Genomic DNA, 115,343 nt, shown 5'->3' with positions numbered 1-115,343 from the left:
GCGGCGCCGGCGGGAGACCGGTGAGCTCGAACATGCCGAGCTTCTTGTTGTGCGCGGCCATTTCCCGCTCGCCCTGGAAGACCTGAATCATCACCGACGGCTGGTTGTCCTCGGCGGTGGTGAAGGTCTCGGAGCGCTTGGTCGGGATCGTGGTGTTGCGCTCGATGAGCTTGGTCATGATGCCGCCCTTGGTCTCGATGCCCAGCGACAGCGGCGTGACATCGAGCAACAGGACGTCCTTGACCTCACCGCGCAGCACACCGGCCTGCAGCGCGGCACCCACGGCGACGACCTCGTCGGGGTTGACGCCCTTGTTCGGCTCCTTGCCGTCGGTGAGCTCGCGGACCAGGTCCGTCACGGCCGGCATCCGCGTCGCACCGCCGACCAGCACCACGTGGTTGATGTCGCCGACCTTGATCCCGGCGTCCCGGATCGCGTTGTTGAAAGGCTTGCGGCAGCGCTCCAACAGGTCGGAGGTGATCCGCTCGAACTCGGCTCGGGACAGCGTCTCGTCCAGGAACAGCGGGTTCTTGTCCGCGTCGACGGTGATGTAGGGCAGGTTGATGCTGGTCTGCGAGGAGCTGGACAGCTCGATCTTGGCCTTCTCGGCGGCTTCCTTGATCCGCTGCATGGCCATCCGGTCCTTGGTCAGGTCGATGCCCGATGAGGCCCGGAATTTGTCCACCAGCCACTCGACGACGCGCTCGTCCCAGTCGTCACCACCGAGGTGGGTGTCCCCCGAGGTGGCCTTGACCTCGACCAGCCCTTCGCCGACCTCCAGCAGCGAGACGTCGAAGGTGCCGCCACCGAGGTCGAACACCAGGATGGTCTGCTCCTTCTCGCCCTTCTCCAGGCCGTAGGCCAGCGCCGCGGCGGTGGGTTCGTTGATGATCCGCAGCACGTTGAGGCCGGCGATCTGCCCGGCCTCCTTGGTCGTCTGCCGCTGCGAGTCGTCGAAGTACGCGGGCACCGTCACCACCGCGTCGGTCACGTCCTCCCCCAGGTAGGACTCGGCGTCCCGCTTGAGCTTCATCAGCACGCGGGCGCTGATCTCCTGCGGTGTGTAGGTCTTGTCGTCGATCTGGACCTTCCAGTCGGTGCCCATGTGCCGCTTGACCGACCGGATGGTGCGGTCCACGTTGGTGACCGCCTGGTTCTTGGCCGGCTGCCCCACCAGCAGGTCACCGTTCTTCGCGAAGGCCACCACCGACGGCGTGGTCCGGGAACCCTCGGAATTGGCGATCACCGTCGGCTCGCCGGCTTCCAGAACGGCCACCACCGAGTTCGTCGTACCCAGGTCGATTCCAACCGCGCGCCCCATCACGTACTCCTCTCCGACCCGCCACCGGGCGGGTCCTGCGAGGCCGACACCTTCAGTATGGGAAGCCCCCACGAACGCGTCCACCTGGGCAAAGGCCAGCCGGTACGTGAGGGATATTCCTGCGTTGCGCGGTGCGGGGAGGCCGCCGTTCTCACCGGGTCAGCGGGGGCGGCAGGCTGTGGCCCGAGGTGCCGCCGGGCGAGCAGTGGAAGCAGGTCGATGCGCACGAATCCCGGCCCCCGGCAGGACCTGTACCTGCGCGACTACGGCGGGAATGGGCACTGACGCCCATCCCGGGCAGGTCGCGGCTCTGCTCGGCAGCTTCCCGCTGGGCAGCGAGCTCGTGCCGATCGCGCCCGCGACGTGGACCGCCGAGTGGCTGCGGAAGGTGGCGTCACCGCCGGGGACGACGTGCTCGCCACCGCCGCGCCGCTGCTGCACCGTTCCGAAACGGGCACCAGCGTCGTGGTGACCGACGAGCAGGGTCACCCTGCGTGGCCGGCGTTCGCTGGTGGTGCTCCGGCACGCGCCAACCGGTCAGACGCACGTGGTGCGGGCCGGTCCGCCACCCGAAGGTTGCACCCATTGCGGACCGTTGCAGTACCGGTGACGCGCGACGACAACGTTGTCGCCCAGGTAGTGCGCCGGCATCGCCGCCATCTCCTTTCGGACTTCCAGGCCCCAGGCCGTCGAGCGCGCCCGCGATCTCGTCGGTCTGCCCGCGCAGCGTCGACGAGAGCCGGTTGAGACCGTCGACGGCGCGCATCCGGAAACCAGCAGCGACGCGAGCAGCACCGGGACTAGTAGCCCGGGTCACTGCTCCATTCGGGGCGGATCCGGATGTTACGTCGACATAGAACTTGTTTTACCGGCGAGCCCGCCAGCCGATCAGCCGGGAATCCACCTGGAATTTAGCGACGTGTCGACCATTCCGAAGCATCCGGTCTATGGTTGATGAAACACGTTCCACACGCTCCCCCGTCGATGCAGGAGGGATGCATGCGCATCGCCTACACGCCCGAGCAGGAGCAGCTGCGCAGCGAGCTGCGCCGCTACTTCGGCAAGCTCATGACACCGGAGCTCCGCGAGGAACTGACCGCGCACGGCGACTACGGCGACGGAGTGGCCTACAAGCAGCTGGTCCGGCAGATGGGCGCGGACGGCTGGCTCGCGCTGGGCTGGCCGCCGGAGTACGGCGGGCAGAACCGGAGCATGCTGGAGCAGCTGATCTTCACCGACGAAGCGGCGATCGCAGGCGCCCCGGTGCCGTTCCTGACGCTCAACAGCATCGCGCCGACCATCATGCGCTTCGGCACCCCAGACCAGAAATCGTTCTACCTACCGAAGATCGCCTCCGGTGAGATCCACTTCTCGATCGGCTACTCCGAGCCGGAGGCGGGCACCGACCTCGCCTCGCTGCGCACCACCGCCGACCGCGATGGCGACGAATACGTGATCAACGGCCAGAAGATGTGGACCAGCCTCATCTCGTACGCGGACTACGTGTGGTTGGCCTGCCGCACCGACCGGCTCGCGAAGAAGCACCGCGGCCTGAGCATCCTGATCGTGCCCACCGCCGCACCCGGCTTCTCCTGGACCCCGGTGCACACCGTCGCCGGGCCGTCCACCAGCGCCACCTACTACCAGGACCTGCGCGTGCCGGCGTCGGCACTGGTGGGTGCCGAGAACGAGGGCTGGCCGCTGATCACCAACCAGCTCAACCACGAGCGCGTCGCGCTCACCTCGTCGGCCCCGCTGCGGCTGGCGCTGGACGAGGTGCTGGAGTGGGCGAGCGAAACGCGGCTCGCCGACGGGCGACGCGTGCTGGACCAGGAGTGGGTGCGGCGCCACCTGGCCCGCGTGCACGCCGGGGTGGAATTCCTCAAGCTGGTCAACTGGAAGATCGCCGCCACCGTCGAGGAGCAGCCCGCGCCGGCCACCGCGTCCGCGACCAAGGTGTACGGCACGGAGTTCGCCATCGAGGCCTACCGGCTGCTGATGGAGGTGCTCGGGAGCGCCGCCTACGTCCGAAGCGGCTCGCGGGGCGCCGCGCTGCGCGGCCGGATCGAACGCATGCACCGCTCGTCGCTGATCCTGACCTTCGGCGGCGGAGCCAACGAGGTGCAACGGGACATCGTCGCCGCGGTCGGCCTCGGCCTCCCCCCGGCGAAACGTTAGTCGTGAGTGCTCGCTCCGGTAAGGGCCGGATCTCCCGCTCACGACAACACCCGCCACGGTCGTGAGTGCTCGCTCCGGTAAGAACCGGATCTCCCGCTCACGACACCTATGTCCGCGGCAAAACGACCTCCAGGGAGGATTCATGGACTTCTCGTGCACCGAGGCCCAGGGCGACCTGTCCGGGCTGACCAGGGAGATCCTCGACGATCACGCGACCGCCGAGCGGCTGCGCGAAGTCGAACAAGAGCCGGACCGCTTCGACCGTGCACTGTGGACACAACTGGCACAGGCCGAGGTGCTGTCGGCCGCGCTGCCGAGCACGGCCGGAGGCGGCGGGTTCGGGCTGCTGGAACAGTGCTCCGTGCTGATCGAGCTGGGGCGCGCGGTCGCCCCGGTGCCCTACCTCGCCTCGATCACCACGGCCGCGGCCGCGCTGGCGCAGTTCGGCACCCCGGAGCAGCAGCAGCGCTGGGCCGTCCCGGCGGCGAAGGGCGAGCTGGTGCTTACCGCCGCGCTGGCCGAGGAGAACAACCCCGACCCGGACCGCCCCGCGTGCCGCGCCGAACGCGTGGCCGACGGCTGGACGCTCACCGGCACCAAGACCACGGTCCCGGCCGGCACCTTCGCCGACCTCGTGCTGGTTCCGGCGTCCACATCGGACGGATCGAGGGTGTTCCTCGTCGAGCCCGCGCAGCTGTCGATCGAGCGGCAGCGCATCGTCGACGGCGACAGCGAGGCATGGCTGGCGCTGGACGGCGTACAGGTCGGCGAATACCAGGTGCTCGGCGAGGATTCGGCGGTACTGGACTGGCTGCTCACGCGGGCGACCGTCGGTGCGTGCGCCCACCAGGTGGGTGTTGTCGAGCGGGCGTTGGAGCTGACCAGCGAATACGCCCGCGAGCGGGTCCAGTTCGGTCGGCCGATCGGCAGCTTCCAGGCCGTCGCGCAGCGGCTGGCGGACGCGTTCATCGACGTCGAGGCCGCGCGGCTGACGCTGTGGCAGGCGGCGTGGCGCGTCGGCGAGGGGCTGCCGTGCGCGGCCGAGGTCGCCACCGCGAAGTTCTGGGCCGCCGACTCCGGGCACCGGGTGGCGCACACCGCCGTCCACGTGCACGGCGGCGTCGGCATCGATCTCGACCACCGGCTGCACCGCTACTTCGTCGCGGCGAAGCGGAACGAATTCTCCCTCGGCGGTGCGGCTGCGCAGCTGGGGCGGCTCGGCGACGTGCTGGCGGGCTGACCGATGACGCCTACGGTGACCGAGCTCCTGCTGGCCCGCGCCGACGACGACAGCTGGGTGGCCACGACGAGACCGGCGACGAACCGCGCCACCACGAGCACGGGATAGTTCGGCGCCAGAGGCGATCCGATGTTCCCGAGGGGACACGGCGATGAGGCCGACGATGAGCGGCTTCCGGGCCGGCCGCGCGGTCAGCACGGTGACCACCGGGCCGCCGACGATCATGCTTTGCGCGCAGGCCGTCACCAGCAGACCCGCCGCGGAAAGCGGCAGGACAGGTCGGTGGCGACGTCCGGAAGGATGCCCGCGATCACGAATTCGCCGGTCGTGAAGCTGAAAACGACCAGCACCAGGAGAGAACGGGTAACGGAACGACACCTCACTGGTTCGAACTCAGATGATGTGAATTAGAACTACCGCAGTTCAAATCATCGCCGCTAGAATCGGAACATGGCGAGGGATCCGTCGGCGAGCAGCCAGATCGACCTGGACGTGCGCAGGCTGGTGCACCAGTTCGCGCAGACCCTCGACGTCCACGTGCGCCGCGTCGCCGAGGAACTGGGCCGCACCGCGTCGCAGGTCGTCGCGCTCCGCGAGCTGTCCGAGCCGATCACCGCCCGCGAACTGGCCACCAGGATGTTCTGCGAGGCCTCCAACACGACGTTCGTGCTGGACAAGCTCGAACAGCAGGGCCTCATCGAGCGCAAGCCGCACCCGACGGACCGGCGCGCCAAGCAGATCGTGCTGACCCCGAGCGGTCGGCGCAGCCGGGCCACCGTGCTCAAGCACCTGAGCGCCCGGTCCCCGCTGATCCCGCTCACCGAAGCCCAGCAGGAAACCCTGCGCGATCTGCTGCAAGCCCTCGTCACGCCACACTAGGCGCCTGTCTCGCAGACTCGCTGTCCAATGTGGACCTATGTGGACTTTCCGCCGTGCGGCCTACCTGCGAAGTGACAGTGATCATATTCAACCGGGAAATTAGAGTGCGCGGTCGACCGGACCGCCGTAGCCGGAGTACAGGGCTTCATGACGGACACCGCACCCCTCGTCCACCTCGCAACCGCCCGGCCTCCTCCAACACGCTGACCCCGACGGAGTCCCGATGAGTACCACCACCTTCGTTCCCACCACTGCCGCCGGCTCCGACCGCCGCGCGGTGTCGAACCAGGCGGTCCTTTTCCTGCTGTGGGCGGCGTTCTTCGCCTGCTACGCGTGGATCTCGCTGGCGCGCTACGCCGGGTACGCGTCCATGTCGTTCGACCTGGGGATCTTCGAGCAGGTCGTGCGGTCCTACGCAGAGGGCCGGACGCCGGTGGCAGACCTGCTGGGACCCGGATTCGTCATCTTCGGCGACCACTTCAGCCCCGCGCTGGCGCTGCTCGCGCCGCTCTACTTCCTATTCCCCTCCGCGCAGACGCTGCTCGTCGCGCAGGCTGCCCTGTTCGCGCTCTCGATCGTTCCGGTGACCAGAGCCGCAACGCGGTTGCTCGGCGACACCAGGGGGCGGTCCGTGGGCGTGGCCTACGGCTTGGCCTGGGGAGTGCAACGGGCCGTTGACTTCGACTTCCACGAGATCTGCTTCGCGGTCCCGCTCGTCGCGTTCGCGCTCGAAGCGGCGCTGTCGCAGCGGTGGTGGCGCGCCCTCCTCCTGACCGCACCGCTGGTGCTGGTCAAGGATGACCTCGCGCTCACCGGCGCCGCCATCGCGCTCGTGCTCGCGTGGCTCGCCAGGCAGCACGATAAGCGGTTCGCCCGGGTCGCCGGGGTGAGCGCCGTGCTGTTCGTCGTCGCCTGGTTCTGCATCACCCTGCTGGTCATCCCGTCGTTCAACGCGACGGGCGAATACCGTTACTGGGACAAGATCTCCGGCGACGTGGGGTTCCCCGCCTCGCTGCTGGAAGGCTGGGACGAGAAGTTTAGCACCGCGCTGTGGCTCCTGATCCCGACGACGGGGCTGCTCGCGCTCCGGTCGCCGGTGCTGCTGGCCGTTCTCCCGACGCTCGGCTGGCGGTTCGCCTCCCTCGAGGAGCACTACTGGAGCGCGGACTGGCACTACAACGCGGTGCTGATGCCGATCCTCACCTTCGCGATGGTCGACGCGATCGTCCGGGTGCGCGCGACCCGCCTGTCCTGGTTGCGGGGCTACGCGTCGCACCTGCCGGGGCTCGTCCTGGCGGCGGCGGTCGCACTGACCGTCACGCTGCCGATCGGCAAGCAGATCCAGAACGGCAGCGACCGCTTCCAGCAGGACCCCGAGGCCGCGTCGAGGGTGCTCGCGATGATCCCGGATGGCGCGACGGTCGTAGCCAACAATTCGACGATCGCGCACCTCACCGGGCGCTGCCGGGTCTTCTGGCCCGGCAACACCGACGGGATCGTCCCGGACTACGTCGCCATCTACGAGCCGGACAAGACGGCCGCGGACGTGCGCGAGGAAGCGGCCGAGTGGAACCCGGGAACCACGTACCAAGTCCTGCTGGAGGACTCGGGATTCTGGGCCCTGGGCCGCACCACCTGAGTTCAGCGGAACGTGTTCAGGTCGACCGCACCCGCGGCGGTGCAAGCTGCAAGGGCGTGCCAAGCGCCCTCGGCGCTTCAAAAAGGAGAATAGGAGTTCAGCCGGGTTCGGTGGCGGTCTCTTGCCGCGACGGCTCGCGCGCGTCGGTCGGCTCATGCGTCTCGGTGTGCCGCTTCGCCCAGGAGTAGTCGGGTTTACCGCTGGGCGAGCGGGTGACCTCGTCCACCAGCCACAGGCGGCGCGGCACCTTGTAGCCGGCGATCCACTCCCGGACGTGCGCGTCGAGGTCGGCGAGTCCCGGGGCCGAGCCCGCCCGAGGCTGCACGACGGCCGCGACCCGCTGGCCGAGGCGCTCGTCGGGCACCCCGACAACCAGCGCGTCGAACACGTCCGGGTGCGACTTGAGCGCGGCCTCGACCTCCTCCGGGAAGACCTTCTCGCCGCCGGTGTTGATCGACACCGAGCCGCGGCCCAGCATCGTGACGGTGCCGTCGTCCTCGATCCGCGCGTAGTCGCCCGGCGCGACGTAGCGCTTGCCGTCGATCTCCCGGAACACCGAGCGGGACTTCTCCGCGTCCTTGTAGTAGCCCAGCGGCACGTGCCCGGTGCGCGCCAGCCACCCGATCTCGCCGGGCGGCGCGAAGCTGCCGTCGTCCCGGATCACTGTGGTGGAGGCGTCCGCGTTGACCCTCGGCCCGCCGGTCTGCGCGTTGTCGCGGCCGATGACGCCGATTCCGCTGAACCCGGTCTCCGACGAGCCGATCGAGTCGGTGATCACCACGTTGGGCAGGGCGTCGAGGTATTGGCGCTGCACCGACGGCGAGAAGAGCGCGGCGCTGCTGGAGATCGCGACCAGCGACGAGGCGTCGTAGCCGCCCTCGCGAAAGGCCTCGATGAGCGGCCTGGCCATCGCGTCGCCCACGATCGCCAGCACGTCGACCCGCTCCCGCTCGATCGCGCGCCACACCTCGTGCGCGTCGAACTGCGGCATGAAAACCACGGTGCTGCACGCGAAGAGGTTGCCAAAGCTCGCCCACTGCGCGGCGCCGTGGCTGAACGGTGCGGCGGGCAGCCTGATCAGGCCACCACTTTCGGCACCGGCGCGAGCCTGCTGCCACTCGTCGCGCATCGTTTCGCCGGTCATGAAGTCGATGCCGCCGCCGAGCACCCGCCACACGTCCTCGTGGCGCCACATCACGCCCTTGGGCATGCCGGTGGTACCGCCCGTGTAGAGCAGGTAGAGGTCGTCGGCGCTGCGCTCCGGGAAGTCCCGTTCGGCGGATTGACCGGCCAAGACCGACTCGTACTCGACGCCGCCGTACCCGGTGCAATCGGCGTCGGTGCCGTCTTCGATGACGAGAACTTCGCTCAGTTGCGGGAACTCCGGCCGGACCTTGGCCACGTGGTCGCTGTAGCGGCGTTCGTGCACCAGCGCGGCGAGGTCGGCGTTGTCGAAGATGTAGCGCAATTCGTTCGGCACGTAGCGGAAGTTGATGTTGATGGGCACCGCGCGGACCTTGTAGGCCGCCAGCATGGTCTCCAGCGCCTCGATGGAGTTGCGCGAGTAGACCCCGATGTGCGAGCCCGGCCCGAGCCCGCGGGCTGTGAAGTAGTGCGCCAGCCGGTTGGCCCGCTGGTCCAGCTGCGCGAATGTCAGGCGACGCTCGCCGCAGACCACGGCGACGCGATCGGGTACCAGATCGACGGCGTGCTCGAAGAGATCTGCGATGTTGTATGCCACCCCGTGAAACTAGAACGTGTTATCGTCCTCGGCAAGAACCCGAAAAGCCGAACCACAATTCGCGTCGGTGACGGGCCGTCGCGGCGCAGCGCCGGCGAAGTCGTTTTTCCTGCCGCAGATCCCGCGACGCAAGCAGCGTTCTCCACCCAGTGGAAGGGTTTCCATGACGTCGACAACAGAGGTCGTCGAGCAACCGCACTGCCTGGTCGAACGGCGCGGCGCGGTGCTCGTGGTGACGATGAACCGACCCGAGGTCCGCAACGCTCTGTCCGGGCCGATGCTGGAGATCATGCGGCAGGCCTGGGACGAGGTGGACCGTGACGACGACATCCGGGCGTGCGTGCTGACGGGCGCCGGCGGCGCGTTCTGCGCCGGCGCGGACCTGAAGGCGATGACGCAGGCCCACCCCAGCGACACCGCGCGCGGTATGGACCTGTCCGTGATCGAGCCCCTGCTCAAGGGCCGCCGCCTCACGAAACCGCTGATCGCGGCGGTGGAGGGGCCCGCGGTGGCGGGCGGCACGGAGATTCTGCAGGCAACCGACATCCGGGTGGCGGGCGAGAGCGCACGGTTCGGCGTGTCCGAGGCCCGGTGGGGCCTGTTCCCACTGGGCGGCTCGGCGGTCCGGCTGCCGCGCCAGATCCCCTACACCGTCGCGGCCGACATCCTGCTGACCGGCAGGCACATCTTCGCACCGGAAGCGAAGGACCTCGGCCTGATCGGCCACGTGGTTCCCGACGGCCAAGCCCTGGCCAAAGCCCTGGAGCTGGCGGATCTGATCGCCACCAACGGCCCCCTCGCGGTGCGGGCGATCCTCCGGACGATGCGGGAAACCGAGGGCATGCCGGAGAACGAGGCGTTCACCGTGGACGCTCGCTTGGGCATGGAGGTCTTCTCCAGCGAGGACGCCAAGGAAGGCCCCCGCGCCTTCGCCGAGAAGCGCAAACCGAACTTCCGGGGCAAGTAGGACCGACACCGCCATGCTCGCCCTCGGCGGCCACCGCCCCCCTCCCCGGACGCGCCTAACTCACCCACGGAAGAAGCAGAAGAGCCCGAAATTGCGGGACATCTCGCCGGATCGGGCGTACTCCCGCCGATCAGGTGTACTGCACCTGGACTTCCTTGATGCCGTTGAGCCAGCCGGAGCGGAGGCGGCGGGGTTCGCCGATCCGCTTGATGTCCGGCATGTGGTCGGCGATCGCGTTGAAGATCAGGTCGATCTCCAGGCGGGCCAGGTTCGCGCCGAGGCAGTAGTGCGCGCCGGTGCCGCCGAACCCGACGTGCGGGTTCGGGTCGCGGGTGATGTCGAAGCGCTCCGGCTCGTCGAAGACCTCCGGGTCGAAGTTCGCGGAGCTGTAGAACATGCCGACCCGCTGTCCCCGCTTGATCTCGACGCCCCCGAGTTCGACGTCCTCCGTCGCGGTGCGCTGGAAGGCCACCACCGGAGTCGCCCACCGGACGATCTCGTCGGCCGTCGTCGCCGGGCGCTGCTCCTTGTAGAGCTCCCACTGCTCCGGGTTGTCCAGGAACGCGAGCATTCCGTGGGTGATGGCATTGCGGGTGGTCTCGTTGCCCGCCACCGCCAGCAGGATCACGAAGAACCCGAACTCGTCCGCGGTCAGCGCGTTGCCGTCGATGTCGGCCTGGACCAGCTTGGTCACGATGTCGTCCATCGGACAGCCGCGGCGCTCCTCGGCCATGTTGGTGAAGTAGCCGAGCATCTCGGCGGCGGCGACCTCCGGCTGGATGTCGTACTCCGGGTCGTCGTAGCCGACCATCTGGTTCGACCAGTCGAAGATCTCCTTGCGGTGCTCTTGCGGGAGCCCGAGCAGTTCCGCGATCGCCTGCAGCGGCAGCTCGCAGGCCACGTCGGTGACGAAGTCGCCGCTGCCGCGCTCGCGGGCCACGGTGGCGATCCGCTGGGCCCGGCCCCGCAGCGCCGATTCCAGGCTGTTGATCGCCCGCGGGGTGAAGCCGCGCTGCACGATCTTGCGCAGCTTGGTGTGCTGCGGCGGGTCGATGTTGAGCATGATGAAGCGCTGCAGCTCGATCTGCTCGCGGGTCATGCTCTCGTTGAACCGGATGACGGCTGTGTTCTCCCAGCTGGAGAACACGGCGCTGCGCCGGGATACCTCTTTGACGTCGGCGTGCCGACTGATCACCCAATAGCCGCCGTCGTCGAACCCACTTCGACGGTCGGGCTGCCGGTTCCACCACAGTGGCGCGGTGCTGCGCAGCTCGGCGAACTCGGCCAGCGGCAGCCGTTCGGCGAGCAGGTCGGGATCGGTGAAGTCGAAGCCCTCCGGAATGCGCGGTGCGACCACGGCAACCTCCTACAGCGACGCGTTATCCGACCGGTTAAATGAAACGAGTTCTAAACAAGAGAACCACACTTCCAAGGTTCAGTAAACCCCTGTAACTATCGTTGCATCGAATGAGCGCCAACATGTTCGATCAAAGTTGATTGGCACGCTTGCACGATAAGTAGCACATGTTCTATTTTTGGTCCGGCCTGCCGAGGGGGCCCAGGTGGGCAATCCGGTGATCGTGGAAGCGGTCCGCACCCCGATCGGCAAGCGCCCGGCTTGTGGGACTGCACGCCGCCGAGATCGAGTCCGCCCGGGAATAGATCCGTGAGTGGTTTTGGGCGCCATGGCAACCAAAACCACTCACGGCCAGTCGTGGCCGGTCGCGTACCAACGTCCGGAGTGGAAGACCAACCCGTGCGGGTCGAACTGCGCTCGCTGTCGACCCCCTTCCAGGACACGTAGCGCAGCCGCACCCGCCGGCGATGCCGCGCCGCCTCGGCCAGGGTCAGCACCGCCGCTGTCGCCGGAGCCGCCCCCTCCCGCGTCCCCATGGTGAAGCCGAGCATCTCCTGCAACGACTGGATGCGGTCGCGCCGTGCGGGCGGGAGGACGCGCTGCACCTTGGTGAGCGCGGACCCGGCCGCCGGCCCGGGCAGGCCGAGGCGCCGACCGGTCAGCAGGCCGAGCACCACCGCGGTGGCCTCGTCGCCGGTGAGCATCAGCGGCGACAGCTTGTACCCGGGCATCAGCCGGTATCCGCCGTAGCGGCGTGGCTACACTCCGGCTTGCCACACCAGGTCGGGTCACCCAGCCGGTCACGCACGAACTGCCAGTGCCGCTTGGCCATCCGGTCCGCATCGGTCCCGGCAACCACCGCACCACGGTAGACGCGCAATGCGGATCCGCGCAGGCGCAGCTGCGGGCCCGCAAAGCCGGGCTCGATCCCCGCTCTTCGCCCAATCCGCGCCCAATCCGCCGTCGACCGGCTCACCTCCACCACCCAAGGCCACGCACCTCATCGCGGGGCATGCCACCTACCGACGCGAACAGGCCGTTCGCCGAAAGCCCCGCCGACTACCTGCGCCGCTCGATCATCGATGCGCCCTACCAATACGCCGCTCGGGTCACGGTGCAGGCCTCCGCGGCAACCGTGCGTGAGCACCTGCACCCGTTGCTGCCGATCAGGGTCACCGCGATCGACGACGGCAGCTGCACCGTCCAGCTCGGCGAGGACACGCTTCGCGCGATCATCCGCCGCATCCTCGAACTCGCGGTCCTGGGCGCCGACTTCAGCATCGACGCCCCGGACGACCTGCGCGATCACCTGCGATCCCGACTCCGGGGATTGCTCGGCGCCCTGCAGGGTTAAGCCCAATGCTGGCCGTTTAAGTGATCTTGGCTGGTCGAGGTCGGTGTCCGGTTTTGCTGGGTGCGGTGATGACGACCGCGAAGCGGGATGGCCTGCTGTCCTGGGGCTGCTGGCGGTGGCGTCGCCTGAATCTGCGGATACCCGGTCTTGCCCTCACCACGGCCCGAACCCGGGCGACCGAACTCCCGATCGTTGCCCTCGGTATCGGGCACGTTGAATGTGGTTCCCGTCCACCGCCGTCAATAACCAGTCCTGATACCACGCGCCGCGCGTGTCCGGTCGCGCGCGGGGGGTCGTCACCGCGCGCACCGCCGTTTCCATCGGATCCGATCCCGACCGACGGCGGGCGGCCACGATCGACCCGGTCGCGGGCACCCGATAACCCTGCCCGCCCTGCCCGAACACCGACTTGAAGATCTTCATTGCCGACCGGTAGGACTCGGGCGGAAACAGGCGCGAGACCAGCGTGATGTAGAAAATCAGCCGGGCGGGCAGTGCGCGGGTCCGCTGTATTGATCAATAACTCTATCGACCAATTCCCACAGGGAACGTTCGGGTCAGCACGCCGATGGCGGCCTGATCGGCCACGCTGACACCCGCCCGCGCACCTGCCTCGAGATCCACAAGTGCGCAGGCTACCGGCCACGCGACAATCTGAACGACCGGCATTGGGGTTAAACCGCGGTCGAGCGCGTCCGGGAAACCGCAGCACCACGGCCCGTGACCACTGCGCGTGCCCGAATTTCCCCCGGGAAACCGACCGATTGCACCTTTTCTTCGACGCGATCTCGGCCGACGTGAACTCCTAGAGTACGAGGAGCGGGAGCGAACCATGAGCGTCGGCGTTTTCCGGGCCAAGTCAGCGCAATTCGGCGGCCAGGTCGCACTCCGACTCAGACCCCCGCAAGTCACCAGAATGGACGAATGCCCGCAAGGCGGCTGCCACGCCCCGGTGCCGAGGCAGGGCGGTGGCGGCCGGATCTGCATCAAGTGCGGCGCGTCCTGCTGACACCGCATCGAGCGAAATCACCCAGACGCGCTGGCTCGCCTCACCAAACCGGATTCCAGCGAGGCGAGGGCACGGTCCGCAGCGACGGCGGGGTGGCGACCCCTGGTGGTCGCCAGGGTGATCGGCCGCTGGTAGAGCCAGGCATTGGGATTGGTCGCGGCGTGCTCGCGGTCGGCCACTGCGACGCGGCCGAAGTCTTCGCGCGCCGTAGGTGTGCAGGTAGCGGCGGGCGAACATCGCGACCTGCGCGCCGGGGGTGGCCACCCCGACCGGGTAGGACCAGCAGTTGTCCAGCCCCGCCGAGGTCGGCGCACCTGCCGCCGCCGCCTGCACCTGCCCGAACCGGCTCCCGGACCACTCGTTGAACGTCCGGTAGCAGACCACGACCTCGGCCGTGCCGGTGGCGACCGTCATGGCGGCCCGCCGCACGGTCGCGCAGGCCGCGCCACCGCCGTAGTGTGTGCGGCTGAAGAAGCTCAGCTCCGGGATGCCAAGTTCCCGGGCGACAGCGGTTTCGGTTTTGTTGTCAATTTGAAGGTCACCAAACCAGCCACATCGGACGGTTCCGGCCCGGCGTCCCCGAGGCCGGCCCGAACAGCCTCGGCCGAGCCCGGCACCGCCCAGCCGCTCCGGCACCGCTAGAGACGGCAGCCCCCATCGGCCAGCGCCTTCCAAGTCGCCTCATCGAAACCGGTTCCATCGCTGTTGCGACCCGCGTCGCAGCACCTCAGCGGCCAGTTCTTGCACCGACTGCTGCGTTTCCCCGAAGGCGAACTCCATCCGACCAGCCTCACCATCACCAGATATTGGAACTTGTTCTAATAGAACCGGCGGGTGCGCCGCGACGCAAGCAGCCGGATGCCGATGACAACGATGATGGCGGCGCTCAGGCCGGCCAACGACAACAGGTTCTACCGGAACTGCGCAGTTCAGAAGGTAGTATTCCGGCGGCACCGAACCGGACCAGACGGAGGACGCACGTGACGCAGGGATCGGCCACCGACCGCGAGCAGCACCCCCCGATCCCAGCGGATCTGCGCGAACTCGCTGAGCAGGCCACCGGGTTCATGCCGCCCGAGGAAGGACAGGCGCTCTACGAGGCCGCGCTGGAGCACCTCGGCACCGGTCTTGCGGTCGAGATCGGCACCTACTGCGGCAAATCCGCTATCTACCTCGGCGCAGCGGCCCGAAGCACCGGCGGCCGGATCGTCACCGTCGACCACCACCGGGGCTCCGAAGAGCACCAGCCCGGCTGGGCGTATCACGACCCGAACCTGGTCGACCCGGCCGTCGGGAAGGTGGACACGCTGGGCGAATTCCGGCGAACGATCGCGCGGGCCAGACTGGAGGACGAGGTGACCGCGATCGTCGGCCGCTCCGGCGCGGTCGCGGAGTTCTGGCGAACCCCGCTGTCGCTGCTGTTCATCGACGGCGGCCACACCGACGCGGCCGCCAACACCGACTACGAAGGCTGGGCACACTGGGTGGCGCCGGGCGGTGTCCTGGTGATCCACGACGTCTTCCCGGACCCCAACGACGGAGGCCAGGCGCCGTACCGCATCTACTGCCGAGCCCTGGAAACGGGAGCGTTTCGCGAAACCCGAGTCGTCGGCTCCCTCCGAGTCCTGCAACGCGCCACCGGAACCCCGGGCTCCTTCCGGTGAGACCCCGCGATTGAAATTGAACTCCGTCGGCGTGTCGGACCACGACACGCCGGAGACTGTGGATAACTTCCGCAATTTCAATGGAAATCAGAGGTCTGATTTCCATTGAAATTGCGGATGGGATCCGTATGCGATCGGTCAGGCGCCGGGGACGTACTCGAGTTCGCAGCAGGGGACGTTCTCGACCGGCAGGCCCGTCGGGAGCTTCTCACCTCGGAAGATGCCATTGCCCGGCGTCGCGCGGGACAGCGCATCCGCAGCTAGGACCACCGCGGCGCCGGTCCAGGTGGAGCGCTCCTCCGGCCAGCGCTTGCCGTCGGCGTATACCAGGCCCGTCCAGTACGAGCCGTCCGGGTCGCGCAGGTGCTGCATCGCCGCGAGCAGCTCGCGGGCGCGGTCGTGCTCGTCCAGCGCATCGAGGCTCAGCACCAGTTCGCAGGTTTCCGCGCCGGTGACCCACGGGTGGTCATCGACGCAGCGCACCCCCAACCCGTCGACCACGAAGTCCGACCAGCGGGCGAACAGCCGCTGTCGCGCAGCCTCACCGCGCAGTGCACCGCCGAGGATCGGGTAGTACCAGTCCATCGAGTACCGGTGCTTCGGCGTGAACGCCTCGGGGTGGCGGCGCAACGCGTGCCCGAGCCGGCCCAGCGCCACCTCCCAGCCCGGCTGCGGCTGGTCCAGGTAGTCGGCCAGCGCGAGCGCGCAGCGCAGGCTGTGGTGGATGCTGGAGCATCCCGACAGCAGCGCCTCGCCGGTCGGGATGCCGGACTCGCCCACCGCCCAGTCGATCTCGCCCCGCTCCCGCTGCGCGGTAAGCACGAATTCGATCGCGGCCCGCACCACCGGCCACATCCGCTCCGCGAACGCGTCGTCGCCGCTGATCAGCAGGTAGTGCCACACGCCGACGGCGGGGTATGCGCAGAAGTTGGTGTCCGCGCCGGCGTCCTCGATCCGCCCGTCGCGCACCTGCAAGGGCCAGGACCCGTCCGCGCGCTGTGTTCCGCGCAGCCACTCGTAGGCGCACTCGGCCTCGGGGAGCAGACCTGCCGCGGCCATCGCCATCGCCGACTCGACGTGGTCCCACGGGTCCACGTGCCCGCCCGGGAACCACGGCACCGCACCCGATGCCAACTGCGTCGCCGCGATGGCCTTGCCGGTCTGAACGGCCGCCTCGGCGGACAGCACGCCCGGGACCTCAGGCCCCGGCACGGGCCGCTCCCGGCTTACCCAGGTAGACCGCGATGCTCTTGCCCATCACCGGGTCCAGCAGCCGCTCGGCGGTGCGGGTGATCCAGGGCCCCTTCATCAGGTCCCACACCAGCATCTGGTGGTAGGCCTTGGGCAGCGGGTGGTCGTCGTTGCCGGTGCCCACCGCGCACTTGAGCCACCAGTACGGCGAGTGCAGGGCGTGCGCGTAGTGGTGGAAGGCCGGGCGCAGGCCCGCGTCGCGGAGCTTGCCGATCAGCTCGTCGGCGGTGTAGATCCGCACGTGGCCGCCCTCGACCTGGTGGTACTCGTCCGACAGCGCCCAGCAGATCTTCTCCGGCCACCAGCGCGGCACCGTCACCACGACACGGCCGCCGGGCTTGACGACGCGCACCATCTCGCGCATCGCCTTCTCGTCCTCGGGGATGTGCTCCATGATCTCCGAGGCGATGACGCAGTCGAAGTGCTCGTCCGGGAACGGCAGCGCGAGCGCGTCACCGGAAACGGTCTGCGCGGCGGAGCCGTCGGGCACCTGGTTCTCGGCCTTCATCGCGGCGAACATCGCCGCCACGTTCTCCAGCTCCGCGACGTCCTGGTCGAAGGCGATCACGTCCGCCCCGCGCCGATAGAGTTCGAAGGCGTGCCGCCCCGCGCCGCAGCCCAGGTCCAGCACCCGCTGGCCCGGTCGCACGCCGAGCTTGTCGAAGTCCACCGTCAGCAAGTTGCTCCTTCCCCGGCGCGCGCCCTCCGCGCGATCGCCTCGGCGTAGCAGTCGACCGTCGCCGCTGCCACCGATTTCCAGCTGTATTTCGCCAAAACCCGCGCCCGGCCCGCCGCGCCGAGCCGCTGCCGCCGATCGTCCGAGTCGAGCAGTCCGGCCAGCGCCGCCGTCAGCGCTTCGGCATCGCCCGGCGGAACCAGGTCGGCGCATTCGCCGTCCGGCCCGGCCACCTCCGGGATCGCTCCGGCCCGGCTGGCCACCAGCGGGGTCGCGCAGGCCATCGCCTCGACGGTCGGCAGCGAGAACCCCTCGTACAGCGACGGCACGCAGGCCACCTCGCCAGAGCCGAGCAGCTCGGCCAGCGCTGCATCGCTGAGGCCGTTGACGGTGCGCACCACGTCGCCGATGGCCAGTTCCTCGATGCGCTGCTCGGTCGGGCCGCCGGGGGTCGGCTTCGCGACCAGCACCAGCTCCACGGTGCGTTCGGTGCGCAGCTTCGCGACCGCCTCCAGCAGCGTGCCGATGCCCTTCATCGGGGTATCCGCGCTGGCCATCGCCACAATGCGGCCCGGCACACGGGGCGCGGTCGGCGGCTTGAACACCTCAGCGTCCACGCCCAGCGGCACCACCCGCAGCTGCTGCGCGCCGACGCCGAAATCGCGGCGGATGTCGAGGGCCGACGACTCCGAAACGGTCAAAAGCTGCGGGATGCGGCGGGCCACCCGGCCCTGCATCCGGGTGAAGCCGTACCAGCGGCGCACGCCTAATCGCCGCCAGCCGGTGGCGCCGGCCAAGTCCACCCGGCGGTCGTGCGTGATGGGGTGGTGCACCGTCGCCACCAGTGGAATCCCGGCGCGCTGCAGGGACAGCAGCCCGTAGCCGAGGCACTGGTTGTCGTGCACCACGTCGAACTCGTGGGCCCGGGCGCGCAGCAGCTTCGCCGCGCGCAGGCTGAAGGTCAGCGGCTCCGGGAACCCGGCGGTCCACATGGTGCCGACCTCCAGCAGGTCGACGGCGTCACGCAGTTCCCGCCAGCCCGGGGTGCGGAACGGGTCCGCCTCGTCGTAGAGGTCGAGGCTGTCCACGGCGGTCAGGTCGACCCCGGGATCCAGCTCCGGGTACGGCTTGCCGGAGAACACCTCGACGTGGTGCCCCAGTTCGGCCAGCCCCCGGCTGAGGTGGCGGACGTAGACGCCTTGCCCGCCGCAGTGCGGCTTGCTCCGGTACGACAGCAACGCGATCCGCACGGCTCACCTCACACAGCCCGCGCCCGGCGGGCTGGGTAGACTGGAACATGTTTCGATCGAACCACGTCGATCACCTTAACCCTCCAGGGTGGTGCGGCAACGAGCCGCGTGGCGACCAACACGCGGTTTTCGACCAACGAGTCTTCGAGGGGACCGACGCTGCATGGCAAGCACCTCGCGGAATGTGCTGCAAGCGCTCCGGGACGACGAGACCGGTTCCACGGCCCAGCACGAACGCCGCAAGCGGATCATCGACGCCACAATCGCACTGGCCACCAAGGGCGGCTACGACGCGGTCCAGATGCGCACCGTGGCGGAGAAGGCCGACGTGGCGCTGGGGACGCTGTACCGGTATTTCCCATCCAAGATCCACCTGCTGGTAACCGGCCTGGCCCGGGAGTTCGAGCGGGCCCAGGACAAGATGGACCGCGCCAAGAACCCCGGCGAAACGCCTTACGAGCGGGTCATGTTCGTGCTCAACCGCACCACCCGGACGCTGCAGCGCAACCCGCAGCTGACCGAGGCGATGACCCGCGCGTTCATGTTCGCCGACACCTCGGCGTCCGTCGAGGTGGACACCGTCGCGGCGCTGGTGGAGCGGTTCTTCACCAACGCCATGACCCAGGACGAGCCCACCGACGAGGAGAAGGCGATCGCGCGCGTGATCGGCGACGTGTGGCTGTCCAACCTGGTCGCCTGGGTGACGCGCCGGGCGTCGGCCTCCGACCTCTCCAACCGCTTGGAGCTCACCGTCCGCCTCCTGCTGGCGTGAGCCGGCGGTCGTGAATCTTTTGGGTTGCTGCTCCAGAAGAATCACGACACCGGCGTACGGCCGCCGCAGGCTCAGCCCTCGCGCGGAACCGCGTACTCCACTACTCCGTCCCGCGGATGACGTCCGGATTCCACGGGTGACAAGGACATCCAGGTGCGCGTTGGTCTCGCCGACCGTGAGAACCTGGTTGGACGGGTCGAGGTCGAGCAGCTTGCGGTTGCGGTGGGTCCAGCCGAGCTTCCAAAACTGTATCTGCTGGGCCTGTTTCGGATGTGGTGGCGCCGTGATTGGTGAGGCGGGCTACTGCCTGGCGCGGCTACCGCGGCTGCCGTCCGTGACCAACCGCTAGCCGCAAGCTCGGCCCTTCAGGACCGAGAAGTTGACGGTTTGCGGCCCACTGCTCCTGCGATGCAGTGCTGCACCGGGTGGAGCGGGTTGAGCCGCGGGCCGGTCGGCCACCAGTCCGCGCAGAGCACCAGGCCTGGGTCGACGAGTTCTAAGCCCTGGAACATCGACTCGATCTCGGCGCGGGTGCGGAACACTCCTGTGCCCATCGGGCTGTGCAGGAACGCCTGCTCCATCCGCCGGGCGAGTTCGCAGTATTCCTCGACCCCCGGGTCGAGGAAGTGGCTGATGGCCACATAGGACCCGGGTGGCAGCGCGTCGATGTACTCCCGCATGATGTCGGCGGGTGGTCGCTCGCCGTCGTAGTGGTGCAGCGTGCCCAGTTGGAACAACGCGATCGGCTCGGAGAAGTCCAAGTGTCGGCCGACCACCTCGTCCTGGAGGATCTGCGCCGGTTCGAAGATGTCCGCCGGGCTGAAGTGGATCTTCGAGTTCTCCTCCAGCAACGCGCGGCCGTGGGCGAGGACGACTGGGTCGTTGTCCACGTAGACCACCCGCGACTCGGGCTTGATCCGCTGGACCACCTGGTGGGTGTTCTCCGCGGTGGGCAGGCCGGATCCGCAGTCCAGGTACTGGGTGACACTGGTTTCTGCGGCGATGAACCGGCTGACCCTGATCAGGAACTGGCGGTTGTCCCACGCCAGCTGGGCAGCCTCGGGGGTGACCTCCTGGAGGCGCCGGAAGACCTCCCGGTCAACCTCGTAGTTGTCCTTGCCACCGAGGAACGCGTCGTAGACGCGGGCGATGCTCGCCTTGTTCGTATCGATGTGGATGGGGATTTCGTCGTCGGACGCGGTCAGTTCGGCGGCCATGTGGTCCTCGCTACGGCGTGGGGTCGGGTGCTCGGGGATTGCATAGGGTACGAGCTTCGTTGCTCTGAGTAAACGTCTGGCGTGCTATCAATGTGAGAGCCGCAAGTCGATCTTGATCCGAACGGGTGGATCTGTCGGTGCGGCTGTTTCCGCGGTCGTGGTGCGAGAATCGGACGGCGGTAGATCGGGAGGTGCGACGATGGCTCGGGACGAAGATCCGGGATCCGAGGGCGGCGACGCGGCCGGGCCGGACGGCAGTCCGACGGCCCGGCGCATCATCCTCGGCGCGCAGCTGCGCCGGCTCCGGGAGGCCGCAGAGATCCCGCCCGCGGAGGCGGCCTACGCCATCCGCGGCTCGGAGTCCAAGATCAGCCGGATGGAGCTCGGCAAGGTCGGCTTCAAGGAACGCGACGTCGCGGACCTGCTCACGATGTACGGCGTGACGGACGCGGTCGAGCGGGCCCGCTTCCTCCAGTTGGTCTCGCAATCCAAGCAGCCCGGCTGGTGGAACCGGTACGCGGACACGATGCCGCACTGGTTCCAGGACTACATCGGACTCGAAGGCGTGGCAGCCCGGATCCAGACCTACGAGCTGCAGTTCGTGCCGGGCCTGCTGCAGACCACGGATTACGCGTTGGCCATCGCCAGTTCGGGGCACCCGAAGCTGGCCGACGACGAGACCCGGCACCGGGTCTCGCTGCGCATAAAGCGGCAGAAGCTGCTCGCGCGGCCGGGCGCGCCCAGGCTGTGGGCGGTCATCGACGAGTCCGTGCTGCACCGGCCGATCGGCGGCGCCGCCGTGCTCCGCGCACAGATCGACCACCTGCTGGAGATGTCCAAGCTGCCGAACATCGCGCTGCAGGTGGTGCCGTTCGCGCTCAGCGGGTACGCGGCGGAGGGTTCGTTCACCATGCTCCGCTTCGCCGAACCCGAATTGCCGGACGTGGTGTACCTGGAGCACCTGAGCGGGGCGCTGTACCTGGACAAGCTGGAAGAGATCGAGCGATACGGCCGTACGCTCGATCGGCTAATGGTGGACGCCCGGACTCCCGAGCAGACCCGCCAGTTGCTGCTGAAATCCCGCGCGGCCATCTGAATCTAGATCATTCGGGCTACTCACAGTGATCGCGCATGTGCGTAGCGCTGTGGTACCTTCCTCCGCAATGGCGTATGCAATTGCATGCAGTCGACCGAGGGAGATCCGATGAGTGGCCAGTTAGAGGTCCCGGTCGCCGCGCTGGGGGCCGTGACCTGGCGAAAGTCGCGCCACAGCGGGAAATGGGGCAACTGCGTCGAGATCGCGCCCCTGGCCGACGGAACCATCGCGCTGCGCCAATCGCGCCAATCGCGGGGAACCGCGCTGATCTATACCCGAGCCGAGTTGGCCGCGTTTCTGCGCGGCGTCAAGGACGGTGAGTTCGATGACCTCGTCAGCTGAGGGCCACGCCGACTCCTGCGCCCGCCTGCGCGCACTGGTGGACCGGGGATTCCGGTTGATGCCGCCGGTACGGGACTCCGACGGCGAGCTGATGGCGTTGATCTACGTGCGACCGCACGGCGCCATCGTCGACGTGGTCGAGCTCCGCGGCGAGGACGACGTGCGCGCCGCGCGGGTCTCCCGCGACCACCACCTCCGGGACGACGACGCGTACTGGCGCACGGCCGGCTCGGCGTGCGACGTCCTGGACCAGGTCCTTGCCCTCCCTGAACAACTCATCACGGTCCAAGCCTGACGCCGCCGTCAGCCGCTCAACTTGGCCAGGCGTTGCGTTGCCTGGTGGGCGAAGGACGGGTCTTCGGTGCGCGCCGCCCGGTCGAGGAGTTCGCGCGCCTGCTGGACTTCGCCGCGCCGGTAGCGGATCTCGCCGCGCTTGTGCAGCACTCGCCCAGCGCCAGCACCGCTTCCGGCGCGGGCTCCGGGGCACCGATCTCCACCGCGCACCGCAGGTAGATCAGCGCGGCGTCGTTGTCCTCGGCCTCGATGAACTCGGTGGCGGTCTCGTAGGCCCACTCCGCGACGTGGGCTTCCGGGACCACTTCGGCCAGTCTGCGCAGGGTGGTCGCCGCGCCGAGGTGGTCGCCGGCGGCGCGCTGCCCGTCGAGCACGACCCGCACGTTGTTCAGCGCGTCTTCGCCCAGGTCGTCGTCCGAGGCGTAGGACGCGGTCTTGACGAAAGCCGCGACCGCACCGGCCAAATCGTCCTCTTCGTACCGGATCAGGCCGAGCCCGAACTCGCCGCGCGCCGCGATGCCGGGCACGTCGCACCGGCTGACCCGTTCGAACTCGATCCGCGCCGCGTCCCGATCTCCTTGCGCCAGCAGCTGTTCGCCGAGCCGTCCGCACGCGGCGTCGGAATGCCCTGGCACCCCGAGTTCCGCGGCCTGGGCGAACCAGTGGATGGCCTCGGCGGGGTCGTCGGCGCGTTCCCCGAGCAGTCCCATCCCGATGATCGCCGTGCTCGGATCGGTCGATTTCGTCGACCGGCGCAGCAGTTCCAGCGACTCGTCGACGTACGGCGTGACGGCCGGTTCGTCGAACTCCAGCGCTCGCTCGTAGGCCGCTCTCGCCGCCGCCTCGTCCCCGGTGTCGCGCAGCATGTTGCCGAGTTCCAACGCGGCGGTCGCCTGCACACCTGGCACACCTGAGGCGATCACGCGTTCGAAGGCGCGCCGCGCGGCCTCGGTTTCGCCTTGCTTGGCAAGCAGAACCGCGATGTTGGCGGTGGCGTGGGTACCCTCGATCCGGCCCCGACCGACTCCGCGCGGCGGAACGCTTCGACGGCAGCGCCGACGTCACCCAGCTCCGCGCGGTACATCGCACGGGCGCCGGCGGCGGCGTCGCGCTCGTCCAGCAGCGCGCCGAGCAGACAGTTCGCGTGCACGGCGCTGTCGAAGTCGCCGTCGGCGAGCACGGTGCGCAACTCCGGCTCGGCGGCGGCATGATCACCATTGATCCACAGCTGCCGGGCCTGGGTGACCCGCTGTTCCCAGAGTGACATGCCGCGCCTCCGATCAGGTGATCATCGATCGCGGCGAGGATATCGGTCCGCCACTCACAGTTCCGGTGAATCCCCTGTATCGGAGGCACGACGAAGATCACCCGTCCCGGCGGCAACCCGCGGAGCGGGTCGCAAGTCCCACTTGACTGGCCCCCGGCTCGGGAGTCCGAAGTGGACATCCCGTCCGGCGCACCGAAATGGGAGCGGGTCGCCCGCGATGTGCGGACGACCCGCTCCCGTCGAAATTCCGGCACGAACCGGAAGTCAGCCGGCGAGCTGCTTGAGCCGCTCGAAGCCTTGCTGGTACTGGTTCAGGTCGGTGTTGCCGCCGATGCCGGCCACACTGCCCTGGTCGGTGTACTGCCAGAAGTCCCAGTCGTTGAAGCCGTTGGGCACCGCCGGGCTGTCCACGCCGTAGGACGCCAGCCACAGCGCGTGGCCACCGAAGGTGTCGGTACCGCCCATGCACTGCCGCCAGAACGACGGGTTGGCGTAGATGATCGGATCCTTGCCCGTGCGCTCCTTGACCTTGTCGTTGAAGGTCTTGGTCCACAGGTGCATGTCGGCGACGGACAGGCCGTAGCAGCCGCCGCTGTTCGGGTCCACTTCCAGGTCCAGAACCGGGGGCAGGGTCTTGCCGTCGGCCTGGTAGTCGGCGATGTTCAGGAACCGCTCGGCCTGCACCTCCGCGGAGGACGAGCCGGGCCGCGCGAAGTGGTAGGCGCCCGCGATCAGGCCGGCGTTCTTGGCGCCGTGGTACTGCTCGCTGTAGCGGGGGTTGCTGAAGCCGGTGCCGTCGGTGGCCAGCACGAAGGTGAACTTCTTGCCGGCGGCCGCGACCTTGCTCCAGTCGATGGCGCCGTTGTGGTTGGACACGTCGATGCCCTCGACCGGCGGGCCCAGCGGGGCCTGCGGGACGGGCTGCGCCTGGGGCGCGGGGGCCTGCTGCGGGGCCGGGATCGGCTGCTCGGCCTGCGCCGGGGTCTGCTGCGGGGCCGGGATCGGCTGCCCGGCCTGCGCCGGGGCCTCCGGCGGGGCCGGGATCGGCCCGGCCTGCGCCGGGGCCTGCTGCGCCTGGATCGGGGCTTCCATCGCGGCGTCATCGACCTTGGTCTCGTCCGAGCCGGCCACGGCGCTGCCGATCACCAGGCCAACCACGCCGACGGCGGCGATGGCGGCACCCGCCTGCATGGACCGCGTGCGCGGAGCCCGCCGAACGGACTCGGGGAGCTTCTCCACGTGCGGCGCAACCCTCTCCCGGAGACGCCGCACCACGGGTACTCCCTGAATCCGCTGCAGCAGCGGTGCCAGCCACTGCAGGACTCGCTGGATCAGGGGCGCGACCCACTCGCCGACGCGGTGCGCCGCCGGCCGCACACGATCCACTGCCGTGCGCAGGGCCTGGTCGGCACGCAGCGCAGCGGAACGCAACCCGCGGTCAGTCGCCTCGTTCGGGGCCGAGGCGCGATCGTTGTTTTCGGGGGATCTTGTTTGGTCGGAGGATTCGGGGTTCACGAGCCCCACACTCCAGCACGGAGCGTGTACCTGCATCGCGGTTTTTACGTACGCGAATACCTGGATTGACTCCATCAGGCTACGTCGGCCGCTTGATCCGTCACGATTAGTGACACCGAGTTAGTGACAGCATCCTAGCGGCCCATGTCACAGGCCCCGCACCGCAGGTCCACACCCGTCAGCGCCGGACAGTAAAGCCGCAGGTCAGAGGCCGTAGGCGCGTTGACGCACCCTGGCACCACTACGCTCACCACACTGACCAGGCAAAACGCCCATACCGACTAGATCCGGTACAGGCTCCGGGACACGTGGCTGGACGCCTGCTTCGCCCGCAGCTCGCACACCTCCGCCTCCAGCTCACGCGCCTCGTTGACCTCAGGCGTCTCACCCGGCGCCAGCGTGGCCGGTGATGCCGAGCGTCAGCGGCATGGAGTTGAGGCGGGCCTGCAACCCGGCCGTTTCGGCGTACCGGCGGTAGCGGCGAACCACGTTCTCCTGCGCGATGATCGCCGGCCCCGCGTCACCGAGGCGTTCGCCGTCGGCGAGGAACGCGGGCACGCCGTAGTCGTAGCCCAGGTGCCGTGGCTGTAGACGATCCAGCGGATCGGGGCGTCGGCGTGCTGCCGCAGGTCGGCGAGCGCGTCCGGTACGAGAGCGGGGTTCGGCCCGGTCGACCACCAGCAGCCCCTGGTCGGTTTCGACGTCCAGCTTCCGGCGACTTAGCCATCCGCGTGCGGTACTCAACGGCCGCACTTGGGACGGATCTCCACCGCCGACGGGTTTTTCGAGGGCTGGCAGCAATCGGCGGGCCCATGCGCAAGCACGGGCCCGCCGGTGCGACCAGCAAGGGTTACACGACGATGTGGTCCCCGTGGCCGCCGATGCCGCCGCCACCGAATCCGTTACCACCGATGCCGGGCCCACCAGGACCACCGTGACCACCGTTGCCACCGGTCCCGCCGTTGCCGCCGTCACCACCGGTGCCGCCACCTTGGCCACCACCGGTGCCGCCGCCGTCACCGCCGCCGCCGCCGTTGATCACGATCGGGTTCCAGCCGCCGCCCCACGGGAACGTCGACATGACCGTGCGCGCGGGCAGGAACTCCACACGCTGGTCACCGAGCTCCGCGGAGCTCAATGGTTCGCTGTTTTCGAACACTTGATCCTCCCTCGTCCGAATGGGCCGGATGCCGCGCGGAGATCGATGCCGAGCAAGGTCAAACCCCCAGATCCCCATCCCAACGCCCCAGATTCGTTGGCATCAGCACGGAGGGTAAGAGCATCCGCGATCCAGCGCAGCCCGAAAACTTCCGACGAGGAGAATCGCAAACGCGCAAACCGCCGACCAACGCAATTCGCCACGACATCGGCAACGCACTCCGGAGAGGCGGACTAGATCAATTCGGATCGACATCGTCTCCGCTCCGCGAACGGAGCGAGCTCGCAACCTTGTTCGGGAACTTCTCGCGGAAATTGTATTCCACTACGTCGCATCCCGTAATTTTCGGCGACCGCGAGCGTCGGGCGAATCCCTCGATGCGAAACGGCCCAGGCCTGGAGCGCGGGGCGGAGGCAACGCGACGTCGTCATCCTGGGGACGACGCGCACCGGCGTCATCAACGCCGGAGCCACGGCCCCGCCGCCCCCGGCTACGACTTACCGCACGAAGATGGCGTCCCCGTTGCCGCCGACGCCGCCGCCACCGACGCCGTTGCCGCCGATACCGGGCCCGCCAGGACCACCGTCACCGCCGCGACCAGGGGCCCCACCGTTGCCGCCGTCGCCGCCGTCACCGCCGCCCTGGCCACCCCCGGTGCCACCGCCATCGCCGCCACCGCCGCCGTTGATGACGATCGGGTTCCAGCCGCCACCCCACGGGAACGTCGACATGACCGTGCGCGCGGGCAGGAACTCCACACGCTGGCCATCGAGTTCCGCATCGCTCAACAGTCGAATCTCGTCGAACACTTATTTCCTCCTTCGTGACTGGGCCTGGAAGCCGCGCGAGGAGATCGATGCCGAAACAAGGTCCAAGTCCCCCAAGATCCCCATTCCAACGCCCCAGATTCGTTGGCATCCGCACGGATGTTAAGGACCGTCTTCAATCTGCCGCATCTCGAAAATCTCCGCCAAACGCGTAATCACAGAGGCGTCCCGTAATTTTCGGCGGCCGGGAGCGTCGGGCGAACCCGGTTCGGGCAAACCTGGCAATGCGAAACGGCCCAGACCCTGCGCTATTCGGAGATCCGCGACGGAAACGACGCGCCGCCGAATACCGGATGAAGATCGACTCGAGCGGGCGGCGGTGGCGCGAACAGAGCACGCGCACGATCACCCGACATCACTCTTTCGAATTCCAGGAATGCCAGTCCTCCTGGCCTAAGCTCGGCGACTGTTTAGCCCAGCAGTGATCACAACGGGTAAAGGAGTTGCGTCGATGAGTAACCGTCCACGCCGGGCCGTTCCCGCCGAGGTGCCGAGCACGGCGCACTCCGGCGGCAGTCACATCTCGGGAACGCGCTGGGCCGACCGGTGGCCGCTGCCCAGTGCCGCCATGCTCGCCGCGGCGTTCAGCCTCATCGCGGTCCAGCCGGCCAACGCCGCGGCGCCCACCTGTACCCGGACCCCCAACGGTTCCGGGGAGAACATCTACTGCAGCCGGGGTGTGCCGGCCGGGATGACGCTCGATGGCACCGACGGCAACGACCGGATCGTGCTCAACGGGGCGTTGGCGGGCACCATCAACGCGGGCGGTGGCGACGACACGATCATCATCACCGGTCGCAGCGGCGGCAACGGCGGCAAGGGCGGCAACGGATATCTCGGCTATCTCGGCGCCAGGAGCGGTGATCGAGGCGCCAGCGGCGGCAAGAACGGTGGTAGCACCGGCGGAACGGCCGGCCTGGACGGTCTCGATGCCAGGAGCAGCGCGAGGGCTGGCGGCAGCGCAGGTGTCGGCGGCCCCGGCGGCAGCGGCGCCCCTGCGGTGACTTCCACCGGCATCATCAACGGCGGACCCGGGAACGACACGATCACCATCACCGGCGGCAAGGGCGGTACGGGCGGCGAAGGCGGCGACGGTGGTCCGGGCAGCACCAACCCCGCCGACGCGCGCGGCGGCGCGGGCGGCAACGGCGGCGCGGGCGGCATCGGCAACCTCGGCCGCATCTACCCCGGCGAAGGCAACAACAAGATCACCATCATCGGCGGTGACAACGGCGATGGCGGCGCAGGCGGCAACGGCGGCCCCGGCACGGCGGACACCCGCAGCGGAAACGGCGGTGTCGGAGGCAACGGCGGCGGTGGCCGCCATACCGACAACGGCAACGGCGGTGTCGGCAACGGCCCGACCGGCACGATCGTCAGCACCGGCGACGACGACATCACCGTGCAAGGCGGCAAGGGCGGCCGCGGCGGCACCGGAGGCAAGGGCGGTGACGGCGCGCCGAGCGCCAGCAGCTTCCGCATGGGCGTCGACGTGGAAGGCGACGGCGGGACCGGCGGCACCGGGGGCGGTGGCGGAGCCGCGAACACCGGCAACATCATGTCCGAGGGCGCCGGCAGGGCCACGGTCGACGTCCTCGACGGCGTCGGCGGTGACGGCGGCATCGGTGGCGACGGTGGCGACGGCGACGGCATCGGGAGCACGCCCGGACTCCAGGGCCAAGGCGGCCTGAACTCCATTGCGGACACCGGCGGCGTCGGTGGCACCGGCGGCCGCGGCGGCCACATCGGCACCACTGAGGATGCTCGGCGAAACCCCTGATGAGCGTCGCGAACCCGAACGAACCGTGGCGGCCCCGCGCTCCGCCGTCCCCTTCCCCCCGTCCGGTGGTCGATCGACGGTCGGACCTCGCCACGATGCGCACACACCGCCACGAGCGGCGGAAAGCCGTTTGCCCGTAAGGGTGAATCGAAGTGCGTCAGGCGTTCGGTGCTTCTAGGTTCTGCCCGTGCGCCAGGAACGTGCCGCCGCGGCGCATCCAACGGGGTGGCCGAATCCCGGTTTTTCCCTGTTAATCCCCTCGAATCGCGAAGGAGCACCAGATGCCACAGACCTCTCGGTCGCTGAGCGCTGCCGAACTGGCGGACCAGCGCGTCGAATTCCTCCCGGCGCGCACCGTCATGTCGACGTTCTGGCTCCCCTGGAGTGGCGAAGACGTGCTGGCCCCGTACTACCCGCCCGCGCACACCCAAACCGGAACCGTGTCCGGGGACGCCAATGTCACCACGACCGGTGACATCAACGGTGGCTCCGGCGGCACCGGCGGCGGCAACGGCGGCGGCCAGGGTGGCGGCAACGGCGGCAACGGCGGAAACGGCGGCATCGGCGGCGACGGTGGCGACGGCGGCGACGGCGGCGACGGCATCGGCGGCAACGGCTACGGCGGCCCCGGCTTCGGTGGCACCGGCGGCGGCAACCCCGGCTGACGTCGAGAGATGTGAGCAGTACGGCGTTCATGGCGAAGCACTGGCCAGCCACTGAACGCTCCACAGCCGGCGGGCGCGACCTCCTCCACCAGGGACGATGTCGCGCCCGTCGGCCATTTTCCGGACCGGATGAATACCCTGGAGTCGCAATGGCAGCCCCGCACCAGGCCGGGTCGCCCCCGGCGGACGAGGACGTCGCGGGCCTGGCGGTGCCAGCGCTCGTGCCGGGCACCGAGCTGATCGGCCGCTACCAAGGTTCCGGGCATCGCGAAGCGCCGTACCTGGTCCGCCGGCCCGATGGTCAGATCTTGCAGCTGTCGCACCTGCTGTACCTGGTGGCGGCGGGGCTCGACGGGCGGCGCAGCTTCGCCGGACTCGCGACGCGCCTAAGCGACGAATCGGGCTGCGGCGTCACCCCCGGGCAGGTGTTCTTCCTCGTCGAGAACAGGTTGCGGCTCGCCGGGATCGTGGCGGCCGACTCCGAGACCGACCGTCCTCCGGAGGCGGCGCCGAAGGGGCGGGATCGGTTGCTGGCGTTGAAATTCCGTGTCGCGCTAGTGCCCGAGCACACCGTCGCGATCATCGCGCGCGTGTTCCAGCCGCTGTTCTGGCCGCCGGTGGTGGTCGTCGTCCTGTTGGCCTTCGTCGTCGCCGACGTCTTGTTGGCCGTGCACGGCGGCGCCGAGCAGGTGGTCGCGGGGGCGAAGGACCTGCTGAACCAGCCGGAGCAGATCCTGCTGGTGGTGGGCGTGCTGATCGTCGCCGGGATGTTCCACGAGTGCGGCCACGTCGCCGCCTGCCGGTACGGCGGCGCGCGGCCGGGCGCGATGGGCGTGGGCATCTACCTGGTGTGGCCCGCGATGTACAGCACGGTCACCGAGTCCTACCGCCTCAGCCGCGGCGGCCGGCTGCGCACCGATCTCGGCGGTCTCTACTTCAACGTGATCGCCATGCTCGTCATGATCGTCACCTACGCGCAGACCGGCTTCCCGTGGCTGCTGGCCGCGCTGCTGGCGTGGCAGGCGACGAGCGTCTGGCAACTGCTGCCGTCTATCCGCTTCGACGGCTATTACATCCTGAGCGATCTGGTGGGCGTTCCCGACCTGTTCGACCGGATGGGGCCGATCCTGCGCAGCCTGCTGCCGGGCCGCCGCCCGCACCCGCGCGTGCAGGAGTTGAAGCCGTGGGTCCGCCGGGTGATCACGGTCTGGGTGGTGCTGGTGATCCCGTTCATGGCGTACTGGATCGTCGCGTTCCTGGTCCTCGCGCCGTACGTGCTGCCGACCGTGTGGCAGGCGCTGGCCCTCCAGTGGAACGGCGTGGGCAGCTCGCTCCAGGCAGGCGACGCCGCCGGAGCCGCGGTCGGCGTGCTCCGGCTGGCCCTCCTGGTGTTGCCGTGGGCGGGCATCACCCTGGTCCTGACCAACCTGGCACGACAGTTCGTCCGATTTGTCGGCAGTTGGCGAGCCCGCCGCGCGCTAGAACGCAGTTAGCGCCGCTTCTCGGTGGACCCGCGGTGATCGCGTGGTCTCAATGCGCGAGGATCCGACACGCCGACGTGAGTGCCGACGCCGGGCGCGACCGGTGTCCGGCAGAATGCTCGGTCGGATCTGGCGAAGTTCGCAGAGAAGGCGGAATTAGCATCGTGACGACTGTTCATCAGAAGATCGCCGAGGAGCTCGGCGTCCGCGAGCGCCAGGTGCAGTCAGCCGTCGAGCTTCTCGACGGCGGGGCGACTGTGCCATTCATCGCGCGCTACCGAAAGGAAGCGACCGGGGCCCTCGACGACGCCCAGTTGCGCACGCTCGAAGAGCGGTTGCGCTACCTGCGCGAGCTCGAAGAGCGGCGCACTACGGTGCTGGATTCCATCCGCTCGCAGGGCAAACTGACCGACGAGCTCGAAGCGCAGATCAACGGGGCGGACTCGAAGGCGCGGCTGGAGGACATCTACCTTCCGTACAAGCCCAAGCGCCGCACCAAGGCCCAGATCGCCATCGAGGCGGGCCTGGAACCGCTGGCCGACCAGCTGCTGTCGGACCCGAGCAACGACCCGCAGGAGACAGCGGCCGGTTTCGTGGACGCCGAGAAGGGCGTCGCCGACAGCCAGGCCGCGCTGGAGGGCGCGCGCTCGATCCTGGTCGAGCGGTTCTCCGAGGACGCCGACCTGATCGGCGAGCTGCGCGAGAAGGTGTGGACGCGCGGCCGGATGGTCTCCAAGGTGCGCGAGGGCAAGGAAGAGGAAGGCGCGAAGTTCGCCGACTACTTCGAGTTCTCCGAGGGGTTCGCGGACCTGCCATCGCACCGCATCCTGGCGCTGTTCCGTGGCGAGAACGAAGAGGCCCTGGAGCTGTCGCTGGAGCCCGACGACGGCGCGGAGCAGGTGGGCCCGACCGACTACGAGCTGCGGATCGCGCAGCAGTTCGGCATCGCCGACAAGGGCCGCCCGGCCGACCGCTGGCTGTCCGATGTGGTCCGCTGGGCGTGGCGGACCCGCGTCCTGACGCGGCTGAGCGTGGACATCCGGCTGCGGCTGCGGCAGAACGCCGAGGACGAGGCGGTCCGGGTGTTCGCGGCGAACCTGCGCGACCTGCTGCTGGCCGCGCCGGCCGGATCGCGCGCCACGATGGGTCTGGACCCGGGCTACCGGACCGGCGTGAAGGTCGCGGTCGTCGACGGCACCGGCAAGGTCGTCGCGACGGACACGATCTACCCGCACCAGCCGCAGCGGCAGTGGGACCAGGCGCTGGCGAAGCTCGCGACGCTGGCGAAGGCGCACAACGTGGACCTGATCGCGATCGGCAACGGCACGGCGTCGCGCGAGACGGACAAGCTGGCCGGCGACCTGATCAGCCAGAACCCGGACCTGAAGCTCACCAAGATCTCGGTGTCCGAGGCGGGCGCGTCGGTGTACTCGGCGTCGGCCTACGCGTCGCGCGAGCTGCCGGACCTGGACGTGTCGCTGCGCGGCGCGGTGTCGATCGCCCGGCGCCTGCAGGACCCGCTGGCGGAGCTGGTGAAGATCGATCCGAAGTCGATCGGCGTCGGCCAGTACCAGCACGACGTTTCGGAGACGAAGCTGTCGCGTTCCCTGGACGCGGTGGTCGAGGACTGCGTGAACGCGGTCGGCGTCGACGTGAACACGGCGTCGGCGCCGCTGCTGACCAGGGTGTCGGGCATCAGCGAGGGTCTGGCGGACAACATCGTCCATCACCGCGACACCAACGGCGCGTTCCGGACCCGCACGGCGCTCAAGGACGTGGCACGGCTGGGGCCGAAGGCGTTCGAGCAGTGCGCGGGCTTCCTGCGGATCCCGGACGGCGACGACCCGCTTGACTCGTCGGCGGTCCACCCGGAGGCCTACCCGGTGGTGCACCGCATCCTGGGCAGCACCGGCGGTGAAATGACCGGCCTGATCGGCAACGCCAGATTGCTGAAGTCGTTGCGGCCGCAGGACTTCGTGGACGACAGCTTCGGTCTGCCGACGGTGACGGACATCCTCGCGGAGCTCGACAAGCCGGGCCGCGACCCGCGACCGGAGTTCAAGACGGCGACGTTCGCGGACGGTGTCGAGAAGATCGCCGACCTGAAGCCGGGCATGACGCTGGAGGGCGTGGTCACGAATGTGGCGGCGTTCGGCGCGTTCGTGGACGTGGGTGTGCACCAGGACGGTTTGGTGCACGTGTCGGCGATGTCGAAGAACTTCGTCAGCGACCCGCGCGACGTGGTGAAGTCCGGCGACATCGTCCGCGTGAAGGTCCTCGACGTCGACATCCCGCGCAAGCGGATCTCGCTGACGCTGCGCCTGGACGACGAGCCGGGTGCCGGGGGCCGCCAGGACCGCGACACCGGCCGGGGCCAGGGCGGCGGTCGCGGCCAAGGCGGCGGCGGTCGCAACGGCGGCGGCCGTGGCCAGGGCGGTCAGGGCGGCGGCCGTGGTCAGGACGGCGGTCAGGGCGGCGGTCAGGGTCACGGCGGTCAAGGCCGGGGCGGCCAGGGCCGCGGAGGCCAGCGCGGTCAGCGCAACGACGCGCCCGCCGGATCGATGGCCGACGCCCTCCGCAGGGCTGGCTTCGGCAAGTAACTGTATTCGCTGATCAGAGGTCGTGAGTGCGAAAGCCGGTTCTTACCGGTATTCGCACTCACGACCCCAGCACCGTCAGGGCTCGAACCGCCCGCACTTGACGGCGGTGACGAATAACCGCCACTGCTGAGCGGTCGTGGTGAAGTACCCGGCAGCCCGGTCCTTCGTGTCCCGAACCGCCGCGCCATACTCCGCCCGGCCGACCTCGACGCATGCGGTCTGCTGATGTGAACGGCTCGACTTTCGCCAGCCAGTAGGCTCTCGGGTCATGTCCTGCTCTCCATCTCCTCAGCCACCTTGGCGATGAGCTCGCCCGACTCAGCCGGACTCATCGCCAACTCGCGCAGCGTATCTGTAGCCGACCGATATGCGTCCGTTTGTTCTTGCTCGTAAAGGAACACCGCAGACGCGTACTGCTCCAGATGAACAATCGGATCCGCCTTCGGGAACTCAAACAGGATGTAGGAACCGAGAAGCGCGGGATGCCAGACGTCGAGGTCAGCTGGGATCACCTGCACCGTTACGCTTGGCCACTCGGACATGCTCAGGATCCGCCGGAGTTGGTCAGCCATGACCTCCAGCCCGCCAATTGCAGTTCGCAGCGCGGTCTCCAGGACAAGGAACGTGAAGCGCGGGCCCTTCTTGCGAGTCAAGACGTCACGGCGTCCGATGCGCAGTGTCACTCGGGTTTCTAGATCGCTGGGCGGTGCTCCGACACCCGCACTCATCAGGGCACGTGCGTAGTCCGCCGTTTGAAGCAACCCAGAGATGACAAACGGCGAGACCTCGGTGATCTGCCTGGCAGTCTTCTCGAACTCGATCAGTGTGGTCAACTCGTGGTGCACGCCAGGAACACCAGGAGACATCCAGTTGGCCCGCTCGGCTCCACGTGCGAGCTCGATAACCCGTTCACGTTCGGCTTCTGGCACGCCGACGGCAGCAAGCACACTCGCCGCGAATTCGGGTGTGGCAACAGTCCTTCCACTCTCGCAACGAGACAGTTTCGAGTGATCCATACCAAGCCTACGCGCCAATTCTCGCACGCCTATGCCATATGCCTCTCGGGCTTTTCGCAGCTCAGCGCCGACAATCCGCGCCTTTGGGCTTCCTCCAGTGGTGCGCGTCATGCACCAATCTTATCCTCCGACGCACCATTTTGGATCACCGAATAGTGGCATTGCGCAGGTAAAACGAACTGGTGCATGCTGGTGCACACCAGATGCACCAACCTTTTTGACGGGGGTCGCCGATGTATCCGTTTCATTGGGTTCCTGCTGCGGGGCGGCGGCATGCGAGCTTGGACGAAAGGCCTTGTGGTTGCTCGTATCCGACCGGCACTCAGGTGACGACCTTGTGCCGCCAGGAGCTTTCGGCCGATAACAGCGAGTTGGCTTGGCTCTGGGAGACCTGCCCGGATTGCAATCGGGAGGCTCGGCGGCTCGCCGGTGTCGGCCCTTGAGCCCGAAAACCGCCGCGCTGGCGGTATTCCTACGCCGAACTCAATGGCTGCTCGACGACCTCGCGTTCCACGCGGGCGCAGGCCACCTCGACGCCGAGGACATCGACAAGACCGCCGCGGCCCACGAAGAAGTCGTCCACCTGCTGAGGGAAAACCGACCGAACACGGCCGCCCGACCGGAAGGATCCGCCTGCGGGATGGTGCGCACGTCCTCGGCGACGCGGTCTGCCGCGGTGACGATCACCCGGGGCGTTGTCCGGCGCGAGCTTGCCCTGCGTCTGCGCGGTGGCGATTTCCCGATTCAGCTCGGCGAGACTTGATCCGGCACCTGCGGTCTGGCGATTTCGCGCGAAATCGACGCTCGCCCTTCAGGCGAGGTGTCGATTTCGCGCGAAATCGCCGGGGCTCCCCGCACCAGCGCTACGCGGCGGGAAGCATCAGCCCTCGTTATCGGGTCCTCCGCCAGCTGCGGGAGCAGGTCGTGCAGCTCGCCGCGAACCTCGCGGAATTCCAGGCGGTGCTCGCGGACCATCCCGGCGAACTGCCGGTGCGCGGCGATGGCGACCGGATGGTCGGCATCCCGGATCCGGCACACTAACGCCGATTCTCGCGCAGCGGATTCGACCCCAGTTTGATCACTCGTACTCGTAGCGGAGGCGTCGGCCGCCCCACCAGGGGACTTCGACGGTGGGGAGGTCGGCTTGACGGAGAACGGGTGAGTAGGCGCGTCGATCGAGGCGGGCGATGATCTCTTTGTCGCGGTTTTCGATGGTGCCGCCGGTGGAGAGGAATCGGCGTTGGAGGGTGTCGGGTGTGGCGGTGGCGTAGCCGGGAAGGCGTCGGCGTAGCGCGGCGCAGACGGTGTGGGCGAGCACGGAGAGCACGACGTCGAGGTCGATGTTGAGTGGGACCGCGCCGGAGAGGGCGTCCAGGCCGAAGGAGCGGATGGCTTCGGCGAGGCGTTGCTCGATGGCCATCCGCCGGGCGTAGGCCTCGATCACGTGTTTGGTGGGGGTGTCGGGCTGGTTGGTGATCAGGATGGTGGGTTCGTCGTGGCCGAGCCCGGTGATGGCGAGTTGGCGCAGCGTGCCGGGGTAGGCCGAGAGTGTGGCTGCGGGGTCTTCGATCACGCGGACCCGGCGGGTTTTCCCGCCCGCGCGAGTGACGGTGAGAGGTGTCCAGTCCTTGGCGGGCAGGGAATGCAGGTGCTCGGTGAGTTTTGGGGTGCGGGCGCGCAGGGTGATGAAGCCGATGCCGCGGGCGTCGAGTTCGGCGAGTTGGGCCTGGGTGGTGACCTTGGAATCGAAGATCAATAGTTTCGGGTTCGCTCCGGAGACCTCGCGCCAGTGGTCGGCGAAGGCGAGGATTTCCCTGTTCTGGCTGGCTTTGGCCAGATCGGCGTTGGCGTAGAGCAGGGTGTGGGTGGCGGCGTCTTCGGCGAAGAAGGTCAACACTGAGCGGGTGCGTTGTGAACGTCGTGGCACGTAGTGCTTTTCCAGCGCGGGTTCGTCGCCCCAGTGCATGACCGCGTGGAAGTCGAGGTTGATTGTCTCGCCGTGCGCGAGCCCGGCGGTGAGGCTGGCTTTGTCCAGCGCGGCAAGGAATCGTTGCTGCCGGGTGTGATCAAGCCGGTAGGAGTAGGTGGTCAGTGCGGTGGCTTTGGGCAGGCTGGTCAGCCCGGCGAAGTGTGCCGCACCAGCATCGGTGGCGATGTCGTCGACGTGGGAGACCCGGCGAGTGGTGGTGAGTTTGATCGCCAGCAGCGACAGTATTGAGCTCAGTGCCGGGATGACAGAGGTACTGGGATAACCCGCGGCCCGCACCAGGCCGGGCAGGTCCAGCGCCACCAGATCGGGAATGGTCAACAGCAGTCCGGCCACCCTGCTGTCGGCGTGGGCGGGCAGGGCATCGAAGTCGATTACCTTGGTGCGGGGCTGATTCTCACGCTGCGGCAGGCCGCGCTCGGCGTGCGGGCGCGGCCATAGGCGCGGGAAGCCTTCCTCACTCAGGATTTCGGCGACCCCGGTGCGGTTGAGCGGGGTGCCCTCCTCGGCGAGCACGGCAGCGATCTCGTGGGCCGAGTGGCCCAACCGGCGCAGCTCGATGATCCGGGCACGGGCGGCTTCCTTGGCCGGTGCTGTCTTCGGGCCTGGGCGCGTGGTGAGGAAGAACTCGCGGCGGCCCGCCCGGAAATCCCGCACCAGCGACTGCAGCGTCGCCGCGGTGTAGCCGAAGCGGGCCGCCGTCTCCGCCGCTGAGACTCCCTCGAACAAGTAGGCACGCAGTGCCTCGTAACGGCGCTGGTTCGCCTCCGTCGGGGCGGCGAAGAACTCGCCGCCCCGACGAGCCGCTTTTGGGGTGGATATCGCTGTCTTCTCCACGATCTCACTACATCAAGGCCTGCGGTCGCGGTCAACACGACACACCGATCACTGGCGACGAAGGTCATGATGATTGCAGTAGAAGCACTTCATTCACGCACGCTGCCGTCGGATCAGCACTGGCTCGTCGCGTCAGGAACGACGCAACAACCCGAAACGTGGCACAATAAACAGCTAGATAAACCCTAGCAGGCCATGACACCAAGCACGATGGGCCTCACAATTCACTTACGCATCAACCAAACCAGCCCCGATCCCCAGCCGACACCCAGGGCCACGGGAGGCGTCACAGCTAGACGCGAGAATCGGCGCTAACCCGACGTACGGGGCGACATCGCCGCGCGATCCAATGGCGGTGGTCAGAACTCGCACCGGGTTGGTATGTCCGACCACACCGACGCCGGTGGTCGGAACATCCGGCTCCGAGGCGGCAGCCCGGCACGACGGCGAACCGGCTAGACGAGTCGGGCGATCAGCAGGTCGAGGCCAGCCTTGTGGTGGCTGGCGCGGAGCCGATCGCCGCAGGTCAGGGTGGCCAGGCCGTGCAAGACGCGCCAGACCACTCGGCGAGGGTTTGATCGCGATCGTCGGCCAGTGGTTCGAGCGCCGCGATGAACTCGCCGAACGCCGCACGGCACCGACCCGCCAGGTCTCGACGGCTTAACCATCCGGATGAAGCGCGAAGGACACCTGCTGCCAACTCAATTGGCAGCCAACTCAATTGGCCAGAGGTGCCCTTCGCTCGGTTTCCGCCGCCCGGTGGGGCGGTGTCGCGGGGGTTCAGGACAGCTGCGCGGGCACCGCTTCCGGTTGGGCGAACTGGTTGGCCGGGCGGCGGAGGCCGTAGTGATCGCGGAGGGTCCGGCCGGTGTACTCGGTGCGGAAAAGGCCTCGCCGGCGGAGGATCGGCACCACGTGGTCCACGAAGGACTCCAGACCCGATGGGAGCACCGCGGGCATCACGTTGAACCCGTCCGCCGCGCCGCTGGTGAACCAGTGCTCGATGGTGTCGGCGATCTGCTCGGGCGTGCCGGTGAACGTGCGGTGGCCGCGACCGCCGCCGAGCCGGTGGATGATCTCCCGGACCGTCAGGTCTTCCCGCTTCGCGAGGTCGACCACCAGCGTGTACCGGCTCTTGGCGGTCTCGATCTGGTCCTCACCGGGCAGTTCTTCCGGCCGCAGCCGTCGGTCGAGGTCTTCCTCGGTCAGCTCGACGTCCAGCAGGGTGGCCAGCCGGTGCAGCGCGTAGCTGTGCACGATGTGGTCCTGCAGGTCCGATTCCAGCCTGCGAGCCTCGGCTTCGGTGGACCCTATGACCGGCACGATCCCCGGCAGGATCTTGATGTCGTCCGGGTCCCGGCCGTGCTGCTGAGCGCGTTCCTTCAGGTCGGCGTAGAAAGCCTTGCCCTCGTCCAGGGTCTGCTGCGCGGTGAACACGGCCTCGGCAAACCGCCCGGCCACCGCCTTGCCGTCCTCCGAGGAACCGGCCTGCACCAGCAGCGGGTAGCCCTGCGGCGAGCGCGGTACATTCAGCGGCCCGCGAATCGTGAAGTGCTCGCCCCGGTGGTCGATGGCGTGCACCTTGCGGTCATCCGCCCACACCCCGGATTTGTCGTGCACCTCGGCATCGTCTTCCCAGCTGTCCCAGAGCTTCTGCGACACCTCGACGAACTCTTCCGCCCGCCGGTAGCGGGCGTGGTGCGACGGTAGCTCGTCCAGGTTGAAGTTGCGCGCCGCCTCCACCACCGCGTTGGTGACGATGTTCCAGCCCGCCCGGCCGCCGCTGACGTGGTCCAGCGACGCGAAGCGGCGGGCGAGGTTGTAGGGCTCGTTGTAGGTGGTGGAGGCGGTCGCGATCAGTCCGATCCTGCTGGTCGCCGTCGCCAGCGCGGTCAGCAGCACCGTAGGTTCCAGCGAGGTCGCCGGTCGCTGACCGACGTCGGCGCGCAGGGCCGGAGTGTCGGCCAGGAACACCGAGTCGAAGGTGCCGCGCTCGGCGATCCGCGCCAGGTTCACGTAGTGGTCCACGCCGATGCCGGCGGCCGGATCGCTCTCCGGCAGCCGCCACGCCGCCTCGTGGTGACCGACGTTCATCAGGAACGCGTTGAGGTGCAGCTTCCGTTCACCCATTGGAATTCTCCGAATCGTCTTCGGTCACTCCGAGCGCCGCGAGCAGGGCGTCCCGGTGGTCGATGAATCGCGGATCGCGGTGCGATCTCGGCACGGGCAGGTCGATTTCCCGGTTGACGGCGATGGTTCCGCCGTCCAGCACCAGCACCCGGTCGGCCAGCGTGATCGCCTCGTCGACGTCGTGCGTGACCAGCAGCACCGCCGGTCGGTGCCGGGCGCACAGCTCCCGCAGGAGCCGGTGCATCCGGATCCGGGTCAGCGCGTCGAGCGCGCCGAAAGGTTCGTCGGCGAGCAGGAGTTCGGGTTCCCGCACGAGCGAACGGGCTAGTGCGGCGCGCTGCTGCTCGCCGCCGGACAGCGCGTTGGGCCAGGAACGTTCGCGCCCGGCGAGCCCGACCTCGCTCAGGACCGCTCGACCCCGCTCTGCGGCGTCGGCACCGGACAAGCCCAGCGTGACGTTGTCGAGCACCCTGGCCCATGGCAGCAGCCGCGAGTCCTGGAAGACGACTGCGCGTTTCTCCGGGACGGTCGCCGACCCGCTGCCGGTGACGTCGTGGTCGAGCCCGGCCAGCGCGCGCAACAACGTGCTCTTGCCGGAACCGCTGCGCCCTAGCAGGGCCACGAACTCGCCGGGCGCGATGTCGAGGTCGATGCCCTCGAGCACCGCCCGATCACCGAACCGGCGCACCAGTCCGCGAACCCGGATTTGTCCACTGTGGATCTCGGTGGGTCGCTCGGTCAGCTGTCCAATGTTCGGCGCCATGACAGCACCCGTCCTTCCGCGAATCGCACAACACTGTCCGACAACAGCCCGAACAGGGCGTAGATGACCAGGCCCACCACGATGACGTCGGTCTGCGCGTAGTTCCGGGCCTGCGTCATCAGCGAGCCGATGCCGCTGGTCGCGTTGATCTGCTCCACCACGACGAGCGCCAGCCACGAGATCGTCACCGCCATCCGCAGGCCGGTGAAGAAACCCGGTAGCGAACCGGGAATCGCGATCCGGCGTACGAACTGCCAGCGGCTCAACCGCACGGTCTCAGCTAGTTCCACGAACCGCCCGTCGACACCGCGCAGGGCGGCGTGGGTGTTCAGGTAGATCGGCACCAGCACCGCCAGCGTCACCACCGTGATCTTCATGCCTTCCCCGATGCCGAACCAGATGATCGCCAGCGGGATCAGCGCGAGCGTCGGGATCGCCCGCTTGATCTGCACCGGTCCGTCGACCAGCGCTTCGCCGAAGCGGCTGAGCCCGGCCACCAGCGCCAGCACCAGCCCGATCAGCACGCCCAGCAGCAACGACACCGATGCCCGCCACAGCGACGTGAGCAGGTGCGACTGCAACCGGCCGTCGGTGAGCAGCTCCCCAGCCGTCGACACGACCTGCGCAGGCGGCGTGAGCGTGTGCGGCGACAGCAGGCCGATGCTCGAGGTCAGCTGCCATGCCAGCAGCAGCACGACCGGGCCGAGCAGCCGGAAGAACGGGATCTTGCGGCCGGGCCCCAATCGCCGACGCTCAGCCACCATGGCCGTTCTCCGCTCGGCTCGCACCGATTCGGCGCACCGACTCGTCGACCACCGCGTCGAACCGCCGGTCGAAGTGCTCGTTGGCGTTCAACGGCTTCGGCAAGCCGCCGTCGGCTCGGAGCAGGTCGATGGTGTGCTGCTGCGTGGCGATGAGCGCGTCGTCGATCTTCGGGAACACGACCTCGCCCTCGGACGCCACGATCCGCTCGCCGTCGGCGCGGGTGACGCCCTGGTTCTTGACGTAGTAAAAGTCGATCCACTCGCTCGGGTGGGTCGCCGCCCACTGCCGGGCCGCGACGAAGTGGTCGACGAAAGCCCGGATCGCGGCTGCCTTCGCGGGATCCTCCAGCGCCGCGCGACGCGTGTAGAGGAAGCTCAGTCCGGTGCTGGTGCCCTCGGTCTCGGCGACCGGAATAGTGGTGCCCTGCCCGCCCGTCTGGGTAAGGAAGCGGGTGAGCCTGGGTTCGTTGAGCGGCGCGACGTCCACCGCTCCGGTGCGCACCGCGTCGTTGAACTCGGCCAGCTGCAGCCGGACGAGTTGCACATCGTTCGTGCTCAGGCCCGCCTTCTCCAGCGCCCGCAGCACGGACGACTGCTGCGCGGTGCCCTCGGCGTAGGCGATCTTCTTGCCGCGCAGGTCCGACAGGGTGCGGACGTTCGCGCCCGGGGTCACCGCGAAGCGGGTCGAGTTGGGATCGATGCGGTACGCAGCGATGATCGGCACGTCCTCCCCCGACGCCTGGGCGTAGATCGGCGGGGTGTCGCCGACGATGGCGATGTCGGCGGCCTCGGAGCGGAACGCTTCCAACACCTCGGGGCCGCCGGTGAAGTTGGCGAATGCGGGCTTGACCGGGATCTTGTCGAACTCGCCGGAGGCGCGGAACAGGCTTTGCAACCGCTCCTGCTGATCCGCGACGACGAGCTTGGTCCCCGGCGGGATCTCGGTGGGCAGTGGGGCATCCGCGGCCAGCCCGCCGGTGCCGCCGCCGGAGGCGCAACCGGCGAGCGCCAGCAGCGCGGCGAAGCCCGCGGCGGCTCGGGCGATGGTTTTTCGGTGTCGAGCCGGGCGAATCCGCCCAGCAGGGGCCGACGAAGACATGAGCTACCTACTTTTCAGCGCTTCTTCAGCGCAGGGGGAGACACCCGGCGAACGTTCCCGGGTGCGGAGCAGTGGCGCAACGGCCGACCGGCCGCGAAGGGTGAAGTGCCGTCAGATCAACGACAGCTGCAACACGTGACGCGCATCAGATCAATGGCGCGTCGTTCGACGAACGTGTTGGGCGAGATCACGAGCCGAGGATAAAATGGACCACCACGGCCAGGGAACAACATCCCATTCGCTGAGAAGCCGCCACGAGTCCATACAGGACATGTTCGATGCGGCGACACGTTTCGCCTGGTCGGGTCCCGTGAGTACTTTTGGGTGCGATAGCGGTTGGTTGGGAAGGTGTTGAGCGAAGCGAACAAACAGTTTGTGCCGCCTACCGACGCGAACAGGTGCCGCCTACCGACGTGAACAGGCCGTTCGCCCCACACCGGTTGGCAAGGCACAGCCTCTACAGCGCCCAAGAGCACTCACGGGGATCGGCAGGCTGTCCGGCGTCGGCGGCTGGAAACCCGCGAGCCTGGTGCCCGGCTCGGCCGGCTGCCACCCCGGCAGGTACTTCCGGGACGCCCGAAGCACCTTGCGGAGTGCGCGCTCCCGCACGGCCGCCCTGCCCGACGCGAGCTCGAACATCGGCAGCCTGGTCACCGTCCCCCGCGCGGTTCTGCGGCGAGCGCTACCTGGACCTGTTCGAATCGGTGGACCCGCGCCGAGAGATCATCGGCTACGTCGCCACCTTCGGAACGATTGCCAGAACCGGCCCCGCGCCGCGGCCGTACGTGCCGGGCGCGGCGCGGTAGTTCCGGGCTCTAGTCCTGAGATTGCGCCTCGGCCTGGGCCTGCGGCTCCGCCTCGGGCCGGAGCTCTGGCTTCGTCTGGGGCTCTGGCTTCGTCTGGGGCTCTGGCTTCGCCTGGGCCTCTGGCTTCGCCTGGGGCTGCGGCTTCGTCTGAGGCTCGGGATCGGCCTGCGAGGAGGAACTGCTGTGTGCGGTTCCGTCCTGGGACTCACCGTCATGCGTGGACACGTCCAACAATGTCGCGGTGAGGATCTTGTCCAGCCCTGAGGGGCGCTCGGCCGCCGCAGCGGTGCCGGCCGCTCCCAGCACGACCAGACCGCTGAGCAGCGCAGTGACGAGTGGACGACGCATCGAAAACCTCCCTGTGGGTGGGCATTGCCGTGGGAAACGCCATCACAACTCGATCACCACCGCCGGGTCCATCACCGTGCCGTGTAACCGGTTCCCGAGTTCGGGGGACGCAAGCGCCCCGCGGGAGAGCAGTGGCCCGGTCGCCGGGGGACGTGCGACCGGGCCACTCAGAGGTGGTTGCCTGGGGGGTGTCAGGCGTCCACCCGCTCTTCCTCCCGTGATTCCGCAGCCTGCGCACCACGCTGCGGAATCGCTCGGGAAGCGCCAGCCGCAACAGAGCTGCTGGCCGACCGCACAAACCGACGCCGTCGAAGAACCCGCCGCACAGGATCGGGGACGAGCCTCGGCGCTGCCCGCGCTGTCCGGGGGATCGCAGCACGGTTGCGACTGCGGCCAGCGCACCAGGAGGGCGCACCGGGAATCCGTCTCCGTCGCGGTGTCGGAACGTGAGTGAGGTCATGCTTCCGCGCCAGCACCCCGCTGTCGCCCTTAAGGACATAACGAAACTTTTGTCACTTTTGTAATCCGCTCCTCGCCCGGAGTCTCCCGCCCTGACCTGCGGAGATGGTGGGTCCACGTGCGATCGTCGACACCGGGCGGTTACCGTTCGGGCCGCCGGTGATGAGCAGGCAAGCGCGATGTGGCGGGTGCAGAGGTCGTTGTCGCGGCAGTTGCCCGGATGGCAGCTGCTGATCATCGTCCTGCTGCTCGCCTCGATCGCGGTGTTCTCCGTGGCCCAGCCACGGATGGAATTGATCCGCAGTGCCGGAGTTGGACTAGCTGTTGTACGGCCTCGACCTAGTCGGCCCGGGGGTCGTGCCGATCGCGCAGTGGCGGCCCGAGCACGGCGACCTGGACCTGCAGCCGCCCACTCCGCTCGGTTATGCCGCCGTGGCGCGGAAACCGTAAGCAACCCGACATCGGGCCGAACGGGTCAACCTCATACGCCGTTTGCGCTGATCAAATCGGCCGCAATACGGAAATAACCTGACAAATAGCCTGGTACGGTGACGGGCGTGCCCGAGATGACCACTACGTGTGCAACCCAAGCCTCGGGCCGGAGCAAACGCAAAATCAGCTGGGACGTCGTGCGGACCGGCTGCGTTTCGCTCGTGATGTGCTACCACGCCACCTTCCTCAGCACCTACCTGCACCCCGAGATGACGCCGCGAAACGTCGTCTTCCCCTACCAGGTCGGAGCAAGCCTGCTGCTGGTGATCTCGGCGTACTTCGCCTGCGTCACCATCGGCCGCGGCACCGTGCTGCGCTACTGGTGGGGACGCATGGCCAGGCTGTTCCCGCCGTTCGCCGGCGCGGTCGTGGTGATCTTCGCGGTGATGCGCTGGGCGGCGATCGAAGGCTGGTTCTACCCGAGCTTCAATGACCTGTGGTGGAACCTGCTGATGCTGTGGAACTGGAAGCCGGCGGACTACTGGTTCGTCGACGGTTCACATTGGACGGTCCCGCTGCAGCTGATGGGCTTCACCGCGGCCGCGTTGCTGTTCCGTACCAGGTGGGGCCACGGGCGGCGGATCATCGTGGTGCTGTGGGCGGCGGTGCTGGTGCCGATCGCGCAGTGGCCGGTGCGGGTGGCCGACAAGTCGGAGCTCTACCGCACGATCGTCGACGGCATCGGCGTGCACCGCTGGCACCTGTTCGTCGCCGGGGTGGCGATCTGGCTGTGGTCGACCCGGCGCATCGGCCTCCTGCACTTCGCGGCGATGCTGGCGGCCTGCATGCTCGGCCAGGCGCTGCACAACTACACCGAGACGCCGGAAGGTCTGATCGCCGACTGGGGCTCGACGGTCGCGGTGTGCATCGGCATGGTCGTGGTCGCGCTGACGGCCTTCGGGCCGGACTGGGACCGGATCTTCCCGGAGTGGCTGGCCGGGCGGATCCGGTGGTTCGCCGGGATCTCCTACGGCGTGTTCCTGGTGCACCAGACGATCGGCTACATCCTCATGAAGGAGCTCGACGAGATCGGCTTCGACCCCCTCCTGCAGACGGCCGCAATGCTGGTTACTGGCACGGCGCTGGGCTGGGCCTTGACCCACGCCGTCGAGCGCCCAACGCACAAGTTCCTGATGCGCACCTACGACGGCCTCGCCAACCGCCGCCGCACCCGATCCAGCGAAGCGCGAGGGGCACCCTCGAGCGATTGAACCACAGCGGTTGAACCACTCAAGGGTGCCCCTCACCTCGAAAAATTCGTCAGATCGGGCGGCGGCTCAGGGGTTCCGCGTCGAGCGGGGTCAGGACGCGGACGGGGGCCGGGACGTCGGCCCAGCGGCGGACCGCCGCTTCCGCTTCCGCTCGCTGCCGGTCGGGCAGGCCCTCGATCTTCGCTCCGTGGTTGGCCCCAGGGACCAGGTAGCTGTAGGAGTCGCTGGTGCCGGGGCCGAGCCGGAAGGGTTCCGCGCTCCACGGGTCGCGCTCGCCGTTGACGAACATCAGTTCCGCGCCCTGGCTGCGCACCCACGCGTCGATCTGCCGCATCGACCCCGGTTTGAAGTCCATCGGGATGTCGCGGGACACCAGGTTGCGGGGCTGGCTGAGCTCCCGGTGGTGCAGCAGGTCGGCCAGCAGCTCGTCGGAGACGTCGGGCCAGCCGAGCTGGGTGCCGGCCTGGTAGTAGTACGGCGCGTACGGCTCGATGCCCTGGTCGGTGTAGAAGGAGAACTGCGCGGTCTCGTCGAAGAACGCGTAGATCTCATCGGTGCTCGCGGTGGTCGCCGGGATCTTGGCGCAGTCCTGCTGGCCCCGGTACTGCCAGAACGCGAACGGCGTGTCGAGCACGACCATCTCCAGGCCCCGGTCGACGTCACCGATGATCCGGTCGAAGGTCAGTCCCTCCGCCCCGGCGTAGGCGTTGAACTTCGCCAGCATCTCGTCTCGCCGGACCAGCGCCTCCCGCTGCACGGCGAGCAGCGCGTCCCGGCAGGCCGGGTCGGTGCCGACCGAGGCCAGGAACTCGTCGTAGCTGTCGCGGTCGTTGTCGACGTCGTTGGGCGCCACGTAGGCGACGGTGCCGGCCACGTCGTCGGGGTAGAACCGGCGGTGGTAGACGGCCGTCATGCCACCCTTGCTCGCCCCCGTCGTGATCCATTTCTGCTGGTAGATGGACTGCAGCGCGTAGATCACCCGGTGCTGGTCGGTGGCCGCCTGCCAGATGTCCAGGTCGTTCCAGTCGGCCGGATCGGGCCGGGACGGGACGAAGAACCGGTGCTCCATGTTGACCTGGTTGCCGTCGACCAGCCGCGTCGGCTCGGTGCGGGTGACCTTGCCCGGCAGCTCGTAGCCGGTCGTGTAGAGCACGGTGGGCCGGCCGAGGTCGCGGTGCAGCAGGGTCAGGCGCTGCTGGAAGCCCCCGGCCTTCGGGTGCCGGTGGTCGCTGGGCTGCGCGAACGTCAGGTCGAAGAGCCGGAACCCCGGCTCGGTGGGTCGCTCGCCGACGACGGTCAGCCCGGGCACCGCCTCCAGCCGCTCCCGGATGTCGTCCGGCGGGGACGCGCCCACCGGGGCTCCGACGAGGAGCATGCCGCACACCACCACAAACGTGACGAGACCGCGCCAGTTCATTCCGCCTCCTGCTGGGCCCGAGATCACGCCGAACCTAGTTCCGCCGGGGTACAGCGGGAAGGCCTCGGCGTGTTCTCGCCGTTTCCTGTTGTGCCAGCTGGAATCCTCGCCGCAGGTAACGAGAACCGCCTCCCGGAAGGACGAATCGATGACGAAGGAAGAAATGCCGCCGGACGTGCAGGAGCTGCTGTCCCGCCCGAACCCGGCGGTGATCGCCACCGTTAACGCCGCCGGCGCGCCGGTCTCGGTGGCCACCTGGTATCTCTGGGACAGCGGAAAAGTGCTGGTCAACATGGATGCGGGCCGGGCACGGCTGAAGCACCTCAGGGCCGATCCGCGGGTGTCGCTGACGGTGCTGGACGGCGCGAGCTGGTACCGGCACGTCAGCCTGCGCGGCCGGGTCACCGCATTGGAGGACGACCCGGACCTGACCGACATCGACCGGCTCGCCCAGCACTACCTGGGCGAGCCGTACCCGGTCCGCGACCGGCCCCGGGTCAGCGGCTGGATCGAGGTGGACGCCTGGCACAGCTGGGGCGGCTGACAGCCGGTCCGGCACGTGCGGGGTGGAGCGAACGGACTGTTTACCTCAATAGAAGGCGCGTACAGGCCGTTCGCTCCACCAACACGACGCCGGTTCCGAGCGAACGGACCGGCTGCTCCGATAGAAGGCGCGAACAGGCCGTTCGCTCCACCACCCATTAGGCGGCGGTGTCCGCCCCCTGCGGGACCGGCTCCTCGTCGCGCTGCTTGGGCACGCTGACGTCACCGGACGGCATCTGTCCACTTTGGACGACTTCGCCGACGTAGCCGTCGGATGCCTCGCTCACCGCGCCGGCCTCCGTCGCCGCCAGGAACGGCTCCGCCGCGGCCAGCACCTGCTGCGCGGCCCGCACGCGCTCCGCGACGTCCTGCCGCATCCGCAGCATCGTCTCGGCGTACTCGTCGGCTCGCCGGATCCGCCGCTCCGCTTCCGCGGTCGCTTCGCGCACCCGCCGCTGCGCTTCTTCTCGGCTCTTCTGCTCGCGCTCGGCCTGGATGCGCGACGCCTCTTCGCGGCGCGCCGCCATCGACACCTCGAAGTCGTGCTCGATCTGGGTGCGACGCTCCTCTGCCTCGGTGTCCAGCCGGCGGCGGCGCTGCTCCGCTTCGCGCGCCATCGCCTGGACTTCCTCGCGGGTGCGCGCCAACATATCGTTGCGCTGCTGCTCGGACTGGCGGCGCCACTCGTCGGCCTCCGCCACCAGCTTCTCGTAGCGTTCCCGGAGTTCGGTGGCGGCCTGCTCGGACCGCGCCCACTCGTGCTCGGATGCGGACTGCGCGGCGGCGACGATCTCGTCCGCCTCGTCCTGCGCGAGCCGGACCATCCGGCGTAACCGGCCCGACAGCGCTGCGGCGTCGATCGGCGAGCGCGCCTGTTCGTCGAGCTGCTGCTTGAGCGACGCGACCTCGGCGCGCGCCTGGTTCAGCTGCGCCGTCAGGTCGCCGACCTGACTGAGCGCCGAGTCCCGGTCTTCGGTGACGAGCCGGATCTCGTTCTCGGTCTGCTGGATGTAGAACTTCACCTGTGATCGCCGGAACCCGTACCACACCGTGTCGAAATCCGACTTCAGCGGTACCAGTTCGCGGTCTTCGATGTGTCCCACGGTCTCACCCCGCTCGATTGATCAACATTGCCTGGGAGCGAGCCACGCCCCGACGCGGCAAGTCCGTTGTACACCTGAAAAGCGTGTCGCGATGCCCGCCGCAGGGCTGAACTGTTCAGCCCCGGGCACCGGGCAACGCGCGGTGCCACGGGTCGCTGGCCCCATTGTCCACTGCCGCGGCGAGTGAGATCAACTCCCCGGATTCCGGTGCAACGCAACGGTCATCCGATGTTGACCGGCCATACACTAGCGCGGATTGCCTGCTGGAATCAGGTTTTCGCGCCCACCCCGAGGACTCGACGGAATATCGTCTCGATTTCGTCTCGGCTCGGCACCGATTCCCGGACGACGCCTTGCAGCAGCAAACCGCAGAACAGAACGGACAACGCGCGCCCGGTGGACGGATCGGTGTAGGAGGCGAACAGCTCGGCCAGCGCGGTGTCCCATTCCTGGCTGACCTGGCGTAGCGCGGGCTTGTGCAGCGAGGCGATGTAGAGCTGGTGCTCGACGACGGTCTGCGGCAGGGCCGGACCGAGGTAGTGCAGCACCAGGTCGGTCAGCGCGACGGCCAGATCGCAGTCGCGTTCGAGCTGGCCGGCCCACTGCCGGAGGTGCTCGACGTCGTCCTCGGCGGCCTGCCGCAGCGCGCTGGCGAGCAGGTCGTCGAGGGTGGCGAAGTAGTAGGTGGTCGACCCCAGCGGAACATCCGCCGCAGCCGCCACGGCACGGTGCGTGAGCTTCTCCACCCCGCGCTCGGCGACGACCGTGATCGCGGCGCGGGCGATGCGCTCGCGGCGGGCCGGGTCCTTGCGGTGCGCGGCGGGCGCGGGCGGGATGGTCGACATTCGCTTCGGCGTTCCTCCCGTGGGCTCCACAACGACACCTAGCCTGCCACGTTGACCAGCGAGGGCGATGCGGTCCAGGTCACCGGATCCGCGTTCGTCCTGTTCATCACGCTTTTTTCGATGATTCACCCGGAAGCCCGGCACTCGATGATGTACAGATGTACAGGATCGGTGTTAGGGTCTTCCGCGGCACTGCGCCGGGACACGAGCGCTAACCCGCCACCGAATGGACCGCCAGGAGGTGAATTCCGCAAATCGCGGGTTGTCGGTCCCCCATTCGGATAGTTGCGCGCAGCCCATGGTTACCGGCGGCGCAATGGGCGGGCGCGCCTTAATGTGGCGGAGCGAATCGGATCGTGGCAATGCGCACACTTGTACCAGAAGTGCGCAGCGCAAAAAGCACAATCGACATCACGGGGAAACGAGCCATGTCGCAAGGTGAGAATTCGACGCCCACGCTGTTCATTGATGGCGAGTGGGCGTCGGCCGCTGACGGTCGCATCCGCGAGATCCGCTGCCCGGCCGATGGCACGCTGGTGGCCACGGTCGACGAAGCCGGGACTGCCGATGCCGAGCGGGCCATCGCCGCCGCGCGCCGCGCCTTCGACGACGGCGCCTGGACCGCCACCTCGGCCTGGGAGCGCGGTGACCTGCTGCTTCGGGTCAGCGACATCCTGGTGCGCGACAAGGCGGAGTTCGCCCGCGCCGAATCGCTGGACACCGGCAAGCGGCTGGTCGAGAGCGAGTACGACATGGACGACATCGCCGCGTGCTTCCGCTACTTCGGCAAGATCGCCGGCACCAACGCGGGCCGCATCGTCGACACCGGCTCGCCGGACGCGATCAGCCGCGTGCAGTACGAACCGGTCGGCGTGTGCGGCATGATCACCCCCTGGAACTACCCGTTGCTGCAGGTGGCCTGGAAGGTCGCCCCGGCGATCGCGGCGGGCAACACCTTCGTCCTCAAGCCCAGCGAGCTCACCCCCAGCACCGCGATCCTGCTGATGCGCGCGCTGGCCGAGGCCGGACTGCCCGCCGGGGTCGGCAACCTGGTGCTGGGCACCGGCGCCGAGGTCGGCTCGGTGCTGGCCGGGCACCCGGACGTCGACCTGATCTCGTTCACCGGGGGCCTGCACACCGGGCGCAAGATCTCGGCCGCCGCGGCGCCGACGGTAAAGAAGGTGGCCCTGGAGCTAGGCGGCAAGAACCCGAACATCGTGTTCGCCGACGCCGACTTCGAGGCCGCGGTGGACTACGCGCTGACCGCGGTGTTCCTGCACTCCGGGCAGGTCTGCTCGGCCGGGGCGCGGCTGATCGTGCAGGACGCGGTGCACGACGCGCTGGTGGACGAGATCGTCCGCCGCGCCGGGCTGATCCGCATCGGCGGCCCGTTCGACTCCGACGCCGAGACGGGGCCGCTGATCTCCGCCGCGCACCTGAAGAAGGTGGACGACTACGTCGCGAAGGCCGTCGCCGAAGGCGCCGTGCTGCGCACCGGCGGCCGCCGCCCCGAGGGCGAACGCTACGCCAACGGCCACTACTACCTGCCCACCATCCTCGCCGACGTCAAACCGGGCAGCTACGCGGTCACCGAGGAGTCTTTCGGCCCGGTGCTGACCGTCGAGCGCTTCACCGACGAGGACGAGGCGGTGCGCATCGCCAACGACACCCACTACGGCCTTGCGGGCGCGGTGTTCACCGGCGACCCGGGCAAGGCTCAGCGGGTTGCCAACCGGCTGCGGCACGGCACCATCTGGATCAACGACTTCCACCCCTACCTGCCGCAGGCGGAATGGGGCGGCTTCAAGCAGTCCGGCATCGGACGCGAACTGGGCCGGGCCGGACTCGGCGAGTACCAGGAGGCAAAGCACGTCTACCAGAATCTGCGGCCAGCACCACAGAACTGGTTCTCCGGAAAATAGGGAGGAATTCGCTTTACCCGCGGCGGTGACCGAACCACCGCCGCGGGAACTGCGCGGCCAGTCCGGGCCGCGCTTTGCCCGAAACCGCCGATGTAAGCGGTGATCTTCGCGCGACGCAAAGCAACCACCCGATTCGTTCCCCTCCCCGCATCCGGCGGGCGGGCATGGTCGGGAAAGGAGTTCGGGGCATGAGCGCGCCCAATTACGACGCCGAGCTCAACGAGTTCGGCTACACCAACAAACTGAAGAGAAGCCTCGGCGGATTCGCGACCTTCGCCGCCGGGATCAGCTACATCTCGGTGCTCACCGGCACCTTCCAACTGTCCTACTTCGGGCTATCCTTCGGGGGCCCCGCCTACTGGTGGTCCTGGCCGATCGTGTTCGTCGGGCAGTTGCTCGTGGCGTTGAGTTTCGCCGAGCTGGCGTCCCGGTACCCCATCGCCGGCTCCATCTACAACTGGGCCAAGAAGCTGGGCGGTCAGCACATCGGCTGGCTCGCGGGCTGGATGATGCTGCTGGCCTCGATCGTGTCGATCTCGGCCACCGCGCTGGCCTACCAGAACACGCTGCCGCAGATCTGGTCCGGCTTCCAGCTCATCGGCGACGGCAGCACCAGCACCGAGCAGGCCGTCAACGGCATCCTGCTGGCCCTGGTGCTGGTCCTGTTCACCACGCTGGTCAACGCCTTCGGGGTGAAGCTGATGGCCCGGATCAACAGCGCCGGCGTGTTCATCGAACTGGTCGCGGCGGTGCTGCTGATCGTCGCGCTGGCGCTGGTCGTGGTGAACCCGCCAACGGTCGTGTTCGACACCAACGGCGCCGAGTCCGCCTTCGGCGGCAACTACCTGGGCGCATTCCTGGTCGCCGGGGTTGCCTCGTCGTACGTGATGTACGGCTTCGACACCGCCGCCTCGCTCGGCGAGGAATCCATCGACCCGCAGCGCAACGCCCCCAGGGCGATCCTGCGGGCGCTGATCGCCTCGTTCATCCTCGGCGGCCTGATCATCCTGCTCGGTCTGATGGCGACCCGGGACTTCTCCGCGCCGCAGCTGGCCGAGAGCGGCCTGCAGTTCGTGCTCAACGACGCGCTGGGCCCGCTCGTGGGTCGGCTGTTCCTCCTGTCGATCTTCGTGGCGATCACGGTCTGCGTGCTGGCGGTGCACGCCGCGGCGATCCGGATCGCCTTCGCGATGGCCCGGGACAACGCGCTACCCGCCGGTTCGCTGCTGGCGCGGGTCAGCCCGCGCTGCCAGACGCCGATCGTGCCGGCCGTGGTCATCGGCGTGCTCGCGGTGGCCCTGCTGGTGGTCAACATCGGGCAGCCGCAGATCTTCACCGCGGTCACCAGCCTGGCGATCGTCCTGATCTACATCTCGTACCTGCTGGTCACCGTGCCGATGCTGGTCGCGCGGCTGCGCGGCAAGTGGTCTGCGCCAAAAAGCGAGGCGAAGCAGCCGGGCCGGTTCGGCCTGGGCAAGCTCGGGTTGCCGACCAACGTCCTGGCCGTGCTCTGGGGCTTGGGCATGACGATCAACCTGGCGTGGCCGCGCCGCGAAGTCTACAACGCGGAGCCGCCGTACCACTGGTACCTGCAGTACAGCTCGGTGCTGTTCGTCGGAGTCGCGGCCGTAGGCGGATTCGCGTACTACTGGTTCGTCCAGCGCCACAAGGTCGGCGTGCTCGCCGACCACGCCGCGGAGTCCACTTCGGACAGCGGTGCCACGAGCCCGGTTGCCTGAGCGCCCGCGCTGATGACGTGCCCAGCGGACTCGACCGCACCCGGCATCAGGCAAGCGCCGGAGCCGCTTCCCGCCACGCACGCGACCGGCACCGCCGCGGGTTCTCAACGGTGTCCTGCGGGGACACCCGCACCCCGGGCGGCTCGCGGGGCAAGCCCCGATGTGGCGTATTGACATATGCGAATCGGGGATCCCGCAGACGAGGGGGCTTCTGAGGTTCCGCTACCCGCACCGCCGAGCAAGGCGACCAGAAGGTTCATTCCAGAAACGGAGATTCCCAATGGCAGATCAGTTCGACTACGTCGTGGTGGGTGGCGGCAGCGCCGGCGCGGCCATCGCGGCGCGGCTGTCGGAGGACCCGGACGTCACCGTGTGCCTGCTGGAGGCCGGCCCGTCCGACGTCGACGACAAGGCAATCCTGGAGCTCAAGCGCTGGATGGCGCTGCTGGAGTCCGGCTACGACTGGGATTACCTGATCGAGCCGCAGGACAACGGCAACTCGTTCATGCGGCACGCGCGGGCCCGGGTCCTCGGCGGCTGCTCCTCGCACAACTCCTGCATCGCGTTCTGGGCCCCGGCCGAAGACCTCGACGAGTGGGAGTCGCTGGGCGCCACCGGTTGGGGCGCCAAGGACATCTTCCCGCTGTACAAGCGGTTGGAGACCAACGACGGGCCGGGCGAGCACCACGGCCGCAGCGGCCCCGTGACCATCCGCAGCGTCCCGCCGGAGGACCCGTGCGGCGTCGCGCTGCTGCAGGCCTGCGCCCAGGAAGGCCTCCCGGTTACGGAGTTCAACTCCGGCAAGACCGTGGTGCACGGCGCGAACTGGTTCCAGATCAACGCGCGGGAGGACGGCACCCGGTCCTCGTCGTCGGTGTCCTACCTGCACCCGAACCTGGACCGGCCGAACCTGGAGATCCGCACCCAGGCCTGGGCCAAGAAAGTCACCTTCGACGGCACCCGGGCCACCGGCGTGCAGTACCTGGACGCGGACCTGATCCACACCCGCACGGTGACCGCGCGCCGCGAGGTGGTGCTGTCCACCGGCGCCATCGACACCCCGAAGCTGCTGATGCTCTCCGGCATCGGGCCGGCCGAGCACTTGCGCGAGTTCGGCATCGACGTGCTGGTCGACTCCCCCGGCGTCGGCTCCTACCTGCAGGACCACCCGGAGGGCGTGATCAGCTGGGACGCCAAGCAGCCGATGGTCACCGACTCCACGCAGTGGTGGGAGATCGGCATCTTCACCACCACCGAGCCTGGCCTGGCCAGGCCGGACCTGATGTTCCACTACGGTTCGGTGCCCTTCGACATGCACACCGTGCGGCAGGGCTACCCGACCTCGGAGAACAGCTTCTGCCTCACCCCGAACGTCACCCGCGCCCGCTCCACCGGCACGGTCCGGCTGCGCAGCCGGGACTTCCGGGACAAGCCGAAGGTCGACCCGCGGTACTTCACCGACCCGCACGACATGCGGGTGATGACCGAGGGCATCAAGCTGGCCCGCAAGATCGTGGCGCAGCCGGCGATGCAGGGCTGGGCCGGTGCCGAGCTGTTCCCGGGCCCGGACGTGCGCACCGACGACGAAATCGCGGACTACATCAAACGCACCCACAATACCGTCTACCACCCGGCGGCCTCGGTGCCGATGGGCGCGGACGATGACCCGACGAAGCCGCTGGACGCCCGCCTGCGGGTCAAGGGCGTGCAGGGTCTGCGGGTGGCGGACGCCTCGGCGATGCCGTTCCTGGTCGCGGTGAACCCCAACATCACCACGATGGCCATCGGCGAAAAGTGCTCCGACATGCTCAAGGAGGACAACCGCTGATCCGGTGCAGGTGAGGGGCACCCGTGCCGCTCACCCCCCGTGACACGGATCCCGGCGTCATCCCCCGATCGCGGGTCGGTGTCCGAACGCTGCGAAGGTCCCGCCGGTCCCTCTTCCCGGAGGGACCTCCGGCGTTTTCGGATGTTGCGGTGGTTTGCGCATCGATCACCGCAACGACGTTCTCAGTGATCAACTAAACGGCTACTGACCAGCGCTGATGGTCGCCGTTTGCGGCCGGTGGGCCGTCCTTACCGACACCCCGTCGTGCGTGGACTTCTGGCGTCGTTCGCAGAGATCTGCCACCGACGGCCAGTGTCCGAGGCGCCACTCGCCCAATAGGACGACACCCCGTAGTTCTGCGGCATTGCTAGAGCAGTCCTACCGTGACGGTCTGGGGTGTCCTACGGGATGGGATGGGCTTAAGCCCACAGCTGCTGGGGGGGCTTTATGGATCTGTCCATCGTGGTTCCCTGCTGCAACGAAGGAGACGTACTCGACGACTTAACAGATCGGCTGTCGGCCGTCCTTCCCAAGATCAGCCACGATTACGAGGTCATCCTCGTCGACGACGGCAGCTCCGACGAGACCCTCGCCAAGGCGCGCCGGGCCAGCGTCGAGCATCCTGGCTTCCGGTTCGTCTCGCTGAGCCGGAACTTCGGCAAGGAAGCGGCGCTAGTAGCGGGGTTGAGCCATGCCACAGCCAGTCGTATCGCCGTTCTGGATGCGGACCTGCAGCACCCACCGGAAATGCTGCCCGACATGGTGAAGCTGCTGGACTCGGGCTACGACCAGGTGGTGGCGCGGCGGACCCGCCACGGGGAGTCGTTCGCGCGGACGGCTCTGTCTCGCCTGTACTACTGGGCTGTGAACAAGCTCGTCGATGTCTCCCTTCAGGACGGCGTTGGCGACTTCCGCCTGTTGTCGCGGCGTGCCGTCGACGCGTTGCTGTCACTGCCTGAGCACAACCGGTTTTCGAAGGGGCTGTGTTCCTGGATCGGCTTCGACACTGCCACGGTCAGCTACCGCAACGTCGTTCGCGGCGGCGGCAAGTCGAAGTGGTCGGCCGGAAAACTGTTGAACTACGGCATCGACGGGATTCTCTCGTTCAACAACAAACCGCTGCGGGCGGCCATCCACTTGGGCGCACTGATCACGGTTCTTGCGTTCTGCTACGCCACGTTCGTTGTCGTCAACACGCTCGTGTACGGGGTGCGCGTTCCCGGCTACGCGACGCTGGTGGTCGCTGTCGCTTGCCTCGGCGGCATCAATCTCCTCGTCCTCGGCGTCATCGGCGAGTACCTGGGACGGATCTATGTCGAGACGAAACGACGGCCGCCGTTCCTGGTCAAGGAAACCGGGCCGGTAGACAAGGCGGCAGCGTCGGCACCCTGGATCAGCGACCGAGACGCACCGCAACAGCGTGACGGACCACAGACGGCGGTCAACGTCAACGGCCACGACCCGGCCAAGTGGGCGTCCAGAGGTCGTTGAGGGCTAACGGTGCCGGGCGGGCGGAGCGGGTCGCGGTTGGTGCGTTTCTGTTTGGTTGGCGTGGCGAACACTGCGGTGCACTACGCCATCTACATCGCACTGTGGTTCGTGGTGCCGTATCTGGTCGCGCACCTCGTCGCGGCTTCGGTCGCGATGGCGGTGTCGTACCTGCTGAACTGTTACTACACCTTCCGCGTTCCGCCCACGCTGCTGAAGTTCCTGCTGTACCCGCTGTCGAACCTCACAAATCTCGCGTTGAGCGCGGCCGCGGTCTACACGCTTGTCGAGTACGCCGGGGTCGACTCCCGGATCGCGACATTCGCGGGCGGGGTTGTCGCTGTGCCGGCGACCTTCCTCGTCTCCAGGTTCGTCCTTACCCGGACGTCGCTCGTGGTGGGCGGCAGGGCGGACGGCGGTGGACAGGTCGGCAAGGAACCGAGCAGTGCGGCACGGAGGAGCCGGTCTTCGGGGAACGGCTGCTGAGAGGAGTGCTAGTGGCGAACACGGTTTCTCCGGACGAGACGGACATTCCGGTGGAACAAAAGACGCCGCGTGTCGGGCCGAACGGCGTTCGGTGCGGATTCGCCGCGCTGACCTGTGCCTTGGCGGGCTTGCTGGCGCAGTTTCCACTCCTGAGAAACTCGCTGGCCTACTACACAGACGATGCCGCGATCCAGATCCTGCCCATGTGGTACCGCCTCGGCGAACAGGTCCGCGGCGGGTCCTGGCCGGTCACGCTCGATGTTGGCTCGTGGATGGGCGGCAACCTCGTCCTCGAGGCGTTGTTCGGAGTGTGGAATCCGGTCAACGCGCTCGTGTGGGTGTTCGTGTCCGTCATGCCGGACCTGGCGCTCGCCGGAGACGTCGTCCGCTCGGCGGCGTTCTCGGCGATCGCTCTCGGCTCATATCTGCTGTTCCGGGAGTACGGGGCGCGCCCATGGGCCGCGAGTGTGACCGCCGCTTCCCTACCGTTCTGCGGATCGCTGTTCTTCTTCGACGCGGTCAAATGGCCGGCCGCGCTGCTGGCGTTCGTGTGGATCCCGTACCTGTGGTGGGCTACGCGCCGAATGGCCAAGGGAAAGGCCAACGCCGCCTGGGTCTTCGTCTTTGGGATACTCGCTGTGACCGCCGGCAACCCATACGGGATGCTCGGGGTGTGCGGCGTACTGTTCGCCGTGCTCATCGAAACCGCCGTCAACCGGCGCTGGCGGGTGACCGGTGAGGTGTTCCTCGCATCGGCGGCGATCGTCGCGGTGGCACCGCTGGTATACCTTCCGCTTCTGCTCAGCTCCCACGTGACATGGCGCAGCACCGGTGGTGCCCCGCGCAACACCGGCGAACTCACCCCGAACCTGAGCGACCTCCTGAATGCAAGCCTTCCCGGCTACGTCCCGGAAATCCCCAACGTCGGGGACTCGGCAGTCTTCTTCTGTTGGTTCGCCGTCCCGCTGGCGGCCTGGTTCGACTGGTCGGTGGTGCGCCAGCGACGTCGGGAACTAACCGGCTGCCTGGTGTTTACCGGGATTTTTCTACTGATGGCGATCGGCCCGTCTGATTTTTGGATGTTCCGTTGGCCGCTGCGGCTTTTGCACTACGGCTACCTCGGTCTCGGGGTCCTGCTGGCCGTCCTGCTGTCCGCCGGGCTGCGCACCGACCACCTGCGCCGACGAACGATGGTCGCAACCGCGCTGCTGCTGTTCTGCTCCTACCTCGGATGGGCCGCCAACCCGGCCCCCACGATGCTCCGGCGCCAAGTCCTCACCGTGCTCGGCCTGGCCGTGCTGAGCGGCACGGCAGTGTGGGCATTCCGGCGGCTGGGCACACGAGGACTGGCCGCGGTCGTGCATGCCGGCACGGTGGGGACTTTCGCGTTGCAAGTGCACTGGTTCGTCGACAGGCACACGCCGCCGCCCTACTACTACCCAACCAACATCGCCGAGGCGCGCGCTCACTTCGCGCACCGCTATCAGGGCGCGGTGTTCCAGATATCCGACCTCGGTGGGATCGGCCCACCACGGCCGGGCCCCGAGGCGTGGCACGATCTCATGCCCGGCAACTTCTACCAAGCAACCGGGATCGAGAGCATCAACGCTTACACCGGCATGGGATTCTCCGCGCTATCGAACGCGGTGTGCCTGTCCTACAACGGTTCCGCTTGTGCCGATGCCTACTCCGCTCTGTGGCAGCGCGTCCCCGGCACGGAAGCGCCGCTCGCGAACCTGTTGCGGGTGGACACCGTCGTCGTTCAACGGCGGCTGATTCCCGAGCCAGTCGTGCCAGCAGGCTGGCACGTGGTGCAGCGAACAGACCGCATCACCGTGCTCGAACGCACTGTCGCTGCACCGCGCACGAGCGGACGGCTCAGCTGGGCATCACCGAACGTGCGCGTCACGGCGAACACGGCACTGGACAACCGCCACGAAACAGCAACGTTCAGCCGGTCGGACAGCAGAGGCGGACAACTCCTCTTTGCTCGACTCGCATGGCCGGGCTACACCGCGAAGATGGGCGACAGACAGCTTCCCGCCCACGCCGGCCCCGCCGGGCTGCTCCAGGTCGACATCCCGACCGACGCGCCGAATTCCTCCGACATCCGCATTTCCTGGTCGCCACCCGGTATCCGCATAGCTCTCATATGCGCGGCGCTAGGCGCACTGACCACCACCGCGCTGGCGGCGGCGCAAGCCCACCAGCACCGCCACGGGGCGCTGCGGAGGGCGAGCAGGTAACAGACGATCCACCACGTGGCCGTGTCGGCGAAATGCAGCCCAGGGACAACGGTTGCGCAGGCATCAGGCCGGGTCGACGTAGCGCATCACGAGCGTCGCGCAGGCGTCGTCCTCGAGCGCTTGGTAGACGTGGTCCACCCCGCCGTCGAAGCGGATGTAGTCACCCGGGCCGAGCGTTTCCGGCGCGGACTCCGGCCCGACGACGAGGGTTCCGGAGTGCACCAACAGCTGCTCGATCACCCGCGGCCGGTGCGCGCTGGACACGTACCGGGCCCCGGCTCGCACGTGCAGCCGGTACACCTCCAGCTGCTGGCCGCCGCTGAACACCCGGTCCATCAGCTGCACGTCCACCGTCTGCCCGGAGAGGTCCGAGCCGCTGGCCCGGTTGACCACCACCGCCTCCTCCGCGCTCCCCCCGGACTCCGCAACCAGCAGCCGCCCCAGCGGCGCATCGAGCACCGTCGCGAGCGCGTAGAGCGTCTCCAGCGTCGGATTGCGCCGACCGGCCTCCAGCTCCGACAGCGTGCCCTTGCCGATGCCGGCCCGGCGGGCGGTCTCGGACAGCGACAGTCCGCGCAGCAATCGGGCGGCGCGCAGGTTCGCGCCCACGACCTTGACCAGCTCCACCGCTACCTCCTAGCATCGGTCGTTCCATAAACAGAACGGAGGCCCCGGTGCAGTTACGGCAACAGCTCCCCACCGCCCTGCCGATGTCCACATTGGTCGCCGGCGCCATCACCACGTTGGTCGGCGTGGTGAGCTCCGCAGCCATCGTCTTCCAAGCCGCGCGGACCCTCGGCGCGGGCCCCGCGGAAATCGGCTCGTGGATCCTCGCGCTCGGCGCGGGCATCGGCGTCACCTCGATCGCCCTGTCCCTCCGCTACCGGGCGCCGGTCATGCTGGCCTGGTCCACGCCCGGTGCCGCGCTGCTGGCCACGAGTGGTCAAGGTACCTCGATGGCCGAAGCGGTAGGCGCGTTCCTGCTCGCCGCGGCGCTGACGGTGCTGGTGGGGCTCACCGGCTGGTTCGAGCGGATGGTCAACCTGATCCCGTCGTCGATCGCGTCCGCGCTGCTCGGCGGCGTACTGCTGCAGTTCGGCCTGGGCATGTTCACCGCCATGCAGACCGAGTTCTGGCTGGTGCTGGCGATGCTGGTGGGCTATCTGCTCGGCAAGCGCCTGGTGCCCAGGTACGCGGTGCTCATCGCGCTCGTGATCGGCGTGGTGCTGGCCGCCGTCCAGGGCTCGTTGCGCTTCGACGGCGTCGGCTTCGCCCTGGCCGCGCCAGTGTGGACCTGGCCGAGCTGGTCGCTGCACTCCATGATCAGCCTGGCCGTTCCGCTGTTCATCATCACGATGACCTCGCAGAACCTGCCCGGCATGGTGACGCTGCGCGCCCACGGCTACCCGACGCCGGTGTCGCCGATCCTGTCCTGGACCGGCGCGGTGAACGTGGTGCTGGCGCCGCTGGGCTGCTTCGGCATCAACCTCGCGGCGATCACCGCAGCGCTGTGCATGGGCCGGGACGCGCACGAGGATCCGGGGCAGCGCTACAAGGCCAGCATCGTCTCCGGCGCCTGCTACCTGCTGCTGGGGGTCTTCGGGGCGATGCTCGGCAGCCTCATCGCCGCGTTCCCGCTCGCGCTGATCACCGCGCTCGCCGGGATCGGCCTGCTGGACACCATCGGCGGCTCGCTGGCCAAGGCCACCGAAGACCCGGGCAGTCGCACCGCCGCGCTGATCGCGTTCCTGGTCACGGCCTCGGGCCTGACGATCTTCGGCATCGCGTCGGTCTTCTGGGGCCTGCTGGCCGGGGTCACCGCCCACCTGATCACCAGGAAACCGGTGGCCCGCACCTGAGAGCGAAGCGAACGGCTTGTTCACGTCTTCCATCGACGCAAACGGGCCGTTCGCTCCAACACCGGAGCGCTCGGGGACGGGGTCAGCTGGCAAGCCTCTGGGGCGGCCGACCAGCGCGGCACCATGGCAAGTTCTGGACCATCAGCCCCGGCGACTTCCAGCCCAAGCCCGTGCAGCGGACCCTGCCGATCTACCGGGGCGGGGTCTCCCTGCGGCCTGACCCACCCGAGGCGAGCAGTCGGAGTCTAGCGCACATACCGTCTAGTCGGTACGGTTCTGGGCATGGGTTCCAGCGCCGCGACCCCCACGAATCACGCGATGTTGAACGCCCAACCGCCGCCCGGCGAGCTGCCGGGCCTCGACCTCAACCGGCTGCGCGCGCACCTCGACGCGGAGCGGCCCGGCCTGGCCGGCGGACCGCTCACCGGCGAACTCGTCCAAGGTGGACGGTTCAACCTGACCTACGTCGTCGGGGACGGCGCGCACCAGTGGGTGGTGCGCCGCCCGCAGCTGGGTCACGTGCTGGCCACCGCGCACGACATGAGCCGCGAGTTCCGGGTGTTGTCCGCGCTGGCCGGAACGCCGGTGCCGGTGCCGGAAACCCACCTGCTGTGCCAGGACGAAAGCGTGCTCGGGGCCCGTTCTACGTCATGGAGTACGTGCCGGGCACCGTCTACCGCACGCCGCAGCTGACCGAACGGCTCGCCCAGCAGCAGCGCGTCGACCTGGCCTGGCAGCTGATGGACGTGCTCGCCGACCTGCTCTCGATCGCCCCGGACGCCGTCGGGCTGGGCGAATTCGGCCGCCCGGAAGGCTTCCTGGAACGTCAGGCCCGCCGCTGGAGCAAGCAGCTGGCCGCCTCGCACAGCCGCGACATCGACGGTATCGAAGAGCTCGCCGCCCGGCTGGCGACAACCTGATGACCTTGTCGATCAGCACCCCGGCCAGCGACGAACCGGCCCGCGCAACCCCCGGCAGCAGATTGATCGATCTGCGCAACACGAACGAAACGGGCGCAGACGTTCCCCAGGCGACCGACCGCGAGTGCTTTCAGTTGCTATAGAAGCTTTTTGGGATGTGGTGGCGCCGGGATGTGTTTTGGGGCGAGCGGGTGCTATCGAGCGGCATGACGGCCGTGCGGCTGGGGCGATTTCGCGCGAAACCGTCACCTTGCAGGCGTGGCGAGCGGCGATTTCGCGCGAAATCGCCACCTTGCAGGCGTGGCGAGCGGCGATTTCGCGCGAAATCGCCGCCACTGCCGTAGGCCACCAGTTTCACTGGCACACGAAACGAGTTCTCAAACAGCCACTACAGCGGTAGCAACTCCGCCGCATCCTCATCCACCAGTGCCCGCAGAGCAAATAACCCGACGACCGTGGACGGCCTGCTATCCCGCGCGAATCCGCTGTCCACCACAACCGCGCCCGGCGGTTGCGCTCAGGGCCGCAGAGAGGCCAGGAGGAGGTCGGCGAACTGCTCGCCGACCTCCTCACCCGTGAGCTTGCCATCCTTGCGGAACCAGGTACCGAGGTGGTGCACCGCGCCGAAGAAGAAGTCGACCACGAGGTCCGCCGACTTGTCCGACCGGAACACCCCGGAGAGCTGGCCCTCCTCGATCAGCGCCCGCACCCGCTCGTGGTAGCGCCGCCGCTCCGCCCGGACCTCCGCCTGCTTGTCCGCGTGCAGCAGGTGCATGGAGCGGAAGAAGATCACCGTGTCGTAGAGGTTGGCGGCGGTCGTCGCGACGACGGCCGCGGCCACCGCGTGCAGCCTCTCCTGCACCGGCGCGTCGCTGGCCGCCGCGCTCTCCATCCGCGCGTGCTGGTCGCGCAGCACCCGCGCGTAGATCTCGTAGAGCAGGTCGTCCTTGGAGCCGAAGTAGTGGTACATCGCCCCTTTGGTGACCCCGGCGGCATCCACGATCTGCTGCACCGAGGTCATCTCGAAGCCCTGCTCGGCGAACAACCGCGTGGCCACGGCCAGCAACCGCTGCGGAACCGGTTCGGCACCCACCGCCGGTCCGGCAGTAGTGCGACCGTTCGCCGACCGCGCCATGTCAACCTCCCCTGTCGATGCCCACTCAGCGTATCGACCAGCCGGTCCGGGCTTGGCGCGAACCGGCGGCGACACGCACCCCTACTTCAGTTTGCGCTGGAGTTTCCGCATGCCAGCGTGCCCGCGCTGCGGTTCGGCGGCCCGCAGCGCGTATCTGCTTCCGCCTTCGACAGCGGCAATTTCGCGAGAAATTGACGTTCACCCGGGTGACGGTCAATTTCTCGCGAAATCGTCACGGGCTCACACACCGCCCTTCAGGGTCACGCCGCCGTCCAGGACCAGGACCTGGCCGGTGACCCAGGACGCCTCCTCGGAGAGCAAGAACGCCGCCGCGCCGCTGATGTCGGATGGAATTCCCAGGCGCTTCAACGGGTAGCCCGCGGCGACCTCGTCCTCTTTGTCCTCGTACAGCGCCGTGGCGAACTTCGTCTTGACCACGCCCGGGGCGATGCCGTTGACCCGGATGTCCGGGCCGAGCTCGACCGCGAGCTCCTTGGTGATGTACGCCAGCGTCGCCTTCGTCGCGCCGTAGAAGCCGATCCCCGGTGCGGGCCGCAGACCGGCCACGGAGGACACGTTGAGTACCGAGCCGCCGTGCTCCTTCATCCACGCGCGGTACACCTGCTGGGTCCACGCGAGCGCGGCCAGCACGTTGACTTCGAAGGTCTTGCGTGCGATCCCGTGCTCCAGGTCGATCAGCGGGCCGTAGGCGGGGTTGATGCCGGTGTTGTTGACCAGCATGTCCACCCGGCCGAAGGTCTCCACGGTCTTGGCGACCGCCTCGGCTTGGTGCTCCCCGTCGTCGGCCTTGCCGGGGATGCCGAGCGCGTTCTCGGCGCCGCCGAGACCCTCCACCGCCTCGGCCAGCGGTTCGGGCTTGCGAGCCGTCAGGGTGACCTTCGCGCCCTCTGCCACCAGGCGTTCGGCGATGGCCAGGCCGATGCCCCGGCTCGCCCCGGTTACGATCGCGACCCGCCCGTCGAAACGCTTGCTCATCGGTTTTCCTTCTCTCACGGGGTTTTCACGCGGCGGCCGCCGCTGTCAGCGCGCGGCCTGACCGTGAAGCCGGAGCATGTCGTTCTTCCGGTCCACCACGTAGCCGGACCGCTCGCGGAAGGCCTCCACCACCGGAACTGCGGCACGTTCTGCGGGTACGGGGCCAGCCGGTCGCCCCTGCCGACCCCGTGTTCGACCAGGTGGACGGCCAGCCCGTCGCTGAGCTCGTCGAGCTCCCGGTAGCTGATCCGGCCGTCGGAGTAGGTGATGGCCATGTGGTCCGGGTTTTCCCGGTGGCAGCGGCGAACAGTTCGAGCATGTTGTCGAACTACGGCTCGATTTCGGCGGCGACCCCGCCGTCGTAGAGCGCCAGCAAAGGTCGTTCGTCGTGCGCGCTGCCCAACACGCCACCTCCACATCGAGACCGACCAGTCGGTACGTCCAGTCAACGACTCACGCCCGGTCTCGTCAAGCCTCGGCGGCACCGCCTTGCTCCGACCGGCGCAACCCGCTTCGCAACCTCGCCAAATCCTTGACCAGCCAACTGGTCCAGTCCACTTTGCGAGAACATCATCCGGCTCTCATCCCACGGAGGCCCGCATGACCAGACGAATGGCCGCGCTCGCCGCGGCCGTCCTCGCCGCCGCGCTCGCATTCGTCCCCGCCGGCTCGGCCGCCACCCCGCAAGCCCTGCCCAAGCACCAGCTCACCGGGTACTGGCAGAACTTCGTCAACAACGCCAAGCCGCTGAAGATCAGTGACATCTCGCCTAATTACGACGTAATCGCACTGGCATTCGGCAATGCCGACTCGGCCCGACCCGGCGCGGTCACCTTCAACGCCGACCCGGAGCTGTCCGCCGCACTCGGTGGCTACAGCGACGAGCAGCTCAGATCAGACATCGCCGCGAAGCGGGCCGAGGGCAAGACATTCGTGCTCTCAATCGGCGGCGAAAAAGGAAACGTCGACCTCGGCAGCGAGGCGAATGCCGCAAATTTTGTCGACTCGGTCGAAAAAATCTTAACTGATTACGGAATCAACGGGTTGGACATTGACCTGGAGTACGGACTCAACGTCCCCAACACGACCAGCGCGATCCGCCAGTTACGCGAACGCATGGGCGACGGTTTCGTGCTGACCATGGCGCCGCAGACCCTCGACGTGCAGTCCGGCGGCTCTTACCTGCAGTTGATCGACAACGTTAAGGACATCCTCACGGTCGTGCACACCCAGTACTACAACTCGGGTTCGATGAACGGCTGCGACGGCCAGGTCTACAGCCAGGGCTCGGCCGACTTCATCACCGCACAGGCGTGCAGCCTGCTGAAGGTGCTGCGGCCTGACCAGGTTTCACTGGGCCTGCCGGCGGCGGCCTCGGCGGCCGGCAGCGGGTACGTCGATCCGTCGATCGTCAACAATGCGCTCAGCTGCCTGGCGGTGGCCAACGACTGCGGTCTGTACACCCCGGACCAGCCGCACCCCGAGATCAGCGGCGTGATGACCTGGTCCATCAACTGGGACGCCAGCAGTGGAAATGCTTTCTCGGATCCGGTTCGGACCCATTTGGACAGCCTGCCGTAGCCGAATCCGCCTCCGGTCGGGGTCTTCAGATCCACGATCACGCCAAAGAACACCCCGACTGGAGCCGCGAGTCCGTCACGGTGCGCAATCCACATGCTACGAAAAGTGATACTTCGCACTACGCGCACGTTCGCGCACACATTTCCGCTATACCGCGCTACCCTGGAGTCATGTCAGCCGCGCTGGAAACCGTGTTGGCACGGGCCGGTTTAAAGGTCACCGCCAACGAATTCCTGACCCTGGTCGAGGACGCCGCTAAGAAGCTCACCTCGCCGCAGGTGGACCCAGGGGCGCACTTCACCGAAGCGGAACGACTCGCGCTCACCGAAGCAGGCCTGGACCTGACGCCGTTGAGCGACTCCGAAGCCGACGCCCGCGCGCGGACCGTCGCCGAACAGGCCGTGCTGCGCGACACCGCGCTGTCGGTCAACCAGGCCGCGGACCGGGTGGGAGTGGACAGCAGCCGGATCCGGCACCGCATCAGCGAACGACGGTTGATCGGCTGGAAAGATCGCGGCGGATGGCGGCTGCCCGCGTGGCAGTTCAGCGACACCGACGTGCTGCCCGGGCTGGACGTCGTGCTCGCGCTGATGCCCGTCGACCAACCGGCGCTCGTGCTGGCCAACTTCATGACCACGCCGCAGGAGGACCTCGAAATCGGGGACCAGCCGGCGAGCCCGCGCGAGTGGCTACTGGCCGGTGGCGACCCGCAGCGGGTGGCCGAGCTCGCCGCCACGATCGGCACCCCGGCCTGAGCCCCGTTCCCAACCTTCGAGACCCCAACCCAGGACGTACATGGCACGGCTACCACAGCCGCCTGCTCCCGCTGCGCTGCAGGCGATGCTCCGGCGCACCGAAGACGTGATCGCGGTGCCCGCCGGCACTCGCCTCGTGCGCGTGTTCACCTCCGGGGGCAACCACCCTCAGCAGTGGAACAGCTTCCGCTACGCCGGCCCATTACCGCACGCCAGGTTCGACCCGCACCTGCCCAACACCCAGGGCGGCCCGACGGTCACCCGGGAGCACGGCGTGCTGTACTTCTCGCTGTCGGTGCAGACCTGCATCGCCGAGGTCTACCAGGCGACCTCCACAGTGGACCGCCGGACGCGCAGCCCGCACCTGGTCCTGTTCCGTCCACGTCGGACGCTCCGGCTGCTGGACCTGACGGGCCTGTGGCCCACCCGCGCCGGTGCCTCGCAGGCGATCAGCAGCGGCCCCAAGCTGCGCACCCAAGCGTGGGCGCGCGGGATCCGCGCGGCCTACCCGGAGCTCGACGGCCTCTGGTACCGCTCTTCGATGGACGCGGGCAACCCGTCGCTGTGCCTCTGGGATCCGCCGGCGGCAACGGCCCTCCCGGACTCCCCCGACGTCCTTCTCCCGCTGAGCCACCCGGGCCTGGACGTGCCCCTGGGACGGGTGTGCAAAGAACTCAGCTACACGCTGTTGGACTGATTTCGGTTTTCCAGGCCCGTTTTGCGCGGCAGTGCGCGCTGGAGAACCACAGAAGCCTTCCCACTGTGCGGGACCCAGGTCCAAATGCCGAGACATATTCTCGGCACCAGCCCCAGCGAAAACGAAAGTGCCCGGAGTTCCCGTTTGGAACTCCGGGCACTTTCGTTGCGGATCAGGCGTTCTCGGCCGCTTCCTCGTCCTGGGATTCGGCGTCCTTCTTCGACTTCGCCAGGCTGGCCCAGGTCGTGATGGCCAGCACCACGACGATCACCGACAGGGACATCCAGTTGGTGATCTCCAGCCACTCCGGCACCAGGTGGTACTCGTGGAACGCGTGCAAGATCAGCTTGATGCCGATGAACCCGAGGATCACCGCCAGGCCCACCGACAGGTAGACCAGCTTGTCCACCAGGCCGCCGAGCAGGAAGTACAGCTGACGCAGCCCCATCAGGGCGAACGCGTTGGCTGCGAAGACCAGGAACGGGTCCTGGGTGATGCCGAAGATCGCCGGGATCGAGTCGACCGCGAACAGCAGGTCTGCGCTGCCGATCGCGACGATCACCACGAACATCGGGGTCAGGTGGCGCTTGCCGTCGATCTTCACGCTCGACTTGGCGCCGTGGTAGTCGTCGGTCACCGGGGACACCTTGCGGACCCAGCGGACCACGGCGTTCTCGTGGTACTCCTCGTCATCGTCCTTCTTGCGGACCATGCTGACCGCGGTCCAGATCAGGAACGCACCGAAGATGAAGAAGATCCAGACGAACTGGGCGATCAGCGCGGCGCCGACCGCGATGAAGATGCCGCGCATCACCAGCGCCAGCAGGATGCCGATCAGCAGCACCCGGTGCTGGTGGATCGACGGGACCGCGAAGCTGGACATGATCACCATGAAGATGAACAGGTTGTCCACGCTCAGCGAGTACTCGGTGATGTAACCCGTGAAGTATTCGATCGCGAAGTGGGAGTCGCCGAAGAACCAGACCCCGAGCCCGAACACGATCGCGCAGGCCACGTAGAAGGTGACCCACTTGGCGGCCTCCGCGGTGGTCACCTCGTGCGGTTTGCGGTCCACGATCACGAGGTCGAGCAGCAGCAGGAGGGCGAGGCCACCGAGCGTAGCCGCCCAGATCCACCACGGGACGTTCAGTCGGTCAGTCGCGGGTTGGGTCTGCTGGGCGAGCAGCATCAAGTCGGCACGCATTCGTCACCTCCGGTTCAGGGCATACGCCAGGGACCGGAGGTCTCTTCCACCGGCCTCAGGCCGGTCGACGGCACCGGGCTTGTCCGAGCAAGTTCCGTGATGACGACACCGCCGCGAAGGAATACTCCCCTCCCGTTGCCAAGATTGTCACTTATGCACGGTCCCGAACACCACCCCGGGGTCGCACAAGCAACGAACATCACGCGGCGAACCGTACGGTGAGCCTTTCCGACCGGCAACGAGAACGATCGGCGATCACACCGATGGCGGGACCGAGATCATTGCGCCTCACCCGATCATCGTTATGATCATCACCACCACCCGGCTTCCCGGGACCGCACGCGGGGATGCGGCACGGCCTCGGCTCCGGGCACGACGATGTGTCCGGTTGCTGTTTGGTCTCTGCTTCATAGCGTCTTGTCTTCGCCCGCGTCTGGATCGAAACCGGTGCCTTCGTCTTCCCCTACTGTCGAATGCGTGTCCGCATCCCCCCGTCGCCGCAAGGGCCTCGTCCTGATCGCCCTGTCTTGCATAGCCCTCGTGGTGCTCGGAGCTTTCCTCTGGTCCGGTGACGAAAAACCAGCAGCCGCCCCGGAAGCTCCCCGGGAAGCGCTGGTGGACGTGCTGGATGGCCCCGGCGGCAACGAGCGGGTGCAGATCGACGTCACGCTTTTCGCCCCGGCGGACACCCCGGCGCCCGCGATCTTGCTCGCGCACGGGTTCGGCGGCAGCAAGGACGACACCGCTGCCCAGGCGCAGGAACTGGTCCGCCGCGGGTTCACGGTGCTGACCTTCTCCTCCCGCGGCTTCGGCCGCAGCACCGGCAAGATCGCGTTGAACGACCCTTCCTACGAGGTAACCGACGCGCGCCAGCTGCTGGACTGGCTCGCGCGCCAGCCAGAGGTGCTGCGCGACCGCGAAGGCGATCCTCGGGTCGGCGTGACGGGCGGCTCCTACGGCGGCGCGCTGAGCCTGCTGCTGGCCGGGACCGACCCCCGGGTCGACGCGATCGCACCGCTGATGACCTACAACGACCTCGGCCAAGCACTGCTGCCCAACGCCGCCTCGCGGGACCGGATCGGCGGCAGCACCCCGGCCGACGGCACCACCGGGGATCACGGCGTGTTCAAGCAGGCCTGGACGGGCATGCTGTTCTCTGCGGGAAGCTCGCCGCAACAGCGCTCCGACCCGCGACCGCCGGCCCCATCGCCGTCCGACGGCGGCGCGGTCGGCTTCCGCAGCGAGGCCGTCAACCAGCCCTTGACCTGCGGGAACTTCACGCCGCAGGTGTGCGCGGCCTACACCGAGGTGGCGCGGACCGGGCAGGCCGGGCAGGCGACGCTGGACCTGCTCGACCGGGTCTCCCCCAAGTCCGTCACCGCCAACATCAAGGTGCCGACGCTGTTGGTGCAGGGTGAACGCGACACCCTGTTCGGCCTGGACCAGTCGGATGCCAACGCCCGGCAGATCTCCGCCGCCGGCGGCAAGGTCAAGACGATCTGGTTCGCCGGCGGCCACGACGGCGCCTCGCCCGACCTGGCGCTGCGCGAACGCATCGCGGACTGGTTCGCCTTCTACCTCGGCGGGGTTCCGCCGGTGCCCGACCCCGGCACCGGCTTCGACTACGACATCGCCGGGCGGCCGCAGCGCAACGGCGAGATCCCGGTGCGCACCGTGTCCGCGCCCGCCTACCCCGGCGTGCGGGCCGAGCGCACGCCGCGTTTCGCGCTGCAGCTGCACGGCCAGGTCACGCGGGTGGTCAACCCGCCGGGCGGCAGCCCGGCCGCCACCAGCTCGCTGCCCGGCGTCGGCGAGATGCTGGACGCCGCGGGCGGCTTCGGCCGGTCGCTGGCCCGCGACCTGCCCGGACAGGTAGCGGTGTTCCGCACCGATCCGCTGGACAGCCAGCTGCTGATCTCCGGCATAGCGCGGACCCGCCTTTCGGTGGCGTCGGTGCCGGGCCAGCCCGCGACCGGCGACGCGGTGCTGTTCGCCAAGCTCTACGACGTCGGCCCGGACCAGCAGCGCAGCCTGATCGGCAACGCCGTGTCCCCCCTGCACGTCGCCGACCTGCCCGCGGACGGCACACCGGTCGAGGTGGACGTGGCCCTGCCGGGCGTGGTGCACCCGCTGGAGACCGGTCACCGGTTGGAACTGGCGGTGGCCACCACCGACCAGGCGTACGCGGTGCCGAGGGAACCGGCGGTGCACCGCATCGGCCTGGCCGGCGACAGCTCGGTGTCGATCCCGTCGGTGCGCGGCGCGACGACGACCGCCAACACGGTGCCCGTGGCGCCGCTGGTCGGCATCGTCGTCATCATCGCGGCGGCCCTGGTGGCGTGGGTGCTTTCGTTGATCCGGCGCAAGAGCACCGATGACGTCGACCCGCTGCTGGCCGACACGCCGCTGCTGATCGCCGGGCTGACCAAGTCGTACCCCGACAAGCCCGCGGCGGTGCAGGACCTGTCGATCCGCGTCGAGCGCGGCCAGATCGTCGGGCTGCTCGGCCCCAACGGGGCGGGCAAGACGACCACGCTGCGGATGCTGCTGGGCCTGCTCACGCCGACTTCCGGGCAGATCCGGGTGTTCGGCCACCGGCTGGTCCCCGGGGCTCCGGTGCTGTCCCGGGTGGGTTCGCTGGTGGAGACGCCCGGTTTCCTGCCGCATCTGTCCGGTTTTGACAACCTGCGGTACTACTGGGCGGCGACCGGGCGGCCGATGCTGCAGGCCCGCTTCGACGAGGTGCTGCAGATCGCCGGGCTCGGCACGGCCGCCCGTCGCCCGGCGCGCACCTACAGCCAGGGAATGAAGCAGCGGCTGGCGATCGCGCAGGCGATGCTCGGGCTGCCGGAGCTGCTGGTGCTCGACGAGCCGACCAACGGGCTGGACCCGCCGCAGATCCACCAGATGCGCGAGATCCTGCGCCGCTACGCGTCTACCGGCCGCACCGTGCTGGTGTCCAGCCACCTGCTCGCCGAGGTCGAGCAGACCTGCACGCACGTGGTGGTCATGCGCAACGGCCAGCTGGTGACGGCGGGCAGCGTGGCCGACATCGTGTCGGTCGACGGCGAGGCGACCTTCCGGGTCGACGAGCCGGAGCAGGCGGCCGAGGCCCTGCGCACCATCGAGGGGCTCGGCCCGGTGGAGACCGACGGCGACCTGGTGCACGCAGACCTCGCCGGGCACTCGGCTGCGGTGGCGGTGAACGTGCTGGTCGCCTCCGGGATCGCGGTGCACCAGGTGGGGCCGCGACGGCGTTTGGAGGACGCTTTCTTGCAGCTGGTCGGGGAGGATCACCGGTGACCGACGACGCCGAAGCGCCCAAGGTCAGGCAGTTGGACACGGCCGAGACGGCGATGGTCCGCTACGGCCGCCGCCACTCGTCCCAGCCCGACGGCAGCGTCGAGGGCTACCGCGCGAAGCGGACGCTGCCGGTCCGGGTGGAGCTGGCCCGCCAGCTGCGGCGCCGCCGCACCCGGCTGGCGCTGGGTTTCCTGGTGTTGCTGCCCTTCTTGCTGCTGCTGGCCTTCGAGATCGGTGACGACGGCCGGCGCGGCGGCCGGACCCTGGCGGACATGGCTACCTCCAGCGGCCTGAACTTCGCGGTGTTCACGCTGTTCGCGTCGACCGGCTTCCTGCTGGTCGTGGTGGTGGCGCTGTTCTTCGGCGACACGGTGGCCAGCGAAGCGTCCTGGTCGAGCCTGAAGTTCTTGCTGGCCGCGCCGGTCCCGCGCACCCGGCTGCTACGGCAGAAAGCCGTGGTTTCCGCGCTGCTGTCGGGTTTCGGGCTGATCCTGCTGTCCGCGGTCGCCCTGGGCGTGGGACTGGTGTGGTTCGGCAGCGGTGACCTGATCAGCACCACCGGCGAGGCGGTGCCGTTCCCGGGCGGGGTGGTGAACCTGGCGGTGGCCACCGCGTACCTGGCGGTGCACCTGTCCTGGATCGCCGGGCTCGCCCTGTTCCTGAGCGTCAGCACGGACGCACCGCTGGGCGCGGTCGGCGGCGCGGTGGTGGTCTCGATCCTGTCGGCGATCCTGGACCAGATCACGGCCCTCGGAGACCTGCGGGACTACCTGCCGACGCACTACTCGACGGCCTACTCGGACCTGCTGAGCGAGGACGTCGACTGGACCGCGATGGCGCACGGGGCCTTCTCCGCCCTGGCCTACGCGGCGGTCTTCACCACCCTCGCGATCTGGCGCTTCCACAGGAAGGACATCACCAGCTGACCGCCGGCGTGAGTCCTCCTGGTTGCTGCCCGGAGGCCTCACGGCCGGCGAGCCGCACTGGGCCCGGCACCCGATCGGCGGATCACTGCATCCACCTCCTCCCGTGCGCGCGCCTGTGCACCGGGCGTCGGACGATGCGGAGTCGTGGGGTTTGCGCTTGTTGACGGGATGTATCTCACTCGGCGCCGAACCGGTCCGGGAAGAATCCGGCCCGGATTGGCTTCAATTGGCGCAGACCATACGCCGACCAGCCGGAACCGACCTCGACTCGGGTGCCGTCAGGACGCCAAAAGGGTCGGGTCAATTGCGATCCGGGAAAGATCATTCCGATTGGGCCGGCCGCGCGCCGATGGATCCGACCGCAGGATCAAGGTACACCCGAATGGAGTAATGTAAGATCACAATCGCCAGTCGGTCGCTCCGCCAGTGCTCGCCGGGACGATCTCTCGAACGCTCGTCTCCGCCGGTCAGGACGCATCTCGGCGGAGAATCCGAGACATCGACGAGACTCGCCCGATCGGGCCGCGCGGTGACCGCGCGGGCCTTCGGCGGAAGCCGCGACCGAACTTCCCGAGGCGGGACATACCGCCAGTTCAACGAAGAGTTTCACCATGTCACGGCCAGTAATAAGCGGAGCCCCAATGGGTCAAACCCCCTACCTATTCAGCCGCCATTGATGTCGCTAGGATCACCATCGGTGATTAGTTGATCAATGAGTGAGCTCCAGTAGTCCCAACGGTGACGCCCCCAACACAGGCATCTGTGCCCGTCACCGATCATTCCCCCGTACCAAGGACGCTGATGTCTGAGTTCCCTTTACCCGCCACGGATTCCGAGCAGTCGCCGGCTTCGGGGCGCAGCACGGACGATGACCTGCGGAGTCGGTTGTTGCGGCTGGTCATGGTGCACTTGGGCGCCATGGCCGCGTTGGGGATCGCCGCCGCAGCCGTACTGACCACGAACCCCGAGCCCGTGCTCCAGTACTCGGTGCTCGGCGGCGGGCTCGCAGGTTGCGTGATCATTCTGGTCACGGCCGTCTTCCGTGCCCGCGCCACGGCGAACGCGATCGAAGATCACGCCAACGATTCCGTCGCAGTCGCCGAACGGCGGCTCGACGAATCCACGAAGCATGCGCAGCAATGGATCAGCGACCTGCGCTCCACCGTCGAGCAGGGCAAGACCGAGTTCCCCCAACTGGTCGAGCAGGTGCGCGCTGGCGAGCACCTCGCGCCGCGGTGGCCGGCCGACGAACCCGCCGCGGGCAGCCATCCCTTCGAACTGCTCTCCTACGAGATCCGGCAGGCGCAGGCCGCGGCGGAGTTCGCAGTGGCCCGCATGCAGCAGGTTTCCGGAGCCGGTTTCGATGCCGGCGCAAGTGCTGATCCCGGCGTCGCGGTGTTCGCGAACATCGCGCGCCGCGTCCAGTCCCTCGCGCACCGGGCGATCCAGCGGCTCGACGAGCTCGAGCAACTGGTGGAGGACCCGGACCTGCTCAAGGGCCTGTTCGCGGTCGACCACCTCGTGACCGGCATGCGCCGGCAGGCGGAAAGCCTCGCCGTGCTGGGCGGTTCGATGCCGCGGCGGCAGTGGAGCCGACCGGTGCCGATGTACACCGTCCTGCGCTCCTCCGTCGCAGAGGTCGAGCACTACGCCCGGGTCAAGGTGCTGCCGCCGGTCGGCGGCACCCTCCACGGCCATGCCGTCGCCGACGTGATCCACCTGATCGCCGAGCTCGTCGAGAACGCCACCGCCTTCTCGGAGCCCGACACGCAGGTCACGGTGAGCACCCAGCGGGTCACCGCAGGGCTGGCCATCGACATCCGGGACCGCGGGCTGGGCATCGAGCCGGGCGAGCGAGCCACGTTGAACGCCCTGCTCGGCGATCCCGGCGCGGTCGACCGCGACGAGCGGCTCAAGGACGGGCGAATCGGCCTGTACGTGGTCGCCCAGCTCTCCGAGCGGCACCACGTCGCCGTCGAGCTCGAGAACAACATGTACGGCGGCACTGACGCCCACGTCGTGATCCCCAGCAGCCTGCTGGGCGATGACGAAGAGGAGCCGGAGCAGGCTCCCACGGCGGCCGAGCCCGCGCCGAGCGCGGTCGCCGCACCGACCGAGTCCGTTCCGAGCGCGGTCGCCGCACCGCCCCTGGCCGCCACCCCGAAGCGGCAGCCGAAGCCGAAGCCGGCGACGGAGCTGCAGCCGGAGCCCGAGCTGGAACCGACGCCGAGCCGTGCCGCCGTTCCAGCGCTGTCCGGGGCGGACACGCAGACCTTCGCGACCTTCAACTCTTTCGAGACGTTCGACCGGGAACGCTCCAGCGGGCGGCGCGGGGTGCACCGGGCTCCTCGCACGGAGCCGCACAGCCTGCTCGGCCACCTCGACGTGGAACCGCCCACCGCGTCGAACACCGCGTCGAACGGTGCGTCGAACAGTGCGTTGAACGGTGCTTCGAACGGTGCGCGGTATGGACGGCACACGGGAGTCGTGCCCGAGACCGCTGCGGCCGGGGATGCACCAGTCCAGAACACGGCCAACCCCGAGCGTCCCCCGCTGCCCAAGCGCGACCGCTCCAAGACGTACGTGGTGCCCCAGCTCGCCGGCGGGCCCAAGAATTCCGACGGACCGCGTGGCGGCCCGAATCCCGGGCTGTGGGCGGCTTACCGGAAAGGCGTCCAAGGCGGCACCACCGAAGGCGACAATCCGGGCGACCACAGCGCTTGACCCGCATGGGTGCAATGCCACCCCTTCGCACCGCATTGATCTCAAGGAGACGTTTACCCATGGCCAATGACCTGCCCGCTGGCCAGACATCGGACCTCGGTTGGTTGCTCGCCAACCTGCTCCGGCGGGTTCCGCACACCCGCTGTGCCCTGCTGGCGTCCACGGACGGACTCAAGCGGTACTACCACGGCCTGGACGCCGACGAGGCAGACGCGCTCGCCGCGTGGGCCGCCGCGCAGTCCTCCCTCGCCCGCAACGGCGGGATGCGCTTCGGCGCGGGTGACGGGGTGCGCCAGGTCGTGGTGGAGTTCGACGACCTCGTGTTCTTCGTCTCGGCCGCCGGTCCCGGCGCGGTCCTCGTCGTCCTCGCCTACCAGGACGCCGACGCCAGCGTGCTCGGTTACGAGATCGCGCAGCTGGTCAAGAAGGTCCCGTCCCACCTCGCCACGCCCATGCGGCAGCCCACCGCCGCGTCACGCGCGGGCGAGATGGGTGGGTGATGATGTCGATTCCGCCAGACAAACCCTGGCTGGACAACGAGGCCGGGCCGCTGCTGCGCCCGTACTCGCTCACCAACGGCCGGACCAAGCCGAGCGCCACGCTGACGCTGCAGTCGATGGTCCGGTCCACCGGTCGGGTGACGCCCGAACGAATCGAGCCGATGCACGCCAAGATGCTCGAGCTCTGCAGGTTCGCAACGTCGGTCGCCGAGGTCTCGGCGCACCTGCACCAGCCCGCTGTGGTTACCAAGGTCCTGCTCTCCGACCTCATCGACTGGGGAGCCGTCACTACCCGACTGCCCGATGACATGCCTGACCGAGCACAACTGGAGGCGTTGCTCCATGGTCTCCAACAACTCTGAACTGTTCCCGACCGCGTTCAAGTTCCTCGTCGCGGGCGGGTTCGGCGTCGGGAAGACCACCTTCGTACGGTCGGTCAGCGAGATCGAACCGCTGACGACCGAGGAAACACTGACCATCGCCAGCATCGGCACCGATGACCTGGCCGGGGTCGGCGAGAAGACCACTACCACCGTCGCGATGGACTTCGGGCGCATCACCTTCGACCCGCAGAACATCGTGCTGTTCCTGTTCGGCACCCCCGGGCAGGAGCGGTTCTGGTTCATGTGGGACGACCTGGTGAACGGCGCGCTCGGCGCGGTCGTGCTCGCCGACACTCGCAGGTTGGAGGACTGCTTCGCCGCGGTCGAGTTCTTCGAACGACGCGGCATCGACTTCCTCGTCGCGGTCAACCATTTCGACGGCGGCTTCCGCTACGAGCCCGAAGAGGTTCGGGAGGCGCTGGACATCAAGCCCCGCGTGCCGATCGTCGCGTGCGACGCCCGCGACCGGCGCTCAGCGGCGTCGGTGCTGGCTCGCCTGACCAAGCACGTTCTCGTCAACCGTCCTTTGTAGACGAAATACGCACAGCGGAAACGGAGCCCTCGTGACCACCTTCGACGCGGCTGGCTACCGCCACTTCACCCCCGTGGACAACAACGGGCCGCAGCGAGCGGCGCGCTTGCGGCAACTCGGGCTCGGCGAGCATGCCGAACCAGAATTCGACGCCTTCGCCAAGCACGTCGCGAGTACCCTCGGCGTGCCCAACGCGATGGTCAACTTCATCACCGCCTCGCGCCAGTACCTGGGCGGCCTGTTCTCGGTGAGCGCGGCACCGCCTGACGCCTCCGAGGACGATCTTCGCTCCGCGCCTCTGGAAACCGGCTACTGCCCGCACGTCATCGCCCGGGGCAAGGCGCTGGTCTTGGAGGACGTCTGCGACTACCCGCGATTCGCCGGGAACGACGTCGTGGACCGGATGAACGTGCGCTCGTACCTGGGAGCGCCGCTGATCGACCGCACCGGTGTCGCGCTCGGCACGCTCTGCGTTATCGACAACGAGCCCCGGCCGTGGGGACGAGATGGCCTGCACGCCATCAAGACGCTCGCGAGTGAAGGCTTGCAGCTGATCCACCAGCGCGAGCGGGAACTCTGAGGGAACTGAGCCTGTGATCGGGCCAGGCCGCACGTGATTCCGTGCGGCCTGGCCCGATCTTGTCAAGGTCAGCCGCGCCGCAGCAGCACGTCGAGATCGTGCTGATCGCCTGGGCGGCGCTGTTCGACATTGCCGATGACGGCGTCAAAACCGGCGATGTGCCCGGCAATGGCGTCCACCGTGGGCAGGTCCACGAAGGGCAAGTCCCGCTCCGCGGCGCGCAAGCGCTCGCGCAGGCGCTGCTCGCACCACGCCGCGGTGTGGGCGCTGATTTCGGACTGGTAACTCGTCTCGCTGGTCAGGCCGGCGAGAATCGTCCAGCACGCCAGTTCACCAACGGCGTTGGCGAGAACGTGCCGGTGCTTCGCGTCCGCGATCGGCGCGGTCGTCAACTTGGCGACCCCAGTGGCAAGTTCCTGCACCTGCGGTGCCGCATTGAACGCGTCGAGCAACGAGCCGAGCCGCTCCGGCGCGGCGAGGAACCTGGTTCCCAGGTAGACGGTGACAGCCTCGGTTGTGCCTTCGAAGATCCGGAACAGCCGGTAGTCGCGGAATAACTGGCCGACGACATTGGTGTCGACGAAACCGCGCGCGCCGAGCAGCTGCAAGCTCCGGTCCACCACCTGCCACATGAGCTCGCATCCGAGGATCTTCGCAGCGAAGTACAGTTCCTCCGCGACACCTTCCGCTGCGTCCAAGCGGCCGGCGATGTGTTGGACGAGCGCTTCGACGGCCTGCGTGGCGGCCACGCATTCGGCGAGGATCTGCTGGATCCGGCCGTTCTCCGCCAGATTCCCGGTGGCGACCTCCCGCCGCTGGGCGAAGCGATGCGCGAGCTCCAGCGACCGCATCGCCGCGCCCAGGCCGCCCGCGGCGAGGACGATCCGGCCCTGCATGAACGCGGTCTTCGCGGCGAGCAGCCCCTCGCCCTCGACGCCCAGCAGGGACTTCGCCGGGACCCTCAGGTTCTGGAAGTTTAGGCTGTTCTGCGGTACCGCTTTCAGCCCGAGAGTGATCACCTCCGGCCCACCCACGAATCCCGAGGTTGCGGTATCGACCAGGAACCCGGTGATCCCCAGGTCCTGACCGAGTTCGTTGGTCAGCCGGGCGAACACATTGACGTAAGCGGCATCCGCGCCCAGGCTGATCCACTGCTTGTTGCCGTTGATCACATAGGACCCGTCCGGCTGCTTGGTTGCGCGCGTCGAGATGGCGCGCAAGTTCGACCCCATGCCGGGTTCGCTGATCGCGCTCGTGATCAGCCGCTTGCCCTGCGCTAACTCGGGCAGGATCGCCGTCTTCACGGCCTCGGGAGCGAAGTGCTGAACCGGCGGGACGCCGAGGGTGTTGTGCACGGCGGTAAGGACCATCAGGTTCGCGTCGATCGCGCCGAGTTGCGTCATTACCCGGAGCGCGTCGGAGTGGGAGAGCTCCTGCCCCTGGTACTCCTTGGGGATCCGCAGGCCGAACAGTCCGGCAGAAGCCAAGTCCGGTATCAGCGACGTCGAGAACGACCGGCGCTCATCCATCCTCCGCGAGTCGAGTCTTTCCCTGCTGTACCTCCGTAGGAACTCCAGCACATCCGACACAGCACCACGGGGCGGTGCGCCCTTGTCGGCCGAGTCCATAGATCCCTCCTATGAGGACCGCTCAGCACACGATCTTCGAGGCACCACGACGAGGGAAGCCGGCCAGGCTGGGGTTCGGTGCTCGCCGGATTCCGGAAATCGGGGCGCGAAAAATTCCCTGCAGGACGGATTCCACGCAGGTGAGTTGTGAAATGTTCTACGGCGTAAAGGCGACTCCACGGCCGATGACAGCTCGGCCCGCGAACTCCTGCCGCCGGCCGAGCCGGTACGACGGGGGCGACGATGCCCAGCCAGCTGACGGAAGCGCCGGTGGCGCCAAATCGGACACCGGAGATCCTTCGGCCTTGACGCGATCAGGCCGACGACCTTCGAGAACGGGGACCCGAAGCGGCAAGGCGGCGGTCATGCGCATCTCCGATCCGCGGCGGCCCGTTACTTACGTTCGACTACGAAAAGTAAGGACAAACTTAGCTTTCCTTACTCCTTATGGGTACCTCCTTTGAGGTGATAGGACGAGCACCTTCGGCGAATTCCGTTACACAGCGCAACATCCTGCCGCGCAGGTAAGCGAACAATCAAGTCTAGGTGATTATCACCTCGAAGATCCGCCAACCAACCCGGCCGCGTTCTACCACACGATCGGCGGGGTGACCTGCTAGTCGGTGGAAATGTTCCATCTGCGGTATTTCGTGGCGGTTGCGGAGAATCTGTCCTTCGCCACGGCCGCCCGGCAACTGCACATGGCGACCTCGCCGCTGAGCCAGCGGGTTCGGGACCTGGAACGCGACGTCGGTGCGGTGCTGTTCGAGCGGGACTCGCACCATGTGCAGCTGGCCGACGCCGGTGCGGCCCCGCTGCCGATCGCCAAGGACGTGCTCGGCCGCTTCGCCGACATCCCGTGGCGGCTGCACGAGGCGGGCGGGACGGCCTGATGACCGGCGCCGTGCGCGCGACCGGCAAGCCGATCTGGGCGGTCCGCACCGGTATTGAGGTGATCGTCCTGGCCGTCGGCTGGGTCCTGGCCCGGAACCGAACCGGGAGCCCACGCGGCGCTCACGCAGGCATGACCGTCACTTGATGCCTGCGGCGTCCATGCCCCGGATTTCCTTCTTGAGGTCGTGGATCTCGTCGCGCAGCCGCGCGGCCAGCTCGAACTGCAACTCGCGGGCCGCGTTCATCATCTGGTCGTTGAGCTGCTGGACCAGGTCCGCCAGCTCGGCGCGCGGCATCGACTTGATGTCGCGGTCCGCCAGCAGCCCGGCGCTGGCCACGGCCTCCCCGGTCGGCTTCTTGCCGCGCGAGACGTTGCGGCCAGAACCGCCGACGGCCACCGACTCCTCGGTGTCCTCCGACTCGGAGTACACCCGGTCCAGGATGTCGGCGATCTTCTTGCGCAGCGGCTGCGGATCGATGCCGTGTTCTTCGTTGTAGGCCGTCTGCTTGGCGCGGCGCCGGTTGGTCTCGTCGATGGCGTGCTGCATCGAGTCGGTGATCCGGTCCGCGTACATGTGCACCTGGCCGGACACGTTCCGGGCCGCGCGGCCGATCGTCTGCACCAGGCTGGTGCCGGAGCGCAGGAATCCCTCCTTGTCGGCGTCCAGGATCGACACCAGGGAGACCTCCGGCAGGTCCAGGCCCTCGCGCAGCAGGTTGATGCCGATCAGCACGTCGTACTCCCCCAGGCGTAGCTGCCGCAGCAGCTCGACCCGCCGCAGGGTGTCGACCTCGGAGTGCAGATACCGCACCCGGATGCCCAGTTCGAGCAGGTAGTCGGTGAGGTCCTCGGCCATCTTCTTGGTCAACGTGGTGACCAGCACCCGCTCGTTGCGGTCGGCGCGCTCCCGGATCTCGTGCACCAGGTCGTCGATCTGGCCCTCGGTGGGCTTGACGATCACCTCGGGGTCGATCAGCCCGGTCGGGCGGATCACCTGCTCGACGAACTCGCCGCCGGCCTGCGCCATCTCGTACGGCCCCGGCGTCGCCGACAGGTACACCGTCTGGCCGATCCGGTCGCTGAATTCCTCGAAGGTCAGCGGCCGGTTGTCCAGCGCGCTGGGCAGCCGGAAGCCGTGCTCGACCAGGGTCCGCTTGCGGGACGCGTCGCCCTCGTACATGCCGCCGATCTGCGGCACCGTGTAGTGCGACTCGTCGATGACCAGCAGGAAGTCGTCCGGGAAGTAGTCGATCAGCGTCGCCGGCGCCGAACCGGCCGGGCGGTCGTCGATGTGCCGGGAGTAGTTCTCGATGCCGGAGCAGAACCCGACCTGGCGCATCATCTCGATGTCGTACTGGGTGCGCATCCGCAGCCGCTGCGCCTCGAGCAGTTTGTTCTGCTTCTCCAGCTTGCCCAGCTGCTCCTCCAGCTCGGCCTCGATGCCGCGGATGGCCTTCTCCATCCGGTCCGGGCCGGCCACGTAGTGCGTCGCCGGGAAGATCCGCAGGTCGCGCACCTCGCGCACGATCTCGCCGGTCAGCGGGTGCAGGTAGTGCAGCCGGTCGATCTCGTCGCCGAAGAACTCCACGCGCACCGCGAGCTCCTCGTAAGCCGGGATGATCTCTACGGTGTCGCCGCGCACCCGGAAGGTGCCGCGGGCGAAGGCAATGTCGTTGCGGGTGTATTGCACGTCCACCAGCGCGCGCAGGAACACGTCCCGGTCGATCTCGCCACCGATCTCCAGTGGGATGGACCGGTCCAGGTACGACTGCGGGGTGCCCAGGCCGTAGATGCAGGACACCGACGAGACGACCACGCAGTCGCGGCGGCTGAGCAGGTTCGACGTGGCGGAGTGACGCAACCGCTCGACGTCCTCGTTGATCGACGAGTCCTTCTCGATGTAGGTGTCGGTCTGGGGGACGTACGCCTCGGGTTGGTAGTAGTCGTAGTAGCTGACGAAGTACTCGACGGCGTTGTCGGGGAAGAAGCCACGCAGTTCGTTGGCCATCTGGGCGGCCAGCGTCTTGTTCGGCTCCAGCACCAGGGTGGGCCGCTGGACGCGCTCGATCAGCCAGGCGGTGGTCGCCGACTTGCCGGTGCCGGTGGCGCCGAGCAGCACTACATCCTTCTCGCCGGAGGTGATCCTCCGCTCCAGGTCTTCGATCGCCTGCGGCTGGTCGCCAGCCGGCTCGTAGTCGCTGACCATGCGGAACCGGCCGTCGATCCGCGGAATGTCGCTGACCGGCCGGAACTCGGATTGGGCCAGGACGGGGTGCTCAGTCGCGAATGCCACGACAACCAATGTACGAGCCCGCCCCGACATCGTGCTGCGTCACGGGGTGCCCAAACGGCCACCAGGGCCGATAATGGGATACGTCACCCCAGTGCAGGAGGTGGTGTGATGTCGGGCAGCGCACCTATCGCTGGGCATCCGGATCTCACCGAGATGCGCCTGCGCTACGAGCGGGCCGCGGAAACTCCCACCGCTCAGGTGGCGGACGGCTTCACCGTGCTCGGTGGCCTGTTCGTCGCATTGTCGCCGTGGATCACCGGCTTTCACGCAATGACGACGTCGTTGATGGTGAACAACCTGGTGACCGGTCTGACCGCGACCCTTCTCGGGCTCTCGTTCGCGGCCGCCTACCACCGCACGCACGGCATCGCCTGGACCGTACCGGTGCTGGGTGTGTGGACGATCGTGGCCGTGTTCGTGATGAGCGGAACCGCCGTCATGACCAGCAGCGTGCTGTGCAACGTGATCGGCGGCGCGGTCCTGATCCTCGCGGGTCTCGGCACTATGGCTCCGGCCTACGCCACCCGCGCGACGACCTGACCTCGACCGATCGGAGGTGAAGGATCACAAGTGGTGAAGGAATAGCGGGCGCGACGACCTTCGGACGTCGCGCCCGCCCGAATACAGTGGCAGGGTGACCACGCAGCGCGAGATCGCCGAACAGCTCGGCCTGCCCGTCCACCCGCCCAAGGTCGAAATCTTCGATCTGGTCGCCAACACCAACACCGACCCCAAGGGCCACGTGCGCACCGTGACGCGCTACGAGCGCGCACCCTTCGGCCTGTACCTGGCCCGCCCGACCCCGGGGCACCCACGCATCGCCGCCCTCGAATCCTGGCTGCTGCCAGAGCTCGGGTTGCGCGTGACCCGCTGGTACTGGCACCCCGGGCACGAGGGCGACACGGACTTCTACCTCGACGTGGCGGACATCGAGCCGGGCGAACAGCAGTGGCGGACGGTCGACCTCTACCTCGACATCGCGGTGCGGGACCGGCGCGCGGCGGAACTGTTGGACGTCGACGAATTCGTGGTCGCCGTGCAGGCTGACCTGCTGGACGCGGAAACCGCGGAGCGCGCGATGCGGCGCGCGTGCAACGCCGTCGACGGGCTCGCCCGGCACCGGTACGACCTGCCGAAGTGGTTGTGTGACAACGGGATCGAGCTGTCGTGGCGCGGGCAACCCGTCGAAGATCCCGCATCCGGCCAGCGGAGGCTACCGCCATCCCGGTGACAGTCCGCGCACGCACCGAATCGATACTCGACGGGCTCCGAAAAGTTACGTTAAATAACGGTGCTGTCGATCTTCGGAGCCGGTTTTGCCATTACTGTCTGAAGCCGTGACCGCTGCGTTTTCTCCCCAATTGGTTGAAGTTATCGACGTCTTCAGCTCGCAGCGCAGGCAACCTTCCGGCAGCGTCGCGCAGTTGGAGGTCTGCCACGTCGAACGCTGGGGACTCGCAGTGGAGTGTCCGACGCCGGAGGCCCCGGACCACGACGCCGAGATCACCTGGCTGCTGCCCGACCTCGGGCTGCGGCTGACCCGCTACCGCCCGCGCCGCAGGCACTCCCGCCCGGGACCGAGCATGCTCACCGCGGTCCACATCGAGCGCGAGACCCGGTCGTGGACGATGACCGACCTCCTGCTCGGTCTGGAGGTCGGGGACCACGGCCGCGCGCGGATCACCCACGCCACCGAGTTCGCCGCAGCGGTGGGAAACGGCCTGATCCGGCTCAGCGAGGCCGACTACGCGCTGCGCACGGTGCACCGCACCCTGGACGAGGTCACCCGCCACCGGGACATCAACCAATGGCTCGCCCACCGGGGCATCTTCCAGCTCTGGTGAGGGCCCGTGAGTACTTTCGGGTGCTATAGCCCCCAAAAGTGCTCACGGACCGAGGCGGCTGCCGCAGGGGGCCGGTCAGCGGGAGCCCAACCCCGGTGCTGGGCGACGGGAGCGAGCCGCACCTGCTGCCAGCCGACTGGCGGGAGGTGCTCGTCATCTCGGAAGATCAGTCGCTCGGCGACCAGCCGGTCCGGTCGGCCCAGTGCCAAGCCTTGCGGAGCCCGGTTTCGAACCACGGTTCCTTCGCGGCGGCGTAGGCGTCGTGGTTCGGGTCGTTCGCGTGCTCGGCCGAGACCTTGCGCTTGAGGGCGAGGTATTCCGCGCGGGCCGTTTCGTCGGCGCGGAGCCAAGCCGGGAACACCAGCGCGACGCGTTGGCTCGCGGAACCGTCGACTCGGACGTGCAGGTTCGCGTAGCGGCCTGGATCGGCCGAGAGATGTATCCGCTTCTTCCACTGCACCGGATCCGGGGCGAAGGAGTGCGGGCTGTCGCCGCGGATCTCCGGCAACAGCGGGAAACCGGCCTCGCCCAGCGGTTCGGCGAGCGCATCCGCGTCGTCCAGCGACCGCACCGTCAGCTGCAGGTCGATGATGTCCTTCGCGGGCAGGCCGGGCACCGAGGTCGAGCCGATGTGGTCGATCCGCACCGCCTTGTCGCCCGCCGCTCGCTCGATCCGGGCGATCAGCCGTCGGGCCTGCCGCGGCCACTCCGGGTCCGGCTCGACCAAAAGCGGCGCGCGCTTCGGCGGTCTCCGCCGCAGCCGGACGTTCTCCTCGAACGGCACCAGCCGGTCCTGCCACAGCGCATCGACCTGGGCGTTGATCTCCTCGACCGAACCGCTGTTGTCCAGCCAGACGTCCGCGACCTCACGCCGCTGCTCGTCGGTGGCCTGCGCGGCGATGCGGGCGCGCGCGTCGTCTTCCGCCAGACCGCGGTCGATCAGCCGCCGCACCCGGACCGGTTCCGGCGCACCGACGATGACCACCAGGTGGTAGTTCGCCGCGTAACCGGCCTCGACCAGCAGCGGAACGTCGTGCACGACGACCGCGTCCGTGGGTGCCTGCGCGATCCGCACGGCCGTCAGTTCGCGGATCTTGGGGTGCGTGATCGCGTTGAGGTCGGCGCGGGCGTCGCTGTCGCCGAAGACCTTCGCCGCCAACGCCGGCCGGTTCAGCGCGCCGTCGGAGTCCAGGATGTCGTCCCCGAACCGCTCGACGAGCTCGGTCAGCCCTGGAGTGCCCGGCCGCACGACCTCCCTGGCCAGCACGTCGGAGTCGACGAGCACCGCGCCGCGCTCCACCAACCGCCGAGCCACCGTCGACTTCCCCGAACCGATCCCACCGCTGAGTCCCATCAACAACACAGAACCCATCCTGCCAGCGAGACAGGACAACCCGATGCATCCCTGGGAACAAAATCCCCGCGCACACTTTTCGGCGCGATAGCGGCTGCTCGGGAACTCGCTGTGCGACGGTGGTGCACCTGGGCGACGCTGGGGCGACGCGAACGGCCCCTTCACGCCAATAGACGGCACAAACGGGCCGTTCGCCTCACACCCATCACGGGTTATCCCGCGCCGCCACATCGAACGAGCCTGGAGCTCCCCGAAAACGGAGAACGGCCCCGCACCTCGGAAGGTGCGGGGCCGTGGTGCCTCAGCCGTTAGGCGTCAGACTCACGCACCGCCGGAGAGCTTCTCCCGCAGCGCCGCCAGCTGCGCGTCGCTGGCCAGCGAGCCGCTGTCCTGCTCGTCGGCCGAACCCGACGAGTAGTTGCCGCCGCTGGTCGGCTCCTCGCCGCCACCGGCCGCGGCGGCCGCAGCGGCCTCCGCGTCGGCCTGGCGGGCCTTGGTGATCTGGGCGATGTGCTTCTCGAAGCGCGTGTGGGCCTCGGCGTACTGCCGCTCCCATTCCTCACGCTGCTTCTCGTAGCCCTCGGTCCACTCCTGGGTCTCCACGTCGAAGCCCTCGGGGTAGATGTAGTTGCCCTCGTTGTCGTACTCGGCGGCCATCCCGTACTGGGTGGGGTCGAACTCCGAGTCGGGGCTGAAGCCCTCGTTGGCCTGCTTCAGCGACAGCGAGATCCGGCGACGCTCCAGGTCGATGTCGATGACCTTGATCATCACCTCGTCGCCGACCTGGACGACCTGCTCCGGGATCTCCACGTGGCGCTCTGCCAGCTCGGAGATGTGCACCAGGCCCTCGATGCCCTCGTCGACGCGGACGAACGCGCCGAAGGGCACCAGCTTGGTGACCTTGCCCGGCACGATCTGGCCGATCGCGTGGGTGCGGGCGAACTGGCGCCACGGGTCTTCCTGGGTGGCCTTCAGCGACAGCGACACGCGCTCGCGGTCCATGTCCACGTCGAGGACCTCGACGGTGACTTCCTGGCCGACCTCGACGACCTCGCTCGGGTGGTCGATGTGCTTCCAGGACAGCTCCGAGACGTGCACCAGACCGTCAACACCACCGAGGTCGACGAACGCACCGAAGTTGACGATGGAGGACACGACGCCCTTGCGGACCTGGCCCTTCTGCAGCTGGTTGAGGAACTCGCTGCGGACCTCGGACTGGGTCTGCTCCAGCCAGGCGCGGCGGGACAGGACCACGTTGTTGCGGTTCTTGTCCAGCTCGATGATCTTGGCCTCGAGTTCGCGGCCCACGTAGGGCTGCAGGTCGCGGACGCGGCGCATCTCGACCAGGGAGGCCGGCAGGAAGCCGCGCAGGCCGATGTCGAGGATAAGACCGCCCTTGACGACCTCGATGACGGTGCCCTTGACCGGCTCGTCCTTCTCCTTGAGCTCCTCGATGGTGCCCCAGGCGCGCTCGTACTGGGCGCGCTTCTTGGAGAGGATCAGCCGGCCTTCCTTGTCCTCCTTCTGGAGAACGAGGGCCTCGACGAAGTCGCCGACGGTGACGACCTCGGCGGGGTCGACGTCGTGCTTGATCGACAGCTCGCGGGAGGGGATGACGCCCTCGGTCTTGTAGCCGATGTCAAGCAGCACCTCGTCGCGATCGACCTTGACGATGGTGCCCTCAACAATGTCCCCATCGTTGAAGTACTTGATGGTCTGGTCGACGGCGGCGAGGAAGTCCTCCTCCGTCCCGACGTCGTTCACTGCGACCTGCGGCTTGGTGGCGGCTGCAGTCGGGACGGTGGTGGTGTCGGTGGACATCAGGTGGGTTGCTCCGGTGCGGATAGTTTGGTCGCTGGATCTACATTGTTGCCGCGCCCCAGGTGTCCGGCCAGGGCCAGCTGACTTGCTGGACCAGGAAGTTCGACTTCGCCGGCAGACCTCCTCGGCCGGTGCGACCCGGCAGGGAAGAGCCGCCGACAGAAGACCCACGGCGCGGGCGGTATCGTACGCGCTTTCTCGATCGCCGGGCAAACTGCGGTACGCCTGGACGACCGGTCGGCTCCGGGCGACGACAATGCACACGTCCGAGCAATACCCACTATCGGCAGGGGGAATCCTTGACACAAGCCGACGAGCCGGAGAACGACGGGCTCCAGCGTATCTCGGCGGAGCACTTGTTGGGCACGGTCGGTGTGAGCAAACGCACTGTCGACGCGGCGGAATCGCGGGGCGCGAGCCGGTTGTGGTGGGACGCCGACGCCGACGACTACCAAGCCGAACACGGCGCATTCCTCGGCGACAGCGATTTCATGTGGTGCCCGGAGCGGCTGCGCGAGCAGGACGCCGGGCTGCTCGGCGACGTCCGGGGCAAGCGGGTGCTGGAGGTCGGCTGCGGCGCGGCCTCGTGCTCGCGGTGGCTGGCCGACCAGGGCGCACATCCCGTCGGACTGGACATCTCGGCCGGGATGTTGCGCCACGCCGTCGCGGGCGGTGAGCGCAGCGGGACCGCCGTGCCGCTGGTGCAGGCCAGCGCGGACTGCCTGCCGTTCGCCGACGATTCCTTCGACCTGGCCTGCTCGGCGTTCGGCGGCGTGCCGTTCGTGGCCGATGCCGGAGCGGTGTTCCGGGAGGTCGCGCGGGTGCTGCGGCCGGGCGGCCGGTGGGTTTTCGCGGTGACGCACCCGATGCGGTGGGTCTTCCCCGACGATCCGGGGCCGACCGGGCTGACCGCGACCCACTCCTACTTCGACCACACCCCGTACGTGGAGATCGACGCCGGCGGCCGGGCCACCTACGTGGAGCACCACCGCACGCTCGGCGACTACGTCCGCCAGTTGGCCGCCGCCGGGTTGCATCTGGTCGATCTCGTCGAACCGGAGTGGCCGGAGGGGCACACTCAGACGTGGGGGCAGTGGAGCCCGCTGCGTGGACGCCTCTTCCCCGGCACCGCGATCTTCGTCTGCCACCGCTGAGTGGGCGCGCAGGGCGAGCACGTCGCCGGGAACGGAGCGAGCGGCGATTTCGCGCGAAATCGCCGCCACCCACGCCTGCCAAGTGCCGATTTCGCGCGAAATCGCCGACCACCACAGTCCGCGCGAGCGTTGAGGAGATGTCGTGGCGAGTGCACAGGAGTTGATGCGGGCCCAGTTCGCGCGGTTCGCCGCGCTGGATCCGCAGCTGCCGGACACCCACCACCTGCCGTCCGACGGCGAGGCGATCGTGACCCGCACCGCCGGCGGCGGCACGGCGGCCGGGCTCGTAGCGCGCAACACCAATCCGCCGGGGTCGGCGCAGAGCCTCTGGCAGGCCGGTGAGGTGTTCGAACTCTTCCCGATCATCGGCGAGCAGCCGCAGGCGGGCATGGACGCGCTGCTGGGTGCCTGGCGCGAGTGGCTGGCGCCGCACGCCTCGCCTGGCCCGAACTCGTCCTGCATGGTCGTGTGGCCGAGCCGGGACGCCGCCGCGACCAGGGCGTTCCTGGATCACGGCTTCGTTCCGTTGTCCTGCTTGGCCGTGCGCCCGACTTCGCCGGTCGCATATACGAAACTACCTGGTACCGTAAAAATACGGCGCGCCGGACCAGCCGACGTGGACGCCGTCGTCGAGCTCACGCTTTCCGAGCTCGAATACGCCGCTCTGGTCGGCACATCGGCGTACCGACCCGATGCTCCGCAGCTGAAGCGGACCGCTGCGCACGTGCGCCTGCACTCCAGCGATCCCGTGTGGCTGGCGGAGCAGGACGGAACTCCGGTCGCGGTAGCGGAGTGCGGCTGGGTGGACACCGCTAAGTCCCCCGGCAGCTACCGGCTCCGGTCCGGCACGTGGGCGTACGTCAACTGCGTGTCGGTGCAGGAGAAGCTCCGCGGAACCGGCGTCGGCCAACAACTGATGGCAACGGCGCACAACGAGTTCGCTCGCGCCGGAGCCGTCGGCAGCTTCCTTTACTACAACCCGCCCAACCCGTTGTCCTCGGTGTTCTGGCCCCGTCAGGGCTACCGGCCGCTGTGGACGATGTGGGAGGTGCGCCCGGCAACCGCGCTGCGCTGACGCTCGCCGCGGCCGGCGCACGGCCGTGCGAGTCGAGGAGTTCGGCGTGGAAATCGTCGCCACGGCTGTCCCTCTGGGCTCTTGTCCCAGACTCCGCGTGGCGGTGCGGGTGGCCATGCTGCGAGAACGAAGGCCCAGAACCGAGTGCTGCAGGGGGTCTGGCCTAGCTGGGCCAGGTGAGGATTTCGCCGGTGCGGCGGTGCGACACCGCGTGGGGTCCCCCGGACTCGACACGCGCGGTCGCACCGCCCGTCGGGCGATCCACTCCGGGCTTTCCCCACTGGCCGGCCCCGGCGAGGAAGATCCGCCGGGAGCAGAGCAGATCCCGCAGCGACAGCAGCACGCACAGCTCGTAGACGACGCGTTCGATGCGCCCCTGCTTGTCCACGACTGCGTCCTGCCACTCCGGCGGCACCACATCGTCCAGCGGGATGTTCTGGTCGAAGTCGTAGAACCGGCCACGCCCCCAGCACGTGGTGTAGTCGCTGACCAGCTCGCCGAGCGCTGCCATGACCGGCCAGCAGCCCAGGTCTCGGCAGCGGAACTCCAGGCCCGCCAGCAGGAGTTTGATGATCTGCTGGTAGTAAGCGGAGTACGTGCCGCGGAGCACCGTTCGCTTGCGCCGGGCTCGCACGGCGTCGCGGGCTTCGCTGTCGCGCGTCAGCTTCCTAAGCTCCTGCTCGCTGGCGATCGGGTACAGCACTGTCCGCACTGTGTCGTCGGGACGATCCAGGGCGGCCCGGGCCAGTTCGAGCAGGAGCACGTCCCGCGTCTGTCTCGGCCACGCGGCGTCGGCGGCCTCCTGGCCGAGCCGGTGCTCCGCCCGTACCCGGATCTGGTGCAGCAGGCCGACCAGGACCCGACCGAGTAAATCGGTGATCTCCTTGCGCCGCACCGAGCACAGCGCACTCAACAGGGTCACGCGGACCGCTCGTGGATGCGCCCTGAGCTCCGCGGAACCCGCGCTGGCCGCCCGCGCGCACCACGCCTCCACGAGTTCCGCCGGAACGTCGTCGAAGAGATCGGACGGCAGGCGCAAGGCCTGCACCGCGGTCTGCTTGCCGATCTCCTTGAGGAGCGCGCCCAGCCAGACGTGGTCGGCGTTGCTCTCCTCCAACTTGACCAGCAGGTCGGTCGGCAACCCCAACGCCTGCAGCGACATGAGGCTTTCGATCTCCAGGAGCAATTTCTTCAGGTTCATCGAACCAACCTCGGATCGCAGTTCGGCGAGCGACCATTCCTGGCGCTCCTCCGAACCCGCGAGCAAGGTTTCCAACTGGTCCGCCGAATCGCCCATTCGATCCGCGATGCTGTGGCACAGCAGCATTTCGAAGTCCTGCAGCGCGCGACTCGCCACCTGCCGGGCCAGGTTCGGCTCCGGCGGCTCGACCTCCTTCGCGCGGCAGTGCGCGATCAGCGCGGTGGCCAACTTGTCCCGGCCCAGCCCCGCCCGGCCCGTCTCGTCGGTCAGCCACGCCAACCACTGCCGCTCATCGCCCAGGTCCACCGGGCACCTGAGCACATCAACTATCTGCCCCTGGAGGAGCTCAACCGTGTCCTTCGTGAACTCCGAGGCGGCCAAATCCACCTTCACAGTTCCCCCACCCCATGCCAGCAGCACGGAATTGTCCCCAATGAGCGGAACCGTAGTACTCAGGTGCAAAACACGAATGAGCGAATACGCATACGAAGCGCCCGGTGGCGCAGAGCGACAAGAACCTGACGTCCCCTCGCGTTTTTCGGGGCACGCCCAGCGCAGCTTTCGGGGCCGCGGCCGAGCAACGCCCGCTCGACCTCCGCCAGCCCGATGCCGGCCGCGCGCAACGCCTTTAGCCGGACCGCCAGCTCCGGCTGGCTCGCCGTGTCACACCGGTAGTTCGACCACGGGTCCACCGCGGCCTGCTTCAGCAGACCCTGCTTGTCGCAGACCCCGCAGCGCCTTCGCACTCAGGCCGGTCAGCCGCGCGACATCCCCAATGCCGAGCATGGACCCAGTCCAGCATGGATCCAGTCTGGACTTTGCCCCAGCGGCAGAGTCCAATCCGCTAATCGGCGGGAGACACCTCGGCGGGCTCGTCGTAACGGGCGACCTCGATCAGGTTGCCGTCCGGGTCGCGCAGGTACAGCGAGGTGATCGAGCCCTCCGCGCCGATCCGGCTGACCGGGCCTTCCTCGATGCGCACCTCGTTGGCGCGCAGGTGCTCCTGGACCTCGGAGAGCGCGTTGGCCGTGACGAAACACAGGTTGGCCGAACCGGGCACCGGGTGCGTCGCGGTCGGCTCCACCAGTTCGCTGGCCGCGTGCAGCTTGATCGTCTGCCCGCCGAAGCTCACCGCTCGGCGCTCGCCTGGGAACGCCACCGGCGTCATGCCGAGGATCTGCTCGTAGAACTCCACTGCCCGATCGACATCGGCGACGGTGAGGACCAGGTGGTCCACTCTGTCGATGCTGATCATGCTCCTCCTCGGGGTTGACGCGGAAGCGGATTCGGGGGTGTCCGCGCCTCACCGTTGCCGGGCCCGCACGCATGCGTCCGGGCCTGGCAACGCGTACGGCAGGCTATAGGCACCGATCCAACGCGCGTTCGGGCGGGGCCACCCGACGGTGATGTCCGCCATTCAAAAGGGTTGCACCGACCCGACTCCGATGAGTGACCACTTCGTGACTGCCCCGCAACGCAATTTCAACGGTTCCCGCCGACGGCGGACCTCAGTGCGCGGCGGCGTCCCAGGAGCGGCCGACGCCGACGGATACCTCCAGCGGCACGTCCAGCTGGTAGGCCGAACCCATCTGCTCGCGCACCAGCCGCTCCACCTCGGCCCGCTCGTCGGCGGCGACCTCGATGATCAGTTCGTCGTGCACCTGCAGCAGCATCCGCGAACGCATGTCGTTGTCCCGCAACGCCCGGTGCACGCCCAGCATCGCGACCTTGATGATGTCGGCCGCGCTGCCCTGGATCGGCGCATTGAGCGCCATCCGCTCCGCCATCTCCCGCCGCTGCCGGTTGTCGCTGGTCAGGTCCGGCAGGTAGCGGCGGCGTCCCAGGATCGTCGAGGTGTAGCCGTCCTTGCGCGCCTGGTCCACGACCTCCCGCAGGTAGTCGCGGACGCGGCCGAAGCGGGCGAAGTAGGCGTCCATCTGTGCCTTCGCGTCCTCGGCGGAGATCCGCAGCTGCTGCGCCAACCCGTAGGCCGACAGGCCGTAGGCCAGCCCGTAGGACATCGCCTTGACCCGGCGACGCAGCTCCTGGCCGACCTCGCCGATCGGCACCCCAAAGGCCCGGGAGGCGACGTAGTTGTGCAGGTCCTCGCCGGTGCGGAAGGCCTCGATGAGCCCCTCGTCGCCGGAGAGGTGCGCCATGATGCGCATCTCGATCTGGCTGTAGTCGGCGGTCATCAGCTCGGCGTAACCGTCGCCGACGACGAAGACCTCCCGGATCCGGCGGCCCTCCTCGGTGCGGATCGGGATGTTCTGCAGGTTCGGGTCCGTCGAGGACAGCCTGCCGGTCGCCGCGATGGTCTGGTTCAGCGTGGTATGGATCCGCCCGTCGTCCGAAATGGACTTCACCAGACCGTCCACAGTGGTCTTCAGCCGGGTGGCGTCGCGGTGCTCCAGCAGGTGCTGCAGGAACGGGTGCTCGGTCTTCTCGTACAGCGTCTGCAGCGCCTCGGCGTCGGTGGTGTAACCGGTCTTGGTGCGCTTGGTCTTCGGCATGTCCAGCTCGTCGAAGAGCACCACCTGCAGCTGCTTCGGCGAGCCGAGGTTGATCTCCTTGCCGATCACGCCGTAGGCGTCCTGCGCGGCCTGCTTGACCCGGGCCGCGAAGCGCGCACCCAGCTCGGCCAGCTGCTCCGAGTCGACCGCGATGCCCGCGCCCTCCAGCTTGCTGAGCACCACCAGCAGCGGCAGCTCCAGGTCGGTGAGCAGCCCGCGGCTGTCGATGCGGTCCAGCTCCGCGTCCAGCGCGTCGGCCAGCTCGGCCACCGCGCGCGCCTTCACCAGCTCGTTCGAGGCGGCCTTCTCCTTGGTCTCCGCCTCGTCCTCCAGCAGCGACAGTTGCCCGTCGTCGTCGCCTTGCTCCTCGCGCAGCTCACGCTGCAGGTAGCGGACCACGAGGTCCGGCAGCTCGAAGGACCGCTGCCCGGGCCGCACCAGGTAGGCCGCCAGTGCGGTGTCGCTGGTCAGGCCCGCCATCGTCCAGCCTCGGTCGCGGATGGCGTGCAGCGGCCCCTTGACGTCGTGCGCCGCCTTCGTCGTCGCCGGGTCCGCCAGCCAGGCCGCCAGCGCCTGCTCGTCCTCTGGTGTCAGGGCCGTGACGTCGACGAACGCCCCGTTGCCGTCGGCGGTGGCCAGTGCGATACCGGTCAGGTCGCCGTGCCCCCGGGCCCACTGTCCGGTGAAGGCCAGCCCCACCCGGTTGCCGTTGCGGGCGTGCTTGTCCAGCCACCCCGCCAGCTGGCCGGGCTGCACGACGCCGCCGGAGATCTCGAAGCCCTCCTCGACCTCCGGCTCGGCGCTGGACAGCGTCGCGAACAGCCGGTCGCGCAGCACCCGGAACTCCAGGTCGTCGAACAGCCGGTGCACCGCGTCGCGGTCCCAGGCCCGCACCGCCAGCTCGGCCGGCGTCGACTCCAACGGGACGTCGCGGACCAGCTCGGTCAGCTGCCGGTTGAGCAGCACCGACGCCAGGTGCTCGCGCAGCGCATCGCCGACCTTGCCCCTGACCTCGTCGACCCGGTCCACCAGTTCGGCCAGCGACCCGAACTGCTGGATCCACTTGGTGACGGTCTTCTCCCCAACCCCCGGGATCTTCGGCAGGTTGTCTGACGGGTCGCCGCGCAGCGCCGCGAAGTCCGGGTACTGCTCCGGAGTCAGACCGTACTTGTCCTCGACGGCCTGCGGCGTGAAGCGGGTGAGCTCCGAAACGCCCTTCGTTGGGTACAGCACGGTGACGTCGTCGGTGACCAACTGCAGCGCGTCCCGGTCACCGGTACAGATCGAGACCTTGAAGTCCGCCGCGGTGGCCTGCGTGGTCAGCGTCGCGATGACGTCGTCGGCCTCGTAGTTCTCCTTGCTCAGCACCGGGATGTTCAGCGCGCCGAGGACGTCCTGGATCAGGCTGACCTGGCCGCGGAACTCGTCCGGCGTGGCGCTGCGGTTGGCCTTGTACTCGGTGAAGGTCTCGCTGCGGAAGGTCTTGCGGGAGACGTCGAAGGCGACCGCGAGGTGCGTGGGCTGCTCGTCGCGGAGCAGGTTGATCAGCATCGAGGTGAAGCCGTAGACCGCGTTGGTGTGCTGGCCCGTGCCGGTCTGGAAGTTCTCCTTCGGGAGGGCGTAGAAGGCGCGGTAGGCCATCGAGTGGCCGTCGATGAGCAGCAGACGTCGGTCCTCGGAATGCATCACGGCGGCGAGTCTAGGCTGAAGCTCCGACAGCTTGTACCCGAGGCGACGGGAGGGCCCCGGCGTGACTTCGCTCAACGACGGTGAGGCGATGACCAGCGACAACGACCGGTTTGGCGCGGTGATGAACGACGCCGACGAGCAGCTCACCGAGCGGATGGGCATCGAAATCGTCGAATGGGACCCCGATCGGGTGGTCGCCACGATGCCGGTCGCGGGCAACCGCCAGCCCTACGGTCTGCTGCACGGCGGCGCGAACGCGGTGCTGGCCGAGACCCTCGGCTCCATCGCCGCCGCCCTGCACGCGGGCGCGGACCGGATCGCGGTCGGGCTGGAGCTGTCGTGCACCCACCACCGCGCGGCCACCGAGGGCGTGGTCACCGGCGTCGCGACGCCCGTGCACCGGGGCCGCTCGACGGCCACCTTCGACATCGTGATCACGGACGAGAAGGATCGGCGCACCTGCTCGGCGCGGCTGACCTGCGTCCTGCGCGACCAACCCCCGGGACAGTGACTCCGTCACCCGCGAAAACTGTCCAGCAACAGCCTTAACGCGGGCCCCGCCGGGCCCGGCGGCACCACCAGCGACTCGCGGGGCGGAACCGGAGTCGGCGCCGGAGAAGATCCAGGACCGGTACGACGTGCACTTCACCGGCGTGGGACGCCGCCGGTCATCGTTGGGCTTCCCGGCGTCGGCCGCTGACCTGCGGCCCACGCCGGGGGCGAACTAGGAGAGGTTCTCCAGCACCGCTTGGGCGACTGCCTTCATCGTGGTGCGGCGGTCCATCGCGGTCCGCTGCAGCCAGCGGAACGACTCGGGCTCGGAGAGGTTGTGCTTGTTCATCAGCAGGCCCTTGGCACGCTCGATGGTCTTGCGCGCCTCCAGACGCTCGGTCAGGTCGGCGACCTCCGCCTCCAGCGCCTGCACCTCGGTGAACCGGGACACCGCCAATTCGATGGCCGGCACCAGGTCGCGCTTGGCGAACGGCTTCACCAGGTAGGCCATCGCGCCCGCGTCCCGCGCCCGCTCGACGAGGTCGCGCTGGCTGAAAGCCGTCAGGATCACCACCGGCGCGATCCGCTCGCCGGCGATGTTGGAGGCGGCCTCGATGCCGTCCATCTTCGGCATCTTGACGTCCAAGATCACCAGGTCCGGGCGCAGCTCCTCGGCGAGCCGGACGGCCTCCTGCCCGTCCCCGGCCTCGCCGACGACCTGGTAACCCTCCTCGCGGAGCATCTCCACCAGGTCAAGCCTGATCAACGCCTCGTCCTCGGCCACGAGTACGCGACGTTCGACGGGCTTGGCCTCCCGTGTGTCCTCGGCAGCCGGCGTCGTCACCGGGATCCTCCAAAACTCGGGTCCGCCGATGCGGTCTGCATCGGAAACCGCAGCTTACCGGCTACAACTTCACACCGAGGTAAACACGGGACGTGACCATTGCGACATCAGGTCGATCAAGCCTTCGCCACCCGCCGCACGAACAGCATGTAGATCAGCAGGATCCCGGCGAGGCTGACCAAACTCAGCGTGAGCTGCGAACGGACCTCCTCGATGGCACCCATGGCGACCACCACCACGACGACCACGACCAACGTGGCCCAGGTCAAGTAGGGGAAAAGCCACATCTTCAACTTCAGCCGCGCCGGCGCCTCCTGCTCCAACCGCCGGCGCATCCGGAGCTGCGAGAGCGCGATCATCCCGTAGATGAACAGCGCGACCGCCCCGGCGGAGTTGATGATGAAGTAGAAGATCGTGTCCGGGGAGACGTAACTTGCCGCAACAGCAACGTAACCGACCAGTGTGGACAGCAGGATCGCCTTCCACGGCACGCCGCGGCGATTGATGTCGCGCACCCAGCTCGGCGCGAAACCCCGCCGCTGCAAGGCGAAGAGCATCCGGGAGGCCGTGTAAAGCCCGGAGTTGAGCACCGAGATCACGGCGGTGAACACGACCGCGTTCACCACGACCTCAGCGGCGGGTAACCCGAACCGGGTGAAGGCCGCGGCGTATGGGCTGCCTTCGGTGGGGATCTCCTGCCACGGCGTGATCATGACCAGCAGGGTCACCGAACCGACGTAGAACAGCAGCACCCGCCACACGACCGCCTTGGTCGCCTTGGCCACCGCCCGCTCCGGCTCATTCGACTCCGCGGACACGATGGTCACGATCTCCGTGCCAAAGTAGGAGAAGACCACGATGACCACGCCGTGGAGCACGGCGAAGCCGCCGTTGGCGACGAACCCGTCGAGCGCGATGTTGCCGACCGAGAACTCGGCGCCCGGCCAGAGTCCGAGCACGAAAACCGTCCCGCACACCAGGAAGATCACGATCGTGATGACCTTGATGGACGCCAGCCAGAACTCGGTCTCGCCGAACGACCGCACGGAAACGAGGTTCGTGGCGGTGAGCAACAGCATCAGCAACAGCGAGATGACCCACTGCGGCACGACGGCACCAACGGGTTGAGCAACTCGGCACCGACGACGGCCTCGAAGGCGACCACGCCGACCCAGTAGTACCAGTACAACCAGCCGATGGTGAACCCCGCCCAGTTGCCCAACGAGGTCCGCGCGTACTCCATGAACGACCCGAGCGTCGGTGCCGCGGTCGCCATCTCGCCGAGCATCCGCATCACGAGCACGACGATCAATCCGCCGACGGCGTACGACAGCACGGCCGCGGGCCCGACGGTGGAGATCACCGCCCCGCTACCGATGAACAGGCTGGCGCCGATGATGCCGCCGAGCGCGATCATCTGGAGGTGGCGGTTCTTCAGGCTCCGCCGCAGCCCGGCGTCCTCGGCACCGCCCGCAGCGGACTCGACCTTGGTTTCGTCGACCATCGCGACCCCCCGTGTTCGACCAGTCACCCGGAGTAGACGCTGTGAACCTAACTCGCGAAGATCGCCACCACCAAGGTCCCGAACCGGGACAAACCACGCGATGACGCGACGCACACCCCTGACGGAAGCGGTTGATCACGAGTCGCGTATGCTGATCGGGTAAGCCCCCGTAGCCCAATCGGCAGAGGCAGCGGACTCAAAATCCGTCCAGTGTGCGTTCGAGTCGCACCGGGGGCACGCATCAGTGCAGGTCAGCGCACGTGGAGCTGACCTGCTGTTTTGCGCAACCATAGATCATTCATCCTAAACCCATCTTTTTGGGAGATGATCATGGCTCGCCCTCCACTTCCGCTTGGCACCTGGGGCTCGATCCGGATCCACGGCAAAGTCGACGGCGAGTAAGTCCCCGAGGCGGAGATCCCCACCGGGACGAAGATCATCAGTTGGCGTGCCATGGCCAAGTACCGGGTGCATGACGGTGTCACTCGACAAATGGAGCGCCGAAGCAGCAGCGGAAAGAAGGCACGGCGGAGTCTGCGCGAAGCGCTCGGCAAGCTAGTCAGCCAGCAGACCGAACTCTACTCCGACACGCGCTTCAAGGATGCCGCAGAGCTTTACCTCGACCAGATCCAGACTCGCCGGCGAGGCACCACATACGACCGTTACAAGGGAAGACTAGAGAAGCATGTCTTTCCGGAAATCGGACACCTACTTCTTCGCGAATGCACCGTCAATCGACTCGAAAAGTTTATGATTGGTTTTCGGTGAGGTCTTCGGGGTTCTTCCACAACGCGTAGCGGGATTCTTTCAGCTTCTTGGCTTTCTCCGTCCCCGGCCGCGCCGGGGCATCCTTGCAGGGGCGTCCCCGGCCGCGTGTGCCTTCAGCGCGGGCCAGGGCACGGGCGTCGTTCCAGGCCCGTCGCCGCTCGTCATCCAACACATCGGTGGCCCAGGCGACCACGTGAAACGGGTCAGCGCTACGGATCGCGTTCGGCGCGCGGCGAGTGACGGTGTCTGCGATGACTCGCGACCGTGAGGCGAAGTTCGGTGCCGCCTTCGACGCGGTCTTCGCCTCCATAGGCATCGAGATCGTGCAAACCGTACCGCAAGCCCCGCAGATAAACGCTTTCGCCGAGCGCTGGACCGGCTCCATCCGCAGAGAGTGCACCGACCGGATCCTCATCACCGGAGAACGCCACCTACACCACGTGCTCGACGCCTACGTCGCCCATCACAACGCCGGACGCAGCCACCAAGGCGACGGGATGCTTCTGCGTGCTCCCGAAGACGAACCGAACGTGATCCCTTTCCCTGCCCAGATCGACTGGATCCGACGCCGGCAGTGCCAGCACGTCCCGCCCGTCCCCGACGGCCCGAGCGTGCGGCAGGCCGCCGGCTGGATCATCCGCAAGCCAGACAACCTGGACGAGGACGAACAACGCCAGCTCAAGCAGGTCCTGGCCCGCTGCCCCGAACTGGACGCCACGCGCACCAGCGTGCGCGCCTTCGCAGCCATGATGGACACCCGCGACGGAGACAGCCTGACCTGCTGGATCGAGCAGGCCGAGGCCACCGGGCTTGCACCTCTCGCAGCTTCGCCCGCGGTCTGCGCCAAGACCACGACGCGGTCGCTGCCGGCATTAGCCTGTCCTGGAACTCCGGGCCGGTCGAAGGCCACGTGAACCGAGTCAAAATGATCAAACGCCAGATGTTCGGAAGGGCGAGCTTCTCCTTGCACGCAAGCGAATACTGCTGCGCCTAACCGCCGAACCACCAGCCGGGAGCACTACTTGATCACGCAACCAGGGACAGAACCCTGCCCGCGAAGTGGCGAGTCAGGCATAGATGGTCTTGAGCGTCTGGTAGGCACCCAACCCTTCAGGGCCGAGCTCACGACCGATGCCGCTAGCCTTCACACCCCCGAACGGAGACCCAGGGTCGGGGAAGTACCGGTTCAGTCCAACCGTGCCCGTCCGCATCCGTTCTGCGACACCGCGGCCCCGGTCGGGGTCCATGGTCCAGACGGTACCGCCGAGCCCGTAAGAGCAATCGTTCGCGATGCGAACGGCATCGTCCGTGTCCTCATAGCGAATTATTGACAAAACCGGACCGAAGATCTCCTCCTGTGCAACCTTGAATCGGTTGTCCACATCAGCCAGGATGGTCGGCTCCACGAACCAACCCCGATCCCTGCCCACCGGCCGCCCGCCGCCGGCAACCAGCCGTGCGCCATCCTTGAGACCGCTTGCGATGAACCCCTGAACCCGGTCGCGATGCTGCTCGCTGACCACAGGCCCGATCTGCGTGCCCGGGTCAAGGGCATCACCCACGGTGAGCGAGGACACAAAGGCTTCGAACAGGTCGACCACCTCGTCGTAACGGGAACTGGGCGCGAGAATCCGAGTGGACAGATAGCAGGTTTGACCGTTGTTCAGTAGAGTCGCGGCGAACAGGTTCTCGCCGATGTTTTCAAGGTCCAAGTCGGCGTCGTCAAGGATGATCGCCGCCGACTTGCCACCCAACTCGAGGGTGACAGGTCGCAGCAGCCGCCCGCACACCTCGGCGATCTGCCGCCCCGCAGCGGTGGAACCGGTGAAGGAGACTTTGTCGATCCCAGGGTGCTGAACGAGGTACGCGCCAATCTCGCGCCCGGCGGGCACGATGTTTATCACACCTGGTGGGATGTCCGATGCTTCGATCGCTTCGGAAAGCAGAATGGCGTCGAGAACCGTCTCCGGGGACGGCTTTAGCACGATCGTGCACCCTGCAGCGAGAGCAGGAGCATATTTGAATGCCGCAAGCGACTGCGGGAAATTCCATGGCGCGATGGCTGCGACCACGCCGACCGGCTCCTTTCTGATGGTGCTGGTACCGCCCAACAGGTGCGGCCGTTCCTCCTGTAGCGGAATACCGCGAATCAATTCAGCGAAGTACCGGGTCAGGATCACCGCGAACCGAGATTCGATCTGCTCTGAGATCGTGATCGGCATACCGTTCTGAGAACTCACCAGATGTGCAAATTCCTTTGCACGGTCTTCGAACTGAGCGGCCAGGCTCTCCATTGCCGCTGCCCGATCCACGGGTGACCACGAGGCCCAGCCAGACGGATCGTCGAATGCCTTGCGAGCGGCCGCTACCGCAAGGTCGACATCGAGTTCCCTAGCCTCGGGAACGCGCCCCAAGGCCTCCCCGGTGCTAGCCGAAGTAACCGCAATCGTATTGTCGCTACCGGGTTTCACCCAGCAACCGCCGATGAACAGGTGCTCATGGTTGACCGTCATGGTGGACCTCCACATCTAGGTCCCGTATCCGCCGATGAAACACTGGCACGCACGCCAGCATCGATGCTCAACAGGAGTTGTGCCGCGACCTCTTAGTTTGGATTACAGTCCAATTATCTCTTACTCTAGATACGCTCGAACACGCCGTCAAGAGCGAGTTTTTAATAACAGCCACAGGGAGCACGGTCCCCCTCAAAACCCGGAAAGCGAGCTGCCATAACGCATTTCTCGGCAGGCCGGGTCGCAACGTCGAAGGACAAATGTACGCACTTCTCAGCTACTGCGCCTGCCCGGTCATTCTGCCGTGATGACATTTCCGGGATTCAAGGTGCCGCGCGGGTCAAAGGTGGACTTCACCGCCCGATGCAGTGCCAGTGCGACGGCGTCGCTCTCGCGGGCGAGCCATGCTGTCTTCAACCGGCCCACGCCGTGCTCACCAGTCACTGTCCCACCGAGCGCCAGCGCCGCGGCCGTGATGTCTCCGAAGGCGCTGACCGCCGCCTTCCGGCTGGCCGCGTCGGCGTGGTCGTAAATGATCGTCGGATGGAGGTTGCCTTCGCCAGCGTGTCCGAAGACTCCGATCCGGAGCTTGTACACCGAGGCGATCCGCTGGACCTCGGCGATGAGCGAAGCAACGGACGAGCGAGGTACGGCGACGTCGTCGAGCATCGGGTCGCCGAGTCTCTCCAGCGCGGGGAACGCGTTCCGTCGCGCGGCCAGCAACAGGTCGGCCTCAGCTGGATCGGTGCTGGCGAAGGTTTCGGTCGCGTCGCAGCTGGAGCAGATCGCGGAAGCTTCACCAAGGATCTCCTCGGCGTCCGGCTCGTCGCTCTGGATGACCAATAACGCGGCGATGTCCGTGAGGCCCATCCGGGTAAGGGCCTCGACTGCCTGCACCGTCGTTCTGTCCATGATTTCCAGCATGGACAGGCGGAGTCCCGCGCATCCTAATGCGACAACTGCGTTTCCTGCCGCTTCCAGCGTGTCGAAGGGTGCTACTAGGGTCGAGGGAACCCGGGCTCGGGGCAGGAGTCTGAGAGTGATCTCCGTTATGACGCCAAGAGTCCCTTCCGATCCGACGAACAGCCGGGTCAGGTCATAGCCTGCGACACCTTTGACGGTGCGCCTGCCGACCCGGGTCACGCGACCGTCGGCAAGGACTACCTCAAGACCGAGCACGTAGTCTCCAGTGACCCCGTACTTGAGGCAGCACATTCCGCCGGCGTTCGTTGCCACGTTGCCTCCGATCGTGCAGGAGTCGACGCTGCCCGGGTCGGGTGGGTAATACAGTCCGGATTCCGCGACGCGCTCGCGGAGGAGCCCGGTCACGACTCCTGGCTGGGCGACGGCAAGTCGCTCGATGGTGTTGATCTCGAGGATCTTGTTCATCCGATGCAGGCTGACCACCACTGAACCGTCGGGTGCGTTCGCGCCTCCGCTCAGTCCGGTGCCGGCGCCTCGGGGTACCACAGCGAGGCCATGGCGGTGCGCGACGGTGAGGCAGGCGGAGACCTCGGCCGTCGTGCGTGGCGCGAGGACCATCACCGGTGTGCCGCCGGGGGTGAAGTGTGAGAGATCGCAAGCCCGGCTCGCGACGATGCCCGGATCGAGTTCGACGACGTCAGCCGGGAGCAGGGCAGAGATATCTCGTAGCGCAGGTATCGGGGCGGCCATGAGCGCACCTCCGGAAAGGATGTCTCGTTGCGGTTCGCCGACACGCGTGTGCTCAGCTTGGGGCATGGCTGAAAGCGGCGCGGAGTTCGGCGACGAAGGTGTTGGGCACCTCGAGCATCGGGAAGTGACCGCCCTTGTCGAGGACGTTCCAATGGCGTAGGTCGACGTAGCGAGCCTCTACCCATGCGCGGGGAAGCTTGCGCAGCTCTTTCGGGAAGACCGAGACCCCGCAGGGCACGGTGACCGGAGTGGTCATGTCCAGCCCTGGCTGGGTCATCGTCGCACCGCCCGCGTTCTCCCAGTACAGCCGCGCCGAGGAAGCACCCGCTGCGTTGAACCAATACGTTGCCACGTTGTCGAGAAGCCGACTGCGGGAGACGGCGTTCTCCGGGTGTCCGTCGCAGTCGGCCGCATCGTGGAACTTTTCGACGATCCAGGCGAGCAAGGCGAGAGGAGAGTCCACGAGTCCGTACCCGACCGTCTGCGGGCGGGTGGACTGGATAGCGGCGTAGCCCATTCCGGTACGGCGGAACTGCTGCTCCTCGTCCAGCCAGCGACGCTCGATCGGGGTCAGCCGGTTGTCGTCGAATCCATCCGGGCGAACGGCGTGCGGGACAGTTGTGTGCATCATGGCGACGCGGTCCGGGTGCCGCAAGGCGAGCGTGATGGTGATCATCGCCCCCCAGTCCCCACCCTGCGCCAGAAACCGGGGGTATCCGAGCCGGGTCATCAGTACCGCCCACGCGTCGGCGATCCGCTCGAGCCCCCAGCCGGTGGACGTGGGCTTGCCGGAGAACCCGTACCCGGGCAGCGACGGGAGAACCACGTGGAAAGCGGGTTCGCCGGCGGGCGGATCAACGAGCCCGGGCAGGACGTCGAGGGCCTCGACGACCGAACCCGGCCAACCGTGGCTGATCAGCAGTGGACGCGCATCTTCCCGATGCGATCGAACGTGCAGGAAGTGGATGCCGAGGCCGTCGATCTCGGTGCGGAACTGACCGTGTCCGTTGAGTTCCGCTTCGAGCCAGCGCCAGTCGTGGTCCTCCAGCCACGACCGGCGGAGTTCGCGGACGTAGTCCAGGGGGATCCCCTGCGCCCACCCGCTGTCGCCAGGCCGGCCGGCGACAGTCTCCGGTTCGGGCAGCCGTGCGCGGAGCAGGCGCTCGCGTAGGTCATCCAGTTGTTCATCCGGCAGCGCAAGCACGAACGGTGTCACGACGGCGGTATCGGTCGTCTCGCTGGGGGTTGTCATGTTGTGCTCCTCACCGGGCTAGGTTGCGGCAACCGGTAGCAGGTGACGGCCGCGCTATATAGCAGGTTTTCGATCTCCGAGTCAGATCTCCCGGCCACGGCGTCGAGGGTGGCACGGTAGGTGTCCCGGTAGTTCCCGGCGACGAGGGCGACCGGCCAATTGCCGCCGTACATCACACGGTGCGAGCCGAACTCATCCAAGACCAGGTCGATATAGGGCTGGATGTCGGTCGCGAATGTCCTGCGGACGAAGGTCGCCCAGCCCGAGTACTTGACGTAGACGTTCGGCAAGGCGGCGAGCCGGCGCATCGAGGCGGCCCAGGTCGCGAAGGCCGAATGATGCCGGAGTCGCGGCTTACCGAGGTGGTCGATGACGATGGTGAGCTCGGGCAGCCGCTCGGCGATCGCGACCGCGAGGGGCAGTTCGCGGTCGTCCTCGAAATGCAGGTCGAGCGTCAGGCCGCGATCGGAGAGGACCCGGCAGGAGTCGATCACCCGCAGGTCCGCGAGCACGTCGCCGTCTGGGGGCCAATGGTGGTTGTTCCGGATGCCCACGAGCCGGTCGGCCCCGGGGATGTCGGTGAAGGAGTCGAGGTCGCGGGCGGTGGCCTCCGGCGAGGTGAGTGTTGTCCAGCCGATCACCCCCCGGACGCTCGGCTCAGTGGCCGCGAGCGCGAGCAGTTGCCGTGTCTCCAGGACATTGGTGCCGGCCTGGACGAGGATCAGCTCCGCCACCTCGGCCTGGTCCAGCTCCTCGCGTAACTCGGCGAAGGAGAAGTCTCTGCGCACGGGTTCCCACCACGAGGGCCGATCGTCGAGCCAGGACATCCACGGGGCGTTGGTCCGCCAGACGTGCAGGTGGGTGTCGATGACCCGGGTCGGCGCGGTCATGCGCCCGGCCCGGCTGTCGAGTGGGTGTGTCCGCATCCGGGGCCGGCAGTCCAGGTCCCGTCGTCGTCGGCGAGCACAACCTCAAGGGCCTGCGGAGGTGGGACAGCCGGGAACTCCGGATCTAGTTCCCGGTAAACCGCCAGGATGTTCTGGTAGGCCCGGGAGGCGTGCGGCCATCGGGCGTAGGGGCCCAGGTCAAGCGCCGAGTAGGCCTCGGCAGGCGTCTTCCCGGCTCGGTGCGCGCCGGTCGCGAACTCCAGGAGGAACTCGAAGTAGTTTCGCACGATCATCACGTCCGCCGGCCGCACGACCGGTCCGTGACCGGGCACCACGATGCGCGGGTCACGGTCGAGGACGCGGTCGAGCGCGGCGATGCAGCGTGTGACGGGTCCGGCCCAGACGATCGGCGTGGACTCGGTGAACAGCACGTCGCCGGCGTACACCACTCCGGCCGAGGGCACATGCACGATCGTGTCTCCGCGGGTGTGCGCGGGTCCGACCTCGACAAGTTCGACCTCCTGGTCGCCGAGGACGAGGTGCTCGCCTCCGGAGAACGACTCCGTCGGCAGGACCGGACGCCAGCCGTTGAAGTCGAACGTGGCGATCCGCCAGGCAATGAACCGGCCGAATGCGGTGTCGCCGCGCGCGAGCTCAGCCATGCGGTCAGGCTCGAGCCACATCGCCTTCATCTCGCCGACCGTCGCTTCTGACGCGATGATGCGAGCGCCTTCGTACAGCAGGTTGCCGTTCCAGTGGTCGCCGTCGGAGTGGGTGTTGACTACTGTCGTCACCGCCCGGTGGCCGGCGACGACGTCAACCGCGGCGCGGAGCGCAGTTCCCAGCGCCAGGTCGTTCTGGGTGTCGACGACCAGCACCTCGTCCGTGCCCAGGACGACACCGGAGTTGGCGTAGCCCCACCCGCCGGGCGGCTCGAGCCAAGCGTGGCACCCGCCGCCGAGGTCATGGAGGCCACGGGTGAAGGGAGGCAGATCGGTCACGCCGTCACCTCCGCTCCGGGGTATTCGCCCTGGAACCGGACGGTCACCGCGCGCTCGTGGATGAGCCAGCGGCCATCGACGCGGCGCAGTCCCAGGTCATAGCGGCCGGCGAGGAACGTCGTCCGGGCGCGTCCATCCTCGGTCCGGATCGCCACGGCGTGCAGGTCGGCTTGGCACGTGGCTTCGTCGCCGTCGACGTCGATGAGGTGGTTGAACACCATGTGCTGTCCCGCGTCGTACTTCTTCAGCTCGGCGAAGTAGAGGTCGGCGAGCTCCGCGGCCGGGATCTCCTTGGGTTGCCAGCCTTCCAGCACGGCGGACCGGGTAAGGAGGACGGTTTCGGTGAAACAACCGAGGTAGGTCTCGCGATCGAGGTCGTCCTGCGCACGGGCCAGCCGCGAGAGCGTCTTGAGGATGTCCAGCTCGTCCCGGGTCTTGCGGACCTGTGCAAGTTCCGAAGGGCTGGGTGATCCGGTCACCGGAATCTCCTTTCGGTCGGGTGGGGTCACGGGAGGTCGTGCTCGCCCAGGAAGCGGATGACGGGTAGATCGACGCCCATTTCGTGGGCCGCCTCCAGACAGTTGCGACGGTCCTTGCGCGCCATGTCGATCATCGCGGCCGAACTCGGGTCGTCGATGTAGCGCTGGGCGTAGCCGCTGTAAATCGGACCGGGAAACAGGGTGTCGATCAGCAGTTCCTTGGCCAGTTGCTCGTCGATGCCGCCGGCCTTCAGGAACCGGAACATCTCCCGCAGCATCTCGACGGTCGTGTGGATCAGACTGTTGCCCATGGTCTTGACCAGCATCGCCTGTGCGGGCTCATCGCCGATCCAACGTGGTGTACCGAGCACGGACAGCAGAGGCTCGACTTCGGCATAGGCGCTGGCCGGGCCCGAGCAGTTGATGAGCAGTTCGGCCGACTCCGCCGCCTCCGGCCTGCCGAAGACCGAGGCCGCGAGCAGGTGCTGCCCGCGCGCCTCGTGGGCGGCGGCGAGCTCGCGGGCCAGTGCGGGTGACACCGACGCCATCACGACGTGGATACCGCCAGGTGGAAGCGCTTCGAGAAGCCCGTCGGCGCCGAGGGTGACCGCGCGGGTGCCATCGTCGTCGAAGACGATGCTGATCACGACCCGTGCGGATGCGACCTCGGCCAGCTTTTCCGCGGCCGTGCCTCCACCGGCAGCGAGCTCTTGGAGCGCTTCAGGGCGCCGGTCCCAGCCGACGACTTCCCGGCCGGAGGCCAGGAAGTGGTGAGCCATCACCGAGCCCATGTGGCCGAGCCCGACCAGCCCGACGGCCGACCGCGACTGTGCTGTACTCACAACGCCTTCCTTTCTCTCTGAGACTAGGAGACCGAGGGCCGCTCAGTGACCGGCTCGGTTGCCGGCACCTGCGTCGTTGCCGACTCCGCTTCGACGGGGAAGCGCGGTGCGGTGAACAGCAGGGCGCCCGCGATCACGAGTAGTCCCGCGGAGATGATGAGCGCGAGCCCGTAACTGCCCGTCGCCTCACGAAGCGCACTGATCAACACAGGGCTGACTCCGACACCAATCATGGACACGGCATAGAGCACGCCGAACATCCGGCTGTAGTGGTGCATTGGGTAATAGCGCGACGTCAGGTTGCCCACGAGGTCGACCTCCGCGCCGAGGGCGAGCCCGGCAGCGATCGCGGCTGCGGACCCGAGCGCGGGGCCGCCGAGCAGCAGAGCGATCAGGCCTGCGGCCGCGAGAGCGAGGACGGCAGCACCGACCCGTGGCGCGAAGAACCGGTCCACGAGCATGCCGACGGCGATCCGGCTCACAATCAGTGCTATCCCGATCAGGCTGGCGGTGCGAGCGGCGTCGGCGGCGGAGACGCCGGCGTCTCTCAGTAGCGAGACGAGGAATAGACCGATCCATGCCGCGCCGATGGACAACAGCACGAAGGCCACAGCCAAGCGGACGAACAGCGCCTGACGCAGCAGGGGAAGGACGCTCGTCTCGGATTGCGTCGAGCCAGCCTGCGGGGAGCGTTGCGGGGAACGGCCGCCCGGCATCAACACCAGGACTACGAGCGCGCAGACGAGAACAGCCACGGCGATCAGTCGGTATCCGAGCCGCCAGTTCTCGGCGAGCAGCGGTCCGAGCAGCGCAGGGAGGAGAAAGGCAACCAGCCCGGCCCCGCTCAGCGAGATCCCCAGCGCGACGCCACGGTTCCGGTCGAACCGCTGGTTGACCGCACGCGTGAAGGACACCGCCGTCGAGGGAGAACCCAGCAGGTACATCAGCCCGAACAGAAGGAAATAAACCGTGAACGATGGGCCGCTCGCCGCAAGCACAAAATAACTCACGCCAAGCACGACCATGCCGAAGACCGACGGCCACCGCACGCCCCACCGATCGGCGATAAAGCCGACGACAGGGGCGGTCACGATCAGCACGATCGAAGCGAGCAGTTGCAACGTCGACTGCTGGGCCCGGCTCCAGCCGAACTCGGATTGCAGAGCCGCCACCACGAGCCCGTTCGTGTAGGCGGGAACGATGGCGATACCGACGCCGATCCCGATCGTGGCAGCTGTCAAGGCGCGCCAACCGCGCCGGAACTCCATGAAAGCACCTTTGTCCACCACGTTGTGAACCCTTCCGGAAGAAATTTGGATCTTAGTCCAATATTCTCCGAAGAGTAGCCCGCCCCCACACGCCAAACAAGACTTGAGTCTAAATTTCCCGTCTGCATGGACGGGTCCGGGCGCAGGCCGGGGTCAAGAAGCCCCCGGACGCCTGCCGGATGAGCCGGACCCCGACGGGATCATTCCATGAATCACCAGGTCGAGCATGCCCAGCAGGGCCACACGCAGGTTGAACGGGGGCGGATCGGTGATCCAGCGCTCCAGAATGCCGAAATAGGAGGTGGCGATGATCAGCCCAGCCTGGGCGGCGTCAACCTCAGCGCGGACTTCGCCGGCTTGCTGGGCCCGGCCCACCAACTCGGTGATCTCCCGGGCAAGGTAGGTGTTACCGAACGCGTCGGTCGAGCGGATCGCGGACCCGATGAGTGCGACTGTCTCATTACGCGCGCACTCGCTGCTGTCCGCCAGTTCGATCATGTACCGGGTCAGCACCTCCTTGAACGAGTGATCGTCGAGGCGTGCGGCTCGTATCTCGTCCAGGGCGCGGCGGCGCCGGCGCGCGCTCCACTCGTCAAGGAAGGCGGACTTGCGCTGGAAGTGGTTGAAAACGGTCGCGCGGGCGACCGAGGCCCGCTCGGAAATCTCATCCATCGTCGTACTTTCGAAACCCTGCTCCACAAAGAGCTGGATGGCGGCCTCATAGACGCGCTCCCGCCGCAGAGCACGGTTGCGGTTCCTGCCATCGCGCAGCGCCTCCGGCGGCTCTGGTTCGGCTTCGATGTGTCGCGGGGTCATAACCGAAGTAAAGCAGCCGCCGGAGCAGCCTCGCTTGACGCAGGTACGCCGAAGCTCCTACAGTCGCAACCTAGTTGGACTGCAATCCAATTTCATGACGAGCTGAGGAGGGGACTTCATGCGGCTGGTCACCTTCGACACCGGCGCAGGCCCCGAGCTCGGTGTCCTCCACGGAGATCTCGTGGTGCGCCCGGCGGCCGCCCTGCGAGCTCACCAGGTGTACCGCAACGGCCCCAGTACCGTGTCGCGCGCCGCGGAACTGCCCGAGGAAATGGTGGCGTTCTTCCAGGCGGGTGCCCGCGGACGCGCACTGGCGGCCGAGGCGGTCGCCGTCGTGGAGGAACAGGGTGCCCGCGGCGACGAACTACACGACGGCGGCCGGCCCGTCGCCCATCCGGTCGCAGACATCCGTATCCTCGCCCCGGTGCCCCGGCCGCCACGGGTACGGGACTACCTGACCTACAAGGCACACGCGAGCGGATCCGGTCTCGCGACGCCCCCGGCTCTCGCCGCGATGCCGATCTGCTACAAGTGCAACGCCGACTCGATCATCGGCCCGGACGAGCCATTGCTCTGGCCGTCCTACACCGAGCAGCTCGACTTCGAGCTCGAGGTGGGCTTCTTCACCTGCCAGGGCGGGCGGGACCTCACTCCGGAACAGGCAGCCGACCATATCGCAGGCGTGACGATCTTCAATGACGTCAGCGCCCGGGACATCCAGTTCTTCGAGATGTCACAGTCCATAGGGCCGTCGAAGGGCAAGGACTTCTGCACCGCGATGGGACCGTGCGTGCTCACGATAGACGAGGTCGACGAATGGGACATCCGGCTCAGCGCTCGCGTCAACGGTGAGACCTGGGCCTCCGGTACCACCGCCGACCGGCAGTTCTCCTTTGCCGAGGTGCTGGCCTGGGCATCGCTCGACGAGGACGTGCGGCCCGGAGAGTTCCTCGCGGTCGGAACCGTCGGCGGTGGCTGCGGACTCGAACTCGACCGGTGGATCCGCCCCGGCGACGTCGTCGAACTCGAGGCGTCTGGCATCGGAACCTTGCGTAATCCAGTAGGTGAACGGCGCGTCCCACCGCCCGGCGCCGGCCTTCGCACCTATCAGGGTGCTCCGCCAGTGCACCTTTGAGCCGACTACCTGGAGCGAACCCACCATGTTGCTGGACGGCGACGAACACCCGGCCGACGCAAACACCCTCCTCGACCGGCGGGCAGCGGCTTCCCCGACCGCCCCCTTCCTGGTGTTCGAGGACGACGACGGGAATATCACCGAGATCACCTACGCGGAACAGGTGCGCCGAGCCACTGCGACAGCCGAGCTGCTCGCGCGGCTCGGCGTAGGAGTCGGGGACCGCGTCCACCTGATGACCGCCAACTGCCCGCAGTTCCTGGACGTCTGGTTCGGCTGCGGCCGGCTCGGTGCCGTCACCGTCCCCGTGAACCCGCTCTCCACCGTCGCCGAGACCGCGCACCAGCTGCGGGAGTCGCGAGCCGTCCTGTCCGTCGTGGCACCAACCCTGCGGGACACAGCGCTCGCGGCCGGCTCCGTACCCGTTCTGACCACCGTCGAACTGAACGAGCGGCGCCAGCTGCCGAACTCGCCGACGCCACACGCCGCACGGGACGGCCTCGCCGCCATCATGTTCACCTCAGGCACGACCAGCGCACCCAAGGGAGTCCGGGTAACCCACGCGAACTACGTTCGGGTCGGCGCCGCGATTGCCGGGCACCTGGCCATGAGCAACAGCGATCGCTGGCTCGTGACGCTGCCGCTGTTCCACGCGAACGCGCAATATTACTGCCTGATGTCCGCCCTGACCGTCGGTGGATCGGTGGCGCTGACCTCACGGTTCTCCGCGTCCCGATGGCCACGCCAGGCACGGACGCTCCGCCCGACGTTGGCCAGCCTGTTCGCGGCGCCGGTGCGAATGGTGCTGGCCAGGACCAAGCCGGACGCCGCCGACGCCGCGAACGAGCTGCGGCTGGTCCTCTTCGCCCAGAACCTCGCGCCGGCGCAGGTCGAGGAGTTCGAGTCCCGGTTCGGCGCACTGCTCGTCCAGCTCTACGGCATGACCGAGACCGTGCTGCCCCCGTTCGTCAACCCGCCGGACAGCCGCCGGTCGTGGGACTCGATCGGCCGACCGCTCCCCCATCTCGAGATCCGCCTTGTCGACGCGGACGGTCGGCCCGTATCGCCGGGCACCACCGGCGAGCTGCATGTGCGCGGCAATCCCGGAGTGGACATTACCGACGGCTACGACGGGCGCCCGGCCGAGACCGCGGCCCTGCTCCCGGACGGCTGGCTTCGCACCGGCGATCTGGTCCGCATGGACGACGACGGTCGCGCCTACTTCGTCGACCGGGCAAAGGACATGGTGAAGCGGGCCGGCGAGAACGTTTCCGCGACGGAGGTCGAGCAGGTGATCGGCACCCATCCCGCGGTACTCGAAGCTGCCGTCCACGGAGTGCCGGACGAGGTCTACGACGAAGCGATCGTCGCGCACGTTGTCCTGAAACCGGGCGATGAAACCACTCCCGAGGAGCTGATCGCCTGGTGCCGCCGACACCTCTCAACCTTCAAGATCCCCGACCAGGTGATCGTGCGTGCCGAGCTACCCCGCACCAGTGTCGGGAAGATCCGCAAGGACGTGCTACGCGCAGAGCTCGCGCTCCCACATCGTACCGCCGGCGCCTCATGAGGTGATCGGTGCCGCCCGGCTTGAAGACCGTCTCTCGGTAGGGTCGGGGACTGGAGCGGTGGCATAGCGCTCCGTTTCCAGTCCCCGCCGCATCAAACCGTGCAGGCGGTTCTGGTGAGCAGCGGGAGGGAATCTCACGCTCCCGCTCTCGCAGGCCCGGACGTAACAGTCTCCCGTCATCCGGCCCCCACAGATCGGCTGTTGATGAACGGGAGCATCGGCAACGGGCTCTCCACGCGCTGCCCAAGCTGGGCCGCAAGCGGCTGCCGGACCGGCTGGTCTTGCAGGGCATCCTGTTCGTACTGCATACCGGGATGCAGTGGGAGTTTCTGCCCCAGGAGCTGGGGTTCGGGTCCGGGATGACGTGCTGGCGGCGCCTGGCGGAGTGGAACGAGGCCGGGGTGCCAGCGGCTGTACGAGGCGCTTTTGGCCGAGCTGAACGCGGCCGGGAAGCTGGACTGTCGCGAGCGATGATCGACAGCTCGCTTGTGCGGGCGGCGCGGCGCGGCCCAAAAGCGGACCGAGCCCGGTCGACCGCGCCCGGCCGGGCTCCAAGCACCACGTGATCACCGAGGGAGGCGGCATCCCAACGACATTCAGCCTGACCGGCGGCAACGTCAATGACATCACCCAACTCCTCCCTCTGGTCAAGGCGATCCCGCCGGCGCGAGGCAGGCGTGGGCGACCCCGCTCCCGGCCCGACGAGCTGTACGCCGACCGCGCCTACGACTCCGGCCGATCACCGCCGGCGCGGCCGGGGCCCCCGTGGAGGCGGCCCTTCCGTTGGTTTTTGGTGTGGTCACTGGGATTCTCCGTCCTGTTCGCTCCTGTTCGTGTTCACAACCCGCGGCGACGCCGGGGAGATCGGGGTCCTGGCGCCGTGCAGCACGATCGGCCGCCGGTTGGAGAACTCGGACGGGTCACAGGCACCAGCCCAACAACCGGTAGGCCTGCCGCATCCTGGTCCACGGCAGATCGACCCGCAGTAGCCGTTCGGCGTAGATGCCGACGTGGTGGCCGTGGCGGCGGGCGGCGCGCACCAGCGAGTCGAGATCGCGCATCGCGTAGCCGGAGGTCTGCGAGGGCAGGTCGGCCGGATCGGTCCACCGCCCACCGGGCCGCTGCCGAGGATGGACTTTCACCAGCCGGCCGTGGTGGAACAGCTTGACCAGCACAGAGTCCGCGCGCACCTCCAGCCGCTGCCCCACCAGTTGCGACGGGGCGGAGTAGAGAGCCTTGGCTATCTCGACGTGGAAGTCCTTGTGCACTTTGACTTTCGTGAAGATCGGGACGTCGTAGGCCTTGTCGGGCAACGCGAGCAATGCCGGCGCCTCAGCCTCGGTGAACACTTCCAGCGGGCGGGCCTGGATGGTGCCGTGCATGCGTTGCCCGGCCGTGGTCGAACACCACGATCGAGCGCGGGTTTGGGCGTCGGCCAGGTCCAGAAACGACTCTCCCGCAAAGAAATTCCCGCGCACGTACTGAACCATCCGCTCGACCCTCGGCTTGTCACGAGGATGGCGAACACGGGTGGCGTCTGTTCCGAAGCCGCAATGCTGGGCGTAGTCCAGCCACCCAGCGGTGAAGCGCGGATTGACCGGGTCGGCGTCGGCGACGATCGCGGCCATGTTGTCCGGGATGACGACCTTGAACACCCCGCCGAAGTAGGCCCACGCGGCCTCACAGCCCGAGATCACCGCGTCCAGCTTCAGGGAGAAGGTCAACCACACGAACATGTGCCGGGAGAGCACGGCGGTGAGGATCAAGGATTCGACCGGAACATCGGCACTCGACGAGCTCCAGGACGCCGGCGACGTCCGCAGGGTTCTTGAGGTCGGTGTACCTAATCTCACGACCGCGGAGAAGCTGGTCGGAGTCACCGGCCGCCCCGGGGATCACCTCGGCGGTCGCGTGCCGCTCGATGCGGATAACCTCCGCACCAGGTCGGCGAGGAGCATGCACGCGTGCGATCCTGCCGATGCCAGCGAGCTCGACGACTCGGAGGCCGGCCAGCGGCCCGGCATACGATGATGTCTCGGCTGACTCGGTCACTGCACCGCCCGGTCGGTCGCGCCCCAGTACTGCTTGCGAAGCTCGCGCTTGAGGATCTTCCCAGCGCCCGACATCGGGAGCGCATCGACGAAGGCCACGGAGCGGGGCAGCTTGTAGTTGGCGATGAGTCCGCGGCAGAAGTCGCGCAGCTCGGTCTCGGTCGCAGCCGCCTCGCGCTTGAGCACGACGACGGCGTGCACCCGCTCGCCCCATTCCGTGTCGGGCACCCCGATCACCGCGCATTGCTCGACCGCTGGATGCTTGGCGAGCGCGTTCTCAACCTCGGCCGAGTACACGTTCTCGCCGCCGGTGATGATCATGTCCTTGATCCGGTCCACCACGAAGACATAGCCGCGCTCGTCCATGTAACCACCATCTCCGGTGTGCATCCAGCCGCCTCGGACCGCGACCGCGGTCTCCTCCGGCTTGTTCCAGTACCCCTGCATCACGTGGTCGCCACGGACGCAGATCTCACCCACCGTCCCGCGAGTGACCTCCACGTCTGCCTCGTCGAAGATCCGGACCTCGGCGTGCGCGACGCTCCGGCCGCAGGACCGCACCAGGACCGGGTCGTCGTGCCCCTCCGGCGACAGCAGCGTGGCGATCGGGCCGAGCTCGGTCATGCCGTAGGCCTGGGTGAACCGGGCGTTCGGCAGCGTGGCCTTCGCCCGCTGGAGCACGGCCTCGGAAATCACCGAGGCGCCGTACAAGATGCCGCGGACGCGGGACAGGTCCGCCGCCGCGGCCTCGGGTGAGTCGGCGAGCATCTGGATCATCGTCGGGACCAGGAGCGCATCGGTGACCCGGTGCTTCTCGATGGCCTCGACCACGGCGCCCGGCGCGAAAGCCGGGACGATCACGTGGGAGCCGTCGGTGAGCATTCCCATCAGCCACGCCGCGATGTCGGCGAGATGGAACATCGGTGCGGAGTGAAGCAGAACGCCGCCCCTGCTGACCACGTCAAGCGTGACAACCGAGCCCATCGCCGAGGTCATCAGGCTGTCATGGCTGAGCATGACGCCCTTGGGGTGTCCCGTCGTCCCGCCCGTATAGAAGACGCCATACAGGTCCGAGCCGCCACGCATCGCATCCTGCACCGGCTCGGTCGCGGCCACCAGCTCCTCGTAGTCGACGGCGCCCTCAGGGCGCTCGCCGTCGCCACAGAAGACGATCGAGCGGAGGTTCGGCACCTGCTCGCGCAGCGTCGGCACCATCGCGGCGAAGGCGTCGTCGACGAAGAGGATGTTGGTCTCGCAGTCGACAAGCGAGTAGGCGACCTCGACCGGGCTCCACCGGATGTTGACCGGGTTGACGACCCCGCCTGCCCACGGCACCGCCAGCAGGAACTCGTGGTACCGGTCACTGTTGAGCGCGAAGATCCCGACCCGGTCACCGGGCTCAAGCCCGAGAGTCTTCAGCGCCCCTGCCAGCCGCGCGATCCGGTCCCGTGACTCGGCAACGGTCCGGGTGCGGTCACCGAAGACGGTCAGGACCCGGTCAGGCTCGTGCTGGTGTGCGCGATGCAGGGTCTGAGTCACGTGCATGAGCTGGACCTCCATACCACTTTGTGAATCCTCCTACTTGTGACGCCAGTTACATCGTTGGTACGACGTT

Annotated in this window: 99 protein-coding genes, 1 tRNA gene and 6 pseudogenes (1 of these 106 cut by a window edge); 53 read left to right on the top strand and 53 right to left on the bottom strand. The window is 68.0% G+C overall.

Features of this window, described 5'->3' with window-relative positions:
- Positions 1-1,321 carry the 5' portion of a molecular chaperone DnaK gene (gene dnaK, locus FDZ84_RS22790; RefSeq protein WP_168587560.1) on the bottom strand. The gene continues 524 nt to the left of window position 1, outside the view, so 1,321 of the gene's 1,845 nt are visible here — the first part of the coding sequence; it begins with the start codon at positions 1,319-1,321; its stop codon lies beyond the left edge, outside the window.
- 999 nt (positions 1,322-2,320) lie between these two features.
- Here dnaK and FDZ84_RS22785 point away from each other — a divergent pair.
- The 4 genes from FDZ84_RS22785 to FDZ84_RS22770 all read left to right on the top strand — a co-directional run bounded on the left by FDZ84_RS22785 (position 2,321) and on the right by FDZ84_RS22770 (position 7,257).
- A complete protein-coding gene (locus tag FDZ84_RS22785; protein WP_168587559.1) occupies positions 2,321-3,499 on the top strand; it encodes an acyl-CoA dehydrogenase family protein in 1,179 nt (392 codons plus the stop codon).
- Positions 3,500-3,641: 142 nt separating this feature from the next.
- Positions 3,642-4,739, top strand: a complete 1,098-nt coding sequence (locus FDZ84_RS22780) for an acyl-CoA dehydrogenase family protein (RefSeq protein WP_168587558.1) — start codon at positions 3,642-3,644, stop codon at positions 4,737-4,739.
- A 450-nt stretch (positions 4,740-5,189) separates the two neighbouring features.
- Entirely contained in the window at positions 5,190-5,618 is a 429-nt protein-coding gene (locus FDZ84_RS22775) for a MarR family winged helix-turn-helix transcriptional regulator (RefSeq protein WP_168587557.1), read from the top strand.
- Positions 5,619-5,841: 223 nt separating this feature from the next.
- A complete protein-coding gene (locus FDZ84_RS22770; protein WP_168587556.1) occupies positions 5,842-7,257 on the top strand; it encodes a DUF2079 domain-containing protein in 1,416 nt (471 codons plus the stop codon).
- Positions 7,258-7,354: 97 nt separating this feature from the next.
- On the opposite strand, the gene FDZ84_RS22765 is transcribed toward FDZ84_RS22770, so the two are convergent.
- Positions 7,355-8,998, bottom strand: coding sequence for an acyl-CoA synthetase (locus tag FDZ84_RS22765; RefSeq protein WP_168587555.1), 1,644 nt, complete (start codon positions 8,996-8,998; stop codon positions 7,355-7,357).
- 163 nt (positions 8,999-9,161) lie between these two features.
- On the opposite strand from FDZ84_RS22765, the gene FDZ84_RS22760 reads away from it, so the two are divergent.
- Complete coding sequence (locus tag FDZ84_RS22760) at positions 9,162-9,965, top strand: crotonase/enoyl-CoA hydratase family protein (RefSeq protein WP_168587554.1); 804 nt, start codon at positions 9,162-9,164, stop codon at positions 9,963-9,965.
- A 130-nt stretch (positions 9,966-10,095) separates the two neighbouring features.
- On the opposite strand, the gene FDZ84_RS22755 is transcribed toward FDZ84_RS22760, so the two are convergent.
- Positions 10,096-11,322, bottom strand: coding sequence for a cytochrome P450 (locus tag FDZ84_RS22755; RefSeq protein ID WP_168587553.1), 1,227 nt, complete (start codon positions 11,320-11,322; stop codon positions 10,096-10,098).
- A 730-nt stretch (positions 11,323-12,052) separates the two neighbouring features.
- A complete protein-coding gene (locus FDZ84_RS22750; RefSeq protein WP_168587552.1) occupies positions 12,053-12,307 on the bottom strand; it encodes a hypothetical protein in 255 nt (84 codons plus the stop codon).
- A 27-nt stretch (positions 12,308-12,334) separates the two neighbouring features.
- Between FDZ84_RS22750 and FDZ84_RS22745 the strand changes: the two genes are divergently transcribed.
- On the top strand, positions 12,335-12,676 hold the full coding sequence (locus FDZ84_RS22745) for a WYL domain-containing protein (RefSeq protein WP_210435053.1): 342 nt from the start codon (positions 12,335-12,337) through the stop codon (positions 12,674-12,676).
- A gap of 153 nt (positions 12,677-12,829) precedes the next feature.
- On the opposite strand, the gene FDZ84_RS40835 is transcribed toward FDZ84_RS22745, so the two are convergent.
- Positions 12,830-13,189 carry a transposase domain-containing protein gene (locus FDZ84_RS40835; RefSeq protein WP_168590280.1) on the bottom strand — a complete coding sequence of 120 codons (360 nt, stop codon included), beginning with the start codon at positions 13,187-13,189 and terminating at the stop codon, positions 12,830-12,832.
- A 609-nt stretch (positions 13,190-13,798) separates the two neighbouring features.
- Positions 13,799-14,293 (bottom strand): annotated as a pseudogene (locus FDZ84_RS39140) (lipid-transfer protein); the annotation flags it as partial.
- A 372-nt stretch (positions 14,294-14,665) separates the two neighbouring features.
- Here FDZ84_RS39140 and FDZ84_RS22730 point away from each other — a divergent pair.
- Positions 14,666-15,349, top strand: a complete 684-nt coding sequence (locus tag FDZ84_RS22730; RefSeq protein WP_246868353.1) for a class I SAM-dependent methyltransferase — start codon at positions 14,666-14,668, stop codon at positions 15,347-15,349.
- A 138-nt stretch (positions 15,350-15,487) separates the two neighbouring features.
- Here the strand turns inward: FDZ84_RS22730 and FDZ84_RS22725 are convergent, their stop codons facing one another.
- Genes FDZ84_RS22725 through FDZ84_RS22715 form a run of 3 tightly spaced genes read right to left on the bottom strand, consistent with a single transcriptional unit; the run spans position 15,488 to position 18,526 of the window.
- The gene (locus FDZ84_RS22725) at positions 15,488-16,561 is read right to left on the bottom strand and encodes a prenyltransferase (protein ID WP_168587550.1); all 1,074 of its coding nucleotides are present in this window, start codon (positions 16,559-16,561) and stop codon (positions 15,488-15,490) included.
- A complete protein-coding gene (locus FDZ84_RS22720) occupies positions 16,548-17,270 on the bottom strand; it encodes a methyltransferase domain-containing protein (RefSeq protein WP_246869211.1) in 723 nt (240 codons plus the stop codon). Before FDZ84_RS22720 ends, FDZ84_RS22725 begins: the two co-directional genes overlap by 14 nt.
- 2 nt (positions 17,271-17,272) lie before the next feature.
- A complete protein-coding gene (locus FDZ84_RS22715) occupies positions 17,273-18,526 on the bottom strand; it encodes a glycosyltransferase family 4 protein (RefSeq protein ID WP_168587548.1) in 1,254 nt (417 codons plus the stop codon).
- Between the two features lie 163 nt (positions 18,527-18,689).
- Here FDZ84_RS22715 and kstR point away from each other — a divergent pair, with 163 nt between their 5' ends.
- A complete protein-coding gene (kstR, locus tag FDZ84_RS22710; RefSeq protein ID WP_168587547.1) occupies positions 18,690-19,298 on the top strand; it encodes a cholesterol catabolism transcriptional regulator KstR in 609 nt (202 codons plus the stop codon).
- 365 nt (positions 19,299-19,663) lie between these two features.
- On the opposite strand, the gene FDZ84_RS22705 is transcribed toward kstR, so the two are convergent.
- Entirely contained in the window at positions 19,664-20,515 is an 852-nt protein-coding gene (locus tag FDZ84_RS22705; protein WP_210435052.1) for an SAM-dependent methyltransferase, read from the bottom strand.
- A gap of 199 nt (positions 20,516-20,714) precedes the next feature.
- Here FDZ84_RS22705 and FDZ84_RS22700 point away from each other — a divergent pair, with 199 nt between their 5' ends.
- From FDZ84_RS22700 to FDZ84_RS22690, 3 genes are all read left to right on the top strand, one after another.
- Positions 20,715-21,611, top strand: coding sequence for a helix-turn-helix transcriptional regulator (locus tag FDZ84_RS22700; RefSeq protein ID WP_168587546.1), 897 nt, complete (start codon positions 20,715-20,717; stop codon positions 21,609-21,611).
- Positions 21,612-21,719: 108 nt separating this feature from the next.
- The gene (locus tag FDZ84_RS22695) at positions 21,720-21,953 is read left to right on the top strand and encodes a DUF397 domain-containing protein (protein WP_168587545.1); all 234 of its coding nucleotides are present in this window, start codon (positions 21,720-21,722) and stop codon (positions 21,951-21,953) included.
- Positions 21,937-22,248: a hypothetical protein gene (locus tag FDZ84_RS22690; RefSeq protein ID WP_168587544.1), complete on the top strand. Its 312-nt coding sequence runs from the start codon at positions 21,937-21,939 to the stop codon at positions 22,246-22,248. The genes FDZ84_RS22695 and FDZ84_RS22690 overlap by 17 nt, the downstream gene beginning before the upstream one ends.
- Before the next feature lie 16 nt (positions 22,249-22,264).
- Here FDZ84_RS22690 and FDZ84_RS37895 read toward each other — a convergent pair whose 3' ends face one another.
- The 6 genes from FDZ84_RS37895 to FDZ84_RS22660 form a co-directional block, all read right to left on the bottom strand.
- On the bottom strand, positions 22,265-23,170 hold the full coding sequence (locus FDZ84_RS37895; RefSeq protein WP_246868352.1) for a tetratricopeptide repeat protein: 906 nt from the start codon (positions 23,168-23,170) through the stop codon (positions 22,265-22,267).
- The gene (locus tag FDZ84_RS22680) at positions 23,167-23,514 is read right to left on the bottom strand and encodes a hypothetical protein (protein WP_168587543.1); all 348 of its coding nucleotides are present in this window, start codon (positions 23,512-23,514) and stop codon (positions 23,167-23,169) included. The genes FDZ84_RS37895 and FDZ84_RS22680 overlap by 4 nt, the downstream gene beginning before the upstream one ends.
- Positions 23,515-23,778: 264 nt before the next feature.
- Positions 23,779-24,945, bottom strand: a complete 1,167-nt coding sequence (locus FDZ84_RS22675; protein WP_246868351.1) for a lysozyme — start codon at positions 24,943-24,945, stop codon at positions 23,779-23,781.
- Positions 24,946-25,413: 468 nt separating this feature from the next.
- Positions 25,414-25,773 (bottom strand): hypothetical protein, encoded by a 360-nt coding sequence (locus FDZ84_RS22670; protein ID WP_168587542.1) that lies wholly within the window; start codon positions 25,771-25,773, stop codon positions 25,414-25,416.
- A 106-nt stretch (positions 25,774-25,879) separates the two neighbouring features.
- Positions 25,880-26,188 carry a hypothetical protein gene (locus tag FDZ84_RS22665; protein WP_168584117.1) on the bottom strand — a complete coding sequence of 103 codons (309 nt, stop codon included), beginning with the start codon at positions 26,186-26,188 and terminating at the stop codon, positions 25,880-25,882.
- 497 nt (positions 26,189-26,685) lie between these two features.
- Entirely contained in the window at positions 26,686-26,997 is a 312-nt protein-coding gene (locus FDZ84_RS22660) for a hypothetical protein (protein ID WP_246868350.1), read from the bottom strand.
- A gap of 469 nt (positions 26,998-27,466) precedes the next feature.
- Here FDZ84_RS22660 and FDZ84_RS22655 point away from each other — a divergent pair, with 469 nt between their 5' ends.
- The 4 genes from FDZ84_RS22655 (at position 27,467) to FDZ84_RS22640 (ending at position 33,541) form a co-directional block, all read left to right on the top strand.
- A complete protein-coding gene (locus FDZ84_RS22655) occupies positions 27,467-28,795 on the top strand; it encodes a hypothetical protein (RefSeq protein WP_168587541.1) in 1,329 nt (442 codons plus the stop codon).
- Positions 28,796-29,076: 281 nt separating this feature from the next.
- Complete coding sequence (locus FDZ84_RS22650) at positions 29,077-29,460, top strand: hypothetical protein (RefSeq protein WP_210435051.1); 384 nt, start codon at positions 29,077-29,079, stop codon at positions 29,458-29,460.
- Between the two features lie 149 nt (positions 29,461-29,609).
- The gene (locus tag FDZ84_RS22645) at positions 29,610-30,953 is read left to right on the top strand and encodes a hypothetical protein (RefSeq protein ID WP_168587540.1); all 1,344 of its coding nucleotides are present in this window, start codon (positions 29,610-29,612) and stop codon (positions 30,951-30,953) included.
- A 149-nt stretch (positions 30,954-31,102) separates the two neighbouring features.
- Positions 31,103-33,541, top strand: a complete 2,439-nt coding sequence (locus FDZ84_RS22640) for a Tex family protein (protein ID WP_168590274.1) — start codon at positions 31,103-31,105, stop codon at positions 33,539-33,541.
- A gap of 75 nt (positions 33,542-33,616) precedes the next feature.
- Here the strand turns inward: FDZ84_RS22640 and FDZ84_RS22635 are convergent, their stop codons facing one another.
- On the bottom strand, positions 33,617-33,811 hold the full coding sequence (locus tag FDZ84_RS22635) for a DUF397 domain-containing protein (RefSeq protein WP_168587539.1): 195 nt from the start codon (positions 33,809-33,811) through the stop codon (positions 33,617-33,619).
- Positions 33,808-34,668 carry a helix-turn-helix transcriptional regulator gene (locus tag FDZ84_RS22630; RefSeq protein WP_168587538.1) on the bottom strand — a complete coding sequence of 287 codons (861 nt, stop codon included), beginning with the start codon at positions 34,666-34,668 and terminating at the stop codon, positions 33,808-33,810. Before FDZ84_RS22630 ends, FDZ84_RS22635 begins: the two co-directional genes overlap by 4 nt.
- A gap of 122 nt (positions 34,669-34,790) precedes the next feature.
- Between FDZ84_RS22630 and FDZ84_RS22625 the strand changes: the two genes are divergently transcribed.
- Both FDZ84_RS22625 and FDZ84_RS22620 read left to right on the top strand, forming a co-directional pair.
- A complete protein-coding gene (locus FDZ84_RS22625) occupies positions 34,791-35,000 on the top strand; it encodes a zinc finger protein (RefSeq protein ID WP_168587537.1) in 210 nt (69 codons plus the stop codon).
- Entirely contained in the window at positions 34,997-35,320 is a 324-nt protein-coding gene (locus FDZ84_RS22620; RefSeq protein WP_168587536.1) for a hypothetical protein, read from the top strand. The genes FDZ84_RS22625 and FDZ84_RS22620 overlap by 4 nt, the downstream gene beginning before the upstream one ends.
- A 315-nt stretch (positions 35,321-35,635) precedes the next feature.
- On the opposite strand, the gene FDZ84_RS22615 is transcribed toward FDZ84_RS22620, so the two are convergent.
- From FDZ84_RS22615 to FDZ84_RS22590, 6 genes are all read right to left on the bottom strand, one after another.
- The gene (locus FDZ84_RS22615; RefSeq protein WP_168587535.1) at positions 35,636-37,381 is read right to left on the bottom strand and encodes a helix-turn-helix domain-containing protein; all 1,746 of its coding nucleotides are present in this window, start codon (positions 37,379-37,381) and stop codon (positions 35,636-35,638) included.
- 780 nt (positions 37,382-38,161) lie between these two features.
- Positions 38,162-39,511: an LLM class flavin-dependent oxidoreductase gene (locus FDZ84_RS22610; protein ID WP_168587534.1), complete on the bottom strand. Its 1,350-nt coding sequence runs from the start codon at positions 39,509-39,511 to the stop codon at positions 38,162-38,164.
- The gene (locus FDZ84_RS22605) at positions 39,504-40,274 is read right to left on the bottom strand and encodes an ABC transporter ATP-binding protein (RefSeq protein WP_168587533.1); all 771 of its coding nucleotides are present in this window, start codon (positions 40,272-40,274) and stop codon (positions 39,504-39,506) included. Before FDZ84_RS22605 ends, FDZ84_RS22610 begins: the two co-directional genes overlap by 8 nt.
- The gene (locus FDZ84_RS22600; RefSeq protein WP_168587532.1) at positions 40,250-41,038 is read right to left on the bottom strand and encodes an ABC transporter permease; all 789 of its coding nucleotides are present in this window, start codon (positions 41,036-41,038) and stop codon (positions 40,250-40,252) included. Before FDZ84_RS22600 ends, FDZ84_RS22605 begins: the two co-directional genes overlap by 25 nt.
- Entirely contained in the window at positions 41,028-42,137 is a 1,110-nt protein-coding gene (locus FDZ84_RS22595) for an ABC transporter substrate-binding protein (RefSeq protein WP_168587531.1), read from the bottom strand. The genes FDZ84_RS22600 and FDZ84_RS22595 overlap by 11 nt, the downstream gene beginning before the upstream one ends.
- Before the next feature lie 815 nt (positions 42,138-42,952).
- Positions 42,953-43,291, bottom strand: coding sequence for a hypothetical protein (locus tag FDZ84_RS22590; RefSeq protein WP_168587530.1), 339 nt, complete (start codon positions 43,289-43,291; stop codon positions 42,953-42,955).
- Between the two features lie 783 nt (positions 43,292-44,074).
- Between FDZ84_RS22590 and FDZ84_RS22585 the strand changes: the two genes are divergently transcribed.
- Positions 44,075-44,200: an SAM-dependent methyltransferase gene (locus FDZ84_RS22585; RefSeq protein WP_210435050.1), complete on the top strand. Its 126-nt coding sequence runs from the start codon at positions 44,075-44,077 to the stop codon at positions 44,198-44,200.
- Positions 44,201-44,316: 116 nt separating this feature from the next.
- Complete coding sequence (locus FDZ84_RS22580) at positions 44,317-45,453, top strand: acyltransferase (RefSeq protein WP_168587529.1); 1,137 nt, start codon at positions 44,317-44,319, stop codon at positions 45,451-45,453.
- Between the two features lie 49 nt (positions 45,454-45,502).
- Here FDZ84_RS22580 and FDZ84_RS22575 read toward each other — a convergent pair whose 3' ends face one another.
- The gene (locus FDZ84_RS22575) at positions 45,503-46,870 is read right to left on the bottom strand and encodes a S28 family serine protease (RefSeq protein WP_168587528.1); all 1,368 of its coding nucleotides are present in this window, start codon (positions 46,868-46,870) and stop codon (positions 45,503-45,505) included.
- Between the two features lie 148 nt (positions 46,871-47,018).
- On the opposite strand from FDZ84_RS22575, the gene FDZ84_RS22570 reads away from it, so the two are divergent.
- Positions 47,019-47,414 carry a PPOX class F420-dependent oxidoreductase gene (locus FDZ84_RS22570; protein WP_168587527.1) on the top strand — a complete coding sequence of 132 codons (396 nt, stop codon included), beginning with the start codon at positions 47,019-47,021 and terminating at the stop codon, positions 47,412-47,414.
- A 157-nt stretch (positions 47,415-47,571) separates the two neighbouring features.
- Here the strand turns inward: FDZ84_RS22570 and FDZ84_RS22565 are convergent, their stop codons facing one another.
- Both FDZ84_RS22565 and FDZ84_RS22560 read right to left on the bottom strand, forming a co-directional pair.
- Positions 47,572-48,516, bottom strand: coding sequence for a cellulose-binding protein (locus tag FDZ84_RS22565; RefSeq protein ID WP_210435048.1), 945 nt, complete (start codon positions 48,514-48,516; stop codon positions 47,572-47,574).
- A 269-nt stretch (positions 48,517-48,785) separates the two neighbouring features.
- Positions 48,786-49,361: a TetR/AcrR family transcriptional regulator gene (locus FDZ84_RS22560; RefSeq protein ID WP_168587526.1), complete on the bottom strand. Its 576-nt coding sequence runs from the start codon at positions 49,359-49,361 to the stop codon at positions 48,786-48,788.
- A gap of 428 nt (positions 49,362-49,789) precedes the next feature.
- Between FDZ84_RS22560 and FDZ84_RS22555 the strand changes: the two genes are divergently transcribed.
- The 6 genes from FDZ84_RS22555 (at position 49,790) to FDZ84_RS22530 (ending at position 59,070) form a co-directional block, all read left to right on the top strand.
- The gene (locus tag FDZ84_RS22555) at positions 49,790-51,283 is read left to right on the top strand and encodes an aldehyde dehydrogenase family protein (RefSeq protein ID WP_168587525.1); all 1,494 of its coding nucleotides are present in this window, start codon (positions 49,790-49,792) and stop codon (positions 51,281-51,283) included.
- 188 nt (positions 51,284-51,471) lie between these two features.
- Positions 51,472-53,022, top strand: coding sequence for an APC family permease (locus FDZ84_RS22550; RefSeq protein WP_168587524.1), 1,551 nt, complete (start codon positions 51,472-51,474; stop codon positions 53,020-53,022).
- Positions 53,023-53,302: 280 nt separating this feature from the next.
- Positions 53,303-54,850 carry a GMC family oxidoreductase gene (locus FDZ84_RS22545; protein ID WP_168587523.1) on the top strand — a complete coding sequence of 516 codons (1,548 nt, stop codon included), beginning with the start codon at positions 53,303-53,305 and terminating at the stop codon, positions 54,848-54,850.
- Positions 54,851-55,297: 447 nt separating this feature from the next.
- Complete coding sequence (locus tag FDZ84_RS22540; RefSeq protein WP_168587522.1) at positions 55,298-56,341, top strand: glycosyltransferase family 2 protein; 1,044 nt, start codon at positions 55,298-55,300, stop codon at positions 56,339-56,341.
- Positions 56,342-56,350: 9 nt separating this feature from the next.
- Positions 56,351-56,824 (top strand): GtrA family protein, encoded by a 474-nt coding sequence (locus FDZ84_RS22535; protein ID WP_168587521.1) that lies wholly within the window; start codon positions 56,351-56,353, stop codon positions 56,822-56,824.
- Between the two features lie 11 nt (positions 56,825-56,835).
- Positions 56,836-59,070: a hypothetical protein gene (locus tag FDZ84_RS22530; RefSeq protein WP_168587520.1), complete on the top strand. Its 2,235-nt coding sequence runs from the start codon at positions 56,836-56,838 to the stop codon at positions 59,068-59,070.
- 63 nt (positions 59,071-59,133) lie between these two features.
- Here the strand turns inward: FDZ84_RS22530 and FDZ84_RS22525 are convergent, their stop codons facing one another.
- Positions 59,134-59,697, bottom strand: coding sequence for a helix-turn-helix domain-containing protein (locus FDZ84_RS22525; RefSeq protein ID WP_168587519.1), 564 nt, complete (start codon positions 59,695-59,697; stop codon positions 59,134-59,136).
- Positions 59,698-59,744: 47 nt separating this feature from the next.
- Between FDZ84_RS22525 and FDZ84_RS22520 the strand changes: the two genes are divergently transcribed.
- The gene (locus tag FDZ84_RS22520) at positions 59,745-60,929 is read left to right on the top strand and encodes a benzoate/H(+) symporter BenE family transporter (RefSeq protein ID WP_168587518.1); all 1,185 of its coding nucleotides are present in this window, start codon (positions 59,745-59,747) and stop codon (positions 60,927-60,929) included.
- 318 nt (positions 60,930-61,247) lie between these two features.
- Positions 61,248-61,840: pseudogene (locus FDZ84_RS22515) on the top strand (phosphotransferase family protein); the annotation flags it as partial.
- 526 nt (positions 61,841-62,366) lie between these two features.
- Here the strand turns inward: FDZ84_RS22515 and FDZ84_RS22510 are convergent.
- The 3 genes from FDZ84_RS22510 to FDZ84_RS40055 form a co-directional block, all read right to left on the bottom strand.
- Entirely contained in the window at positions 62,367-62,984 is a 618-nt protein-coding gene (locus FDZ84_RS22510) for a TetR/AcrR family transcriptional regulator (protein ID WP_168587517.1), read from the bottom strand.
- 240 nt (positions 62,985-63,224) lie between these two features.
- Positions 63,225-63,980, bottom strand: coding sequence for an SDR family oxidoreductase (locus FDZ84_RS22505; protein WP_168587516.1), 756 nt, complete (start codon positions 63,978-63,980; stop codon positions 63,225-63,227).
- A 14-nt stretch (positions 63,981-63,994) separates the two neighbouring features.
- Positions 63,995-64,399 carry an AMP-binding protein gene (locus FDZ84_RS40055; RefSeq protein WP_210435740.1) on the bottom strand — a complete coding sequence of 135 codons (405 nt, stop codon included), beginning with the start codon at positions 64,397-64,399 and terminating at the stop codon, positions 63,995-63,997.
- 193 nt (positions 64,400-64,592) lie between these two features.
- On the opposite strand from FDZ84_RS40055, the gene FDZ84_RS22495 reads away from it, so the two are divergent.
- From FDZ84_RS22495 to FDZ84_RS22485, 3 genes are all read left to right on the top strand, one after another.
- A complete protein-coding gene (locus tag FDZ84_RS22495; RefSeq protein ID WP_168587514.1) occupies positions 64,593-65,561 on the top strand; it encodes a chitinase in 969 nt (322 codons plus the stop codon).
- 170 nt (positions 65,562-65,731) lie between these two features.
- The gene (locus FDZ84_RS22490) at positions 65,732-66,316 is read left to right on the top strand and encodes a DNA-binding protein (protein ID WP_168587513.1); all 585 of its coding nucleotides are present in this window, start codon (positions 65,732-65,734) and stop codon (positions 66,314-66,316) included.
- Positions 66,317-66,356: 40 nt separating this feature from the next.
- The gene (locus tag FDZ84_RS22485; RefSeq protein ID WP_177226801.1) at positions 66,357-67,013 is read left to right on the top strand and encodes an RES family NAD+ phosphorylase; all 657 of its coding nucleotides are present in this window, start codon (positions 66,357-66,359) and stop codon (positions 67,011-67,013) included.
- Between the two features lie 172 nt (positions 67,014-67,185).
- On the opposite strand, the gene FDZ84_RS22480 is transcribed toward FDZ84_RS22485, so the two are convergent.
- Positions 67,186-68,163: a TerC family protein gene (locus FDZ84_RS22480; RefSeq protein WP_168590271.1), complete on the bottom strand. Its 978-nt coding sequence runs from the start codon at positions 68,161-68,163 to the stop codon at positions 67,186-67,188.
- Positions 68,164-68,694: 531 nt separating this feature from the next.
- Between FDZ84_RS22480 and FDZ84_RS22475 the strand changes: the two genes are divergently transcribed.
- From FDZ84_RS22475 to FDZ84_RS22445, 7 genes are all read left to right on the top strand, one after another.
- Positions 68,695-71,520: an alpha/beta fold hydrolase gene (locus FDZ84_RS22475; RefSeq protein ID WP_246868348.1), complete on the top strand. Its 2,826-nt coding sequence runs from the start codon at positions 68,695-68,697 to the stop codon at positions 71,518-71,520.
- A 53-nt stretch (positions 71,521-71,573) separates the two neighbouring features.
- Positions 71,574-72,446: an ABC transporter permease gene (locus tag FDZ84_RS22470; RefSeq protein WP_168590269.1), complete on the top strand. Its 873-nt coding sequence runs from the start codon at positions 71,574-71,576 to the stop codon at positions 72,444-72,446.
- An 801-nt stretch (positions 72,447-73,247) separates the two neighbouring features.
- A complete protein-coding gene (locus tag FDZ84_RS22465) occupies positions 73,248-75,170 on the top strand; it encodes an ATP-binding protein (protein WP_168587512.1) in 1,923 nt (640 codons plus the stop codon).
- Between the two features lie 59 nt (positions 75,171-75,229).
- A complete protein-coding gene (locus FDZ84_RS22460) occupies positions 75,230-75,670 on the top strand; it encodes a roadblock/LC7 domain-containing protein (protein ID WP_168587511.1) in 441 nt (146 codons plus the stop codon).
- Entirely contained in the window at positions 75,670-76,032 is a 363-nt protein-coding gene (locus FDZ84_RS22455) for a DUF742 domain-containing protein (RefSeq protein ID WP_223840324.1), read from the top strand. The genes FDZ84_RS22460 and FDZ84_RS22455 overlap by 1 nt, the downstream gene beginning before the upstream one ends.
- Entirely contained in the window at positions 76,013-76,585 is a 573-nt protein-coding gene (locus FDZ84_RS22450; RefSeq protein WP_168587510.1) for an ATP/GTP-binding protein, read from the top strand. Before FDZ84_RS22455 ends, FDZ84_RS22450 begins: the two co-directional genes overlap by 20 nt.
- A 31-nt stretch (positions 76,586-76,616) precedes the next feature.
- Entirely contained in the window at positions 76,617-77,165 is a 549-nt protein-coding gene (locus tag FDZ84_RS22445; RefSeq protein WP_168587509.1) for a GAF domain-containing protein, read from the top strand.
- Positions 77,166-77,233: 68 nt separating this feature from the next.
- On the opposite strand, the gene FDZ84_RS22440 is transcribed toward FDZ84_RS22445, so the two are convergent.
- Positions 77,234-78,793, bottom strand: a complete 1,560-nt coding sequence (locus FDZ84_RS22440; RefSeq protein WP_168587508.1) for an acyl-CoA dehydrogenase family protein — start codon at positions 78,791-78,793, stop codon at positions 77,234-77,236.
- A gap of 623 nt (positions 78,794-79,416) precedes the next feature.
- Here FDZ84_RS22440 and FDZ84_RS22435 point away from each other — a divergent pair.
- Together FDZ84_RS22435 and FDZ84_RS22430 are read left to right on the top strand one after the other, a co-directional pair.
- Positions 79,417-79,671, top strand: a pseudogene (locus FDZ84_RS22435) (LysR family transcriptional regulator); the annotation flags it as partial.
- A 14-nt stretch (positions 79,672-79,685) separates the two neighbouring features.
- Entirely contained in the window at positions 79,686-79,832 is a 147-nt protein-coding gene (locus tag FDZ84_RS22430) for a hypothetical protein (RefSeq protein ID WP_168584116.1), read from the top strand.
- On the opposite strand, the gene uvrB is transcribed toward FDZ84_RS22430, so the two are convergent.
- Positions 79,825-81,981 (bottom strand): excinuclease ABC subunit UvrB, encoded by a 2,157-nt coding sequence (gene uvrB / locus FDZ84_RS22425; protein WP_168587507.1) that lies wholly within the window; start codon positions 81,979-81,981, stop codon positions 79,825-79,827. The two genes, FDZ84_RS22430 and uvrB, sit on opposite strands and share 8 nt — an antisense overlap.
- Positions 81,982-82,089: 108 nt before the next feature.
- Between uvrB and FDZ84_RS22420 the strand changes: the two genes are divergently transcribed.
- The 3 genes from FDZ84_RS22420 to FDZ84_RS22410 all read left to right on the top strand — a co-directional run bounded on the left by FDZ84_RS22420 (position 82,090) and on the right by FDZ84_RS22410 (position 83,825).
- Entirely contained in the window at positions 82,090-82,521 is a 432-nt protein-coding gene (locus FDZ84_RS22420; protein ID WP_168587506.1) for an SPW repeat protein, read from the top strand.
- A gap of 94 nt (positions 82,522-82,615) precedes the next feature.
- Positions 82,616-83,212, top strand: coding sequence for a DUF402 domain-containing protein (locus FDZ84_RS22415; protein WP_168587505.1), 597 nt, complete (start codon positions 82,616-82,618; stop codon positions 83,210-83,212).
- 85 nt (positions 83,213-83,297) lie between these two features.
- Positions 83,298-83,825: a hypothetical protein gene (locus tag FDZ84_RS22410; protein WP_246868347.1), complete on the top strand. Its 528-nt coding sequence runs from the start codon at positions 83,298-83,300 to the stop codon at positions 83,823-83,825.
- Between the two features lie 166 nt (positions 83,826-83,991).
- Here FDZ84_RS22410 and coaE read toward each other — a convergent pair whose 3' ends face one another.
- Both coaE and rpsA read right to left on the bottom strand, forming a co-directional pair.
- Positions 83,992-85,188, bottom strand: coding sequence for a dephospho-CoA kinase (gene coaE, locus FDZ84_RS22405; protein WP_168587504.1), 1,197 nt, complete (start codon positions 85,186-85,188; stop codon positions 83,992-83,994).
- Positions 85,189-85,500: 312 nt separating this feature from the next.
- On the bottom strand, positions 85,501-87,000 hold the full coding sequence (rpsA, locus tag FDZ84_RS22400; RefSeq protein ID WP_168587503.1) for a 30S ribosomal protein S1: 1,500 nt from the start codon (positions 86,998-87,000) through the stop codon (positions 85,501-85,503).
- 299 nt (positions 87,001-87,299) lie between these two features.
- Between rpsA and FDZ84_RS22395 the strand changes: the two genes are divergently transcribed.
- Positions 87,300-88,154: a class I SAM-dependent methyltransferase gene (locus FDZ84_RS22395; protein ID WP_168587502.1), complete on the top strand. Its 855-nt coding sequence runs from the start codon at positions 87,300-87,302 to the stop codon at positions 88,152-88,154.
- Between the two features lie 142 nt (positions 88,155-88,296).
- On the top strand, positions 88,297-89,229 hold the full coding sequence (locus FDZ84_RS22390; RefSeq protein WP_168587501.1) for a GNAT family N-acetyltransferase: 933 nt from the start codon (positions 88,297-88,299) through the stop codon (positions 89,227-89,229).
- A 163-nt stretch (positions 89,230-89,392) separates the two neighbouring features.
- Here the strand turns inward: FDZ84_RS22390 and FDZ84_RS22385 are convergent, their stop codons facing one another.
- The 3 genes from FDZ84_RS22385 to polA all read right to left on the bottom strand — a co-directional run bounded on the left by FDZ84_RS22385 (position 89,393) and on the right by polA (position 94,629).
- Entirely contained in the window at positions 89,393-90,823 is a 1,431-nt protein-coding gene (locus FDZ84_RS22385) for a hypothetical protein (RefSeq protein WP_168587500.1), read from the bottom strand.
- Positions 90,824-91,274: 451 nt separating this feature from the next.
- Complete coding sequence (locus FDZ84_RS22380) at positions 91,275-91,685, bottom strand: VOC family protein (RefSeq protein WP_168587499.1); 411 nt, start codon at positions 91,683-91,685, stop codon at positions 91,275-91,277.
- Positions 91,686-91,938: 253 nt separating this feature from the next.
- A complete protein-coding gene (gene polA / locus FDZ84_RS22375) occupies positions 91,939-94,629 on the bottom strand; it encodes a DNA polymerase I (RefSeq protein ID WP_168587498.1) in 2,691 nt (896 codons plus the stop codon).
- Positions 94,630-94,753: 124 nt separating this feature from the next.
- On the opposite strand from polA, the gene FDZ84_RS22370 reads away from it, so the two are divergent.
- Positions 94,754-95,143, top strand: coding sequence for a PaaI family thioesterase (locus tag FDZ84_RS22370; RefSeq protein WP_371812911.1), 390 nt, complete (start codon positions 94,754-94,756; stop codon positions 95,141-95,143).
- 213 nt (positions 95,144-95,356) lie between these two features.
- On the opposite strand, the gene FDZ84_RS22365 is transcribed toward FDZ84_RS22370, so the two are convergent.
- Both FDZ84_RS22365 and FDZ84_RS22360 read right to left on the bottom strand, forming a co-directional pair.
- On the bottom strand, positions 95,357-95,968 hold the full coding sequence (locus FDZ84_RS22365; protein WP_093273187.1) for an ANTAR domain-containing response regulator: 612 nt from the start codon (positions 95,966-95,968) through the stop codon (positions 95,357-95,359).
- A 116-nt stretch (positions 95,969-96,084) separates the two neighbouring features.
- Positions 96,085-97,472 (bottom strand): annotated as a pseudogene (locus FDZ84_RS22360) (amino acid permease).
- 163 nt (positions 97,473-97,635) lie between these two features.
- Between FDZ84_RS22360 and FDZ84_RS22355 the strand changes: the two are divergent.
- Together FDZ84_RS22355 and FDZ84_RS22350 are read left to right on the top strand one after the other, a co-directional pair.
- Positions 97,636-97,709 (top strand) — tRNA-Leu (locus FDZ84_RS22355).
- A 216-nt stretch (positions 97,710-97,925) separates the two neighbouring features.
- Positions 97,926-98,240 carry a hypothetical protein gene (locus FDZ84_RS22350; protein ID WP_168587497.1) on the top strand — a complete coding sequence of 105 codons (315 nt, stop codon included), beginning with the start codon at positions 97,926-97,928 and terminating at the stop codon, positions 98,238-98,240.
- Here FDZ84_RS22350 and FDZ84_RS22345 read toward each other — a convergent pair.
- A pseudogene (locus FDZ84_RS22345) lies at positions 98,227-98,496 on the bottom strand (transposase); the annotation flags it as partial. The gene FDZ84_RS22350 and the pseudogene FDZ84_RS22345 overlap by 14 nt on opposite strands.
- On the opposite strand from FDZ84_RS22345, the gene FDZ84_RS22340 reads away from it, so the two are divergent.
- The gene (locus FDZ84_RS22340; RefSeq protein ID WP_246868346.1) at positions 98,492-99,154 is read left to right on the top strand and encodes an integrase core domain-containing protein; all 663 of its coding nucleotides are present in this window, start codon (positions 98,492-98,494) and stop codon (positions 99,152-99,154) included. The pseudogene FDZ84_RS22345 and the gene FDZ84_RS22340 sit on opposite strands and share 5 nt — an antisense overlap.
- 153 nt (positions 99,155-99,307) lie before the next feature.
- Here FDZ84_RS22340 and FDZ84_RS22335 read toward each other — a convergent pair whose 3' ends face one another.
- The 9 genes from FDZ84_RS22335 to FDZ84_RS22295 form a co-directional block, all read right to left on the bottom strand.
- Positions 99,308-100,753, bottom strand: coding sequence for an aldehyde dehydrogenase (locus FDZ84_RS22335; protein WP_168587495.1), 1,446 nt, complete (start codon positions 100,751-100,753; stop codon positions 99,308-99,310).
- A gap of 294 nt (positions 100,754-101,047) precedes the next feature.
- Complete coding sequence (locus FDZ84_RS22330) at positions 101,048-102,427, bottom strand: FAD-binding oxidoreductase (protein WP_168587494.1); 1,380 nt, start codon at positions 102,425-102,427, stop codon at positions 101,048-101,050.
- Positions 102,428-102,479: 52 nt separating this feature from the next.
- Positions 102,480-103,679 (bottom strand): epoxide hydrolase family protein, encoded by a 1,200-nt coding sequence (locus FDZ84_RS22325; protein WP_168587493.1) that lies wholly within the window; start codon positions 103,677-103,679, stop codon positions 102,480-102,482.
- On the bottom strand, positions 103,676-104,569 hold the full coding sequence (locus FDZ84_RS22320) for an amidohydrolase (protein ID WP_168587492.1): 894 nt from the start codon (positions 104,567-104,569) through the stop codon (positions 103,676-103,678). The genes FDZ84_RS22325 and FDZ84_RS22320 overlap by 4 nt, the downstream gene beginning before the upstream one ends.
- The gene (locus tag FDZ84_RS22315) at positions 104,566-105,567 is read right to left on the bottom strand and encodes an MBL fold metallo-hydrolase (RefSeq protein ID WP_168587491.1); all 1,002 of its coding nucleotides are present in this window, start codon (positions 105,565-105,567) and stop codon (positions 104,566-104,568) included. The genes FDZ84_RS22320 and FDZ84_RS22315 overlap by 4 nt, the downstream gene beginning before the upstream one ends.
- Complete coding sequence (locus FDZ84_RS22310; protein ID WP_168587490.1) at positions 105,564-106,046, bottom strand: nuclear transport factor 2 family protein; 483 nt, start codon at positions 106,044-106,046, stop codon at positions 105,564-105,566. Before FDZ84_RS22310 ends, FDZ84_RS22315 begins: the two co-directional genes overlap by 4 nt.
- Positions 106,047-106,072: 26 nt before the next feature.
- Complete coding sequence (locus FDZ84_RS22305; RefSeq protein WP_168587489.1) at positions 106,073-106,888, bottom strand: NAD(P)-dependent oxidoreductase; 816 nt, start codon at positions 106,886-106,888, stop codon at positions 106,073-106,075.
- Between the two features lie 23 nt (positions 106,889-106,911).
- On the bottom strand, positions 106,912-108,156 hold the full coding sequence (locus FDZ84_RS22300; RefSeq protein WP_168587488.1) for an MFS transporter: 1,245 nt from the start codon (positions 108,154-108,156) through the stop codon (positions 106,912-106,914).
- Between the two features lie 153 nt (positions 108,157-108,309).
- Entirely contained in the window at positions 108,310-108,972 is a 663-nt protein-coding gene (locus FDZ84_RS22295; RefSeq protein ID WP_168587487.1) for a TetR/AcrR family transcriptional regulator, read from the bottom strand.
- A gap of 118 nt (positions 108,973-109,090) precedes the next feature.
- Here FDZ84_RS22295 and FDZ84_RS22290 point away from each other — a divergent pair, with 118 nt between their 5' ends.
- The 3 genes and pseudogenes from FDZ84_RS22290 to FDZ84_RS39130 form a co-directional block, all read left to right on the top strand.
- Positions 109,091-110,107 (top strand): fumarylacetoacetate hydrolase family protein, encoded by a 1,017-nt coding sequence (locus FDZ84_RS22290; protein ID WP_168587486.1) that lies wholly within the window; start codon positions 109,091-109,093, stop codon positions 110,105-110,107.
- A gap of 25 nt (positions 110,108-110,132) precedes the next feature.
- Positions 110,133-111,677 carry a class I adenylate-forming enzyme family protein gene (locus tag FDZ84_RS22285; RefSeq protein ID WP_168587485.1) on the top strand — a complete coding sequence of 515 codons (1,545 nt, stop codon included), beginning with the start codon at positions 110,133-110,135 and terminating at the stop codon, positions 111,675-111,677.
- 239 nt (positions 111,678-111,916) lie between these two features.
- Positions 111,917-112,410 (top strand): annotated as a pseudogene (locus FDZ84_RS39130) (IS5 family transposase); the annotation flags it as partial.
- A gap of 187 nt (positions 112,411-112,597) precedes the next feature.
- Here the strand turns inward: FDZ84_RS39130 and FDZ84_RS22270 are convergent.
- Entirely contained in the window at positions 112,598-113,443 is an 846-nt protein-coding gene (locus FDZ84_RS22270) for a DDE-type integrase/transposase/recombinase (RefSeq protein ID WP_168587484.1), read from the bottom strand.
- Between FDZ84_RS22270 and FDZ84_RS22265 the strand changes: the two genes are divergently transcribed.
- On the top strand, positions 113,433-113,708 hold the full coding sequence (locus FDZ84_RS22265; protein ID WP_168587483.1) for a hypothetical protein: 276 nt from the start codon (positions 113,433-113,435) through the stop codon (positions 113,706-113,708). The two genes, FDZ84_RS22270 and FDZ84_RS22265, sit on opposite strands and share 11 nt — an antisense overlap.
- A 17-nt stretch (positions 113,709-113,725) precedes the next feature.
- Here FDZ84_RS22265 and FDZ84_RS22260 read toward each other — a convergent pair whose 3' ends face one another.
- A complete protein-coding gene (locus FDZ84_RS22260; RefSeq protein ID WP_168587482.1) occupies positions 113,726-115,273 on the bottom strand; it encodes a long-chain-fatty-acid--CoA ligase in 1,548 nt (515 codons plus the stop codon).
- Positions 115,274-115,343: the final 70 nt, after the last annotated feature.

Source organism: Saccharopolyspora sp. ASAGF58, assembly GCF_012277335.1.
In the GTDB taxonomy this organism is placed as follows: Bacteria; Actinomycetota; Actinomycetes; order Mycobacteriales; family Pseudonocardiaceae; genus Saccharopolyspora; species Saccharopolyspora hattusasensis.
This window is presented reverse-complemented; position numbering and strand designations above follow the sequence as displayed.

Bases quoted from the DNA above. Each gene is read 5' to 3' on its own strand.
- FDZ84_RS22470 (WP_168590269.1), top strand. From the start codon at position 71,574: ATGGTCCGCTACGGCCGCCGCCACTCGTCCCAGCCCGACGGCAGCGTC.
- rpsA (WP_168587503.1), bottom strand. From the start codon at position 87,000: ATGTCCACCGACACCACCACCGTCCCGACTGCAGCCGCCACCAAGCCG.
- FDZ84_RS22495 (WP_168587514.1), top strand. From the start codon at position 64,593: ATGGCCGCGCTCGCCGCGGCCGTCCTCGCCGCCGCGCTCGCATTCGTC.
- FDZ84_RS22610 (WP_168587534.1), bottom strand. From the start codon at position 39,511: ATGGGTGAACGGAAGCTGCACCTCAACGCGTTCCTGATGAACGTCGGT.
- FDZ84_RS22580 (WP_168587529.1), top strand. From the start codon at position 44,317: ATGACCACTACGTGTGCAACCCAAGCCTCGGGCCGGAGCAAACGCAAA.
- FDZ84_RS22540 (WP_168587522.1), top strand. From the start codon at position 55,298: ATGGATCTGTCCATCGTGGTTCCCTGCTGCAACGAAGGAGACGTACTC.
- FDZ84_RS22655 (WP_168587541.1), top strand. From the start codon at position 27,467: ATGAGTAACCGTCCACGCCGGGCCGTTCCCGCCGAGGTGCCGAGCACG.
- FDZ84_RS22440 (WP_168587508.1), bottom strand. From the start codon at position 78,793: ATGGACTCGGCCGACAAGGGCGCACCGCCCCGTGGTGCTGTGTCGGAT.
- FDZ84_RS22485 (WP_177226801.1), top strand. From the start codon at position 66,357: ATGGCACGGCTACCACAGCCGCCTGCTCCCGCTGCGCTGCAGGCGATG.
- FDZ84_RS22690 (WP_168587544.1), top strand. From the start codon at position 21,937: ATGACCTCGTCAGCTGAGGGCCACGCCGACTCCTGCGCCCGCCTGCGC.
- FDZ84_RS22780 (WP_168587558.1), top strand. From the start codon at position 3,642: ATGGACTTCTCGTGCACCGAGGCCCAGGGCGACCTGTCCGGGCTGACC.
- FDZ84_RS22330 (WP_168587494.1), bottom strand. From the start codon at position 102,427: ATGGCCGCCCCGATACCTGCGCTACGAGATATCTCTGCCCTGCTCCCG.
- FDZ84_RS22285 (WP_168587485.1), top strand. From the start codon at position 110,133: ATGTTGCTGGACGGCGACGAACACCCGGCCGACGCAAACACCCTCCTC.
- FDZ84_RS22785 (WP_168587559.1), top strand. From the start codon at position 2,321: ATGCGCATCGCCTACACGCCCGAGCAGGAGCAGCTGCGCAGCGAGCTG.
- FDZ84_RS22605 (WP_168587533.1), bottom strand. From the start codon at position 40,274: ATGGCGCCGAACATTGGACAGCTGACCGAGCGACCCACCGAGATCCAC.
- FDZ84_RS22745 (WP_210435053.1), top strand. From the start codon at position 12,335: ATGCCACCTACCGACGCGAACAGGCCGTTCGCCGAAAGCCCCGCCGAC.
- FDZ84_RS22505 (WP_168587516.1), bottom strand. From the start codon at position 63,980: ATGAGCAAGCGTTTCGACGGGCGGGTCGCGATCGTAACCGGGGCGAGC.
- FDZ84_RS22325 (WP_168587493.1), bottom strand. From the start codon at position 103,679: ATGACAACCCCCAGCGAGACGACCGATACCGCCGTCGTGACACCGTTC.
- FDZ84_RS22555 (WP_168587525.1), top strand. From the start codon at position 49,790: ATGTCGCAAGGTGAGAATTCGACGCCCACGCTGTTCATTGATGGCGAG.
- FDZ84_RS22560 (WP_168587526.1), bottom strand. From the start codon at position 49,361: ATGTCGACCATCCCGCCCGCGCCCGCCGCGCACCGCAAGGACCCGGCC.
- FDZ84_RS22335 (WP_168587495.1), bottom strand. From the start codon at position 100,753: ATGACGGTCAACCATGAGCACCTGTTCATCGGCGGTTGCTGGGTGAAA.
- FDZ84_RS22490 (WP_168587513.1), top strand. From the start codon at position 65,732: ATGTCAGCCGCGCTGGAAACCGTGTTGGCACGGGCCGGTTTAAAGGTC.
- FDZ84_RS22680 (WP_168587543.1), bottom strand. From the start codon at position 23,514: ATGTCACTCTGGGAACAGCGGGTCACCCAGGCCCGGCAGCTGTGGATC.
- FDZ84_RS22450 (WP_168587510.1), top strand. From the start codon at position 76,013: ATGGTCTCCAACAACTCTGAACTGTTCCCGACCGCGTTCAAGTTCCTC.
- FDZ84_RS22705 (WP_210435052.1), bottom strand. From the start codon at position 20,515: ATGGCCGCCGAACTGACCGCGTCCGACGACGAAATCCCCATCCACATC.
- FDZ84_RS22300 (WP_168587488.1), bottom strand. From the start codon at position 108,156: ATGGAGTTCCGGCGCGGTTGGCGCGCCTTGACAGCTGCCACGATCGGG.
- FDZ84_RS22625 (WP_168587537.1), top strand. From the start codon at position 34,791: ATGTATCCGTTTCATTGGGTTCCTGCTGCGGGGCGGCGGCATGCGAGC.
- FDZ84_RS22260 (WP_168587482.1), bottom strand. From the start codon at position 115,273: ATGCACGTGACTCAGACCCTGCATCGCGCACACCAGCACGAGCCTGAC.
- FDZ84_RS22775 (WP_168587557.1), top strand. From the start codon at position 5,190: ATGGCGAGGGATCCGTCGGCGAGCAGCCAGATCGACCTGGACGTGCGC.
- kstR (WP_168587547.1), top strand. From the start codon at position 18,690: ATGGCAAGCACCTCGCGGAATGTGCTGCAAGCGCTCCGGGACGACGAG.
- FDZ84_RS22350 (WP_168587497.1), top strand. From the start codon at position 97,926: ATGGCCAAGTACCGGGTGCATGACGGTGTCACTCGACAAATGGAGCGC.
- FDZ84_RS22595 (WP_168587531.1), bottom strand. From the start codon at position 42,137: ATGTCTTCGTCGGCCCCTGCTGGGCGGATTCGCCCGGCTCGACACCGA.
- FDZ84_RS22295 (WP_168587487.1), bottom strand. From the start codon at position 108,972: ATGACCCCGCGACACATCGAAGCCGAACCAGAGCCGCCGGAGGCGCTG.
- FDZ84_RS22700 (WP_168587546.1), top strand. From the start codon at position 20,715: ATGGCTCGGGACGAAGATCCGGGATCCGAGGGCGGCGACGCGGCCGGG.
- FDZ84_RS22590 (WP_168587530.1), bottom strand. From the start codon at position 43,291: ATGCGTCGTCCACTCGTCACTGCGCTGCTCAGCGGTCTGGTCGTGCTG.
- FDZ84_RS22370 (WP_371812911.1), top strand. From the start codon at position 94,754: ATGAACGACGCCGACGAGCAGCTCACCGAGCGGATGGGCATCGAAATC.
- FDZ84_RS22635 (WP_168587539.1), bottom strand. From the start codon at position 33,811: ATGACCCGAGAGCCTACTGGCTGGCGAAAGTCGAGCCGTTCACATCAG.
- FDZ84_RS22545 (WP_168587523.1), top strand. From the start codon at position 53,303: ATGGCAGATCAGTTCGACTACGTCGTGGTGGGTGGCGGCAGCGCCGGC.
- FDZ84_RS22570 (WP_168587527.1), top strand. From the start codon at position 47,019: ATGACGAAGGAAGAAATGCCGCCGGACGTGCAGGAGCTGCTGTCCCGC.
- FDZ84_RS22650 (WP_210435051.1), top strand. From the start codon at position 29,077: ATGCCACAGACCTCTCGGTCGCTGAGCGCTGCCGAACTGGCGGACCAG.
- FDZ84_RS22340 (WP_246868346.1), top strand. From the start codon at position 98,492: ATGACTCGCGACCGTGAGGCGAAGTTCGGTGCCGCCTTCGACGCGGTC.
- FDZ84_RS22770 (WP_168587556.1), top strand. From the start codon at position 5,842: ATGAGTACCACCACCTTCGTTCCCACCACTGCCGCCGGCTCCGACCGC.
- FDZ84_RS22510 (WP_168587517.1), bottom strand. From the start codon at position 62,984: ATGGCGCGGTCGGCGAACGGTCGCACTACTGCCGGACCGGCGGTGGGT.
- FDZ84_RS22460 (WP_168587511.1), top strand. From the start codon at position 75,230: ATGGCCAATGACCTGCCCGCTGGCCAGACATCGGACCTCGGTTGGTTG.
- FDZ84_RS22380 (WP_168587499.1), bottom strand. From the start codon at position 91,685: ATGATCAGCATCGACAGAGTGGACCACCTGGTCCTCACCGTCGCCGAT.
- FDZ84_RS22290 (WP_168587486.1), top strand. From the start codon at position 109,091: ATGCGGCTGGTCACCTTCGACACCGGCGCAGGCCCCGAGCTCGGTGTC.
- FDZ84_RS22455 (WP_223840324.1), top strand. From the start codon at position 75,670: ATGATGTCGATTCCGCCAGACAAACCCTGGCTGGACAACGAGGCCGGG.
- FDZ84_RS22695 (WP_168587545.1), top strand. From the start codon at position 21,720: ATGAGTGGCCAGTTAGAGGTCCCGGTCGCCGCGCTGGGGGCCGTGACC.
- FDZ84_RS22420 (WP_168587506.1), top strand. From the start codon at position 82,090: ATGTCGGGCAGCGCACCTATCGCTGGGCATCCGGATCTCACCGAGATG.
- FDZ84_RS22600 (WP_168587532.1), bottom strand. From the start codon at position 41,038: ATGGTGGCTGAGCGTCGGCGATTGGGGCCCGGCCGCAAGATCCCGTTC.
- FDZ84_RS22465 (WP_168587512.1), top strand. From the start codon at position 73,248: ATGTCTGAGTTCCCTTTACCCGCCACGGATTCCGAGCAGTCGCCGGCT.
- FDZ84_RS22760 (WP_168587554.1), top strand. From the start codon at position 9,162: ATGACGTCGACAACAGAGGTCGTCGAGCAACCGCACTGCCTGGTCGAA.
- FDZ84_RS22575 (WP_168587528.1), bottom strand. From the start codon at position 46,870: ATGAACTGGCGCGGTCTCGTCACGTTTGTGGTGGTGTGCGGCATGCTC.
- polA (WP_168587498.1), bottom strand. From the start codon at position 94,629: ATGCATTCCGAGGACCGACGTCTGCTGCTCATCGACGGCCACTCGATG.
- FDZ84_RS22630 (WP_168587538.1), bottom strand. From the start codon at position 34,668: ATGACGCGCACCACTGGAGGAAGCCCAAAGGCGCGGATTGTCGGCGCT.
- FDZ84_RS22320 (WP_168587492.1), bottom strand. From the start codon at position 104,569: ATGACCGCGCCGACCCGGGTCATCGACACCCACCTGCACGTCTGGCGG.
- FDZ84_RS22645 (WP_168587540.1), top strand. From the start codon at position 29,610: ATGGCAGCCCCGCACCAGGCCGGGTCGCCCCCGGCGGACGAGGACGTC.
- FDZ84_RS22430 (WP_168584116.1), top strand. From the start codon at position 79,686: ATGACCGGCGCCGTGCGCGCGACCGGCAAGCCGATCTGGGCGGTCCGC.
- FDZ84_RS22550 (WP_168587524.1), top strand. From the start codon at position 51,472: ATGAGCGCGCCCAATTACGACGCCGAGCTCAACGAGTTCGGCTACACC.
- FDZ84_RS40055 (WP_210435740.1), bottom strand. From the start codon at position 64,399: ATGTGGAGGTGGCGTGTTGGGCAGCGCGCACGACGAACGACCTTTGCT.